The sequence below is a fragment of the Streptomyces sp. CA-210063 genome, assembly GCF_024612015.1.
Taxonomy (GTDB): domain Bacteria; phylum Actinomycetota; class Actinomycetes; order Streptomycetales; family Streptomycetaceae; genus Streptomyces.
This window is the reverse complement of sequence record NZ_CP102512.1, coordinates 5342153-5457495: the sequence shown is the minus strand read 5'-3', so window position 1 is coordinate 5457495 and position 115343 is coordinate 5342153. Positions and strand designations below refer to the sequence as shown.

At 68.5% G+C, this 115343-nt stretch carries 99 protein-coding genes, 3 tRNA genes and 1 pseudogene (2 of these 103 running past the window's edge); 58 read left to right on the top strand and 45 right to left on the bottom strand.

Features of this window, described 5'->3' with window-relative positions:
- From cydD to hisC, 4 genes are all read right to left on the bottom strand, one after another.
- Positions 1-1851, bottom strand: the 5' portion of a protein-coding gene (cydD, locus tag JIX56_RS23730) for a thiol reductant ABC exporter subunit CydD (protein ID WP_257543348.1). It extends 1647 nt beyond the left edge of the window; 1851 of the gene's 3498 nt are visible here — the first part of the coding sequence; it begins with the start codon at positions 1849-1851; its stop codon lies beyond the left edge, outside the window.
- A gap of 107 nt (positions 1852-1958) precedes the next feature.
- Entirely contained in the window at positions 1959-2963 is a 1005-nt protein-coding gene (gene cydB, locus JIX56_RS23725) for a cytochrome d ubiquinol oxidase subunit II (RefSeq protein ID WP_257543347.1), read from the bottom strand.
- Between the two features lie 27 nt (positions 2964-2990).
- A complete protein-coding gene (locus tag JIX56_RS23720) occupies positions 2991-4499 on the bottom strand; it encodes a cytochrome ubiquinol oxidase subunit I (protein ID WP_257543346.1) in 1509 nt (502 codons plus the stop codon).
- Positions 4500-4719: 220 nt separating this feature from the next.
- On the bottom strand, positions 4720-5799 hold the full coding sequence (gene hisC / locus JIX56_RS23715; RefSeq protein ID WP_257543345.1) for a histidinol-phosphate transaminase: 1080 nt from the start codon (positions 5797-5799) through the stop codon (positions 4720-4722).
- Between the two features lie 413 nt (positions 5800-6212).
- On the opposite strand from hisC, the gene JIX56_RS23710 reads away from it, so the two are divergent.
- The 3 genes from JIX56_RS23710 (at position 6213) to JIX56_RS23700 (ending at position 9679) form a co-directional block, all read left to right on the top strand.
- Complete coding sequence (locus JIX56_RS23710; RefSeq protein WP_257543344.1) at positions 6213-7325, top strand: LacI family DNA-binding transcriptional regulator; 1113 nt, start codon at positions 6213-6215, stop codon at positions 7323-7325.
- A gap of 200 nt (positions 7326-7525) precedes the next feature.
- Positions 7526-8620, top strand: a complete 1095-nt coding sequence (locus JIX56_RS23705; RefSeq protein WP_257551062.1) for a metallophosphoesterase family protein — start codon at positions 7526-7528, stop codon at positions 8618-8620.
- Between the two features lie 183 nt (positions 8621-8803).
- The gene (locus JIX56_RS23700) at positions 8804-9679 is read left to right on the top strand and encodes a hypothetical protein (RefSeq protein WP_257543343.1); all 876 of its coding nucleotides are present in this window, start codon (positions 8804-8806) and stop codon (positions 9677-9679) included.
- Positions 9680-9893: 214 nt separating this feature from the next.
- On the opposite strand, the gene thiC is transcribed toward JIX56_RS23700, so the two are convergent.
- Complete coding sequence (gene thiC / locus JIX56_RS23695; RefSeq protein ID WP_257543342.1) at positions 9894-11720, bottom strand: phosphomethylpyrimidine synthase ThiC; 1827 nt, start codon at positions 11718-11720, stop codon at positions 9894-9896.
- 220 nt (positions 11721-11940) lie between these two features.
- On the opposite strand from thiC, the gene JIX56_RS23690 reads away from it, so the two are divergent.
- Entirely contained in the window at positions 11941-13395 is a 1455-nt protein-coding gene (locus JIX56_RS23690; protein WP_257543341.1) for a YibE/F family protein, read from the top strand.
- Between the two features lie 30 nt (positions 13396-13425).
- Here JIX56_RS23690 and JIX56_RS23685 read toward each other — a convergent pair whose 3' ends face one another.
- From JIX56_RS23685 to JIX56_RS23670, 4 genes are all read right to left on the bottom strand, one after another.
- Positions 13426-13863 carry an SsgA family sporulation/cell division regulator gene (locus JIX56_RS23685; RefSeq protein ID WP_257543340.1) on the bottom strand — a complete coding sequence of 146 codons (438 nt, stop codon included), beginning with the start codon at positions 13861-13863 and terminating at the stop codon, positions 13426-13428.
- A 98-nt stretch (positions 13864-13961) separates the two neighbouring features.
- Positions 13962-14675, bottom strand: coding sequence for an IclR family transcriptional regulator (locus tag JIX56_RS23680; RefSeq protein WP_443031868.1), 714 nt, complete (start codon positions 14673-14675; stop codon positions 13962-13964).
- 687 nt (positions 14676-15362) lie between these two features.
- Complete coding sequence (locus tag JIX56_RS23675) at positions 15363-15575, bottom strand: DUF5326 family protein (protein WP_257543338.1); 213 nt, start codon at positions 15573-15575, stop codon at positions 15363-15365.
- Positions 15576-15739: 164 nt separating this feature from the next.
- Entirely contained in the window at positions 15740-16057 is a 318-nt protein-coding gene (locus JIX56_RS23670; protein WP_257543336.1) for a cupin domain-containing protein, read from the bottom strand.
- 57 nt (positions 16058-16114) lie between these two features.
- On the opposite strand from JIX56_RS23670, the gene JIX56_RS23665 reads away from it, so the two are divergent.
- The 5 genes from JIX56_RS23665 to JIX56_RS23645 all read left to right on the top strand — a co-directional run bounded on the left by JIX56_RS23665 (position 16115) and on the right by JIX56_RS23645 (position 19834).
- Positions 16115-16492 carry a phage holin family protein gene (locus tag JIX56_RS23665; protein ID WP_257543334.1) on the top strand — a complete coding sequence of 126 codons (378 nt, stop codon included), beginning with the start codon at positions 16115-16117 and terminating at the stop codon, positions 16490-16492.
- Between the two features lie 9 nt (positions 16493-16501).
- Positions 16502-16993, top strand: a complete 492-nt coding sequence (locus JIX56_RS23660) for a low molecular weight protein-tyrosine-phosphatase (protein WP_257543332.1) — start codon at positions 16502-16504, stop codon at positions 16991-16993.
- Positions 16990-18132, top strand: coding sequence for a cystathionine gamma-lyase (locus tag JIX56_RS23655; protein ID WP_257543330.1), 1143 nt, complete (start codon positions 16990-16992; stop codon positions 18130-18132). The genes JIX56_RS23660 and JIX56_RS23655 overlap by 4 nt, the downstream gene beginning before the upstream one ends.
- 195 nt (positions 18133-18327) lie before the next feature.
- Complete coding sequence (locus JIX56_RS23650) at positions 18328-19233, top strand: LysR family transcriptional regulator (RefSeq protein ID WP_257543328.1); 906 nt, start codon at positions 18328-18330, stop codon at positions 19231-19233.
- A 121-nt stretch (positions 19234-19354) separates the two neighbouring features.
- Positions 19355-19834 (top strand): NUDIX domain-containing protein, encoded by a 480-nt coding sequence (locus JIX56_RS23645; protein WP_257543326.1) that lies wholly within the window; start codon positions 19355-19357, stop codon positions 19832-19834.
- Between the two features lie 46 nt (positions 19835-19880).
- Here JIX56_RS23645 and JIX56_RS23640 read toward each other — a convergent pair whose 3' ends face one another.
- Positions 19881-21341 carry a globin domain-containing protein gene (locus tag JIX56_RS23640; RefSeq protein WP_443031867.1) on the bottom strand — a complete coding sequence of 487 codons (1461 nt, stop codon included), beginning with the start codon at positions 21339-21341 and terminating at the stop codon, positions 19881-19883.
- 418 nt (positions 21342-21759) lie between these two features.
- Positions 21760-22392, bottom strand: coding sequence for an HAD family hydrolase (locus JIX56_RS23635; RefSeq protein ID WP_257543296.1), 633 nt, complete (start codon positions 22390-22392; stop codon positions 21760-21762).
- Positions 22393-22557: 165 nt separating this feature from the next.
- Between JIX56_RS23635 and JIX56_RS23630 the strand changes: the two genes are divergently transcribed.
- A complete protein-coding gene (locus tag JIX56_RS23630) occupies positions 22558-23424 on the top strand; it encodes a GNAT family N-acetyltransferase (RefSeq protein ID WP_257543294.1) in 867 nt (288 codons plus the stop codon).
- Between the two features lie 37 nt (positions 23425-23461).
- Here the strand turns inward: JIX56_RS23630 and JIX56_RS23625 are convergent, their stop codons facing one another.
- Complete coding sequence (locus JIX56_RS23625) at positions 23462-23851, bottom strand: hypothetical protein (protein ID WP_331597567.1); 390 nt, start codon at positions 23849-23851, stop codon at positions 23462-23464.
- Between JIX56_RS23625 and JIX56_RS23620 the strand changes: the two are divergent.
- Positions 23850-24296 (top strand): annotated as a pseudogene (locus JIX56_RS23620) (MarR family winged helix-turn-helix transcriptional regulator). The gene JIX56_RS23625 and the pseudogene JIX56_RS23620 overlap by 2 nt on opposite strands.
- A gap of 9 nt (positions 24297-24305) precedes the next feature.
- Entirely contained in the window at positions 24306-24758 is a 453-nt protein-coding gene (locus JIX56_RS23615; RefSeq protein ID WP_257543290.1) for a GNAT family N-acetyltransferase, read from the top strand.
- Positions 24759-24851: 93 nt separating this feature from the next.
- Here JIX56_RS23615 and JIX56_RS23610 read toward each other — a convergent pair whose 3' ends face one another.
- Both JIX56_RS23610 and dnaB read right to left on the bottom strand, forming a co-directional pair.
- A complete protein-coding gene (locus JIX56_RS23610) occupies positions 24852-26237 on the bottom strand; it encodes a serine hydrolase domain-containing protein (RefSeq protein WP_257543289.1) in 1386 nt (461 codons plus the stop codon).
- Positions 26238-26288: 51 nt separating this feature from the next.
- Positions 26289-27764, bottom strand: a complete 1476-nt coding sequence (gene dnaB, locus JIX56_RS23605; protein ID WP_257543287.1) for a replicative DNA helicase — start codon at positions 27762-27764, stop codon at positions 26289-26291.
- Between the two features lie 449 nt (positions 27765-28213).
- Here dnaB and JIX56_RS23600 point away from each other — a divergent pair, with 449 nt between their 5' ends.
- A complete protein-coding gene (locus tag JIX56_RS23600; protein WP_443031866.1) occupies positions 28214-29560 on the top strand; it encodes an MATE family efflux transporter in 1347 nt (448 codons plus the stop codon).
- A gap of 115 nt (positions 29561-29675) precedes the next feature.
- Here JIX56_RS23600 and rplI read toward each other — a convergent pair whose 3' ends face one another.
- The 4 genes from rplI to rpsF all read right to left on the bottom strand — a co-directional run bounded on the left by rplI (position 29676) and on the right by rpsF (position 31413).
- On the bottom strand, positions 29676-30122 hold the full coding sequence (rplI, locus tag JIX56_RS23595) for a 50S ribosomal protein L9 (protein ID WP_257543283.1): 447 nt from the start codon (positions 30120-30122) through the stop codon (positions 29676-29678).
- 18 nt (positions 30123-30140) lie between these two features.
- Positions 30141-30377 (bottom strand): 30S ribosomal protein S18, encoded by a 237-nt coding sequence (gene rpsR / locus JIX56_RS23590; RefSeq protein ID WP_003949403.1) that lies wholly within the window; start codon positions 30375-30377, stop codon positions 30141-30143.
- 82 nt (positions 30378-30459) lie between these two features.
- Positions 30460-31047, bottom strand: coding sequence for a single-stranded DNA-binding protein (locus JIX56_RS23585; protein ID WP_257543281.1), 588 nt, complete (start codon positions 31045-31047; stop codon positions 30460-30462).
- Positions 31048-31122: 75 nt separating this feature from the next.
- The gene (rpsF, locus tag JIX56_RS23580; protein WP_005482942.1) at positions 31123-31413 is read right to left on the bottom strand and encodes a 30S ribosomal protein S6; all 291 of its coding nucleotides are present in this window, start codon (positions 31411-31413) and stop codon (positions 31123-31125) included.
- A gap of 263 nt (positions 31414-31676) precedes the next feature.
- Between rpsF and JIX56_RS23575 the strand changes: the two genes are divergently transcribed.
- From JIX56_RS23575 to JIX56_RS23565, 3 genes are all read left to right on the top strand, one after another.
- Entirely contained in the window at positions 31677-31991 is a 315-nt protein-coding gene (locus JIX56_RS23575) for a hypothetical protein (protein ID WP_257543279.1), read from the top strand.
- A 223-nt stretch (positions 31992-32214) separates the two neighbouring features.
- The gene (gene femX / locus JIX56_RS23570) at positions 32215-33336 is read left to right on the top strand and encodes a peptidoglycan bridge formation glycyltransferase FemX (protein WP_257543277.1); all 1122 of its coding nucleotides are present in this window, start codon (positions 32215-32217) and stop codon (positions 33334-33336) included.
- A 65-nt stretch (positions 33337-33401) separates the two neighbouring features.
- Positions 33402-34433 (top strand): alanine racemase, encoded by a 1032-nt coding sequence (locus tag JIX56_RS23565; RefSeq protein WP_257543276.1) that lies wholly within the window; start codon positions 33402-33404, stop codon positions 34431-34433.
- Positions 34434-34556: 123 nt separating this feature from the next.
- On the opposite strand, the gene JIX56_RS23560 is transcribed toward JIX56_RS23565, so the two are convergent.
- Together JIX56_RS23560 and JIX56_RS23555 are read right to left on the bottom strand one after the other, a co-directional pair.
- Positions 34557-36056 carry a glycosyltransferase family 87 protein gene (locus JIX56_RS23560; protein WP_257543274.1) on the bottom strand — a complete coding sequence of 500 codons (1500 nt, stop codon included), beginning with the start codon at positions 36054-36056 and terminating at the stop codon, positions 34557-34559.
- 194 nt (positions 36057-36250) lie between these two features.
- Complete coding sequence (locus JIX56_RS23555) at positions 36251-38908, bottom strand: transglycosylase domain-containing protein (protein ID WP_257543272.1); 2658 nt, start codon at positions 38906-38908, stop codon at positions 36251-36253.
- 373 nt (positions 38909-39281) lie between these two features.
- On the opposite strand from JIX56_RS23555, the gene JIX56_RS23550 reads away from it, so the two are divergent.
- The 3 genes from JIX56_RS23550 (at position 39282) to JIX56_RS23540 (ending at position 42446) form a co-directional block, all read left to right on the top strand.
- On the top strand, positions 39282-39962 hold the full coding sequence (locus JIX56_RS23550; protein WP_257543270.1) for a PadR family transcriptional regulator: 681 nt from the start codon (positions 39282-39284) through the stop codon (positions 39960-39962).
- 44 nt (positions 39963-40006) lie between these two features.
- The gene (locus JIX56_RS23545; protein ID WP_257543268.1) at positions 40007-41089 is read left to right on the top strand and encodes an inositol-3-phosphate synthase; all 1083 of its coding nucleotides are present in this window, start codon (positions 40007-40009) and stop codon (positions 41087-41089) included.
- 76 nt (positions 41090-41165) lie between these two features.
- Positions 41166-42446, top strand: a complete 1281-nt coding sequence (locus JIX56_RS23540) for an MFS transporter (RefSeq protein ID WP_257543266.1) — start codon at positions 41166-41168, stop codon at positions 42444-42446.
- Positions 42447-42595: 149 nt separating this feature from the next.
- Here the strand turns inward: JIX56_RS23540 and JIX56_RS23535 are convergent, their stop codons facing one another.
- On the bottom strand, positions 42596-44044 hold the full coding sequence (locus JIX56_RS23535; RefSeq protein ID WP_257543264.1) for a CCA tRNA nucleotidyltransferase: 1449 nt from the start codon (positions 44042-44044) through the stop codon (positions 42596-42598).
- 235 nt (positions 44045-44279) lie between these two features.
- On the opposite strand from JIX56_RS23535, the gene JIX56_RS23530 reads away from it, so the two are divergent.
- The 7 genes from JIX56_RS23530 to trxA all read left to right on the top strand — a co-directional run bounded on the left by JIX56_RS23530 (position 44280) and on the right by trxA (position 53995).
- Positions 44280-46700 (top strand): DUF6049 family protein, encoded by a 2421-nt coding sequence (locus tag JIX56_RS23530; RefSeq protein ID WP_257543262.1) that lies wholly within the window; start codon positions 44280-44282, stop codon positions 46698-46700.
- A gap of 47 nt (positions 46701-46747) precedes the next feature.
- Entirely contained in the window at positions 46748-48967 is a 2220-nt protein-coding gene (murJ, locus tag JIX56_RS23525) for a murein biosynthesis integral membrane protein MurJ (RefSeq protein WP_257543261.1), read from the top strand.
- Between the two features lie 117 nt (positions 48968-49084).
- The gene (locus tag JIX56_RS23520) at positions 49085-50812 is read left to right on the top strand and encodes a protein kinase family protein (RefSeq protein WP_257543260.1); all 1728 of its coding nucleotides are present in this window, start codon (positions 49085-49087) and stop codon (positions 50810-50812) included.
- Between the two features lie 24 nt (positions 50813-50836).
- A complete protein-coding gene (sigM, locus tag JIX56_RS23515; RefSeq protein WP_257543258.1) occupies positions 50837-51550 on the top strand; it encodes an RNA polymerase sigma factor SigM in 714 nt (237 codons plus the stop codon).
- Positions 51547-52473: an anti-sigma factor family protein gene (locus tag JIX56_RS23510; protein ID WP_257543256.1), complete on the top strand. Its 927-nt coding sequence runs from the start codon at positions 51547-51549 to the stop codon at positions 52471-52473. The genes sigM and JIX56_RS23510 overlap by 4 nt, the downstream gene beginning before the upstream one ends.
- Positions 52474-52649: 176 nt before the next feature.
- On the top strand, positions 52650-53621 hold the full coding sequence (gene trxB / locus JIX56_RS23505; RefSeq protein WP_257543254.1) for a thioredoxin-disulfide reductase: 972 nt from the start codon (positions 52650-52652) through the stop codon (positions 53619-53621).
- A gap of 41 nt (positions 53622-53662) precedes the next feature.
- Positions 53663-53995, top strand: coding sequence for a thioredoxin (gene trxA / locus JIX56_RS23500; RefSeq protein WP_257543252.1), 333 nt, complete (start codon positions 53663-53665; stop codon positions 53993-53995).
- A 54-nt stretch (positions 53996-54049) separates the two neighbouring features.
- Here trxA and JIX56_RS23495 read toward each other — a convergent pair whose 3' ends face one another.
- The 9 genes from JIX56_RS23495 to rpmH form a co-directional block, all read right to left on the bottom strand.
- Positions 54050-54667 (bottom strand): GNAT family N-acetyltransferase, encoded by a 618-nt coding sequence (locus JIX56_RS23495; protein WP_257543250.1) that lies wholly within the window; start codon positions 54665-54667, stop codon positions 54050-54052.
- 323 nt (positions 54668-54990) lie between these two features.
- On the bottom strand, positions 54991-56088 hold the full coding sequence (locus JIX56_RS23490) for a ParB/RepB/Spo0J family partition protein (RefSeq protein ID WP_257543249.1): 1098 nt from the start codon (positions 56086-56088) through the stop codon (positions 54991-54993).
- Positions 56085-57158 carry a ParA family protein gene (locus tag JIX56_RS23485; RefSeq protein ID WP_306819945.1) on the bottom strand — a complete coding sequence of 358 codons (1074 nt, stop codon included), beginning with the start codon at positions 57156-57158 and terminating at the stop codon, positions 56085-56087. The genes JIX56_RS23490 and JIX56_RS23485 overlap by 4 nt, the downstream gene beginning before the upstream one ends.
- Before the next feature lie 288 nt (positions 57159-57446).
- Positions 57447-58163, bottom strand: a complete 717-nt coding sequence (rsmG, locus tag JIX56_RS23480; RefSeq protein ID WP_257543247.1) for a 16S rRNA (guanine(527)-N(7))-methyltransferase RsmG — start codon at positions 58161-58163, stop codon at positions 57447-57449.
- Between the two features lie 115 nt (positions 58164-58278).
- On the bottom strand, positions 58279-58791 hold the full coding sequence (locus tag JIX56_RS23475) for a Jag family protein (protein ID WP_257543246.1): 513 nt from the start codon (positions 58789-58791) through the stop codon (positions 58279-58281).
- A gap of 15 nt (positions 58792-58806) precedes the next feature.
- Positions 58807-60087: a membrane protein insertase YidC gene (gene yidC, locus JIX56_RS23470; protein ID WP_257543244.1), complete on the bottom strand. Its 1281-nt coding sequence runs from the start codon at positions 60085-60087 to the stop codon at positions 58807-58809.
- Between the two features lie 3 nt (positions 60088-60090).
- A complete protein-coding gene (yidD, locus tag JIX56_RS23465) occupies positions 60091-60444 on the bottom strand; it encodes a membrane protein insertion efficiency factor YidD (RefSeq protein WP_257543242.1) in 354 nt (117 codons plus the stop codon).
- Positions 60441-60812 (bottom strand): ribonuclease P protein component, encoded by a 372-nt coding sequence (gene rnpA, locus JIX56_RS23460; protein ID WP_078937372.1) that lies wholly within the window; start codon positions 60810-60812, stop codon positions 60441-60443. The genes yidD and rnpA overlap by 4 nt, the downstream gene beginning before the upstream one ends.
- A gap of 21 nt (positions 60813-60833) precedes the next feature.
- Entirely contained in the window at positions 60834-60971 is a 138-nt protein-coding gene (gene rpmH, locus JIX56_RS23455; protein ID WP_005482975.1) for a 50S ribosomal protein L34, read from the bottom strand.
- A gap of 418 nt (positions 60972-61389) precedes the next feature.
- Here rpmH and dnaA point away from each other — a divergent pair, with 418 nt between their 5' ends.
- From dnaA to JIX56_RS23410, 9 genes are all read left to right on the top strand, one after another.
- Positions 61390-63393 carry a chromosomal replication initiator protein DnaA gene (gene dnaA / locus JIX56_RS23450; RefSeq protein WP_257543240.1) on the top strand — a complete coding sequence of 668 codons (2004 nt, stop codon included), beginning with the start codon at positions 61390-61392 and terminating at the stop codon, positions 63391-63393.
- Positions 63394-64351: 958 nt separating this feature from the next.
- Positions 64352-65482 carry a DNA polymerase III subunit beta gene (dnaN, locus tag JIX56_RS23445; RefSeq protein ID WP_257543238.1) on the top strand — a complete coding sequence of 377 codons (1131 nt, stop codon included), beginning with the start codon at positions 64352-64354 and terminating at the stop codon, positions 65480-65482.
- A gap of 207 nt (positions 65483-65689) precedes the next feature.
- Complete coding sequence (gene gnd / locus JIX56_RS23440) at positions 65690-66565, top strand: phosphogluconate dehydrogenase (NAD(+)-dependent, decarboxylating) (protein WP_257543236.1); 876 nt, start codon at positions 65690-65692, stop codon at positions 66563-66565.
- 95 nt (positions 66566-66660) lie between these two features.
- Positions 66661-67785 (top strand): DNA replication/repair protein RecF, encoded by a 1125-nt coding sequence (recF, locus tag JIX56_RS23435; protein WP_257543234.1) that lies wholly within the window; start codon positions 66661-66663, stop codon positions 67783-67785.
- Positions 67782-68312 (top strand): DUF721 domain-containing protein, encoded by a 531-nt coding sequence (locus JIX56_RS23430; protein WP_257543232.1) that lies wholly within the window; start codon positions 67782-67784, stop codon positions 68310-68312. The genes recF and JIX56_RS23430 overlap by 4 nt, the downstream gene beginning before the upstream one ends.
- Before the next feature lie 419 nt (positions 68313-68731).
- The gene (gene gyrB, locus JIX56_RS23425; RefSeq protein WP_257543230.1) at positions 68732-70777 is read left to right on the top strand and encodes a DNA topoisomerase (ATP-hydrolyzing) subunit B; all 2046 of its coding nucleotides are present in this window, start codon (positions 68732-68734) and stop codon (positions 70775-70777) included.
- 42 nt (positions 70778-70819) lie between these two features.
- Positions 70820-73414 (top strand): DNA gyrase subunit A, encoded by a 2595-nt coding sequence (gyrA, locus tag JIX56_RS23420; RefSeq protein ID WP_257543228.1) that lies wholly within the window; start codon positions 70820-70822, stop codon positions 73412-73414.
- Positions 73415-73432: 18 nt separating this feature from the next.
- Positions 73433-74236: a DUF3566 domain-containing protein gene (locus JIX56_RS23415; RefSeq protein WP_257543227.1), complete on the top strand. Its 804-nt coding sequence runs from the start codon at positions 73433-73435 to the stop codon at positions 74234-74236.
- A 167-nt stretch (positions 74237-74403) separates the two neighbouring features.
- A tRNA-Ile gene (locus tag JIX56_RS23410) sits at positions 74404-74480 on the top strand.
- A gap of 281 nt (positions 74481-74761) precedes the next feature.
- Here JIX56_RS23410 and JIX56_RS23405 read toward each other — a convergent pair.
- On the bottom strand, positions 74762-75130 hold the full coding sequence (locus JIX56_RS23405) for a DUF6344 domain-containing protein (protein WP_257543225.1): 369 nt from the start codon (positions 75128-75130) through the stop codon (positions 74762-74764).
- A gap of 391 nt (positions 75131-75521) precedes the next feature.
- Between JIX56_RS23405 and JIX56_RS23400 the strand changes: the two genes are divergently transcribed.
- Together JIX56_RS23400 and JIX56_RS23395 are read left to right on the top strand one after the other, a co-directional pair.
- Entirely contained in the window at positions 75522-75650 is a 129-nt protein-coding gene (locus JIX56_RS23400; RefSeq protein WP_003999697.1) for a DLW-39 family protein, read from the top strand.
- Positions 75651-76035: 385 nt separating this feature from the next.
- Positions 76036-77544: a hypothetical protein gene (locus tag JIX56_RS23395; protein WP_257543224.1), complete on the top strand. Its 1509-nt coding sequence runs from the start codon at positions 76036-76038 to the stop codon at positions 77542-77544.
- Positions 77545-77740: 196 nt separating this feature from the next.
- Here JIX56_RS23395 and JIX56_RS23390 read toward each other — a convergent pair whose 3' ends face one another.
- Positions 77741-79669, bottom strand: coding sequence for a serine/threonine-protein kinase (locus JIX56_RS23390; protein ID WP_257543222.1), 1929 nt, complete (start codon positions 79667-79669; stop codon positions 77741-77743).
- A 280-nt stretch (positions 79670-79949) separates the two neighbouring features.
- Positions 79950-80498: a helix-turn-helix domain-containing protein gene (locus JIX56_RS23385; protein ID WP_033530590.1), complete on the bottom strand. Its 549-nt coding sequence runs from the start codon at positions 80496-80498 to the stop codon at positions 79950-79952.
- Positions 80499-80680: 182 nt separating this feature from the next.
- Between JIX56_RS23385 and JIX56_RS23380 the strand changes: the two genes are divergently transcribed.
- Positions 80681-80753, top strand: a tRNA-Ala gene (locus JIX56_RS23380).
- Positions 80754-81213: 460 nt separating this feature from the next.
- On the opposite strand, the gene JIX56_RS23375 is transcribed toward JIX56_RS23380, so the two are convergent.
- Complete coding sequence (locus JIX56_RS23375; RefSeq protein ID WP_257543220.1) at positions 81214-81915, bottom strand: DUF5324 family protein; 702 nt, start codon at positions 81913-81915, stop codon at positions 81214-81216.
- A 361-nt stretch (positions 81916-82276) separates the two neighbouring features.
- Here JIX56_RS23375 and JIX56_RS23370 point away from each other — a divergent pair, with 361 nt between their 5' ends.
- Complete coding sequence (locus tag JIX56_RS23370; RefSeq protein ID WP_257543218.1) at positions 82277-82810, top strand: peptidylprolyl isomerase; 534 nt, start codon at positions 82277-82279, stop codon at positions 82808-82810.
- 155 nt (positions 82811-82965) lie between these two features.
- Complete coding sequence (locus JIX56_RS23365; RefSeq protein ID WP_257543216.1) at positions 82966-83859, top strand: rhomboid family intramembrane serine protease; 894 nt, start codon at positions 82966-82968, stop codon at positions 83857-83859.
- A 303-nt stretch (positions 83860-84162) separates the two neighbouring features.
- Here JIX56_RS23365 and crgA read toward each other — a convergent pair whose 3' ends face one another.
- Entirely contained in the window at positions 84163-84417 is a 255-nt protein-coding gene (gene crgA / locus JIX56_RS23360) for a cell division protein CrgA (protein ID WP_257543214.1), read from the bottom strand.
- A gap of 142 nt (positions 84418-84559) precedes the next feature.
- Here crgA and JIX56_RS23355 point away from each other — a divergent pair, with 142 nt between their 5' ends.
- The 6 genes from JIX56_RS23355 to JIX56_RS23330 are packed head-to-tail and all read left to right on the top strand — an operon-like array spanning position 84560 to position 89011.
- Positions 84560-85408 (top strand): DUF881 domain-containing protein, encoded by an 849-nt coding sequence (locus JIX56_RS23355; RefSeq protein ID WP_257543212.1) that lies wholly within the window; start codon positions 84560-84562, stop codon positions 85406-85408.
- A 17-nt stretch (positions 85409-85425) separates the two neighbouring features.
- The gene (locus tag JIX56_RS23350) at positions 85426-86118 is read left to right on the top strand and encodes a class E sortase (protein WP_257543210.1); all 693 of its coding nucleotides are present in this window, start codon (positions 85426-85428) and stop codon (positions 86116-86118) included.
- 53 nt (positions 86119-86171) lie between these two features.
- Entirely contained in the window at positions 86172-86333 is a 162-nt protein-coding gene (locus JIX56_RS23345) for a hypothetical protein (RefSeq protein ID WP_257543208.1), read from the top strand.
- Positions 86330-86980, top strand: coding sequence for an aminodeoxychorismate/anthranilate synthase component II (locus JIX56_RS23340; protein WP_257543206.1), 651 nt, complete (start codon positions 86330-86332; stop codon positions 86978-86980). Before JIX56_RS23345 ends, JIX56_RS23340 begins: the two co-directional genes overlap by 4 nt.
- Positions 86977-88242, top strand: a complete 1266-nt coding sequence (locus tag JIX56_RS23335; protein WP_257543204.1) for a class E sortase — start codon at positions 86977-86979, stop codon at positions 88240-88242. Before JIX56_RS23340 ends, JIX56_RS23335 begins: the two co-directional genes overlap by 4 nt.
- A 25-nt stretch (positions 88243-88267) precedes the next feature.
- Positions 88268-89011 carry a class E sortase gene (locus tag JIX56_RS23330; RefSeq protein ID WP_257543202.1) on the top strand — a complete coding sequence of 248 codons (744 nt, stop codon included), beginning with the start codon at positions 88268-88270 and terminating at the stop codon, positions 89009-89011.
- Between the two features lie 171 nt (positions 89012-89182).
- Here the strand turns inward: JIX56_RS23330 and pknB are convergent, their stop codons facing one another.
- The 6 genes from pknB to JIX56_RS23300 all read right to left on the bottom strand — a co-directional run bounded on the left by pknB (position 89183) and on the right by JIX56_RS23300 (position 97291).
- The gene (gene pknB / locus JIX56_RS23325; RefSeq protein ID WP_257543200.1) at positions 89183-91165 is read right to left on the bottom strand and encodes a Stk1 family PASTA domain-containing Ser/Thr kinase; all 1983 of its coding nucleotides are present in this window, start codon (positions 91163-91165) and stop codon (positions 89183-89185) included.
- A 169-nt stretch (positions 91166-91334) separates the two neighbouring features.
- Positions 91335-92795: a peptidoglycan D,D-transpeptidase FtsI family protein gene (locus JIX56_RS23320; protein ID WP_257543199.1), complete on the bottom strand. Its 1461-nt coding sequence runs from the start codon at positions 92793-92795 to the stop codon at positions 91335-91337.
- Positions 92792-94228 carry an FtsW/RodA/SpoVE family cell cycle protein gene (locus JIX56_RS23315; RefSeq protein WP_257543197.1) on the bottom strand — a complete coding sequence of 479 codons (1437 nt, stop codon included), beginning with the start codon at positions 94226-94228 and terminating at the stop codon, positions 92792-92794. Before JIX56_RS23315 ends, JIX56_RS23320 begins: the two co-directional genes overlap by 4 nt.
- 27 nt (positions 94229-94255) lie before the next feature.
- The gene (locus tag JIX56_RS23310; RefSeq protein WP_257551057.1) at positions 94256-95809 is read right to left on the bottom strand and encodes a Stp1/IreP family PP2C-type Ser/Thr phosphatase; all 1554 of its coding nucleotides are present in this window, start codon (positions 95807-95809) and stop codon (positions 94256-94258) included.
- A gap of 98 nt (positions 95810-95907) precedes the next feature.
- On the bottom strand, positions 95908-96435 hold the full coding sequence (locus JIX56_RS23305; RefSeq protein ID WP_257543196.1) for an FHA domain-containing protein FhaB/FipA: 528 nt from the start codon (positions 96433-96435) through the stop codon (positions 95908-95910).
- Positions 96436-96445: 10 nt separating this feature from the next.
- Entirely contained in the window at positions 96446-97291 is an 846-nt protein-coding gene (locus JIX56_RS23300) for an FhaA domain-containing protein (RefSeq protein WP_257543195.1), read from the bottom strand.
- Positions 97292-97776: 485 nt separating this feature from the next.
- Here JIX56_RS23300 and JIX56_RS23295 point away from each other — a divergent pair.
- Together JIX56_RS23295 and JIX56_RS23290 are read left to right on the top strand one after the other, a co-directional pair.
- Positions 97777-97860: transfer RNA gene (locus JIX56_RS23295), tRNA-Leu, on the top strand.
- Positions 97861-98309: 449 nt separating this feature from the next.
- Entirely contained in the window at positions 98310-101120 is a 2811-nt protein-coding gene (locus tag JIX56_RS23290; protein WP_257543194.1) for a beta-L-arabinofuranosidase domain-containing protein, read from the top strand.
- A gap of 137 nt (positions 101121-101257) precedes the next feature.
- Here JIX56_RS23290 and JIX56_RS23285 read toward each other — a convergent pair whose 3' ends face one another.
- Positions 101258-101911: an FMN-dependent NADH-azoreductase gene (locus JIX56_RS23285; protein WP_257543192.1), complete on the bottom strand. Its 654-nt coding sequence runs from the start codon at positions 101909-101911 to the stop codon at positions 101258-101260.
- 100 nt (positions 101912-102011) lie between these two features.
- On the opposite strand from JIX56_RS23285, the gene JIX56_RS23280 reads away from it, so the two are divergent.
- The 4 genes from JIX56_RS23280 to JIX56_RS23265 all read left to right on the top strand — a co-directional run bounded on the left by JIX56_RS23280 (position 102012) and on the right by JIX56_RS23265 (position 105701).
- On the top strand, positions 102012-102386 hold the full coding sequence (locus tag JIX56_RS23280) for a winged helix-turn-helix transcriptional regulator (RefSeq protein ID WP_257543190.1): 375 nt from the start codon (positions 102012-102014) through the stop codon (positions 102384-102386).
- Between the two features lie 220 nt (positions 102387-102606).
- A complete protein-coding gene (locus JIX56_RS23275) occupies positions 102607-104091 on the top strand; it encodes a DUF2252 domain-containing protein (RefSeq protein ID WP_257543188.1) in 1485 nt (494 codons plus the stop codon).
- Positions 104092-104312: 221 nt separating this feature from the next.
- Positions 104313-105266, top strand: a complete 954-nt coding sequence (locus tag JIX56_RS23270; protein WP_257543186.1) for a J domain-containing protein — start codon at positions 104313-104315, stop codon at positions 105264-105266.
- A gap of 105 nt (positions 105267-105371) precedes the next feature.
- On the top strand, positions 105372-105701 hold the full coding sequence (locus tag JIX56_RS23265; protein ID WP_257551055.1) for a rhodanese-like domain-containing protein: 330 nt from the start codon (positions 105372-105374) through the stop codon (positions 105699-105701).
- Between the two features lie 106 nt (positions 105702-105807).
- On the opposite strand, the gene JIX56_RS23260 is transcribed toward JIX56_RS23265, so the two are convergent.
- Positions 105808-107007, bottom strand: coding sequence for an acyl-CoA dehydrogenase family protein (locus JIX56_RS23260; RefSeq protein WP_257543184.1), 1200 nt, complete (start codon positions 107005-107007; stop codon positions 105808-105810).
- Positions 107008-107470: 463 nt separating this feature from the next.
- Here JIX56_RS23260 and JIX56_RS23255 point away from each other — a divergent pair, with 463 nt between their 5' ends.
- The 3 genes from JIX56_RS23255 to JIX56_RS23245 are packed head-to-tail and all read left to right on the top strand — an operon-like array spanning position 107471 to position 110489.
- The gene (locus tag JIX56_RS23255) at positions 107471-108370 is read left to right on the top strand and encodes a DUF5819 family protein (protein WP_257543182.1); all 900 of its coding nucleotides are present in this window, start codon (positions 107471-107473) and stop codon (positions 108368-108370) included.
- Positions 108371-108411: 41 nt separating this feature from the next.
- Positions 108412-109668: an HTTM domain-containing protein gene (locus JIX56_RS23250; protein WP_257551053.1), complete on the top strand. Its 1257-nt coding sequence runs from the start codon at positions 108412-108414 to the stop codon at positions 109666-109668.
- A complete protein-coding gene (locus JIX56_RS23245) occupies positions 109665-110489 on the top strand; it encodes a TrmH family RNA methyltransferase (protein WP_257543180.1) in 825 nt (274 codons plus the stop codon). The genes JIX56_RS23250 and JIX56_RS23245 overlap by 4 nt, the downstream gene beginning before the upstream one ends.
- 92 nt (positions 110490-110581) lie before the next feature.
- On the opposite strand, the gene paaN is transcribed toward JIX56_RS23245, so the two are convergent.
- Complete coding sequence (gene paaN / locus JIX56_RS23240; protein WP_257543178.1) at positions 110582-112288, bottom strand: phenylacetic acid degradation protein PaaN; 1707 nt, start codon at positions 112286-112288, stop codon at positions 110582-110584.
- A gap of 147 nt (positions 112289-112435) precedes the next feature.
- Here paaN and JIX56_RS23235 point away from each other — a divergent pair, with 147 nt between their 5' ends.
- The 3 genes from JIX56_RS23235 (at position 112436) to JIX56_RS23225 (ending at position 114956) form a co-directional block, all read left to right on the top strand.
- Positions 112436-113953, top strand: a complete 1518-nt coding sequence (locus tag JIX56_RS23235; protein ID WP_257543177.1) for a 3-hydroxyacyl-CoA dehydrogenase — start codon at positions 112436-112438, stop codon at positions 113951-113953.
- Positions 113950-114540: a TetR/AcrR family transcriptional regulator gene (locus JIX56_RS23230; RefSeq protein WP_257543176.1), complete on the top strand. Its 591-nt coding sequence runs from the start codon at positions 113950-113952 to the stop codon at positions 114538-114540. Before JIX56_RS23235 ends, JIX56_RS23230 begins: the two co-directional genes overlap by 4 nt.
- Before the next feature lie 176 nt (positions 114541-114716).
- Positions 114717-114956, top strand: a complete 240-nt coding sequence (locus JIX56_RS23225; protein WP_257543174.1) for a hypothetical protein — start codon at positions 114717-114719, stop codon at positions 114954-114956.
- A 28-nt stretch (positions 114957-114984) separates the two neighbouring features.
- Here the strand turns inward: JIX56_RS23225 and JIX56_RS23220 are convergent, their stop codons facing one another.
- A protein-coding gene (locus JIX56_RS23220; protein WP_257551051.1) for an Lrp/AsnC family transcriptional regulator crosses the window boundary here: on the bottom strand, positions 114985-115343 show its 3' portion. The gene runs 127 nt beyond the window's last position; 359 of the gene's 486 nt are visible here — the last part of the coding sequence; its start codon lies off the right edge, out of view — the gene reads right to left on this strand; the stop codon is at positions 114985-114987.

Below are 115343 nucleotides of genomic sequence, written 5' to 3'. Positions count from 1 at the left end.
GACGGCACTGCCCAGCGCGAGGCTGCCGAGCAACAGGGCGAGGAGGAGCCGGCCCCGGCGGGGTGCGGCCATCCGGCGGACACGGGTCAGTACGCCTCCACGCTGTTCCAGCGGCAGGTCTTCCCCCTGCGACGCGGGCAGGGTTTCCACATGCACGGCACGGCGGCTCAAGGCGGCCTCCCCGTCGCGCTCGGAGGCCGGTGCCGCTGCGGGCGTCGTGACCTCCTCAAGCCGCACCACCCGGTCCGCCACCCCCAGCAGCGCCGGCCGGTGCACCACCAGCAGCACGGTCCGGCCCACCGCCAGCCGCCGTACCGCCTCCACGACCTCCGCCTCGGTCTCGCCGTCCAGCGAGGCCGTCGGCTCGTCGAGGAGCAGTACGGGCCGGTCGGCGAGGAACGCCCGGGCGAGGGCGAGCCGTTGCCGCTGTCCGGCGGAGAGACCGGCGCCGTCCTCACCGAGGACGGTCTCGGCCCCGGCGGGCAGCGCGTCCACGAACTCCAGCGCCCCCGCGTCGGTGAGCGCTCGCCGCACCGCCGCGTCATCCGCGTCCGGACGGGCCAGCCGTACGTTCTCGGCGATCGACCCGGCGTACAGGTGCGGCCGCTGCGGCACCCAGGCGATGCGCGAACGCCAGGCGGCCATGTCGAGCGAGGCGAGATCGGCTCCCCCGACCCGCACTCCGCCCGCCATGGCCTCCGTGAACCCGAGCAGGACGCTCAGCAGCGTCGACTTGCCCACACCGCTCGGCCCGACGAGGGCCACCGTCTCCCCGGAGGCGACCGTGAAGGAGACGTCCGAGACGGCGTCGTACGACCGCCCGGGGTACCGAACCGTCACCCCTTCGAAGCGGATGTCACCGGCAGGCGGTACAGCCACGGTCCCGGACGCCGGAACCGGCGTCTCCAGGACCGCGAAGATCTCCTCGGCCGCCGCGAGCCCCTCGGCGGCCGCGTGGAACTGGGCACCCACCTGCCGGACCGGCAGATACGCCTCGGGAGCGAGGACGAGGATGACCAGCCCGATGTACAGATCCATCTCGCCGTGCACGAGCCGCATGCCGATGGTGACCGCGACCAGCGCGACCGAGATCGTCGCGAGCAGTTCCAGCGCGAAGGACGACAGGAACGCGATCCGCAGCGTCCGCATGGTCGCCTGCCGGTACTCGCCGGTGATCCGCTTGATCGACTCGGCCTGCGCCTTGGCCCGGCCGAACACCTTGAGTGTCGGCAGCCCGGCGACGACGTCCAGAAAGTGCCCCGACAGCTGTGCCAGCAGCCGCCATTGACGATCCATCTGCGAGCGTGTGGCCCAGCCGATGAGCACCATGAAGACCGGGATCAGTGGCAGCGTGCCGACGATGATCGCCGCCGACACCCAGTCCTCGGTGACGATCCGCGCGAGGACCGCCACAGGTACGACGACGGCAAGGCCCAGCTGCGGCAGATAGCGCGAGAAGTAGTCGTCGAGCGCGTCGACCCCACGGGTGGCGAGGGCGACCAGCGATCCCGTGCGCTGGCCGCTCAGCCGGCCAGGGCCCAGCGCAGCGGCCCGCTCAAGCAGCCGACCCCGCAACTCTGACTTCACCGCCGCACTCGCGCGGTGCGCGGCCAGCTCGGTGAGCCAGGAGACCAGCGCCCGTCCCAGCGCGACGACAGCCAAGAGGAGCAGGGGAGTGCGGAGTTCAACGACCGGCATCCCATGTTGAAAGGCACCCACCGCCACTTCGGCGATGAGCATCGCCTGCGCGATGACGAGCGCGGCCCCGACCATGCCCAGGCCGACAACCGCCACCAGGAAGAGGCGGGTGGCGCGGGCGTACCGCAGCAGTCGCGGGTCGATCGGCTTCACGTGAAACACCCTCTCCTCAGCGGGCATGTTTCACGTGAAACATGCCTCTTCGGCCTGAGGAGGTGTGTTTCACGTGAAACATCGTCAAACACACCTCCCATCGGGACTCAGTGCGCCGATTCGGCGAGGTGCTGTGTGCCGATCCGCTTGCGGAACACCCAGTACGTCCACCCCTGGTAGAGCATCACGACCGGCGTGGCGATCGCCGCGCACCACGTCATGATCTTCAGGGTGTACGGGCTGGACGAGGCGTTGGTGACCGTGAGGCTCCACTCCTCGTTCAGCGAGGACGGCATGACGTTCGGGAAGAGCGTCAGGAAGAGCATCGCCACGGCGGCCACGATGGTGACCCCCGACAGGGCGAACGCCCAGCCCTCGCGCCCCGCTCGCACCGCCACCAGTGCCGTCACGAGCGCGGCGACCGCCACGACCGCTGCGACCAGCGACACGCCGTCGCCCTTCTCGATCTGCGTCCAGAGCAGGAACAGAAGCGCCAGTCCGGCCGTCACGGCACCGACGCGCAGCGCCAGCTTCCGCGCCCGCTCCCGGATGTCCCCGACGGTCTTGAGGCCGACGAACACCGTCCCGTGGAAGGTGAACAGCGTCAGCGTGACCAGGCCGCCCAGGAGGGCGTACGGGTTGAGCAGGTCGGCGAGGCTGCCCACGTACTCGAAGTCGCGGTCGATCTTCACTCCGCGCACGATGTTGGCGAAGGCCACGCCCCACAGGAACGCGGGGAGCAGCGAGGTCCAGAAGATCGCCGTCTCCCAGTTGCGCTGCCACCTCTCCTCGGGCCGCTTCACCCGGTACTCGAAGGCGACACCGCGGACGATCAGGCAGACCAGGATGAGCAGCAGCGGCAGATAGAAGCCCGAGAAGAGGGTGGCGTACCACTCGGGGAAGGCGGCGAAGGTCGCGCCGCCGGCCGAGAGCAGCCACACCTCGTTGCCGTCCCAGACGGGCCCGATGGTGTTGATGAGGACCCGCTTCTCCGGACGGTTCCGGGCCAGCAGCTTGGTGAGGACACCGACCCCGAAGTCGAAGCCCTCCAGGAAGAAGTAGCCGATCCACAGAACGGCGATGAGGACGAACCAGACGTCGTGAAGTTCCATGACTGTGCTCCCTTGGCCCGGTGCGGCCTAGTACGAGAAGGCCATCGGCTTGTCGGCGTCACGGGAGTCGCCGCCGATCTTCGTGGGCGGGTTGAGGTCGGCCTCCGTCAGCTCGGGCGGCCCCGCCTTGACGTACTTCACGAGCAGCTTGACCTCGACGACGGCGAGGATGGCGTACAGCGTGGTGAAGACGATCATCGAGGTGAGGATCTCGCCCTGGGAGACGCCGGGGGAGACCGCGTCCTCGGTGCGCAGCACGCCGTAGACGACCCACGGCTGACGGCCCATCTCGGTGAAGATCCAGCCCCAGGAGCTGGCGATCAGCGGGAAGCCCAACGTCAGGACGGCGATGCGCCAGTACCACTTGGTGAGGGTCGGGCCGAGGGCCTTCCTCGGCAGCAGCACGAGATGCGGCACCTCGTCGTCGCCGACCCGCAGGTGCTGCGGCAGCAGGAACCTCTTGCGAGTGAGCCAGAGTCCGGCCGCGCCAATGGCGACGGACGCCATGCCGAAGCCGATCATCCACCGGAAGCCCCAGTAGGCGACGGGGATGTTGGGCCGGTAGTCGCCGGGCCCGTACTTCTCCTGCTCGGCCTTGTTGACGTCGTTGATGCCGGGGACATACGAGTCGAAGTCGTCGTTGGCGAGGAAGGACAGCAGGCCGGGGATCTCGATGGCGACCTTGTTGTGGCCCTTGTCGACGTCGCCGTAGGCGAAGACGGAGAAGGGCGCGGGCGCCTCGCCGTCCCACAGGGCCTCCGCGGCGGCCATCTTCATGGGCTGCTGCTTGAACATGACCTTGCCGAGCAGGTCGCCGCTGATCGCGGTGAGCGTGCCGGCGATGACCACGGTGACCAGACCGAGTCGCAACGAGGTCTTCATCACCGGGATGTGCTTCTTGCGGGCCAGATGGAAGGCGGCGATGCCGACCATGAAGGCGCCGCCGGCGAGGAAGGCCGCCGAGAGGGTGTGGAAGACCTGGGTGAGGGCGGTGTTCTGGGTCAGGACGAGCCAGAAGTCGGTGAGTTCGGCCCGGCCCTTCGCCTCGTTGATCCGGTAGCCGACGGGGTGCTGCATCCAGGAGTTGGCCGCGAGGATGAAGTACGCCGACAGGATCGTGCCGATGGAGACCATCCATATACAGGCGAGGTGGATCTTCTGGGGGAGCTTGTCCCAGCCGAAGATCCACAGGCCGATGAAGGTCGACTCGAAGAAGAAGGCTATGAGCGCCTCAAAGGCGAGCGGGGCTCCGAAGACATCGCCGACGAAGCGCGAGTAGTCGGACCAGTTCATGCCGAACTGGAACTCCTGCACGATGCCGGTGACGACGCCCATCGCGATGTTGATCAGGAAGAGCTTGCCCCAGAACTTGGTGGCCTTGAGGTACTTCTCCTTCCCCGAGCGCACCCAGGCGGTCTGCAGGCCGGCAGTGAGCGCGGCGAGCGAGATCGTGAGCGGGACGAAGAGGAAGTGGTAGACGGTGGTGATGCCGAACTGCCATCGCGCCAGAGTCTCCGGCGCCAGAGCGAGGTCCACGTCTTCTCCTTACATGCCGTGGCACTGCGGCAGTTTGTCCCGCTTGTCACGTACATCACAGGGCAACCGGGACGCGCTTGTGAACGCGTTCACATTCACAAGCAATTATGGCGCATGGCCGTTCGAGGCATGAGGGTGGGGGCCCTCGCAAGCCCAAGAGTGGGACAGAACACATCAGGGGGCCCGGGGAAATTTCCCGAACCCCCTGGTCAGATGCTGTCTATAGCTCCTTGCGGAACGTCTCCGTCACCTTGAGGAAGATGTCGTTCGCCTCGGTCTCGCCGATCGTCACGCGCACGCCCTCGCCCGGGAACGGCCGCACGACGACACCGGCCTGCTCGCACACACCGGCGAAATCGACCGTGCGCTCCCCCAGCCGCAGCCACACGAAGTTCGCCTGCGTCCCCGGCACCGTCCAGCCCTGACCGCGCAGTGCCTCGACGACCCGGTTCCGCTCGCAGACCAACGAACCGACCCGGCCGAGGAGCTCGTCCTCGGCGCGCAGCGAGGCGACGGCGGCGTCCTGGGCGAGCTGGCTCACCCCGAACGGCACGGCCGTCTTGCGCAGCGCGGCCGCCACCGGTTCATGGGCGATCGCGAAGCCCACCCGGAGCCCGGCGAGACCGTACGCCTTGGAGAAGGTGCGCAGCACACAGACGTTCGGCCGCTCGCGGTAGAACTCGACGCCGTCCGGTACCTCGGTATCCCGTACGAACTCGCGGTACGCCTCGTCCAGCACCACGAGCACATCGCCGGGCACCCGGTCGAGGAACCGCTCCAGCTCGGCCCGGCGGACCGCCGTCCCCGTCGGGTTGTTCGGATTGCAGACGAAAATCAGCCGGGTCCGGTCAGTGATCGCGTCCGCCATCGCGTCCAGGTCGTGCACATCACCCGGCGTCAGCGGGACCTGCACGGACGTGGCCCCGCTGATCTGCGTGATGATCGGGTACGCCTCGAACGACCGCCAGGCGTAGATCACCTCGTCGCCGGGCCCTGAGGTCGCCTGCAGCAGCTGCTGGGCGACACCGACCGAGCCGGTGCCGGTGGCCAAGTCCGAGAGCGGCACCCCGAAGCGGTCCGACAGCTCGTTCATCAGTCCTGTACACGCCATGTCCGGGTACCGGTTGAAGGACGCGGCCGACCCGGTCACGCTCTCCAGCACGCCGGGCAGCGGCGGATAGGGGTTCTCGTTGGAGGACAGCTTGTACGCCGCCGGGCCGCCCGCCGCGGCCGGCTTGCCGGGCTTGTAGGTGGGGATCCCCTCCAGCTCGGCTCGCAGCTTGGGGCTCGTCTCGCTCACCGCAGTCCTCCTCGTCGACGCAATGCTTCTCACCTTATGAGGATTCGGCGTCCCTGCGAATGGCCTGTGGACAACCACGTCCCCGCCGGATCCACACCTCTGCCGTCCCGTCGGCCTCGCGGGCATCAGCGCACGAAGGGGTACGAACCAGGGGGGCGCGCCGTTCGCGGGCGCACGCGCCGGTGGCTCACGCCGTGGCGCGCATCACCCGTGCAGGTGAGTTGAGACCTCTTCGAAACATGAGCTACTTGGCAGGCCCATGCGCGTCGACAAGTCACGTATTGACGTTGGATCGTTCAACTCCCTTACATTGTAAGGAAATTGACCCTTACTGACCTTGCAGAAACGTGCCTGTCAACGAGTGCATATGCGTCCGCACTACCCCACCGCATGAGCCCTACTATCGGCTCGCCATGACAGCAGCAGGGAAGCACCAGGTGAGCCGCGCGGAAACACCCCGCCGAGGCAGCCGGTCGGGCCGGGCGGGCATCCGAGACGTGGCCGCCGCCGCCGGAGTCTCCATCACGACCGTTTCCGACGCCCTCAACGGCAAGGGCCGGCTCCCGGACGCCACCCGACGCCATGTACGCGAGGTCGCCGACCGACTTGGCTACCGCCCCTCGGCGGCGGCCCGAACCCTCAGAACCGGCAAGTCCGGCCTCATCGGCCTGACCGTGACCACGTACGGGGATGAACCTTTCACCTTCACCGAGTTCGCGTACTTCGCGGAAATGGCGCGGGCCGCCACCTCGGCCGCGCTGGCCCGGGGCTACGCCCTGGTCATCCTCCCCGCGACCTCGCGACACGACGTGTGGTCGAACGTCGCCCTCGACGGCACCGTGGTCATCGACCCCTCCGACCACGATCCGGTCGTCAGCGAACTGGTCCGCCAGGGATTACCGGTGGTCTCCGACGGCCGACCGGCCGGCTCGCTCCCGGTCACCGCGTGGGTCGACAACGACCACGAGGCCGCGGTCCTCGGCATCCTCGACCACCTGGCCGACGCGGGTGCCCGCCGGATCGGACTCCTCACGGGCACGACGACGGACACGTACACGCATCTCTCCACCACCGCATACCTGCGCTGGTGCGAGCGCGTGGGCCAGGATCCGGTCTACGAGGCCTATCCCGCGCACGATCCGTGCGCGGGGGCCGTCGCCGCCGACCGGCTGCTGGCCCGGCCGGACCGCCCCGACGCGGTCTACGGCCTCTTCGACCCGAACGGCACTGATCTGCTGGCCGCCGCACGGCGGTACGGTCTCCGCGTCCCCGACGACCTGCTGCTCGTCTGCTGCAGCGAGTCCACCGTGTACGCGACCACCGAGCCGCCGATCACGACGCTCTCGTTGAAGCCGCGCCGCATCGGCACGGCGGTGGTCCAGCTCCTCATCGACGCCATCGAAGGTGTCGAATCGGACCAACCGGTCGAGCAGGTGATACCGACAGAGCTGATCGTGCGGACCTCGTCCGAGCGGCGCCCGCCGCGTACGACGGTCAGCCCGCCACGATCACCTGAGGCGGGTTGACGCCCCAACTGAGGATCCGAATGGGAGTTGGGCGGGGAGAGCCCCGCCCAATTCGGGAGAAAACCGCGGTGAACTGGGGTCCTGCGCCATTTCACCACCCCTGGGTCATCACATGGCGCGATCCGCATTCCTATGATGGGCGGACGACACCGCGGGCCGCTGCGACCAGGCAGCCCGATGCGGTGCAGACGCGGGCGATGGTGGTGGAGGGGTCGATGACTCAGGGGGCCGGTCAGGGACCCGAGGTGCGGACGCCGACGGTGCGCGATTTCCGCGTGCCCGCGTACGTCCACGAGGCCGGTCCGTACGGACACACCGCCCACCCCGGCGAGACCTCCAGGCCCGCCGACGAGCCGGAGGGCTACCCCGAGGGGTACACCCCGACCCAGCGGGACCTGCCGGTGATCAACCGGGGTGACACGGTTCAGGTCGTGATCGACCCGGAAGCCGTGGCGGCCGAGCAGTCCTCCGCCGGGCCGAGTCCGCTCTTCGTCGTCGGGGATGTTCACGGCTACCTCGACGAGCTGCTCGCCGCGCTCCGCGAGAAGGGCCTCGTCGACGCCGCGGGCAACTGGGCGGCGGGCACCGCCCGGCTCTGGTTCCTCGGCGACTTCACCGACCGCGGCCCGGACGGCATCGGTGTCATCGACCTCGTGATGCGCCTGTCCGCCGAGGCGGCCGCGGCCGGCGGTTACTGCAAGGCCCTCATGGGCAACCACGAGCTGCTGCTGCTCGGTGCCAAACGGTTCGGCGACACTCCCGTCAACTCCGGCGCGGGCACCGCCACCTTCCAGGCCGCCTGGCTCCTCAACGGCGGCCAGAAGACCGACATGGACCGCCTCCAGGACCACCACCTCCAGTGGATGGCCCGCCTCGACGCCATGGAGGAGGTCGACGGCCACCTCCTGGTGCACTCCGACACCACCGCGTACCGCGACTACGGCGACTCCATCGAGGCGGTCAACGACACCGTCCGCGAGACGATCACACGCAACGACCCGGACGAGGTCTGGGACCTCTTCCGTAAGTTCACCCGGCGCTTCTCCTTCCGCGACGAGGGCGGCGCCGACGCCGTGCGCTCCCTGCTGGAGACCTACGGCGGCACCCGCATCGTCCATGGCCACAGCCCCATCCCGTACCTCCTGGGCGAGGTCGGCTCGGAGGACGGCGAGGACAACACGGGCCCTTCGGTCGACGGCCCGTACACCTATGCGGACGGTCTGGCCGTCGCCATGGACGGCGGAGTGACCATGGCCGGAAAGCTGCTGGTCCAGGAACTTCCGCTGCGTACCTGAGCCTTCACCGGGCAGGCGTTCCCCGTCGGAAGAGTTCGCTGGCCAGGGGCCAATTTCTTCAAACCCCCTGTCACCGCCCGCCGTCACCGCTCTACCATCGGCTTATCCGTAGCAGGCTCCCCTCCGTTTCTGCCCGACGGCTCGTCAGCATGCCGAGCCACAAGCCCTACGGAGCATCGGGGGATGCACATGAACAGCGTTCCGCAGCACTTGCTCAGTGAGGACCGCCAGGAGTACGAGCGGATCCTCGGCGAGGTGCTGCGCTCCGCACCACACCGCCCGGAATTCGCCGCTGGTCTCCAGCGGCTCAACCTCGAACAACTGCGCACCATGGCCCTCGACGCCACGGCGATCATCACGACCGCCGCGGCGACCGAATACCGGTACTACGTCAAGGTCCGCGACGAATTCCGCAGCCCGTCGTCGCCCACCACGCCCGCCCCTGAGGGGACGGCGTCCGGCACCGGTGAGCCGGACGGCACCGCCGTGGGATTCGCGGCCACCGTGGGCGAGGTCACCGAGGCGGCCGGCGCGGGCGCCGGTGCCATAGCCGCGGTGCTCGCGCCCGTCCTCGCCGGAACCGCCGCGGTGCTGTTCCTGCTCTTGGGGTACGTCATGAAGGCGCTCGACCCCGAGCGGGCGATCGCCGAGACCCTCCTCACCACGGGGTGGGTCTTCGGCGCGGTCACAGCGGCGGCGATCCTGGTGGCCGCGGTCGGCCTTCTGCTCACCGCCCTGCGCAACAACGCCACCGCCCTCCTGAACGACGGAGCGCGCAGCGAGCTGAGCGACGAGGTGTCCCGGGCCAGGGAGGCCTGGCGCGAGGCCCTTCTGGAGCGCGGCATCCTGCCGTTCCTCCGTGATGCCCTCGCGAACCCGGGCCCGGCGGCGCTGGGCGACCCGGTCCGGCCGGCCCCGCCCAGCCGCATGCCGCACCTCGGCTACGGCCGACCGAGCTTCACCAGCCCGGACAGCGGCGGCGCCGGCTCCCGCCCCAGCTACACCAGCCCGGACTTCAGCAGCCCGGACTTCGGCGGCCCGGAGCACCAGCCCGAGTAACGCCCGGGATCCGGCCGCCGCCCCGGAAGCCACCGGGCTTCGGCGGCCGCCCGGCGCGGCTCCGGCCGACGGCCGGAGTCGTCACACCCGCACCGCAGACCGCGGCGGCGGACTCTCCCGGCAACCGGCCGGAAGAGCGCCGCTCGTCGCACGGGCATCATGCGGCCATGACCTGACCACGTCCGCCGTGCGTCACCCTCCGCGCCGGTGCGCCTCAGTCCGCCATCGGCAGATAGACCCGGTTCCCCGCCTCCGCGAACTCCTTGGACTTCTGGGCCATGCCCGCCTCGATCTCGTCCCGGGAACCGCCGTGTTCACGGCGGATGTCCTGGGAGATCTTCATCGAGCAGAACTTCGGGCCGCACATGGAGCAGAAGTGGGCCGTCTTGGCCGGCTCGGCCGGGAGCGTCTCGTCGTGGAACTCACGGGCCGTGTCGGGGTCGAGGGCCAGGTTGAACTGGTCCTCCCAGCGGAACTCGAAGCGGGCGTCCGACAACGCGTCGTCCCACTCCTGTGCGCCCGGGTGTCCCTTGGCGATGTCCGCCGCATGGGCCGCGATCTTGTAGGTGATGACGCCGGTCTTCACGTCGTCACGATTGGGCAGTCCCAAGTGCTCCTTGGGCGTGACGTAGCAGAGCATCGCAGTGCCCCACCACGCGATCATCGCGGCACCGATGCCTGAGGTGATGTGGTCGTACGCCGGCGCGACGTCCGTGGTCAGCGGGCCGAGCGTATAGAACGGGGCCTCATCGCAGATCTCCTGCTGCAGGTCGATGTTCTCCTTGATCTTGTGCATCGGGACATGTCCCGGGCCCTCGATCATGGTCTGAACATGGAAACGCTTCGCGATCCGGTTGAGTTCCCCGAGCGTGCGCAACTCCGCGAACTGTGCCTCGTCGTTGGCGTCCGCGATGGAGCCGGGCCTCAGACCGTCGCCGAGCGAGTACGTGACGTCGTAGGCGGCGAGGATCTCGCACAGTTCCTCGAAGTTCTCGTAGAGGAACGACTCCTTGTGGTGCGCCAAGCACCAGGCCGCCATGATCGAGCCACCGCGCGAGACGATGCCGGTCTTGCGGTTGGCGGTCAGCGGGACGTAGGCGAGGCGCACGCCCGCGTGGACCGTCATGTAGTCCACGCCCTGCTCGGCCTGCTCGATGACTGTGTCCTTGTAGATCTCCCAGGTCAGTTCCTCGGCCTTGCCGTCGACCTTCTCCAGCGCCTGGTAGAGCGGCACCGTGCCGATGGGGACGGGGGAGTTCCGGAGCACCCATTCGCGGGTGGTGTGGATGTTCCGGCCGGTGGACAGGTCCATGACCGTGTCGGCGCCCCAGCGGGTCGCCCAGGTCATCTTCTCGACCTCCTCCTCGATGGAGGAAGTGACCGCGGAGTTGCCGATGTTGGCATTGACCTTCACCAGGAACCGCTTGCCGATGATCATCGGCTCGATCTCCGGATGGTTCACGTTCGCGGGCAGCACGGCCCTGCCGGCGGCGATCTCCTCGCGGACGACCTCCGGCGCGACGTTCTCCCGTACGGCCACGAACTCCATCTCGGGGGTGATCTCCCCGCGCCGCGCGTACGCGAGCTGGGTCACCGCCCGACCGTCACGGCTGCGGCGCGGCTGGCGCGGCCGCCCCGGGAACACCGCGTCGAGGTTGCGCAGTCCGCCGCGCGGCGAGGTGTGCTTGATCCCGTCGTCCTCGGGGCGGACGGGGCGGCCCGCGTACTCCTCGGTGTCTCCCCTGGTGATGATCCAGTTCTCTCGGAGAGGGAGGAGTCCCCTCCTGACATCGGTCTCCGCGGTCGGATCGGTGTACGGGCCGGAGGTGTCGTACAGGGTGACGGACTGCCCGTTGGTGAGGTGCACCTGGCGGACCGGCACCCGCAGATCGGGGCGCGAGCCCTCGACGTACGCCTTGTGCCAGCCGATGGACTGCCCGGCCTCCAGAGGCTGTTCGCCCTGGTTCCTTTCGCCCTCGGACACGGCGGATGCCGCGTCCGTCTGGTTGGAGGCAGGCGTGCGTGTGTCCTCGATGGTCATGAGACCTACTCCCTACGCCGGCATTACCCGGTAACAGGTTCAGCGGTCGACGCAGCGATTTCCGCCCGGCGATGTTCCACGTGAAACATCGCGTCTGCGGAGGTCAGCGCCCTCTCAGCCCGGTGCTCCGAGCTCCCGCGTGTGCAAAGGTGCCCCCACGCTAGCGGCAGATGTGGCGCGGTGAACAGTGGGCATCGCTCGTTCTTGCGATGATCGGTCGGTGACCACGACGCAGCAGCCCCCGCCTCCGCCCCCCGAACCGCCCCATGGCCATGGCCCCGGAAACGGCCGTGGCCATGGTTCCGACGGTGGCCATGGATACGGTTCCGGGGGCGGCCACGGCCCCGGTGACGGACATGGCCAAGGCCCGCCCTCCGGGGGCGGCCACTCCCACAGTCACAGCCACGGACCCGCCGCGCCCGTTTCGAAGCACCTGCGCAAGGTCATCGCGGCGGTGCTGATCCCCTTCGCGACCGCGGTCGTCGTGGGCCTCGTCGTGCTGTGGCCCGGCGGCGCACCGGCGCACGAGCGCACCGGGGTGGGCTTCGACCGGCAGACGCAGCAGGCCACCGTCACCAAGGTCGAGGAGGTCGACTGCTCATCGGTGAACGCCTCGGGCGTCCCTCCGACCGGCGACACATCCACCGCCGAGGGCTCGTCCGCCCAGCAGCAGGCGAACGGCACCTGCAAGAAGGCCACGATCCGGGTCGACACCGGCAAGGACAAGGGCCGTACGTTCACGGAGATCGTTCAGCCGGACCAGTCACGGCAGTTGGAGCAGGGTCAGGAGGTCGTGGTCGCCTACGAGCCCGCCGCGCCCAAGGACCTGCAGTACTCGGTCGCCGATGTGAACCGGAAACTCCCGATGGCGCTACTCGCCGGGATCTTCGCCCTCGTCGTCGTGGTGGTGGGCCGACTGCGCGGTGTCATGGCCCTGGTGGCGCTGGCCATCAGCTTCCTGGTGCTGACCCTCTTCATCCTGCCGGCCATCCTGCAGGGCTCGAACCCGCTGGTCGTGGCGGTGGTCGGGGCGAGCGCCATCATGCTGATCGCGCTCTACATGTGCCACGGTCTGTCGGCCCGTACATCGGTCGCGGTGCTCGGCACGCTGATCTCGCTGCTGCTGATCGGCCTGCTGGGCTCGCTGTTCATCGACTGGGCCTATCTGACCGGCAACACGGACGACAACACCGGCCTGATCCACGGGCTGTATCCGACGATCGACATGAGCGGTCTGCTGCTCGCGGGCGTCATCATCGGTTCGCTCGGTGTCCTCGACGACGTGACGGTCACCCAGACGTCGGCGGTCTGGGAGCTGCACGAGGCCAATCCGTCGATGGGCTGGCGCGGGCTGTACCGCGCGGGCATCCGGATCGGCCGGGACCACATCGCGTCGGTGGTCAACACCCTCGTCCTCGCCTACGCCGGTGCCGCGCTGCCCCTGCTGCTCCTCTTCTCGATCGCGCAGAGCAGTGTCGGCACGGTCGCCAACAGCGAACTGGTCGCCGAGGAGATCGTGCGCACGCTCGTCGGCTCGATCGGCCTGGTGGCCTCCGTCCCGGTGACCACCGCACTGGCCGCCCTCGTCGTCTCGGCCGACCGCCCCAGCGCCCCGGAAGCGGCGGCCGTGCCCGCTCCGGCACGAGGCGGGAAGGGCCGCCGCCGCAAGCGCTGAAGCGTTACGGCACCCCGGCGCCGTAACGGTTCAGCCCGCGCTCTGTTCCTCCGCCAGGATGCGGTCCAGCGCCTCGTCGAGCAGGGTGTCGAAGTCGGCGAGGGAACGCTCCTGCCCCAGCGGCACAAGCTTGTCCGTGCGGTCCAGGAAGGCCACCAGCGGCGCCGTGCCGACCCGGAACAGCGCCTGATCAGTGCCCACCTGAAGCCGGATCAGCACCTCGCCGAACGTCTCCGGATCGGCGGGCGCGATATGGACGTCCCCGTCCCCGCACGGCCGCCCCACACCGTCGATGAGCAGCTCCCGCCCGAAGGCCCAGGTCACGGGAGCGTCGCCGGGCAGGTGAAAGGTCAACCGCACGGCGTAGGGATCACAGGTCTCATAACGCAGCTCCACCGGGATGCGGAAGGAGAGCTCCTCCGAGACGAGGAAGCTCATCATGACCTCTGCCTGTACCGACTCGCGCATCGCCTACCCCGCCGTGTTCGTCGACTGGCCAGGAATCATCCGCCTGACACCCCTGGAAGTTTGCTGAAAGTACACGAGAGATCACAAGGAGTGATTTTTCAGATGCTGATAGAGATCGCGAGTGTCCCTAGTAGCTTTCCGATCTCGGTCTGCAACTGATGGGCCACGGGCAGCAGCCGATCGGCCTGGTGCGAGGGCAGCGAGATGGCGAGGGTCCCGGCGGTCGTCCCCACGGTGATGGGGATCGCGGCGCAGACCGTCCCGAGGGCGTACTCCTGCCGCTCGACGACCGGTTCCATCCGCCCGATCCGGTCGAGGCGCCGTAGCAGCGTCTCGTTGTCACGGACCGTGTACGGGGTGAGCGACTGCACCGGATAGCGCTCCAGGTGGTCGCGGCGGGCCTCATCACCGAGTTGGGACAGCAGGCACTGCCCGATGGCGTGCGCGTGACCCGTCTCACGGAAGTCGGCCCACTCCTCGACCGCCGGGATGCTCGGGCTGTCGGCGACGCACTTGACCTCGATCTCGCCGTCCCGGTAGATCGCGAAGTAGACGGGGACGCCGAGGACGTCCCGCCAGTGCGCCAGGGCCTCGCCCACCGTGCTGCGACGTTTCTGCTGCGCTCCGCTGCTGCTCAGCCGCTCGGCCGCCTCACCGAGGAAGAACAGCCCCTTGTCCCGATACAGATAGCCCTCGTGCACCAGCGTGCGCAGCAGGTGGTACGCCGTGGGCAGCGCGAGCCCGGCGTCCCGCGCCAACTGTTTGGCGGGCGCCCCCAGTTCCCGCTCTGCGACAGCCTCCAGCAGTCGCATCGCCCGCTGTACGGAGCCGATCAGGGTGCCGGCGTTCGCCTCCGACCCGCCCGGCTGGGCTGCCGGGGACGGAATGCGCGCTCCCCTTCCCGAAGGGTGCCCGTGAGGCGGCACGGGGCGGACGAGCCCCGTCGGCGGTGTCTGTGCCCGGGGCGATGGTGCCGTGGGCTGTGCCTGCGGCTGCGTCGCGGGAGGCTCCGTGCATCGCACGCTCTCCTCGCCCGGCGAGGTCCATGGCTGCACCGGGGGAACCGGGGCCTTCGAGGGTGTCGTACGCGGCGGGGGCGGCTGAGCATGGGCCTCCGTGGCCCGGACGCGCGGCTGCTCCGTGGCGGCCGTCGGTGTCGATCGGGGTCCCGGCTGGGTGGGGGGAACGGCGCTCTGTGTCGACCGGGAACGCGGCCTGGCGGGTGGAAAGAGCGGTTCTGCGGGTGCGGTGTCAGCCGTGGCCAAGGGTCACTCCCGAAGCGAGAGGAGGGCCGCCCGTGCGGGGGACACGGGAGGGAGGTGCGCCGCCCGCGGGGTCGAGCCCGCGATGAGTTTCCGGACTCTAGCCGCCTGTCACCGCCCGCAGACGGCCCCGCCGGGAAACTTCCCTCTGGCGAGGGAACCTCACGTTCCTGTTACCGCACTGCCCTGACCGGGCCTCACCCACTCACGCCTCAGCTGTTGCGCGGTGCTGACGCCTCACCAGTCGCCGCGCGACGAGGAACTCGCCGTGAACTTCCGTACGACATAGATCAGTCCGCCGACCAGCGCCACGAAGACCAGCACTTTGAAGAGCAGGCCCACCACAACCTGGACGACGCTGACTATCAGCCCTCCGAACACCAGCAGAGCGATGACCGGCACCGCGATCCACTTCACCCACCACGGCATCCCCGCGAAGATCTCCCGCATCGCCCTTGCTCCTTGTGTCTCCACCCGTCGCCCCGCCACCGGGGCACTGATTCCGGGCTTTCTGCTGTCCTGCCATCGATGCTAGGGCCGCGAAGGGGCCGTTCGGGGGCTTCGCACCCCTTGTCCGTCCCTGATCGTCCCCCTAGGGAACACCGAAGCGGACGTCAGCCCTCCGGCGGAGAGAACACCACCACGACCCTCAAGTCCTCGGTGATGTGGTGGAACTTGTGGGCGATCCCAGCGGGCACGTACACGACACTGCCGCGCGCCACCTGGGTGGTCTCGAAGCCGACCGTGAGCGAGGCGCGGCCGCTCACGACGAGATACACCTCGTCCTGGCTGTGCGGCTTCTGCGGGTCGAGATCGCCGGCATCGAGCGCGTACAGGCCGACCGACATGTTCCGCTCGCGCAGGAACTGCAGGTAGGCACCGTCATTGGCGGCGCGCTCCGCCTCCAGTTCATCCAACCGGAATGCCTTCATCGACTTAGTCGCCCCTGCCCAGTGCTCGTACCGATCGCTTCTGCCACGATCAGACACATGATGAATTTCCTAGTCAAGACGATCGCCAACGCGGGTGCCCTGGCGGTCGCGGTATGGCTGCTCGACAAGATCACGCTGACCGGGGACAGCACGGGCAAGAAGGTCGGCACGCTCCTGCTGGTCGCGCTCGTCTTCGGCCTGGTGAACGCGGTGGTCAAGCCGCTCGTGAAGCTGCTCACCCTCCCGCTGTTCATCCTGACACTCGGCCTGTTCACGCTGATCGTGAACGCCCTGATGCTGCTGCTCACCTCGTGGCTGGCCGACATGCTCGACCTGAGCTTCCACGTGGAGGGGTTCTGGACCGCCGTCCTCGGCGGCCTGATCATCTCGATCGTCGCCTGGGCGCTCCACCTCGTCCTCCCCGACCGGGACTGAGGGTCCGGCATGACCTACCGAGTCTGCTTCGTCTGCACCGGCAACATCTGCCGCTCCCCGATGGCCGAGTCCGTCTTCCGCGCCCGTACGGAGGAGGCCGGGCTCGACCACCTGGTCGAGGTCGACAGCGCGGGCACGGGCGGCTGGCACGAGGGCGACGCCGCCGATCCCCGCACCATCTCCGTGCTGGAGGCGAACGGCTACGGCAGTATCCACGCGGCCCGGCAGTTCCAGGTCTCCTGGTTCTCCCGCCTCGACCTTGTCATCGCCCTCGACAGAGGTCACCTCAAGGCCCTGCGCCGCCTCGCGCCGACCGCGGCGGACGCGGACAAGATCCGGCTCCTGCGCTCCTACGACCCCACTGCGGGCGACGACCTCGACGTTCCGGACCCCTATTACGGGGGCATGGACGGCTTCGAGGAGTGCCTGGAGCTCGTGGAAGCGGCGAGTTCCGGTCTGCTGGCCGCCGTACGCGAGAAGGTGGAGGGACGAGCCGCATGAGCACGGAGAACCCCGCGGGAGCCGGTGACGGCACCCGTGCGGTGCGGGCCGGTCTGCCCGAGCCCGTCAAGCACGAGCCGACCCTCCCGGGGCCCGTCTTCGCCGCCCACTACCACCTGCCGGGCGAGCCCACCGGCCCGTACGCCTACGGGCGCGACCAGAACCCCACGTGGACCCTCCTGGAACGCGCCATCGGCGAACTGGAGGCACCGGGACAGGAGGACGCCGAAGCGGTCGCCTTCGCCTCCGGCATGGCCGCCATCTCGGCCGTCCTCTTCTCACAGCTGCGCGCCGGTGACGTCCTGGTCCTACCGAGCGACGGCTACAACGTGCTGCCCTTGGCGGGTGAACAGCTGCGGTCGTACGGCATCGAGGTGCGCAGCGCTCCCACGGGCGGCGACGCCCAGCTCGACGCGCTGGACGGCGCCAAGCTGCTCTGGCTCGAGACACCGTCGAACCCGGGGCTGGACGTGTGCGACGTGCGGCGGCTCAGCGAGGCGGCACGCGCGCGTGGCTGTCTCGTCGCCGTCGACAACACCCTGGCGACCCCGCTCGGGCAGCGTCCGCTGGACCTGGGCGCCGACTTCGCCGTGGCCAGCGGCACCAAGCAGCTGACCGGACACGGAGACGTGCTGCTGGGGTACGTCGCCGGGCGCGATGCCTCGCTGATGGCGGGTGTACGGCGCTGGCGCAAGATCGTCGGAGCGATCCCGGGCCCGATGGAGGCCTGGCTCGCGCACCGCTCGCTCGCCACGCTGCAGCTGCGCGCCGACCGGCAGAGCGCCAACGCCCTGGCCGTGGCCGAGGCGCTCAGGGGACGGCCCGAGGTGACCGGGCTGCGCTACCCGGGACTGCCCGACGACCCCTCGCACAAGATCGCCTCGCAGCAGATGCGGCGTTACGGGTGCGTGGTGTCGTTCGCTTTCCCCACGCGCGCGCGTGCCGACCGTTTCCTCGACGCGCTCCGGCTCGTGGACGACGCCACGAGCTTCGGAGGGGTGCGGTCCACCGCCGAGCGGCGCGGCCGGTGGGGAGGCGACGCGGTTCCGGAGGGCTTCATCCGGTTCTCGGCCGGCGCAGAGGACACGGACGATCTGGTGGCGGATGTGCTGCGTGCGCTCGCTGTGGCTACCGACTAGTACTGCGCTACGCACAACGGACGGTCCGAGCCTCCCCCCTCGTGGCTCGGACCGTCCCCGGTTCTGCGCGCGAAGAACCGCGCGAACAAGGCTAGTTGACTCTGCGTCAGTGTCCAATCACAGTAGCGACAGAGGCCTATCGACTTATTTATAGTTGGGCGCTCCGAGGGCGGCGAGGGGAGGGGAGGGGCGACCATGGATCTGGCCTTACTGCGAACGTTCGTGACCGTGCACCGGGCCGGTTCCTTCACCCGCGCCGCCGCCCTGCTCGGCCTCTCGCAGCCGGCCGTCACCTCGCAGATACGCACCCTCGAACGCCAGCTGGGCCGCCCGCTCTTCCTGCGCCAGGCCCGGGGAGTGACCCCGACGACCATCGGCGACGAACTCGCCCACAAGGCGGCGCCGCATCTCGACGCGCTGGTCGAGATCGCCGAGACGGGCCTCGAGGACGACTCCTCCTTACGGACCCTCCATCTCGCCGGCCCACCGGAGTTCACCGCCGAGCGGGCCCTGCCCGCACTCACCGAGCTGACCAGGGACGATGGTCAGGGCTTCGCGCTGCGGGTCTCCTTCGGGAACGCGGACGAGACGCTGGAGGGCCTCTCCGCCGGACACCACGACCTGGCCATCACGACCGCCCAGCCGCGCGGCACCCTGCTCACCGCGACGCCGCTCTGCGACGAGGAGCATGTCCTGGTCGCCGCCCCGCGCTGGGCGGACCGCATCGCTCCCGGCAAGCTGCGCCGCAAGGAGGCGCACCAGCTGGAGGACTTCCCCGTCGTCGAGGTACACGAGTCACTGCCGTTCGTCGCGCGCTACTGGGCCTCGGTCTTCGACTCCAGGCCCGCCACCTCCGGCACCGTGGTCGTCCCGGACCTGCGCGCGGTCCTCGCCTGCGCGATCTCCGGCGCCGGGCTGGCCGTGCTGCCCCGCTATCTGTGCGCCTCCGCCCTGGAGCGCGGTGACGTCGTCGCACTCCTCGATCCGGCGGTGCCCCCTCTGCGGACGTATTTCCTGGTGGCCCGTACGGGCACCCTGGCCATGCCGCACATCGCGCGGGCACACGAGTGGCTGCTGCGGACGGCGGCGGACTGGTCCTGAGACGACCTTCCCCATCGCTCGACGGAAGCGGGTGCCGACGGCGGACCCGTCGCGAGCGCCAGGACGCCCCCTTCCTCGCTTCCGATGTTTCACGTGGAACATGCAGGGCCACATTTCTCCCATGACCGTACGACCCGTGGTCAAGCGCACCGCCCGTGCCGTCCTGCTCGACGGCGACGACCTGATCCTGATCAAGCGGACCAAGCCGGGCGTCGATCCCTATTGGCTGACGCCGGGCGGCGGGGTCGAGCCGGAGGACACGACCGTCGTCGACGCGCTCCACCGCGAAGTGCACGAGGAACTCGGCGCGAAGATCACCGATGTGGTGCCCTGCTTCGTGGACACCGTCGAGCACATCGGCGAGGACGGCGCCACCGGCGTGAAGGTCCAGCACTTCTTCGTCTGCCGCCTGGAGTCCATGGACCTCTCCAAGCGGCACGGTCCCGAGGTGGACGAGCCTCTGGGCGAGTACGAGATCGTGCGCATCCCCTTCACCCGGGTCGGCATCGCCTCCGTGCATCTCGTTCCGCTGTCCCTGCGGCACTACCTGGACGGAAACATCGAGGGCGTACGGGCGATGCACGCGCACGACCTGGGCTGACCTTCCGCCGACGGCCGCCATCCACTCCCCGCGGAGACCTCGCTGGTCAGTCTCCGGCGGCCACCAGTTCCTCCACCGAGTCGTGGCGTATGCGCTCCGAGGGGATGCCGGCGCCCTTCAACGCGTCCACACCGCTGCGGATCATCCCGGGCGGGCCCGAGAGGTACGCGTCGTACCCGTTCCAGGGTCCGTGGTCGCGTATGGCGTCGGGCAACTGGAGCAGTCCGTGCCGATCCACGACCGGGCGGACCTCCAGCCACGAGTTGCTCTGCTGCAGCCGTAGCAGCGTGTCGAGGTCGTAGAGGTCCTGGCCGGTGCGGGCTCCGTAGAAGACCTCGACCGGGCGGTGCCGCCCGTGCTCGGCGACGTCCTCGACGATGGCCTTGATGGGCGCGATACCGGTGCCGCCGCCCAGACAGAGCAGTCCGCCGTCGGTGGTGTGGTCGACGGTCATCGCGCCGGCCGGCGGGCCCAGTCGCAGAACGTCGCCGGGCCGGGCACGGTGCACGAGCGCGTTGGAGACCCAGCCCGCGGAGATCGCCTTCACATGGAACGACAGCAGGCCGTCCGAGCGAGGCGCCGAGGCGAATGAGTAGTGCCGCCAGATCCGCGGCCACCAGGGGGTCTCCAGGGTTGTGTACTGCCCGGCGAGGAAGGAGTACGGCTGGTTCGGACGGACGGTGAGGACCGCTATGTCCGCGGTCCTCAGATCGTGCGAGACGACCTCGGCGAGCCACCAGGGCGGGGAGCGCAGTTCGTCCGCCGCCGCCGCGTCGATCATCACCTGGGAGATCGTCGTGTACGTCCGGACCCAGGCCGCCTCGGTCTCGTCGTCCCAGCTCCCCTTGGCGTACCGGCTCAGCGCACCGATCAGGCACTCACCGACGGCCGGGTAGTGCTCGGCCTGGGTGCCGTACTTGCGGTGGCCGCGACCGAGGTTCTGCAGATAGTCGACGAGGACCGGGGCGTTGTCGATGTGCTCGGCCGCGGTCAGCAACGCCTTGAGCAAGCGGTCCCGCTGGGCGTCCATCGCCGGGGGGAACATCGAGCGCAGCTCCGGGTGCTGGACGAAGAGCAGCGCGTAGAAGTACGAGGTGACCTTGTCGGCGACGGGCCCGATCTCGGCCATGGTGCGCCGGATGAGAACGGCGTCGGGGGAGACGGGGGCTGTACGGTCGGCGCGTTGGACGGGTACCCGGGCGTCGAAGACGGAGTGCCCGGAGCCCTGTTCCTGAGCAGCCTGGTCCGGTTGGGGGCGAGGCGGGGCGCTGGGCGGAAGGTCCGCGGAGGTCTGTATTCGCTCCCGCGCGGCGCCGTCCCGGTTCTGCTGCGGGCCGTTCGGCGGCTCCTGGGACCGGCCCACGGGCCGCAGGGCGGCGAGGCGGTTGCCCTCGGGCTCCTGATCTCCGCCAGCGGACGGCGGAGACGTGCGCGGTGTGAACCAGCCGCCTCCGTCGCTGTCCCCCGAAGTGCCGTTGCCGGCCGACGTGGTGGTCGGAGCGTCCATGGTGTGCCTCGCCTCGAGCATCTTTCGGTCGATCTGCGCGCTTCCCCAGTCGGAAGTCGCACGCTTTCCCCCGCGGACGGCCTTGCTTTTCCCCGTTCGTTCCCGACGACCAATGCGGCCACATTCAATCCGGGTTCCCGCTCCGTACGGACAAGTAGGTGAGAGTGTGACGTGAGCCGCAGCACTCACCGCAGCGTTCCACAGCTCACGAACGCCCCCACCGCGTAACGGCAAACGCAGGTCCTCGATCTCCCTGTCCGGTTAGGCTGCATTGAGCTGCGTTCGCACCCGCGACATGAGACGACTGCATCTCGCTTCGGACACGAACCGGACTCGACCCTACCGGCAGGCGCGCCACACACAAGTCCCCCCTTGCCGTGCCGGGAATTCAACGGGCGCGAATCAACAATTCCTTCAATTACCGGGCGCGTCGCACTAATTCATAGACATCCCACAGATCCTGCCCCATGTACGAGTGAGTGGCGAGCCCCACCAGATGCCGATCGGCATTCACGGCGACCGAGATCGGAACAGTACCGAAGAGTTCCGCGTCGGAGAGGGAGTCGCCGTATGCGACGCAATCGGCGCGGGTCAGCCCGAACTTCGCGCAGAGCCGATCCGCGATCTCCACCTTGGCCGCCGGTGTGAGGATCCCGGCCGGATCGACGGGCTCGGCGAAGGGCACCGAGGGGAAGCGCGAACCGTACGCCGCGTGCACACCCCAGGCCGTGAGCCGCTCAACGAAGAAAGAGGGCGAGAGCGAGATGACGGCGCAGTACTCCCCCCGGTCCCGGATCTCGGCCCAGGTGTCCCGAATGCGCCGAAGCCACGGCGCACCCTCGAAGGCCGCGACGACATGGCTCTCGGTGAGCCCGGCCCACAGACCGTGGACGAGCTGTGCGTACGCCCGTGAGTCGATGCGCCGCGTAACGAAGTCCCGTTCGAGCTCGGCGATCTCTTTGTCCAGGCCGAGCTGCCGCGAGATCTCGACCGGGGCCGCCGTGCGGTGGAGCAGAGTCCCGTCCAAGTCGAACAGGTGCAGTCGTGTCATGGGAGCCGAGACTAACCATGCCTGCACGCATGTGGCTGGAGACCGATGTTTCACGTGAAACATCGGTCCGCGCGCTGTGCGGTTGTGCACGAGATGGCCAAAAGGGCGTACGTCTGACCGCAAACCGGTGGACGCCAAGGGCTCGTGTCGGACAGCCTGACCTGCGTGCCGACACCTTCCCCCGCCGCCCTGCCCATCCGCCGTCTGACGCCTCGCGATCTCACCGCCTGCGCCGATCTGTCCGAGGACCGGGGCTGGCCCCGTGAGGAACACAAGTGGGGGCTGCTCCTCACGGCCGGGACCGGGTACGGCATCGATGACCCCGAGGGTGGTCTCGTCACCGCCTGTGTAGTAACCGAGTACGGCCCGGCGGGCCGTCCGGTTCTGGGGGCGATCGGCATGGTTCTGGTCGCCGAGCGGCACGCCCGCCAGGGCATCGGCCGCCGTCTGATGCGCCATGTCCTCTCGGAGATGGGTACGACCCCGCTGACCCTGCACGCGACTCCGTACGGACGTCCGCTCTATGAGGAACTGGGTTTCAAGATCATCGGACAGGCCGAGATGGTTCGTGGGCACTTCACACCGGGCGGCCCTGATCCCTCGGTCCCCACGCGCCCGGCCACGGCCGAGGACCTCACCACGATCGTCCGGCTCGACGAAGAAGTCTTCGGCACGGATCGCACCCACATCCTCACCCGGCTCCCCGCTTTCGCCGATCAGCTGCGCGTGGCCGAGGAGAACGGCCGGATCATCGGATACACGGCCGCCTGGCCCAACATGGACGACCATGTCGTCGGCCCGCTGATCGCCCGGGACACGCAGACGGCCAAGGCGCTGATCGCCTCCCTGGCCGCCCACACCGACCGGCCGTTGCGCACCGACATCGACGTACGCCATGAGGAACTGCTGACGTGGGTGAAGGAACGCGGCCTGACGTCGATCGCCTTCAACTCGGTGATGACGTACGGAGTTTCCGAGCTGCCGGGTGACTGGTCCCGGCGGTTCGCCCCGCTGACCGTGGCGGCGTGCTGAAGCGCGGGTCCCAGCGGGTGCGGCCGGCCGTCGGCGGTCAGCGGTGGACGGCTGCCCGCTGCTCGGCAGTTCCCACTCCCGCTCCCGCAGTGCGAGGACGACGGCCAGGGCACCCGACGTACCGCATGGACATCAGCCCGCGGTCCGCGTACTTGCCGCCCACGAGGTTGCCGCCCACGAAGCCGGCGACGTGCGTCATCATCGGCGCGATGTAGGCGATGGCTGCGAAGACACCGCCGAAGCCCAGCACCGTCATCGCCATGGCGAGCAGGACCTGGACGTTCTTGAAGGCGGCCACTTCGTGGCGCAGGCGCACCTCCTCCGGCCTGGGCATTTCGGGAACCAGCCGGGCGATTCCCAGCAGACCGACGACACCCAGCGCGGCCACTCCGGCGAAGGTGACCCGCCAGCCGACGGACTGACCGATGAGGGTGCCCAGCGGGACTCCGACGACGTTCGCTACGGTCTCCTTGTTGCACGGGAGGATCGGTCCCGCAGCGAACGCGCACTGCAGTCCGGCCACGGTCTGAGCGTGCGCGAGTACTCCCTGCTCGACGTACTGAGCCGCCAGCACGACGGCGAAGGCGGGCACCTGCAGATGAAGCAGGTCGCCGACGCGGTGGTCCTCAGCAAGAGCGCCGCCACCCGGCTGATCACCCGTCTGGAGGACCGCGGTCTCCTCGCGCGCTACCCGTGCCCGACCGACCGTCGCGGCATCTACACCGACGTCTCCGAGGCCGGCCTCAAGCTTCTCGCGGAGGCACGCCCCACCAAATGACGCCGCCCTGCGCGGAGTTCTCGACGAGGCGGCGAAGAACCCTGAGCTGGCCCCTCTGGTCCGCGTGGTGGAGGCACTCAACGCGCCTGCGTAGGGTGCGTCCATGGGAGATCTTGAAATTCGCCCGGCGACCAAGGTCGACGTCCCGGAGATCGTCGCGATGCTGGCCGACGATCCCTTGGGAGCTCAACGCGAGTCGCCGGACGACCTGGCCCCGTACTTCACCGCGCTGGAGCACCTGAGGGGCGATCCGAACCAGCACGTGGTGGTCGCCGTTCGCGAGGGCCGTGTCGTCGGCACGCTTCAGCTCACGATCATCCCCGGGCTCTCCAGACGTGGTGCCACCCGCTCGATCATCGAAGGTGTACGCGTCCACGTCGATGAGCGCGGCAGCGGTCTCGGCACGCAGCTCATCGAGTGGGCGATCGGCGCATCACGGCACCGGGGCTGCCAGTTGGTGCAGCTGACGTCCGACGCCACACGCACCGACGCCCACCGTTTCTACGAGCGGCTCGGCTTCGAAGCGACCCACGTGGGCTTCAAACGGCCGCTGTGAGGAGCGGCCCGGTAGTGCCTGTGGGGCGCTGTTTCACGCAGTGTTTCACGTGAAACAAGGCGAACGAGAACCCCACCATCGCCAGAACGACGCCTACGAGATCCCGCGCCAGCCTTCGGGATCCACTCCACCCGGCACCGGAGCCCCCTCGTCGTACGGCTGACGCGTGAACACGAAGGACCCGAGGTCCAGGTGGCTCACGGTCCCGTCAGGCCTTCGTACAGCCCGTAGGAGCTCTCCGGCGAAGTAGCCGTTGAGCCCAACCCAACTGCCGTCGTCGTTGGGCCGGAACCGAGCACTGCGCAGCGTGGCGGACAGCGGCTCCAACGAGACGCCTCCGTCGGCGACGAGTCGCAGCACGAAGCTGTGCGTGCCCCAGTACCAAGGTCCGGCCAGCTCCAGGACCGAGCGGTCCACTTGAGGCAGCGGCATCCACGGCTCGGGAATCCGGGGCTCGGCCGCCGCCACGATGCGTACGAGGTCGGCGGCCACCTCCGACACCACCGGCCCGGAGGTGCAGTTGGCCAACACGACGGCCGCCACATCGTCCTCGACGCTGATCGTCAGGTTCGCGAGGAAGCCGGGAACCGAACCGCTGTGGCCGACGAGGAACCGGCCGTCCCGGTGCTGAAGCTGCATACCGAGCCCGTACGCCGACCCGGCCGACACATCGGCGGCCTCCCCCGGCGCGGCCGGGGTCCGCATCTCCAGGACGGACTCCGCGCCCAGCACACGATCGTCCCCCTTGGCCAAGAAGACCGCGAAGCGCGCCAAGTCCGCCGCAGTGGACCAGAGTTGCCCAGCCGGGCCCATCCGGCCCAGATCCTCGACCTGCTCCGGCAGCATCACGTCCGCCCAGGGATGCACGGCCCAGCCGCCGGCGTGCGGCGCCTCCGGGTGCCACGTCGTACGGCGCAGGCCCAGCGGTTCGAGCACCTCGTGACGCAGGACGTCCTCCCAGGGAGCGCCCCGCAGTTGTTCGACGAGGGCGCCGAGGAGTGTGAAACCGGGGTTGGAATAGTGGAAGCGGCGGCCGACGGGATGCCGGTGGGGCTGCTCGCCGAGCACATCGGCGAGTTCGGGGCGCAGGGAGCCGGGGGTCCGCTCCCACCAGGGCGACGGCGACTCGGCCGCCAGTCCGCCGGTGTGCGCGAGCAGTTCGGCGATGGTCGCCTCCCCCGCGCCGGTGCCCGGCAGATGCTTGTCCAGCGGGTCGCCGAGGTCCAGCACGCCCTCGTCACGCAGCCGCAGGACCAGAACGGCGGTGAAGGTCTTGGTGATCGAGCCGATCCGGTACTGCACGTTCGCGTCCGGCGCGTGCCCCTCCACGGAGGTCCGCGCCCCGTTCCACACCGTCTCCCCGCCCCTGACCACCGCCGCGACCAGCGACGGCGCCCGTCCCTCGGCCTGAGCGACGGCGATGCGATGCAGCAGAGCCCGGCGCGTGGCGGGAAGCAGCTCTTCCTGAGATGTCGTCATGCACCAAGTCCATCGGGCGCCACACCTCGCGTCGAGCGCATTTCTGCTGGATCAGGTCTGCGCCATGTCCACGAACCGTGAGTAGTGGCCCTGGAAGGCGACCGTGATCGTGGCCGTCGGACCGTTACGGTGCTTGCCCACGATGATGTCCGCCTCGCCCGCGCGCGGCGACTCCTTCTCGTAGGCGTCCTCTCGGTGCAGCAGGATCACCATGTCCGCGTCCTGCTCGATCGATCCCGACTCACGCAGGTCGGAGACCATCGGCTTCTTGTCCGTACGCTGCTCGGGACCACGGTTGAGCTGTGACAGTGCGATCACCGGCAGCTCCAGCTCCTTGGCCAGCAGCTTCAGGTTTCGCGACATGTCCGAGACTTCCTGCTGGCGACTCTCGGACCGCTTGCCACCGGACTGCATGAGCTGCAGATAGTCGATGATCACGAGCTTCAGGTCGTTGCGCTGCTTCAGACGCCGGCACTTGGCACGGATCTCCATCATCGACAGGTTCGGGGAGTCGTCGATGTAGAGCGGCGCGGCCGAGACGTCCGGCATCCGGCGGGCGAGGCGCGTCCAGTCCTCGTCGGTCATCGTGCCGGACCGCATGTGGTGCAGGGCCACGCGCGCCTCGGCCGACAGCAGACGCATCGCGATCTCGTTGCGGCCCATTTCGAGCGAGAAGATCACGCTCGGCATGTTGTGCTTGATCGAACAGGCGCGCGCGAAGTCCAGTGCCAGCGTGGACTTACCCATGGCGGGACGGGCCGCGATGATGATCATCTGTCCCGGGTGCAGGCCGTTGGTGAGCTGGTCGAGGTCGGTGAAGCCGGTCGGCACACCGGTCATCTCCCCCGACCGCGAACCGATCGCCTCGATCTCGTCGAGCGCGCCCTCCATGATGTCGCCGAGCGGCAGATAGTCCTCGGTGGTGCGCTGCTCGGTGACCGCGAAGATCTCGGCCTGGGCTCTGTTGACGATCTCGTCCACGTCGTCGTCGGCCGCGTATCCCATCTGGGTGATGCGGGTGCCGGCCTCGACGAGGCGGCGCAGGACGGCACGCTCATGGACGATCTCCGCGTAGTACTCCGCGTTCGCCGCCGTCGGCACCGTCTGGACGAGGGTGTGCAGATAGGAGGCGCCGCCGACCTTGGTGATCTCGCCGCGCTTGGTGAGCTCGGCGGCGATGGTGATGGGGTCGGCGGGCTCGCCCTTGGCGTAGACGTCGAGGATCGCCTGGTAGATGGTCTCGTGTGCCGGTTTGTAGAAGTCGGGGCCCTTGAGGATCTCGACCACGTCGGCGATGGCGTCCTTGGACAGCAGCATGCCGCCGAGAACGGACTGCTCGGCGTCCAGGTCCTGCGGTGGTACGCGTTCGAAGGCCGATCCTCCGCCATCCCACTCCGCGTTGTCCCGGCCTCGGTCGTGCCGTTCGTCCCTGCTGCGACCGCCGTCCTGGCGGCGGCGGGAGGAGGGCAGACGATCACTGGGCCCGCTGTCGGCCCACGGGTCGTCCAAGGGCTCGGAAATGCTCACCGAGCGGCCTCCTCCCGTCCGCCGAGCGGACCTCGCCGTGCTTCTCATTTCTACGGCACGACACTGACAAGTGAGAGGCCCAACTCCGGTTCTGGCGCGTCGGTTTTCCGAGGTTTCCGTGATCTGCCGAGGAGCGGGCGTCGCACCACCGTAGGCCCGTCGGCACCGTCAGCCAATCTGGTTATCCACAGGCCATGTGGACGACGCTCCAGATGCTGTGGAGAACCCCGCAAAACCTGTGCACGACTCGGTGGACAGGCCTGTGAACAAGACCTCGCCCTTTCCATGAGAACCACTCTGACCTGCATCTTTAGCGTCCACCGGCTGTGCAGAAGAAAAACTTTCCCGACTGGATCAAGATCATCACGATCAGTGCCCGACAGCGCACCCGACCATGCGAGATGTAATAGGCATTAGTACATTGCATCTCTTACCTGTGGAAGATTAGATTGGTGCTCATGACACAGGCTTCCGCGACCCCCAGAGCCACCCGGCGTCGGCACGATCGAGAGATCGTCTCGCTGGCCGTTCCGGCCTTCGGCGCGCTCGTCGCCGAGCCTCTTTTCCTGATGGTCGACACCGCGATCGTCGGCCATCTCGGCACCGCACAGCTGGCCGGTCTCGGCGTCGCCTCGGCCCTCCTCGTCACTGCGGTGAGCGTCTTCGTCTTCCTGGCGTACGCCACCACGGCCGCTGTGGCCCGACGCGTGGGGGCCGGCGATCTGCGGGCCGCGATTCGCCAAGGCATGGACGGCATCTGGCTCGCCCTGCTGCTCGGGGCCGCCGTCGTCGCTGTCGTCGTTCCCACCGCACCCACCCTCGTGACTCTCTTCGGCTCCTCGGACACTGCGGCTCCTTACGCCACGACCTATCTACGGATCTCGGCACTCGGTATCCCGGCCATGCTCGTCGTGCTCGCCGCCACCGGCGTCCTGCGCGGGTTCCAGGACACGAAGACACCCCTTTACGTCGCTGTCGCGGGCTTCGTCGCCAATGGCGCACTGAACGCAGGCCTTGTCTACGGCGCTGACCTGGGCATCGCCGGATCCGCCTGGGGCACGGTCATCGCCCAGGTCGGCATGGCCGCCGCATACCTCTGGGTCGTGATCCGCGGTGCCCGCAAGCATGGCGCCTCACTGCGCCCCGACGCCACCGGCATACGCGCCTCGGCCCAGGCTGGAGTCCCTCTGCTGGTCCGTACGCTCTCATTGCGTGCGATTTTGCTGATCGCCACCGCAGTCGCCGCCCGCCTCGGGGACGAGGACATCGCCGCGCACCAGATCATCCTGTCGCTCTGGAGCCTGCTCGCCTTCGCCCTGGACGCGATCGCCATCGCCGGGCAGGCCATCATCGGCCGCTACCTCGGCGCAGGTGACACCGAGGGCGCCCGCGAGGCCTGCCGGCGCATGGTGCAGTGGGGGATCGCCACGGGTACCGTCCTGGGACTCCTGGTGATCGTCGCCCGCCCCTTGTTCATTCCGCTCTTCACCGGCGACCAGGGAGTTCAGGAAGCCGCGCTCCCCGCCTTCATCGTGGTGGCGCTCGCCCAGCCGATCTCCGGAATCGTCTTCGTGCTCGACGGCGTACTGATGGGCGCGGGAGACGGCCCCTACCTCGCCCGGGCCATGTTGTTGACCTTGGCGATCTTCATCCCGGCCGCGCTGCTCGTCCCCACCTTCGGTGGTGGACTGACCGCCCTCTGGGCCGCCATGACGCTGATGATGGCGACCCGCATGGTGACCCTGTGGCTGCGCTCCCGCTCCGGGCTCTGGATCGTCACCGGGGCGACGCGCTGAGGGCTCGGCTCCCACTGGGCGTCGTTTCACGTGAAACATCGCCCCCCCGATAAGCATGTGGGGCCGCACCCCTCACAGGGTGCGGCCCCATACACCGCTTCAGCGAGCGTGACCCTTAGGCCGCGATGACCTCGACGTTGACCTTGGCGGCAACCTCGGGGTGCAGACGCACGGACGTCTCGTGGGCGCCCAGCGTCTTGATCGGAGCAGACAGCTCGATGCGGCGCTTGTCGACCTCGGGGCCACCGGAAGCCTTGATCGCGGAAGCGATGTCGGCCGGGGTGACGGAACCGAAGAGACGACCGGCGTCGCCGGAGCGGACAGCCAGACGGACCTTGACGGCCTCGAGCTGACCCTTGACCTGGTTGGCCTGCTCGATGGTCTGGATCTCGTGGATCTTGCGAGCACGACGGATCTGCTCGACGTCCTTCTCGCCACCCTTGGTCCAGCGGATAGCGAACTTCCGCGGGATCAGGTAGTTGCGAGCGTAGCCGTCCTTGACGTCGACGACGTCGCCGGCAGCGCCGAGGCCGGAGACCTCATGGGTAAGGATGATCTTCATTCGTCGGTCACCCTTTCCTTAGCGCGCGGTGGACGTGTAGGGCAGCAGCGCCATCTCACGGCTGTTCTTCACGGCCGTGGCGACGTCACGCTGGTGCTGCGTGCAGTTGCCGGTCACGCGGCGGGCACGGATCTTGCCGCGGTCGGAAATGAACTTCCGCAGCATGTTCGTGTCCTTGTAGTCCACGTACGTGACCTTGTCCTTGCAGAAAGCGCAGACCTTCTTCTTCGGCTTGCGCACAGGCGGCTTCGCCATGGTGTATCTCCTGTGTGATCAAGAAGTTTGGGGTACGGCCCCACCCTCGACCTCGAAGACCGGTGATCCGGCCCGAAGTGTCTTAGAAGGGGGGCTCGTCCGAGTAGCCGCCACCGCTGCCGCCGGAGCTTCCGCCCCAGCCGCCGCCACCGCCCTGGTTTCCACCGGCGGGAGCGCCGCTGGCCCACGGGTCGTCGGCAGGAGCGCCGCCGCCCTGCTGGCCGCCACCGGGGCTTCCGCCCCAGCCGCCGCCACCCTGGCCGCCACCGCCACCGCCACCGCCGTAACCACCCTGGCCACTGCGGCCGGCGGTCTTGGTGACCTTGGCCGTGGCACTGCGCAGGCTGGCGCCGACTTCCTCGACGTCCAGCTCGTAGACCGTGCGCTTGACGCCCTCACGGTCCTCGTAGGACCGCTGCTTCAGCCGGCCCTGCACGATGACGCGCATGCCTCGCTGGAGCGACTCGGCGACGTTCTCCGCCGCCTGACGCCAGACCGAGCAGGTCAGGAACAGGCTTTCGCCGTCCTTCCACTCATTGGTCTGACGGTCGAAGGTGCGGGGGGTGGACGCGACACGGAACTTCGCGACCGCCGCACCGGAAGGGGTGAAGCGCAGCTCGGGGTCGTCGACAAGATTGCCGACGACCGTGATGACGGTCTCGCCTGCCATGGGGGAACCTCTCGGCGGGTTTGCTGCTGGCTGCTTGTGCTGCTACTCGGATCCCGGGATCAGCTGAGCGCGAGCTCAGTGGGTCTCGGGGCGGAGGACCTTGGTCCGGAGGACCGACTCGTTCAGGTTCATCTGGCGGTCGAGCTCCTTGACGACCGCAGGCTCGGCCTGCAGGTCGATGACCGAGTAGATGCCCTCAGGCTTCTTCTTGATCTCGTACGAGAGACGACGACGGCCCCAGGTGTCGACCTTCTCGACCTTTCCGTTGCCCTCACGGACGACGGAGAGGAAGTTCTCGATCAGGGGGGCGACAGCGCGCTCCTCCAGATCGGGGTCGAGGATGACCATCACTTCGTAGTGACGCATGTGGAACCCACCTCCTTTGGACTCAGCGGCCACGGTCGTTCCGTGGCAGGAGGGTCGTGATGCGTACGCAACGGTATCGGCCACCACTGACAATCGGGGGTCCCCGCTGGGGATCCCTGTCATGGCCTGGGCAGACACCGGTGCAGACGGTACAGACTACCCGCACACCCGCTTCCGGTTGAAATCCGGTGGCGGTGACCGTCAATCTGTACACATCGGGTGTGTATGGCGCTACGATGCGCCGCTTCCGCAGGAGGTGCCCCATGGCACAGACATTGCGACCCAACATCGCCGGCTCCCTGCTCGCCACTGATGACAAGCCCCACCCCGTGCAGGACACCCTGCTCGCCGTGACGCTCGTGCTCGGGGCGGTCTCCTTCATCACGGCGATGTTCCACGATCTGCACCTGCTCAGTTCCTGGACCGGGCTGGTGGGGATCCTGACCGGCGCGTACGGGCAGTTCATCTCGGAGACGACTCGTGAACGCTTCGGCCTGATTGTGGGTCTTGGTGCCTCGGCCGTTGGCTTCTTCCTCGGCATGGCCCATGGAGGCCTCTTCGGTGGGGTCATAGGCTGACCCCGTACCGGCGGCCGCACGGCCGCCGGACCGTGTCCTTCGCTGTCCGCCGCCTTACATCGGACCAAGCGGCCGAATAACACCGCCTGACGTCCCGGCCCCCTACCGGCCGGGCCCCAGGTTCCATACGGCCATTCGGGGCGTCCGCAGGGCGCAGTAGGCTTCGGCGCGAGAGCCGGAGCCCCTGTACCCATGGGGACACACCAGCCGAGGAGCACCCCGAATGAGCCTGACCCTGAGGACGATCAGCCGAGAGCAGCATCTGGCGTACATCCAGAGCCTGCCCGCGGCTAGCCACATGCAGGTCCCGGCCTGGGCCGACGTCAAGGCCGAGTGGCGCTCCGAGAGCCTCGGGTGGTTCGACGACAAGACCGATGAGATGGTCGGTGCCGGCCTGGTGCTGTACCGCCAACTGCCCAAGATCAAGCGTTATCTCGCCTACCTGCCCGAAGGCCCGGTCATCAACTGGTACGCGCCGAACCTCACCGACTGGCTGGAGCCGATGCTCGCGCATCTGAAGCAGCAGGGCGCCTTCTCGGTGAAGATGGGCCCGCCGGTGATCATCCGCCGCTGGGAGGCCACTTCCATCAAGGCGGGCATCCAGAACCCCGATGTGAAGCGGCTGCGCGACATCGAGGCCGACTTCATCGAGCCGCGTGCCTTCGAGGTCGCCGACAAGCTGCGCCGCATGGGCTGGCAGCAGGGCGAGGACGGCGGGGCCGGCTTCGGTGACGTACAGCCCCGCTACGTCTACCAGGTGCCGCTCGCCAACCGGTCGCTTGAAGAGGTCCACAAGAATTTCAACCAGTTGTGGCGCCGCAACATCAAGAAGGCCGAGAAAGCCGGCGTCGAGGTCGTCCAGGGTGGCTACCAGGACCTGGAGGAGTGGCAGCGGCTGTACGAGATCACGGCCGTGCGTGACCGCTTCCGGCCTCGCCCGCTGTCGTACTTCCAGCGCATGTGGACGGCCCTCAACACCGAGGACCCCAACCGCATGCGGCTCTACTTCGCCCGCCACAACGGCGTGAACCTGTCCGCCGCGACGATGCTGGTCGTCGGCGGGCACGTCTGGTACTCGTACGGCGCATCGGACAACATCGGCCGTGAGGTCCGGCCCTCGAACGCGATGCAGTGGCGCATGCTGCGCGACGCCTACGCCCTCGGCGCGACCGTCTACGACCTGCGTGGCATCTCCGACTCTCTGGACGAGACGGATCACCTCTTCGGCCTGATCCAGTTCAAGGTGGGCACGGGCGGCCAGGCCGCCGAATACCTCGGTGAGTGGGACTTCCCACTGAACAAGCTGCTCCACAAGGCGCTCGACATCTACATGTCGCGCCGCTGACGCCCCCGTTTTTGCTTCCATACCTCTGATACACCGCAGCCACTAGAAAGGTTCCGGGACCGGCCATGGCGCTCACGCTCTACGTCGACACCGCGCGCTGGCGGGCACACCACAAGCACGTTCAGGAGCAGTTCCCGGGACTCGTCCCCGTCTGCAAGGGCAACGGCTACGGCTTCGGGCACGAGAAGCTGGCGGAAGAGGCCACGCGCCTCGGGTCGGATGTCCTCGCCGTCGGCACCACGTACGAGGCGGCCCGGATCAAGGACTGGTTCAGCGGCGACCTGCTGGTGCTGACGCCCTACCGACGCGCTGAAGAGCCCGTACCCCTGCCCGACCGCGTCATCCGCTCCGTGTCGTCGGTCGACGGCGTGTACGGCCTCGTGGGCGCCCGTGTCGTCATCGAGGTGATGTCCTCGATGAAGCGGCACGGTGTGAGCGAGCAGGAGCTTCCGCAGCTCCACGCGGCCATAGAGAACGTGCGCCTGGAGGGCTTCGCCATCCACCTGCCGCTGGACCGCACCGACGGCTCGGACGCCGTCGAGGAGGTCATCGGCTGGATGGACCGGCTGCGCGCGGCCCGCCTCCCGCTGCACACCATGTTCGTCAGCCACCTCAAGGCCGAGGACCTCGTCCGCCTCCAGCAGCAGTTCCCGCAGACCCGCTTCCGGGCCCGTATCGGCACACGGCTGTGGCTGGGCGACCACGAGGCGACGGAGTACCGCGGGGCCGTACTGGACGTCACCCGTGTCGCCAAGGGGGACCGCTTCGGCTACCGGCAGCAGAAGGCTGCCTCCGACGGCTTCCTGGTGGTCGTGGCGGGCGGTACGTCGCACGGGGTGGGTCTGGAGGCCCCCAAGGCGATGCACGGCGTCATGCCGCGCGCCAAGGGCGTCGCCCGGGCGGGCCTCGCGACGGTCAACCGGAACCTTTCTCCATTCGTCTGGGGCGGCAAGCAGCGCTGGTTCGCCGAGCCGCCCCACATGCAGGTGTCGATCCTCTTCGTGCCGTCGGACGCCCCGGAGCCCAAGGTCGGCGAGGAACTGGTGGCTCATCTGCGGCACACCACCACACAGTTCGACCGCATCGTCGACCGCTGAGCCTGCCTCCCGAGGGAGCGAAGGAGCCGGTCGTCGGGCGGAATACCCGCGGTGCCACGCGGAAGGCCGTACACGAGAACCTCGTGTACGGCCTTCCGCGTGATCCCTCCAGGCTCTGTTCACTCAGGGCGAACGGTCCTCAGGGTCACGGCTGCCCCACTCCACCTGCGGCCCCTCGAAGTGCATCGCGTGCCGCGGGGGATGGGCCGCGGCGCCGTACACATGAACGTCCTCCGCGCCGTCGAGCACCCCGCCGGACGGATCGTCGTCACCGGCCCGGCGCACCGTGTCCCGCTCCGGCATGAAGATGTCGCGTACGACGACGACACACAGGTAGAGAGTCCCCAGCAAATGGGCCACGATGGCAAGTTGGTAGCCCTCGACAGGCAGGCCCTTGTGGGCCTCGCCGCTGGTCGTGTACGCGAGGTACATCCAGATCCCCAGGAAGTACGCGACCTCGCACGCCTGCCAGATCAGGAAGTCCCGCCAGCGGGGCCGGGCCAGCGCCGCGAGGGGCACCAGCCAGAGCACGTACTGCGGCGAGTAGACCTTGTTGGTGAGGATGAAGGCCGCGACGATCAGGAACGCGAGCTGGGCGAAGCGCGGGCGGCGCGGGGCGGTCAGCGTGAGCGCGGCGATGCCCGCGCAGACGAGCACCATCGAGACCATCGCGTACGCGTTCGCCGTCTCGGCGGTGATCTGGATGTTCATCCGCTGCGCGATGACGAGGAAGAAGGAACCGAAGTCGACGCCGCGCTCCTGACTGAAGCGATAGAACTTCGCCCACCCGTCCGGGGCCAGGAGCATCACCGGAAGATTCACCGCGAGCCAGGCCCCGACGGCACCGAGCAGCGCGGTCATGTACGCACGCCACTTGCCCGCCCGCCAGCACAGCACGAAGAGCGGTCCGAGCACCAGGAACGGGTAGAACTTGGCGGCGGTGGCGAGACCGATCAGCACACCGAAGGCGAGGGGACGCTGCCGCGACCACATCAGCATCGCGGCGGCCAGCAGGGCCACGGCGAGAAGGTCCCAGTTGATGGTCGCGGTCAGCGCGAAAGCGGGCGCCAGGGCCACCAGAAGGCCGTCCCAGGGGCGCCGGCGATGAATGCGCGCGCAGCAGACGGCGATGACCGCCGCGCACACCATGAGCATTCCGGCATTGACCATCCAGTACCACTGCTCTTGTTCCTGGATGGTGCCGCTGCCCGGGGTGAGCCAGGCGGCGACCTCCATGAACACACCTGTCAACACCGGGTACTCGAGGTACTCCATGTCGCCGGGGATCTTGTCGAAGTACGGCACGAGCCCGTCGGCGAAGCCACGCCCCTGGTAGAGATGCGGGATGTCCGAGTAGCACGCGTGCGTGTACTGGGAGCTGGCTCCGAAGAACCAGGCACCGTCGTAGCAGGGCAGCTTCTGCACCATGCCGAGCGCGAACATGCCGATGGCCACCAGCGCGACAACCCGTACCGGCGTCCACCAGGACGTGCCGAGCAGCGCCCGCCGCCCGATCGGGCCGCCGATCAGCTCACTGCCGGTGGCAGCGACCTCGTCCTCCTTGGTCGGCCGCACCGGCTCCGGCTCATCCACGCTCACTCGCGTCGTCTCTGCACTGGGCATGCCGCACATCCTGCCGTACGCGTCTAGGAATACGCCGAGGACCACCGCATCCCGTCGCACGCGACAGCCCATGTTTCACGTGAAACGCATCTCAACTGCTCTGCCCCAGTCTCGGCGGACACGACAAGGGCCACCACACCTGATCGGTGCGGTGGCCCTTGTTTCACGTGAAACACGTTCTGCCGGACGGGGAGCTACCCGGTGGAGCCCCCGAAGAGACCCCCGTTCTGGTTGCCTCTCGTATCGTCCTCCGACTCCGTCGGTGTCGCGGTCACCCCACCATCGGTGCCACCGGTGTCCGTACCGCCCGTGTCCGTACCGCCCGGGTCCTCACACGTGGGGTTGAACGGGTTGTTACAGGACTCGCTGGGCGTCGGTGAGGGCAGGACCTCGCTCTCGGACGGCGTCGGGCTGGGCTCGGGGCTCTCCTCCTCCGACTCGGTCACCGTCGGGGTCGGCGTCGGGTCCGGATCGTCGTTGACGATCACACCGATCGGCTCGGGCTCCGGGAAGTCCTCCGGCGCCACGCCCTTGAGCGCGTCCTCCATGTAGTCGTGCCAGATCTCGGCCGGGAACGAGGCACCGTGGATCGTCTCCTGGCCACCCGTGCCGTACATCTCCAAGAACGTCCGGTTCTTGTTCGACTCATCGTCGTCCATGCGGTACATGCTGATCGCGGTGGACAACTGCGGCGTGTACCCGACGAACCAGGCCGACTTGTTGCCGTCGGTGGTACCGGTCTTGCCCGCCACCTCCCGACCGGTCAGCTGGGCCGACGTACCGGTTCCCTCGTCGACGACGGTCTTGAGGACGTCGGTGACGTTGTCGGCGACCTCCGACGTGAAGGCCCGCTTGGACTCGGCGATCTCCTCGTGGTCGAACATGGTCAGACCCTCGTGCTCGACCGTCTTGACCGAGAACGGGTCGTTCTGCTTGCCGCTGGCGGCGAAGGTCGCGTACGAACCCGCCATACGGATCGCACTGGGATCGGAGATACCGATCGAGAAGGACGGGTAGCTCGTGCCGGTGAGGCTGCCCTCCTTGAGGCCTGCCTCCATGGCCGCTTCCTTCACCCGGTCCAGACCGACGTCCATGCCCAACTGCACGAAGGCGGAGTTCGCCGAAACCCGCATCGCCTCGCGGAGGTCGATCTGGTACTTCGGCGGGCTGCCGTACGACTCGTCGTCGTCGTTGGCCTGCAGCCACTCCTTGCCCTCTTCGTTGGTCCAGATGTCGCCGTTGTAGTCCTTGATCTTGAGGTTGTTCTTGCCGCTGTAGAGGCTCTTCGGCGAGACGATGGTGCGCTCGTCCTGCGCTTGGTCCTGATCGAGAGCGGGATCACGCTTGCCCCAGGTCATGGCTGCCGCCAGGACGAAGGGCTTGAACGTCGAACCGACCTGGGCGCCGGTGACGTCGGCGTTGTTGGTGAAGTGCTTGGTGGCGTCCTCGCCACCGTAGATCGCCTCGATCGCACCCGACTTCGGATTCACCGACGCGCCACCGAACTGCACATGGGTGTCGGTCTCCGGGCGCTTGTCCGGCTTGATGTTCTCCTTACGGACCTTCGCCACGGCCTTCTCGAGTTCCTTGACCTTGTTCTTGTTGAAGGTCGTATGGATCTCGTAGCCGCCCTGCTCGAGTTCGTTCTGCGTGATGTCGGTGTTGTTGAGGATGTAGCCCTTGGCCGTGTCGACGAGGTAACCGATCTGGCCGCCCAGCTGAGCGTTGGAGCGAGGAGGCTGGATCTTGGGAAAATCGGGGTACTTGGCCCGGTCGGCTGCCGAAAGACGCTTGTCCTTGACCATCTCGTCGAGGATCCAGCGCCAGCGTTCCGTGGCCCGCTTGGTGTTCGCCTGTGCCGTGGCCGCCGGGTCGATCGACGTCGCTCCGGCCGGGTCGTAGTAGGTCGCGCCCTTGAGAACGGCGGCGAGGAAGGCACACTCGCTCGGGTTGAGCTTCTCCGCGTCCTTGCCGAAGTACGTACGGGCGGCTGCCTGAAGACCGTAGGCGCCACGGCCGAAGTAGGCCGTGTTCAGGTAGCCCCGCATGATCTCGTCCTTGTCGACGGAGGCGCCCACCTTCACCGAGATGAAGAGTTCCTTCACCTTCCGGGACAGCGTCTGCGACTGATCGTCGAGCATGGCGTTCTTCACGTACTGCTGGGTGATGGTCGAACCACCCTGCGTCTGACCGCCCTTGGCCATGTTGACGACGGCACGGGCGATACCCATCGGGTCGACGCCGCTGTCGGTCTCGAACGTCTTGTTCTCGGCCGACATGACGGCGTAGCGCATCGCCTTGGGGATCTTCTCGTACGCGATGATCTGGCGGTTGACCTCACCACCTGTCGCGACCATCTGCGAGCCGTCCGACCAGTAGTAGACGTTGTTCTGCGCCGTCGCGGCCTCGGCCGGGTTGGGTACGGCCACGACCGCGTACCCGATGCCGGCGGCCGCCACCAGGCACCCGAAGAACCCGATGAACAACCCTGTCACCTGGCGCCAGGACGGCACCCAGCGCATCGCGCCGTACTTACCGGCACGCGGATAGTCGATAAATCGCTTCTTGCCGGGCGGAGCGGCGCGCCCACGGCCCGGGCCGCGCCCGGCAGGCTCGGCCGCTCTACGGCGGCCACCGCCCGGACCGACGCCGGTGCTTCTCTGCGCCGCCCGTCGAGCCGCGGCACGGCCCTCGTACTGGGTCTCCTCACCTCCCGAGCCATAGGTGTCGGAAAGTGACCCGGTGGCGCCCCGCGGTGCCGCGCGGCGGCCGGAGGACGCCGACTGGCCGCGTCGGGCCGCGGCACGTCCGCCTCCCTGCGGCTGCGGCGGTTTGCGACGGTGCTCGCTCATCGAACGACTACTCCTCGGGCAGGCGCACCCGTGCGCGCCTGGAAACGGCGGCTGGTTTCCGGTCCCCCCGAAGTACGGATGCGGTCGTGTTGGCATTCATCCGTACCGCACCTAGGACGACGACGTGCTCAAACGTCACTCGGCTCCCAGTGGTGTGCATGCCGCACAGACTACGCACCGCCAAAACCTACTGAGCACCGAACTTCACCCCAAATCAGGCAACTTACTTCCTACTAATCGGTGATGTGATCCCGTTCACCGCGTCCCCACTTGTCGCATCCGTAGGGGCGTTCTATCGTCTGGATGTATCGAGTCGATACATCAGCTCGGCATAAAGCGTGCCGACAGGGCCAGCGGGAGAGGGGAGGCGACGATGAGCCGGCGCTCCGGAATACTCGAGTTCGCTGTCCTCGGCCTGCTCCGCGAGGCCCCGATGCACGGCTATGAGCTGCGGAAACGACTCAACACGTCACTGGGTGTGTTCCGTGCGTTCAGCTACGGGACGCTCTACCCCTGTCTCAAGACGCTGGTCGCCAACGGCTGGTTGATCGAGGAATCGGGGGGTACCCCGGACGATGCTGCCGCCGCCCCACTCACGGGTCGCCGCGCCAAGATCGTCTATCGGTTGACGGGAGAAGGTAAGGAGCACTTCGAGGAGCTGCTCTCGCAGACGGGTCCCGACGCCTACGAGGACGAGCACTTCGCCGCTCGCTTCGCGTTCTTCGGGCAGACCTCCCGTGATGTGCGCATGCGCGTCCTGGAGGGCCGTCGGAGCCGTTTGGAGGAACGGCTGGAGAAGATGCGCGCCTCTCTGGCACGCACCCGCGAGCGCCTCGACGACTACACGCTTGAGCTCCAGCGCCACGGGATGGAGTCCGTGGAGCGCGAAGTGCGCTGGCTGAACGAGCTCATCGAGAGCGAGCGGGCGGGCCGGGACCTGAAGGGCCCCGTCCACGGAGAACCTGCTCGCGACACCACAGAGGGAGCGCCGGGCGCCCTGCCCCGGCCCGGGGACAGCCCCGGTCCGGATGCGCCCGGCGACACCACCACGTGAGGTCCCTGCCAGGACCTCACTCGTACACACAGGGAGCAACCGGAATGGGTTCGGTTCGCGTAGCCGTCGTCGGTGTGGGCAACTGCGCCGCGTCGCTGGTGCAGGGAGTCGAGTACTACAAGGACGCCGACCCGGCGTCGAGGGTGCCGGGCCTCATGCACGTGCAGTTCGGTGACTATCACGTCCGTGACGTGGAGTTCGTTGCCGCCTTCGATGTCGACGCCAAGAAGGTCGGTCTCGATCTCGCGGACGCCATCGGCGCCTCCGAGAACAACACCATCAAGATCTGTGACGTGCCGAGCACCGGTGTGACCGTGCAGCGCGGCCACACTCTCGACGGCCTCGGCAAGTACTACCGCGAGACCATCGAGGAGTCCGCCGAGGCCCCGGTCGACGTGGTCCAGATCCTCAAGGACAAGCAGGTCGACGTCCTCGTCTGCTACCTGCCCGTCGGTTCCGAGGACGCGGCGAAGTTCTACGCCCAGTGCGCCATCGACGCCAAGGTCGCCTTCGTCAACGCCCTCCCGGTCTTCATCGCCGGCACCAAGGAGTGGGCGGACAAGTTCACCGAGGCGGGCGTCCCGATCGTCGGTGACGACATCAAGTCGCAGGTCGGTGCCACCATCACGCACCGCGTCATGGCGAAGCTGTTCGAGGACCGGGGCGTCGTCCTGGACCGCACGATGCAGCTGAACGTCGGCGGCAACATGGACTTCAAGAACATGCTCGAGCGCGACCGCCTGGAGTCCAAGAAGATCTCCAAGACGCAGGCTGTCACCTCCCAGATCCGCGACCGCGACATGGGTGCTGACAACGTCCACATCGGCCCGTCCGACTACGTGGCCTGGCTCGACGACCGCAAGTGGGCGTACGTCCGCCTCGAGGGGCGCGCCTTCGGTGACGTCCCGCTGAACCTGGAGTACAAGCTCGAGGTCTGGGACTCCCCGAACTCCGCCGGCGTCATCATCGACGCACTGCGCGCAGCGAAGATCGCCAAGGACCGCGGCATCGGCGGCCCGATCCTGTCGGCGTCCTCGTACTTCATGAAGTCCCCGCCGGTGCAGTACTTCGACGACGAGGCCCGCGAGAACGTCGAGAAGTTCATCAAGGGCGAGGTCGAGCGCTGACCAGGCGTTCGTAGTGGCTGTTGAGGGTCTCCGGGTCATGTGCCCGGGGGCCCTCTCCGTATGTGAGGCTGTGCCCATGTCCGTCGTGCGCGACCTGCGCGTCCTGCTCCGCTTCCGGGACTTCCGACGCCTTCTGGCCGTACGGCTGCTGTCCCAGGGCGCCGACGGCGTCTATCAGGTCGCGCTCGCCACGTACGTGGTCTTCTCGCCCGAGAGGCAGACGTCGGCGGCCGCGATCGCCTCCGCGATGGCGGTCCTGCTCCTTCCGTACTCCCTCGTCGGCCCCTTCGCGGGCGTTCTGCTGGACCGCTGGCGGCGCCGCCAGATGCTGCTCTACGGCAACCTGTTGCGCGCCCTGCTGGCATCCGTGACAGCCGTCCTGATCTTGAGCCACGTACCCGACTGGCTCTTCTACGTCTCCGCTCTGTGCGTCACGGCGGTCAACCGCTTCGTCCTGGCGGGGCTCTCCGCCGCCCTGCCCCGCGTGGTGGATGCCGATCGCCTGGTAGTCGCCAACTCCCTCTCCCCGACGGCCGGGACACTCGCCGCGACCGCGGGCGGCGGACTCGCCTTCGTCGTACGACTGGTGACCTCGGACTCCGACGCCGCGGTGGTCCTCGTCGGCTCGGCCCTCTACCTCTGCGCGGCCCTGGCCTCACTGCGCATCGCCCGGGAACTGCTCGGCCCGGACCCTGAATTGGTGCAGCCGCGGCTGGGCACGGCACTCGCCGGCACGGCACGGGGCCTGGCGGCGGGTGTACGGCATCTCGCCGAGCCCGGACGTCGGGCAGCGGCCTGGTCGTTGGCCTCCATGACGCTGATGCGGTTCTGCTACGGCGCCCTGACGGTCATGGTGCTCATGCTCTGCCGGTATGCCTGGGCCTCGGACAACTCCGGCTCGGATGAGGGGTTGGCCCTTCTCGGCCTCGCCGTGGGTGTCTCGGGGGCGGGGTTCTTCACCGCGGCGGTGATGACGCCCTGGGCAGCCGAGCGGTTGGGGCCGGGCCTCTGGATCGTCATCTGCTCCGCGGTCGCCGCTGTGCTGGAACCGGCCCTCGGCCTGCCTTTCACGGAAGTACCCATATTGATCGCGGCATTCGTCCTGGGCCTCGTCACGCAGGGGGCGAAGATCTCCACGGACACGATCGTCCAGTCCTCTGTCGCCGACGGCTACCGGGGCCGGATCTTCTCTCTCTACGACGTCCTGTTCAATGTGGCCTTCGTCGGCGCCGCCGCCGTGGCCGCCCTGATGCTCCCTCCCGACGGCCGCTCGGTTGCTCTGGTGATGACCGTGGCCGTGATCTATGCGGTGAGCGCTGCGACCATGGCTCGGTTCGGGGTATCGAGGCGGCACTGATGTGGGGCGGCGATGTTTCACGTGAAACATCGCCCCTCCAACGACTGCGCCACCCTTGTCGAACCCGCGACACAGCAGTGCGGCGCGATGTTTCACGTGAAACATCGCGCCGCACTGCTTGCCCTCCGAAGGAGGCGGAGGACCTGCCGTCATGAAACCTGCGGTACCTGGGCCCACCAGTCCTTGAGTGCCGCCGCCGCCTCGTCGTGTTCCATCGGTCCGTTCTCCAGCCGCAGCTCCAGCAGGAACTTGTACGCCTGCCCGATCACCGGGCCGGGTCCGACGCCCAGGATCTCCATGATCTGGTTGCCGTCGAGATCCGGGCGGATGGCGTCCAGCTCCTCCTGCTCCTGAAGCTGGGCGATGCGCTCCTCCAGACCGTCGTACGCGCGGGACAGCGCGTTCGCCTTGCGCTTGTTCCGCGTGGTGCAGTCGGAGCGGGTCAGCTTGTGGAGCCGGTCGAGGAGAGGACCCGCATCACGCACGTAGCGGCGAACGGCGGAGTCCGTCCACTCACCGGTGCCGTACCCGTGGAAGCGCAGGTGGAGTTCTACCAGGCGCGAGACATCCTTGATGAGCTCGTTGGAGTACTTGAGGGCCGCCATGCGCTTCTTGGTCATCTTGGCGCCCACCACCTCGTGGTGATGGAAGGAGACCCGACCGTCCTCCTCGAAACGTCGCGTGCGGGGCTTGCCGATGTCGTGCAGCAGCGCGGCGAGCCGGAGGGTGAGGTCCGGTCCGCTGTCCTCCAGTGCGATCGCCTGCTCCAGCACGATCAGTGTGTGGTCGTAGACGTCCTTGTGCCGGTGGTGTTCGTCACGCTCCAGCCGCAGTGCAGGCAGCTCGGGCAGGACGTACTCAGCGAGGTCCGTGTCGACCAGCAGGCTCAGGCCCTTGCGGGGGTGGGCGGAGACGATCAACTTGTTCAGCTCGTCCCGCACCCGCTCCGCCGAGACGATCTCGAGACGGCCGGCCATGTCGGTCATCGCTGTGACGACCTCGGCGGCCACCTCGAAGTCCAACTGCGCGGCGAACCGCGCGGCACGCATCATGCGCAGCGGGTCGTCGGAGAAGGACTCCTCAGGAGTGCCGGGGGTACGCAGTACCCGCGCCGAGAGATCCTCGAGCCCACCGTGGGGGTCGATGAACTCCTTCTCGGGGAGCGCCACCGCCATCGCGTTCACGGTGAAGTCACGGCGGACGAGGTCTTCCTCGATCGAGTCGCCGTACGACACCTCGGGCTTGCGCGAGGTCCGGTCGTACGCCTCGGAGCGGTAGGTCGTGACCTCTATCTGGTATCCGTCCTTCTGCGCCCCCACCGTGCCGAAGGCGATCCCGACCTCCCAGACGGCGTCCGCCCAGGGGCGCACGATCTTCAGCACCTCCTCGGGGCGAGCGTCCGTCGTGAAGTCCAGGTCGTTGCCGAGCCGGCCGAGCAGCGCGTCCCTGACCGAACCGCCGACCAGGGCGAGCGAGAACCCGGCTTCCTGGAAGCGGCGGGCGAGGTCGTCGGCGACAGGGGACACCCGCAGCAGTTCACTCACCGCGCGGCGCTGCACCTGGCTCAGGGCACTGATGTCTTCGTTGGCGTTCGGCACAACAGAAAAGGGTACGTGGCGCCGGTGGCAGCGGTCGCCTCCATTGAACGTGCACAAGGGCTTCGCGCAGGTGACCCCATCGCCGACCCTCTTGATACGTGCACATACAGGGACAGCCCGGCCTCGTCCCCGATCTTGTCGAGCGGACCGCGGCACTTCCCCTCAGCGCGCATCGTTACCATGCGTGGACGCACATTCCGACGACCACTGACGACGACGAGGGACGGGCGAGCGCGTGGCCGAGGCGGCAGACTTCCAGGGGATGAGTCCCTCACCTGCCCGCCGGTGGCTGCTGCGCACCGGAGCGCTGTTCGCCGGGGTGCCGCTGCTGGCCGGTCTGCTGCAGCTGCCCGCAGCCCCGTACGCTCAGGCGGCGCAGAAGGCCTCCCTGGCCGACGCCACGGGGTCGAACACCGTTGAGGTCTCCCTGGACTCGCTCAGCCCCAGTGTGCCCACCGCCGGCGACACGATCACCGTCTCGGGCACGGTCACGAACAAGGGCAAGCAGACGGTCACGGACGCCCATGTGGGCCTGCGCGTGGCCTCGGCGGCCGTGACGGGCCGCTCGGCCATCGACGACGCGGCCAAGCGCACCGGCTTCGACCAGTTCACCGACGGGACGGAGGTCGGCGGGAAGTACGTGGAGAAGTTCTCAAAGCTCGCGTCCGGTGTGGCCCAGCCCTTCACCATCTCGGTGCCCGTCAAGGAGCTGGACCTCGGCTCGGACGGTGTCTACCAGCTGGGCGTCTCGCTCTCGGGCAGGACCTCCGCCGCTCCGTACGACCAGGTTCTCGGCATCCAGCGCACCTTCCTGCCGTGGCAGCCCGACGAGGCGGGCACGAAGACGAAGACGACGTACCTCTGGCCGCTGATCTCCACCACCCACCTGACGGCCGAGACCGGTCCCGGCGAGCAGCAGACGCCGGTCTTCCTGAGCGACGACCTGGCCAAGGAGATCTCCGCGGGCGGACGCCTGGAGCAGATGCTGACGCTGGGCAAGGACCTCGACATCACCTGGGTGATCGATCCGGACCTGCTGGCGTCGGTCGTGGCAATGACGGAGAGCTACCGGGTCCGGAGCGGCAGCGCCACCGTCGCGGGCAAGAACCAGGCTGTCGCCAAGGAATGGCTGGCGGAACTGGAGACGGCGGTCCAGGGCGAAGAGGTGATCGCCCTGCCCTTCGCCGACCCCGACCTCGCGGCGCTGGCGCACAACGGCAAGACGATCACCGGCTCCCTCAGCCGATTGAAGGACGCCACCGATGTGGCCGCGGACACGGTCCAGAACATCCTCCGCGTGGTACCGGACACCGACTTCGCCTGGCCCGTGAACGGCGCCGTGGACCCGTCGATCGTCAAGGTCGCCATCTCCGCGGGCGCCGACAAGGTGATCGCCCGCAGCGACAGCCTGCAGGAGAACAACGGCCTGTCCTACACGCCGAGCGCGGCCAGGCCCATCGGCGCCGGCACCACGGCCGTGGTCGCCGACGCCCGGCTGTCGACCTCGTTCCAGGGCGACATGACGAAGGCCGAGAGCTCCACGCTGGCGGTGCAGAGGTTCCTCGCCCAGAGCCTGATGACGGACCTCCAGAACAACAAGCAGCGCAGCCTCGTGATCGCCCCGCAGCGCATGCCGTCCACGAGCCAGGCGCAGACGATGGCGCAGGCTCTGACGGCGCTCCGGGGGGGAACCTGGTCTCAGTCCCAGGAGCTGTCCGCGGCCGCCGCCGCGAAGCCCGATCCGGGCGCCAACACCAAGATCCCGTCGGCCTCGGCGTACCCCTCGTCGCTGCGCAAACAGGCGCTGCCGAAGTCGGCGTTCCAAGAGATCCAGGCCACGCAGGTCGGCCTCGACCGCTTCAAGGTGATCCTCTCCGATCCGTCCCGTGTGGTCACGCCCTTCGGCAGAACCATGGACCGGGAGATGTCCACCTCCTGGCGGGGCCGCTCTGTTGAGGCGGCGGTCTACCGCAACGACTTGTATGGGACTGCGACGTCATACCTCGACACGCTCACCAGCCAGGTCCGGCTGATCGAGAAGTCCGAGACGAAGCTCTCGGGCCGCAGCGCGACGATCCCCGTGACCGTGCAGAACAACCTCGTACAGGGTGTCGACAACCTGAGGCTGCGTCTCACGTCGAAGTCCCCGAAGCGTCTGAAGATCGATGACAAGTCCTTCGCCGAGCAGCCCGTCGACATCTCCGGCGGGCACAGCGAGTCGGTGAAGTTCACGACCAACGCCGAGGCCAACGGACCAGTCACCGTGGTAGCCCAGCTCTACACGGCGGACGGCGAGAAGTATGGTGACGAGGTCACTTTCACGGTCAACGTCACCGAGATCACGCCCACGGTGATGCTGGTCATCGCCGGTGGCGTCCTGCTCCTCGTCCTCGCCGGATTCCGGATGTACACCCAGCGCAAGCGCGCCGCCGCCCGGCTGGAGTCGGAGGGAACCTCAACGGACGACAGCGCCTCGGAAGACGTCCCGCCGGACGAGGACGCGAACGCCGAGGCCGCCTCAGTCGTACACACTCCCGAGGAGGAGTCCCCGGTGAAGTCCGGGGCAGACGAGCCGGAGCACGCGAGTGACCCGGCACCGGACACCGCTCCGGAAAGCGCCGACCCGTCCGGCACGGGTGAGAGAGTGGACCGTTGAGCGATTGTCGTGGCCGGTGGGCCCGGGGACGATGAGGTGGGGTAGCCATGAACGCGCCGTACGACGGTGACCGCGGCCAGGGCGCGGCCGACTCGGGGTATCCCGACGGCCCGCTGCCCGGGCCGGGCCAGGTGCCGCCGCAGCCCCCCGCGGACATGTACCTCCAGGACGCCTACGACCAGGACCCCTACCGCGCCCGGGATCTGGCCGCCCAGGACCCGGTGGCCGAGGCTCTCTACGACCGGGCCGCGCACCCGCCGCCGGCTCCGGGCACCTACCAGCCGCAGCAGCCGCTCTACGGGCAGCCGTCGGCACCTCAGTACACCCCCGACCCACGCGTGTGGGCCCAGACGCCGGCGCCCGAGCCGGACGGGCCGACGCGGCATCTGCCGTACGGCGACGACGCCCGTACGACCCAGTTCGTCGGCGTGGACGACCTGGTGACCCAGGCCGGGGAGGAGCGCCACGAGCCGGACGCGTTCGCCCATCTCTTCCGGGATCAGCAGCAGGGCGGCCACGCCCCCATGGGGCAGCCGTCCGTTCCCGGGCCGAGCCCCGCCCCGACACCCGGTCCGGGGCGCTCGGAGTACGAGGAGCCCGCACCGGATCCCACACCAGCGCCTGCGGCGAAGAAGGGCGGGCGGGCCTCGGGCCTGCTGAAGTCGAGCGCCGTGATGGCGGCGGGCACCATGGTCTCGCGCCTCACGGGGTTCATCCGCTCGGCGATGATCGTCTCGGCGCTTGGTCTCGCCCTTCTCGGTGAGTCCTTCCAAGTCGCCTACCAGCTGCCGACAATGATCTACATCCTGACCGTCGGCGGTGGTCTCAACTCCGTCTTCGTGCCACAGCTCGTGCGCGCCATGAAGGACGACGAGGACGGCGGAGAGGCGTACGCCAACAGGCTGCTGACCCTGGTCATGGTGATCCTCGGTCTGCTCACCGCGCTGGCCATGTTCGCCGCACCACTCCTCGTCCGCGCGCTGTCGACCCCCCTGGCCACCAACCCCGAGGCGAACGACGTCGCCGTCACCTTCACCCGGTACTTCCTGCCCTCGATCTTCTTCATGGGCATCCACGTGGTGATGGGTCAGATCCTCAACGCCCGTGGCCGCTTCGGCGCGATGATGTGGACGCCGGTCCTCAACAACATCGTCATCATCGTCACCCTCGGGGCGTTCCTCTGGGTCTACGGCAGCGCGGCCGACTCCCACATGACGGTCGAGAACATCCCTCCGGAGGGTGAGCGGCTGCTCGGTATCGGCATCCTCCTGGGCCTTGTGGTCCAGGCCCTGGCGATGATCCCGTACCTGCGGGAGACCGGGTTCCGGATGCGGCTGCGCTTCGACTGGAAGGGCCACGGTCTCGGCAAGGCCGCGATGCTCGCCAAGTGGACGATCCTGTTCGTGCTCGCCAACCAGGCGGGCGCCCTGGTCGTGACCCAGCTGGCGACAGCGGCGGTCATCGAAACGAACATCGCCGGCACCGGTTTCAGCGCCTACGCCAACGCCCAGCTCATCTGGGGCCTACCGCAGGCCATCATCACGGTGTCCCTGATGGCGGCCCTGCTCCCGCGGATCTCGCGCTCGGCCGCCGAGGACGACACCGGCGCCGTCCGTGACGACATCTCACAGGGTCTGCGCACCACAGCGGTTGCCATCGTGCCGATCGCCTTCGGCTTCGTCGCGCTCGGCATCCCGATGTGCACGCTGATCTTCGGCTCCTCCGGCACCAGCGCGGCCACGAACATGGGCTTCATGCTGATGGCCTTCGGGCTCGGCCTGATCCCGTACTCCGTGCAGTACGTCGTCCTCCGCGCCTTCTACGCGTACGAGGACACCCGGACGCCGTTCTACAACACGGTCATCGTCGCCGCCGTCAACGCGAGCGCGTCCGCGATCTGTTTCTTCGTGATCCCGGCCCGCTGGGCCGTGGTCGGCATGGCCGCCTCGTACGGTCTGGCTTACATGATCGGGGTCGGCGTCGCCTGGCAGCGGCTGCGCAAGCGGCTGGGCGGGGATCTGGACGGCACCAGGGTCATGCGGACGTACGCGCGGCTGTCCATCGCCTCGCTGCCCGCGGCGCTGCTCAGCGGAGCGGCCTGCTACGGCATCAGCCGGACCCTGGGGCAGGGCGTCGGAGGCTCGATGCTCGCACTCGTCGGAGGGGGAATCGTTCTGCTCGGTGTCTTCTACGTCGCCGCGCGGCGCATGCGCATCGAAGAACTCAACTCGATGGTCGGCATGGTCCGCGGACGGCTGGGGCGCTGAGGCTGGGTAAGCGCACAACCATCGTCCGCCGACGCGTGTCGCTCATAGCGGCGGACTGTGGGCACAATTGGCTTTGGCGTCGCAGAGCGCTCAACGGATGGGGAGGCAGGAACGACGGTGGCGGAACGGAGCACGGCTGCCGTCGACGTGGCAGACAACAGCGGCGACAAGCCGCTGACCGCACAAGCGGACCAGTCCACGGCCGACGGGGAGGCCCAGAACCGGGAGCGGGACACGGAAAGCTCGGCGAGCGAAGAGGCACAAGGGAGCGGCGGTTCCGAGAGCCCTTCCAAGACGACACCGCCCGAACTGCACAGCGGCCACAAACTCGCCAGACGCTACCGCCTCGAAGAGTGCGTCACCCGTCTGGACGGTTTCAGCAGTTGGCGTGCAGTGGACGAGAAACTGCGTCGCGCGGTTGGGGTACACGTGCTGCCCGCCGACCACGCGCGCGCTCGTTCCGTGCTGGCGGCGGCCCGCTCCTCGGCGCTGCTGGGTGATCCCCGCTTCGTCCAGGTGCTGGACGCGGTCGAGGAGAACGACCTCGTGTACGTGGTGCACGAGTGGCTTCCCGACGCCACGGAACTGACGGCGCTGCTGGCCTCCGGCCCGCTGGAGCCGCACGACGCGTACCAGATGGTCACCCAGGTCTCCCACGCCATGGCCGCCGCGCACCGCGAGGGACTCTCCCATCTGCGGCTCAACCCGAGCGCCGTGCTGCGCTCCGCCTCCGGGCAGTGGCGCATCCGCGGTCTCGCGGTGAACGCCGCGCTGCGCGGCATCGGCTCGGACACCCCGCAGCGCACGGACACCGAGGCGATCGGCGCACTGCTGTACGCGGCGCTCACCCAGCGCTGGCCTTACGAGAACGACGCGCACGGCCTCTCCGGGCTCCCCAAGGGTGTCGGGCTCATCGCACCCGACCAGGTCCGGGCGGGCGTCCACAGGGGCCTGTCGGAGCTCGCCATGCGTGCGCTCGTCAACGACGGCGCCACAGCTTCCCGCCACGAGTCTCCGTGCACGACGCCGGAGGAACTGGTGAAGGCGATCGGTGAGATGCCCCGCATCCGCCCGCCGGAGCCCGCGTTCACCGCGCCGCCCGAGTACCAGCGCACGACGTACCAGCAGGGGACGTACGGGCGTCAGGCGCCGCATGGGGGCGTCACCCAGCCGCTGCCCGCCCCGCCGCCTCCGCTGCAGAGCCGTACCGGCAAGGCCCTCAAGTGGGCTGTCTCGGCGCTGCTGATCGCCGCGCTCGGTCTCGGCAGCTGGCAGCTCGCCGACGCGCTCATGGCCCGCGGGGGCCAGTCCAGCGAGCCGGACACGAGCCAGACCGCGGACGGCAACGACAAGGGCACCGACAAGGCCAAGCCCGTCACGACGCTCAGCATCAAGGACGCCGCCGAGTACTACCCGGACGGCAAGCCGCAGCACGCGGACGACGCGGATCTGACGTACGACAACAGCACGTCGACCTACTGGCGGACCTACTCCTACAACGCCGGCCCCACGCTGGCGCCGTTCAAGCAGGGCGTCGGCATCGTCTACGACCTCGGTTCGGTCCAGGAGGTGTCGGCAGCCTCGATAGGGCTGTACTACACCGGCGACCACACCACGGCCACGCTCTACGCGGCCGACTCCCTGTCGTCTTCCGCTCCGCTCAGCTCCATGACGAAGATCGCCACGAACAAGACGAGTGGGACGGAACTGAAGATCTCGGCCAAGAAGTCGGTGAAAACCCGGTACGTTCTCGTCTGGCTCACCGATGTGCCCAACGCGGACCGTGACCAGTTCAGTAACGCCGGCTACAAGCAGGCGATCACCGACGTGAAGTTCACGGGCTGAGAGCTCACCGAGGGAGGGGGTCCGATGGCGCACAGCGCTGATCACAGCGGGGTAAGCGATCAGGACCTCCTGGCCCGGCACGTCGAGGGCGACCCCGATGCCTTCGGCGAACTTGTACGCCGGCACCGGGACCGGCTGTGGGCGGTGGCCCTGCGGACGCTCGGGGACCGTGAGGAGGCCGCCGACGCCGTCCAGGACGCGCTGGTGTCCGCCTACCGGGCCGCCCACACCTTCCGCGGCCAGGCGGCCGTCACAACCTGGCTGCACCGCATCACGGTGAACGCCTGCCTGGACCGTGCCCGCAAGGCGGCCTCCCGCAAGACCTCGCCCGTCGACGACACCGAGCGCCTGGAGCAGCTCCTGGAGCCGCATGAGTCGGCATCCGCTCCGGCCGAGCGCAACGATCTGCACCGCCAGCTGCTGGAGGCTCTGGGCACCCTGCCGCAGGACCAGCGGGCGGCACTCGTCCTGGTGGACATGCAGGGCTACCCGGTGGCCGAGGCCGCACGGATCCTCGACGTGCCGACCGGCACGGTGAAGAGCCGCTGTGCCCGTGGCAGAGCCAGACTTCTGCCGCTCCTGACCCATCTCCGTACGGATGGCGAGGGTGACGGCGGCAAAAAGTCGGGGCGCGGAAGGAACCGGACGCAGGGGACATCCGTCCCACCCGCAGCAGGACCACATGATGCAGGGACAAGCGATTCAGCTGCTGTGAAGGGCGGAGGTGGGCGAGCGTGACATCCACGACCGACACGGCCGGGCACCCGGATGTCGCGGAGATCTCCGACCTCACCGAGGGTCTGCTCCCGCCGTCCCGCACTTCGGATGTCCGTCAGCACCTGGACGAGTGCCCCCTCTGCGCCGACGTGTACGCCTCGCTGGAGGAGATCCGCAGCGTGCTCGGCACCCTGCCCGGCCCTCCCCGTATGCCCGACGATGTAGCGGGGCGGATCGACGCTGCCCTGGCCGCCGAAGCCCTCCTCAACTCCACGGCAGACGATCTCGACTCCGCGAAGGTTACGACCGGCTCCTCCGGTGCCGCGTCGGACGAGCACGACGCCGTGCATGTTTCACGTGAAACATCGCCCGCAGCGGATCGCCCCACGGGTCACTCCCGCGCGTCCACCGGGCCTGGCCGCCCGAGCTCCAAGCGCCGATCCCGCCGCACGACGGTTCTCGCGGCCGCCTTCACCGCTGCAGCCCTGGGTTTCGGCACCTTGCTGCTCCAGTCGATGAGTGGCAACGGCTCCGGAGACAACCCCTCAGCGGCTCAGAGCCAGGCTTCCGACTCTTTCTCCGGCGTCAAGATGGAGAAGCGAGTGGCGGATCTACTGGGCGATACCAAGACCAAGGACTCACCGGGCAGGGACACCCTCGGCGCCGCCACCATCCCCGCTACGCCGGACTCGTCTGCGGCGAACCCGACCGCGAAGCGCACGACAGATGTGCCACCCTGCATCGCGAAGGGCATCGGCGACATCACGACTGCCATCGCGGCCGAGTCCGGGACCTACCAAGGGGCGGACGCATATCTCGTCCTGCTGTCCGACAGCGCCGACACCTCACGCGTCATGGCATACGTCGTCGACGCCTCCTGCATCGGCAAGTCCTCGGAACCCGCCGGCGAGGTTCTGTTGAAGCAGTCCTACCCTCGCCCCTGAGCACTGTCGCGTGCTCACCGTGCCACCCCTGGCATCCCTGTGCGGTGTGCCCCGTCTCCGTGTGCCCGGACACACCGGGAATGCACGCCCCTTAGGATCCGTTGGGTCGGGTGAGAGTTCCGAGAGCAGCTCCCGCCGGCACTACGCAGCAGTCTCCAGAGACGAGGAATCAAGCCGTGAGCGACGTCCGTAACGTGATCATCATCGGCTCCGGGCCCGCCGGCTACACGGCGGCGCTCTACACCGCGCGCGCGTCGCTGAAGCCACTGGTGTTCGAGGGCGCCGTCACCGCAGGCGGCGCGCTGATGAACACCACCGACGTGGAGAACTTCCCCGGCTTCCGGGACGGCATCATGGGCCCCGACCTCATGGACAACATGCGCGCCCAGGCCGAGCGCTTCGGTGCCGAGCTCATCCCGGACGACATCGTCGACGTCGACCTGAGCGGCGAGGTCAAGACCGTCACGGACACCGCAGGTACCGTGCACCGTGCCAAGGCGGTCATCGTCACCACGGGCTCCCAGCACCGCAAGCTCGGGCTTCCCAACGAGGATGCCCTCTCCGGCCGCGGTGTCTCCTGGTGCGCCACCTGTGACGGGTTCTTCTTCAAGGACCAGGACATCGCCGTGATCGGCGGCGGCGACACCGCGATGGAGGAGGCCACCTTCCTGTCCCGGTTCGCCAAGTCCGTGACCGTCGTCCACCGTCGGGACACACTGCGTGCGTCCAAGGCGATGCAGGAGCGCGCGTTCGCCGACCCGAAGATCTCCTTCGTGTGGGACAGCGAGGTCGCCGAGATCCAGGGCGACCAGAAGCTCGCCGGACTGAAGCTGCGCAACCTCAAGACGGGCGAGACGTCCGAGCTGCCGGTGACAGGTCTGTTCATCGCGATCGGTCACGACCCGCGCACGGAACTCTTCAAGGGTCAGCTCGACCTGGACGACGAGGGCTACCTGAAGGTGGCCGCCCCGTCGACCCGGACGAACCTGACCGGTGTCTTCGGCGCCGGTGACGTCGTCGACCACACGTACCGCCAGGCGATCACCGCGGCCGGCACCGGCTGCTCCGCCGCCCTCGACGCCGAGCGCTTCCTCGCCGCCCTCGCCGATGGCGAACAGGCCGCCGAGCCCGAGAAGACCGCCGTCTGATTCCCGTCCGCCCCACCGCACCAACTAGTTAGGAGCCCTCAGTGGCCGGCACTCTGAAGCACGTGACCGACGACTCCTTCGAGCAGGACGTCCTGAAGAACGACAAGCCCGTCCTGGTGGACTTCTGGGCCGCCTGGTGCGGTCCGTGCCGCCAGATCGCGCCGTCCCTCGAAGCGATCGCCCAGGAGTACGGCGACAAGATCGAGATCGTCAAGCTCAACATCGACGAGAACCCGGCCACGGCTGCCAAGTACGGCGTCATGTCCATCCCGACCCTGAACGTCTACCAGGGTGGCGAGGTCGCCAAGACCATCGTCGGCGCCAAGCCCAAGGCAGCGATCGTGCGCGACCTTGAGGACTTCATCGCCGAGTGATGTTTCACGTGAAACACGAATGGGCCGACCCAAGCGGGTCGGCCCATTCGTGTTTTAGAGCGGCCGCAGCGCTGGTTCTTTCTGAACCGCTCCCAGAAGTCGATCCAGCGCCAGCTCAACGTCCTCCTTCCAGGAGAGCGTCGTCCGCAGCTCCAACCGCAGCCGGGGATGAGTCGGGTGGGGACGGACCGTCTTGAAGCCCACGGCCGTCAGATGGTCGGCGGGAAGAACACACGCCGGCTCGTTCCAACGGGCGTCTCCGAAGGCCTCGATCGCCTTGAACCCGCGCCGCAGCAGGTCCTTGGCGACTGTCTGGACCATCACACGGCCGAGCCCCTGCCCCTGGTAGCCCTGCATGATGAAGGCGGTCATCAACTGGACCGCGTCGGGAGACACCGGGCTCGTGGGGAACGCCGCGGAGCGCGGCACATAGGCCGGAGGCGCGTACAGCACGAAGCCCACCGGCACCTCGTCGACGTAGACCACCCGACCGCAGGACCCCCAGTCCAGCAAAACGGCGGAGATCCACGCCTCCTTCTCCAGTGCAGGGGTGCCCGCCTTTACCGCAGCCTCGCCGCTGACTGGGTCCAACTCCCAGAAGACACACGAGCGACAGCGCTGGGGAAGGTCCTGAAGGTTGTCCAGCGTGAGCGGTACGAGCCGACGCCCCATGAAGGCTGTTCCTCGCTTCCTTCGCCCGCAGCGTCGCGAGCGGCTGTCAGAGCGCTCCGCTCCCTGAGCAGACTGCCGACGAAGCCGCCGACGGCCCCCAGTCCCAGGCCTGCGGTCATCAGTCCGGAACGGCTCACGGTTCGCATGCCCCCGCCTCTCCACAGAAGATCCGCCAGGTCGATGCGCCATACCGAACGCATCGTATCCACGATGAGATTGCCTAGGTACCGCCTGAAAGCAAAGAGCGGGCTGTGTCCGGTATACATCGGACACAGCCCGTTCATGCGGTCGACCAGCCGAAAGCCGTCCTACCAATCGAAGGCTCAGGCCTCCGTCTCCTCCGAGTCGTCCTCCAGAAGACTCTTCTGGAGAGCGAGCTTCTCGCCCGGAGCGAGCGTGCTCAGGATGCGCTCGAGGTCCTCCGTGGAGGCGAACTCAACCGTGATCTTGCCCTTCTTCTGGCCCAGATCGATCTTCACTCGCGTCTCGAAGCGATCCGAGAGCCGAGTCGCGAGCTCGCCCAGGGCCGGCGAGGGCACAGAGCCGGCTCGCGGTCCCTTGGAGCGAGCAGCGGTCGTCGGCCTCGAGCCCATGAGGGTGACGATCTCCTCCACGGCTCGGACCGAGAGTCCCTCGGCCACGATGCGGTGAGCCAGCTTGTCCTGCTCCTCCGAGTCATCGACGGAGAGCAGCGCCCGGGCGTGACCCGCAGAGAGAACACCGGCAGCCACCCGACGCTGGACTGGCGCCGAGAGCTTCAGCAGACGCAGGGTGTTGGAGACCTGCGGGCGGGACCGACCGATACGGTCCGCCAGCTGGTCGTGCGTGCAGTTGAAGTCCTTGAGCAACTGGTCGTAGGCGAACGCCTCTTCCAGCGGGTTCAGTTGGGCACGGTGCAGGTTCTCCAGGAGCGCGTCCAGAAGAAGCTTCTCGTCGTCCGTGGCCCGCACGATCGCCGGGATCGCCTCCAGCTCGGCCTCGTGACAGGCTCGCCAGCGCCGCTCACCCATGATGAGCTCGTAGCGAGCCGGGCCCACCTGTCGTACGACGATGGGCTGGAGAAGGCCGACCTCCTTGATGGAGGTGACGAGTTCCTGGAGAAGGTCTTCGTCGAACACCTCACGCGGCTGGCGCGGGTTCGGGGTGATGGAGTCGAGGGGCAGCTCGGCGAAGTAGGCGCCGATGGGAGCTGCGGGTACCTCTGTCGCACCGTTCGGTGACAGCGCCTCTGTTTCACGTGAAACAGGCGGAAGCGTAGCCACGTTCGACGCCGCCACCCCACGCTCGGGGGTGAAGACGGATGGCGCCGCCGGTCCTGCGGGTGCGGGTCCTCCTTGCGCGGGAGATTCCTTCTCTCCTGTCGAGGCCGCTGGGATCAGTGCGGCGAGACCACGGCCCAACCCCCTCCGTCGATCGCTCACTGGATCCCCTCCACCACACTCGAATTGTTCTGGGCCCCGATATGGGCGTGCGTCGGGTCGTACCCTACGCCCACGCCCTTCAGCGCGATTTCTCGTGCCGCCTCAAGGTAGGAGAGGGCACCGCTCGATCCTGGATCGTAGGTCAGCACCGTCTGCCCGTAGCTCGGCGCCTCGGAGATACGGACCGAGCGGGGAATGCTCGTCCGCAGCACCTCTTCACCGAAGTGCGTGCGCACCTCGTCGGCTACCTGGGACGCCAGGCGCGTCCGGCCGTCGTACATGGTGAGCAGAATGGTCGAGACATGGAGGGTGGGGTTGAGGTGCCCCCGTACCAGGTCGACATTGCGAAGCAGCTGTCCGAGGCCCTCCAGTGCGTAGTACTCGCACTGGATCGGGATGAGGACTTCCTGGCCGGCGACCAACGCGTTGACCGTCAGCAGGCCGAGCGAGGGCGGGCAGTCGATGAGGACGTAGTCCAGTGGCTGCTCGTACGCCTGAATCGCTCGCTGCAGTCGACTCTCTCGTGCCACCAGGGACACCAGCTCGATCTCCGCACCGGCGAGATCGATCGTGGCGGGGGCACAGAAGAGACCTTCGACATCGGGAACGGGCTGGACGACTTCCGCCAGCGGCCTGCTGTCGATCAGCACGTCGTAGATGGACGGCACCTCGGCGTGATGGTCGATCCCCAGCGCAGTGGACGCGTTGCCCTGGGGGTCCAGGTCTACCACGAGGACACGGGCGCCATGCAGAGCCAGCGAAGCGGCGAGGTTGACCGTCGTCGTGGTCTTCCCGACGCCGCCCTTCTGGTTGGCGACCACCATGACTCGGGTCTGCTCGGGCCGAGGCAGGCCCTCACCGGCTCGCCCCAGTGCCTCTACCGCCAGTTGGGCAGCACGACCGATGGGAGTGTCGTCCATCGGGGGCGGTGTTTCACGTGAAACATCCTCCCCCATCGACTCGGTACGGGGACCGGGGACCGGATCGGTCATCGGTCCCGCGATGTTGGCGTCGGACCGCAAGGATTCACTCTCCTCGACTTCAGGCTCGCAATGAACAGAGCCTCCCATGTCTTCGGGGTCGTGAACCAGTGAGGCCTGGTGATCTGTGGAGAATTCCACCTCTGTGGAAAACTCCGTTACCTCTCCGAGTGACCCGAGAGGCTTCCGGTCGCGCGGTTCGGCCGCGGCGCGGCCACGACTGATGATGCCGTGCAGCAGTGAGCGACGTTTCACGTGAAACACGATGCCTAGCGACACGGGCCGCGACCGCGCGACACTCCGAGATGCGTAGGTTTGGAAGCTTGTGTGGAGTACGACTCGTCGTCAGGAGGGATCAGCGAACGTCCAGATCAACGCTTATCGGTGTCGACGTGCTCGCCCTGTCCGGGCCGCCTTGGCCCGCTTCGCCGCGAAGCGCACGCCGCCCGGGCTCTCCCCGACCTCTACACGGACGACCGTGGACAGCGGATCGACCACACCTTCGCCGACATGGAGGATGGAGGTCTTCACGGCACCGAGCTTGCTGAGGGCCGCAGCAGCGCTCTTCAGCTCCTCCTCGGCGGTGTCGCCCTTGAGTGCCAGCATCTCTCCGTACGGACGCAGCAGCGGAATGCCCCAGCCGGCCAGCCGGTCCAGTGGCGCCACTGCCCGTGCCGTCACCACATGGACCGGCTGCAGCGTCCCGAGGACCTCTTCGGCGCGGCCACGAACGACGGTCACATGGTCGAGGCCCAGCAGTTCGACGACCTCGGTCAGGAAGTTCGTGCGCCGCAGCAGTGGCTCCAGCAGCGTGATCTTCAGGTCCTCCCGGACGAGGGCCAGCGGAATGCCAGGCAGTCCGGCCCCGGAGCCGACATCGCACACCGTCACCCCCTCGGGCACGACCTCGGAGAGCACCGCGCAGTTCAGCAGGTGCCTCTCCCAGAGGCGGGGTACCTCCCGCGGGCCGATGAGCCCTCGCTGCACTCCCGCCTCGGCCAGGAGTTCGGCGTACCGGACCGCGTCCGTGTAGCGATCACCGAATACGTCGCGCGCCTGCTCGGGCGCAGGGGGAAGCTCCGCTGCCTCCGTCACGGGGACCGTCCTTCCGTACCGCAAGAGCGCGCTGGGCGCTGACATCAGAACAACAGGCTGACAAAGTCCGGCCCCGCCTGCGGGCAGACGGGGCCGGAAGAATGTACGTACCGAATCAGACGGGAAGCACGACGACGAAGCGCTGCGGCTCCTCGCCTTCTGACTCGCTGCGCAGGCCCGCGGACTTGACCGCGTCGTGCACGACCTTGCGCTCGAAGGGCGTCATCGGCTTCATCTTCACGGGCTCGCCGGTGCTCTTGGCCTCGGCCGCGGCCTTGGCACCGAGCTCGGAGAGCTCGGCACGCTTCTGGGCGCGATAGCCCGCGATGTCCAGCATCAGACGGCTGCGATCCCCGGTCTCGCGGTGCACGGCCAGGCGCGTGAGCTCCTGGAGTGCCTCGAGCACCTCGCCCTCGCGGCCGACGAGCTTGTTCAGATCGCGGCTGCCGGAGTCGCTGATGATCGAGACAGAGGCACGGTCGGCCTCGACGTCCATGTCGATGTCGCCGTCGAGGTCGGCGATGTCCAGCAGACCTTCCAGATAGTCCGCCGCGATCTCACCCTCCTGCTCCAGGCGGGTCAGGGTGTCGCCACCCTCGGAGGCGGCGGAGGTGGTGCCTTCCGTCACGGGATGGGCTCCTTCTTACTTCTTGGACGGGGACTTGGGGCGCTGCTGGCCCTTGCGCTGACCGGACTGGGCCTTGCTGCGGCCACCGGCGCCGGCCTTGGGCGCGGCCTTCTTGGCAGCGGCCGCCGGCTTGGCGTCCTCCGGCTGGTCGGACTTGCTCAGGGACGTGGGTTCGCTCTTCGGCTCGGCCTCATCGGCAGCCTTCGCACCGGACTGACGCTGGGCCTTGGTCTGGCGCTTGGGCTGCTGACGCTTGGGAGCGCCGGTCGTGGGCGTACCGTCCTCGGCCGTGGCGACAGCCGAGGCCTCACTCTTGACCACGGTGCCGTCGGCCTGGGCCGCGAGGCCCTCCTTGCTGAGGCCGTTGATGAACTTGCGCTCGTACTCGTTGCGGTCGCGACCCTTGGCGACGATGGCCTTGACGATGGCGCGCTCGCCGCGGCCGCGGGTCTTGCCGTGGTGCGTGACGTGCTTGGTCAGACGCTCCAGGTACGCGGCCTGCGCCTTGGAACCCGGGGTCGGGTTGTTGTGGATGACGTACATCTGCTGACCCATGGTCCACACGTTGGTGGTGAGCCAGTAGACGAGAACACCGACCGGGAAGTTGATGCCGAAGACGGCGAACATGATCGGGAAGATGTACATCAGCATCTTCTGCTGCTGCATGAACGGCGTCTTCACCGTGGTGTCGACGTTCTTCGTCATCAGCTGACGCTGCGTATAGAACTGCGACGCAGACATCAGGACGATCATGATCGCGGTGACGATGCGGACCGTGGTCAGCGAGGCGTCGAGCGCCGCGACGTCCGCGGAGCTGTCGGTGAACTTCGCGGCCAGCGGGGCACCGAAGATGTGCGCCTTCTGCGCGCTCTGCAGCAGGCTCTCATTGATGACACCGACGGTGTCGTTGTTCGCGATGCTGTTGAGCACGTGGTAGAGGGCGAAGAAGAACGGGGACTGCGCCAGGATGGGAAGGCACGAGGAGAGCGGGTTGGTACCCGTCTCCTTGTACAGCTTCATCATCTCTTCGGACTGACGCTGTTTGTCGTTCTTGTAGCGCTCCTGGATCTTCTTCATCTCGGGCTGGAGCGTCTGCATCGCCCGGGTCGCCTTGATCTGCTTCACGAAGAGCGGGATCAGGCAGATACGGATCAGGATCACCAAGGACACGATCGACAGGCCCCAGGCCCACCCGGTGTCAGCGCCGAAGAGGGCGCCGTACACCGTGTGGAACTGGACGATGACCCAGGAGACAGGTGTCGTGATGAAGCTGAAGAGACTGGCAATCGTGTCCACTAATCATGCTCCTTGGGCATGGGACGGGCTCTCGGCGGCCGGGCTCGAAGGAACGTGCCCCTCGGTGGCCGGTTCGGCGGCGGAGGACCCGCCCTTGCGTGCGCGCCATGTGCCACGCAACATCTCGTGCCACCGTGGGCGCTTGCGCGGCGGGACGTGGTCCACACCGCCGAGCGACCACGGATTGCACCGCAGGATGCGCCAGGCGGTGAGTGCCGTTCCCTTGATCGCACCGTGCCGGTCGATGGCCGTGTAGCCGTAGTGGGAGCACGACGGGTAGTACTTGCACACCGGCCCGAGCAACGGGCTGATGGTCCACTGGTACAGCTTGATCAGCGCCAGCAGCGGGTACTTCATCGTGCGCCCCCTCCCAGCAGTCGCGCTATGGCGGCATCCAGGTCTTGGGCCAGTTGTACGTGGTCGGCGTCACCCGCTCCGGGCAGCGCTCGTACGACTACCAGGCTACCGGGGGGAAACAGGGCGACTCGATCGCGCATCAGATGGCGAAGCCTCCGCTTCACCTTGTTGCGTACGACCGAACCACCGACGGCCTTGCTCACGACGAAACCCGCACGCGTCGGGGGAGCGCTCTCCCCAGGCGCGTGCGGGTCCGTGGCACCGCTACGTAGGTGAACGACGAGGAGCGGGCGTCCGGCCCGGCGCCCTCGTCGTACCGCGGTCGCGAAGTCCTCGCGCCGCCTCAGCCGATGCTCGGTAGGCAGCACGACGTCATGACCTGATCAGGCTCAGGCCGACAGGCTGGCGCGACCCTTGCTGCGGCGGTTCGCGAGAATCGCGCGACCGGCACGGGTGCGCATCCGCAGGCGGAAGCCGTGGGTCTTCGCGCGACGACGGTTGTTCGGCTGGAAGGTGCGCTTGCTCACTCGGGGGCTCCAGAAATCAATCGGTAGTTGCGGGGTGCCGTCCTGGCTGTCACCGTGCGCCCACGAGTAGCTCGTATTAACGCCCGAGTGCACCGCTTTTCGATCACCTGACGCGATCTGTGCCCATCGGAGGCAGGCGGCAGCAGCCATCGACAACTCGACCTGGTTACGGTACGCGCGGCTACGCCATCCGGTCAAACCGGAGGTCACGAGGAGACACTATCCACAGGCTGGGGACAACAACTTGAACCGCACCGGCCGCCGTGACTACCGTGACTGGACTCCGAACCGTTCCCTTTCCTTTGGCTGATGGGCCCCGACCCACCCACCAGCACCTCGTTCCGAGCGTCCCACCCGAGTTCCAACCCGATTCGTCCCAGAACCACACGTTCGTGGGACCTGTGAGAGAGCGTGCCCTGTGGCTGACGTACCTGCCGATCTTGCCGCAGTGTGGCCACGAGTACTGGAAAAGCTCCTCGGTGAGGGCCGCGGACAGGGCGTCGAAGTGAAGGACGAGCGCTGGATCAAGCGCTGCCAGCCGCTCGCGCTGGTCGCGGACACGGCTCTTCTCGCGGTCCCGAACGAGTTCGCGAAGGGCGTACTCGAAGGGCGTCTCGCGCCGATCGTCAGCGAGACCCTGAGCCGGGAGTGCGGCCGTCCGATCCGTATCGCCATCACCGTCGACAGTTCGGTGGGCGAGCCGCCGCCCCCGCCGGTCCAGTCCCGTTTCGAGGATTCCGAGCTTCCTTCCGCCTCTGGCCAGGACCGCGACGGGTACGACCGCAGGGACCCATACGACGGTCAGGGGCGCGACTCGCGTGGTGGGTACGAGAACCAGAACGCGTACGAGAACCAGAACGGTTATGAGGGGCAGCCCCGCGATCCCTACGAGGGGTACGGCCGCCATCGCGCCGATGACCGCGGTCCGGGACGCGGCGACCAGCTGACCGGCGGTCCCGGCGATCAGTTGCCGCCTCCGCGCTCGGAACAGCGCCCCACCGGCCGCGCGGACCAGCTGCCGACCGCGCGCCCCGCGTATCCGTCCGACTACCAGCGTCCCGAGCCGGGCGCCTGGCCTCGGCCGTCGCAGGACGACTACGGCTGGCAGCAGCAACGGCTCGGCTTCCCGGAGCGGGACCCGTACGCCTCGCCGTCGTCGGACTACCGCTCGCAGTCGAGGCCGCCGTACGAGCAGCACCGTGCCGACTACGACCAGCCCCGCGGCGACTACGACCGGCCGGGCGGCGATTCCGACTTTCAGCGGCCCGACCGGCGTGAGCGCCCCGAGCCGCCGCCCGGTTCGGGGCATGTGCACCGGGGCGGCCCGGCCAGCAGCGCGCCCGGTCCGCTGGCGGCGCAGCCCGCGCCGGCGCCCGGTCCGGGGGAGCCGACGGCACGCCTCAACCCGAAGTACCTCTTCGACACGTTCGTCATCGGCGCCTCGAACCGCTTCGCGCACGCGGCCGCGGTGGCCGTCGCCGAGGCGCCGGCGAAGGCGTACAACCCCCTCTTCATCTACGGAGAATCCGGGCTCGGCAAGACCCACTTGCTGCATGCGATCGGGCACTACGCGCGCAGCCTCTACCCGGGCACGCGGGTGCGGTACGTGAGCTCGGAGGAGTTCACCAACGAGTTCATCAACTCCATCCGCGACGGCAAGGGCGACAGCTTCCGCAAGCGGTACCGGGAGATGGACATCCTGCTCGTCGACGACATCCAGTTCCTGGCGGACAAGGAGTCGACGCAGGAGGAGTTCTTCCACACGTTCAACACGCTCCACAACGCGAACAAGCAGATCGTGCTCTCCAGCGACCGGCCGCCGAAGCAGCTGGTGACCCTGGAGGACCGGCTGCGGAACCGTTTCGAGTGGGGGCTGATCACCGACGTCCAGCCGCCCGAACTGGAGACGCGTATCGCGATCCTCCGCAAGAAGGCGGTCCAGGAGCAGCTCAACGCGCCGCCGGAAGTCCTGGAGTTCATCGCGTCCCGTATCTCGCGCAACATCCGCGAGCTGGAGGGCGCGCTGATCCGGGTGACGGCGTTCGCTTCGCTCAACCGGCAGCCCGTGGACCTCGGGCTGACCGAGATCGTCCTCAAGGACCTGATCCCGGGCGGCGAGAACGCGTCCCCGGAGATCACCGCGACCGCGATCATGGCCGCGACGGCCGACTACTTCGGGCTCACGGTCGAGGACCTGTGCGGCACCTCGCGCGGCCGCGCCCTGGTGACCGCGCGCCAGATCGCCATGTATCTGTGCCGTGAGCTGACCGACCTGTCGCTGCCCAAGATCGGTGCGCAGTTCGGCAACCGCGACCACACCACCGTCATGCACGCCGACCGCAAGATCCGCGCGCTGATGGCCGAGCGGCGCTCCATCTACAACCAGGTGACGGAGCTGACGAACCGCATCAAGAACGGCTGACAGAAGCCGTCGTACGCCGCCGAGGGCGCCCCGGGACGAGTTCCCGAGGGCGCCTTCGGCGTTCCTAAGAACTCCTCGGGGTGGCCCAGATCCGCTCCCGGGGGCGCCCTCCGACGGCGCTGCCGCCGCCCTGAGCCCACCTGCCGAGGGCTTCGTCCGTAGCCCGGCCGTCATCAGGTGTTCGAATACCCGCAGCGTTACGGCCTCCCTCCACAGATTCGGCGACTTTCTCCCGTCCACACCCTGGGGACCGGGAAGTTATGCAGATCGTGTCCACAGGGCGGGCGATTGAGGGATCATCGGGCCAGGTCAGTCCCCTGTGGATCCGTGGACGAAAGATCTCCACAGGCTGTGGACGAAGCGGGGATCCACAGACTGTGGACGGAGTTGTCCACCGACGGCCCACAGGCTTCAGCCGGTTGTCCCCAGTGATCGTCGGCTTCTCCACATGGCTGTCCACTGTTCGGCAAGCCAACGGGCCTTCTCACCATGTCGAGTGAAAGGCGTCACATGAAGTTGCCTGGTTGGGCTGTGGGAAAGGTGGGTAAACCTGGGGACGCCGCTGGGGAGAAGTGCCCCGGGGCTGTGCACGGTGTGTGCAGAACTTTCTGTTCTCCACAGATACCCCTGGTTGTCCACCGCCCCCACCCACAGGCCCGGTGGACAAAATTTGCCGCCTGAGCTGCGAAAACGGGGTTATCCACGGTTTCCACAGGCCCTACTACTACTCCCAACTAGAGAGAGCTGGGAATCCGTTTCGAAGTGGGTCCTGTGCACAACTCGCTCTGGGCTGCCCGACCGCGCCTCGTCACGACTTGACCCCGAGAGGCTCCGAGTGTCAGTGGTGTGCGTCAGACTGTTCCCGGTGTCCTTCCCCCTCACAGGAACCAGCGACACCTAGACAGACGACGAAGCCAGGCAGGGCGAGAAGCGCCGGCAACAGCAGGAGGCGGCAACAGTGAAGATCCGGGTGGAACGCGACGTACTCGCGGAGGCAGTGGCCTGGGCGGCGCGCAGCCTCCCGGCCCGTCCGCCGGCGCCTGTCCTCGCCGGCCTCCTTCTGAAGGCCGAGGAAGGCCAGCTGAGCCTCTCCAGCTTCGACTACGAGGTGTCCGCACGTGTGTCCGTGGAGGCGGAGGTCGACGAGGAGGGCACGGTGCTCGTCTCCGGCCGGCTCCTCGCGGACATCTGCCGCGCCCTCCCCAACCGCCCGGTGGAGATTTCCACAGACGGTGTACGGGCGACGGTGGTCTGCGGCTCCTCGCGGTTCACCCTCCACACGCTGCCTGTGGAGGAGTACCCGTCCCTGCCGCAGATGCCGAACGCGACAGGCACCGTCCCCGGCGAGGTCTTCGCCTCCGCCGCCGCCCAGGTGGCCATCGCCGCCGGGCGCGACGACACGTTGCCCGTCCTCACCGGTGTGCGCATCGAGATCGAGGGCGACACGGTCACGCTGGCCTCCACCGACCGCTACCGCTTCGCGGTCCGCGAGTTCCTGTGGAAGCCGGAGAACCCCGAGGCGTCCGCGGTCGCCCTGGTGCCCGCCAAGACGCTCCTGGACACCGCCAAGGCCCTCACGAGCGGCGACAGCGTCATCCTGGCGTTGTCCGGCGGTGGGTCGGGCGAGGGCCTGATCGGCTTCGAGGGTGCCGGCCGTCGTACGACGACGCGTCTGCTGGAGGGCGACCTCCCGAAGTACCGCTCGCTGTTCCCGACGGAGTTCAACTCCGTGGCCGTCATCGAGACCGCCCCCTTCGTGGAGGCCGTCAAGCGTGTGGCCCTGGTCGCCGAGCGCAACACCCCGGTGCGGCTCAGTTTCGAGCAGGGCGTGCTGATCCTGGAGGCAGGCTCCAGCGACGACGCACAGGCTGTGGAGCGGGTCGACGCCCAGCTGGAGGGCGACGACGTCTCGATCGCCTTCAACCCGACGTTCCTGCTGGACGGCCTGAGCGCCATCGACTCCCCGGTCGCCCAGCTGTCCTTCACCACGTCCACCAAGCCCGCGCTGCTCAGCGGCAAGCCGGCCGTGGACGCCGAGGCGGACGAGGCCTACAAGTACCTGATCATGCCGGTGCGGCTCAGCGGCTGACCGGCCGGACACCGCCGCGGTCGAGCCGCCGGGGGTTGTCCACAGCTCTGCGGGGCCCGGTGGATCACCGGGCCCTCGGTGCGAAGCCGCAGGTCGGGGCGTACGTTTGAGCGGGTATGCCCACAGGTGTGCGTGAGCGTCCGGGTCTAGGCTCGTGTGTGGGTACGCAGGTGCCCTCATGCCACGTCGCAACCTAAGGAACAACTGATGGAGCTCGGTCTCGTCGGCCTCGGCAAGATGGGCGGCAACATGCGCGAGCGGATACGCCGCGCGGGCCACACCGTCATCGGATACGACCGGAACCCGGATCTCGCCGATGTCCACACCCTCGAAGAGCTTGTGGGCAAGCTCAAGGGCCCGCGGGTCGTGTGGGTGATGGTCCCGGCCGGTGCCGCCACCCAGTCGACCATCGACGAGCTGGCAGAGCTGCTCCAGCCCGGTGATGTCGTCGTGGACGGCGGCAACTCCCGCTGGACGGACGACGAGAAGCACGCCGAGGAGCTGTCCGCCAAGGGCATCGGCTTCGTCGACTGCGGTGTCTCCGGCGGTGTCTGGGGCCTGGAGAACGGCTACGCGCTGATGTACGGCGGCGACGCGGAGAATGTCGCCAAGGTTCAGCCGGTCTTCGACGCGCTCAAGCCCGAGGGCGATCTCGGCGCGGTGCACGCCGGCAAGGTCGGCGCCGGGCACTTCGCGAAGATGGTCCACAACGGCATCGAGTACGCGATGATGCAGGCCTACGCCGAAGGTTGGGAGCTCCTGGAGAAGGTCGACTCGGTGACGGACGTCCGCGAGGTCTTCCGTTCCTGGCAGGAGGGCACGGTCATCCGCTCCTGGCTGCTCGACCTGGCCGTGAACGCCCTCGACGAGGACGAGCACCTGGACCGGCTCAAGGGCTACGCACAGGACTCGGGCGAGGGCCGGTGGACAGTGGAAGCGGCCATCGACCACGCCGTGCCGCTCCCCGCGATCACGGCCTCCCTCTTCGCGCGGTTCGCGTCGCGCCAGGAGGACTCTCCGCAGATGAAGATGATCGCGGCGCTGCGGAACCAGTTCGGCGGGCACGCGGTCGAGAAGAAGTAGCCCAAGGCGTAGAACGCAAGAACGAACGGTCGACGAGAAGTCATCCACAGGGCCGCACGGCGGTCCACAACCCTGGGGGAGGTCGGCACCCGACCATGCACGTCACGCATCTGTCGCTGGCCGACTTCCGCTCGTACGCCCGGGTCGAGGTCCCGCTCGACCCGGGCGTCACCGCGTTCGTGGGCCCCAACGGGCAGGGCAAGACGAACCTGGTCGAGGCCGTCGGCTACCTCGCGACCCTCGGCAGCCACCGGGTGTCGTCGGACGCTCCCCTGGTCCGCATGGGTGCCGACCGCGCGGTGATCCGGGCGCAGGTGCGGCAGGGCGAGCGGCAGCAGCTGGTCGAGCTGGAGCTGAACCCCGGCAAGGCCAACCGCGCCCGCGTCAACAGGTCTTCGCAGGTCAGGCCGCGTGATGTGCTCGGCATCGTGCGGACGGTGCTGTTCGCGCCCGAGGACCTCGCCCTGGTCAAAGGCGATCCCGGTGAGCGGCGGCGCTTCCTCGACGAGCTGATCACCGCGCGAGCCCCGCGCATGGCGGGCGTGCGCTCGGACTACGAGCGGGTCCTCAGGCAGCGCAACACGCTCCTCAAAACGGCCGCGCTGGCCCGTCGGCACGGCGGCCGCACCATGGACCTGTCCACGCTCGACGTGTGGGACCAGCACCTCGCGCGCGTGGGCGCCGAGTTGCTCGCCCAGCGCCTGGACCTGGTCGCGGCGATCCAGCCGCTCGCCGACAAGGCCTATGAGCAGCTGGCACCCGGCGGCGGCCCAGTGAGTTTGGAATACAAACCCTCCTCGCCCGGCATCGTCGGCCACGCGCGCGAGGAGCTGCACGAGCAGCTGATGGCCGCCCTCGGCGAGGCCCGCAAGCAGGAGATCGAGCGGGGCGTCACCCTTGTGGGGCCCCATCGAGACGATGTGGTTCTCAAACTCGGTCAGTTGCCCGCCAAGGGATACGCCTCCCACGGCGAGTCCTGGTCGTACGCCCTGGCGCTGCGGCTCGCCTCGTACGACCTGCTGCGGGCCGAGGGCAACGAGCCGGTGCTGATCCTCGACGACGTCTTCGCCGAGCTGGACGCCCGCCGACGGGAGCGCCTGGCGGAGTTGGTCGCGCCGGGCGAGCAGGTGCTGGTGACCGCCGCGGTCAACGACGACGTACCGGATGTACTGACCGGGACGCGGTACACCGTGTCCGACGGGACGGTGGAGCGCGCATGAGCGGATCCGAGGAAACCCCGAAGCCTCCCGAGCCCTCCGGCGTGGACCTCGCGCGCGTGGCGCTGCGCGCCGCGAAGGAAGCGGCACGCGCGCGGGGAGAAGCCACCCAGCAGCAGAAGCGGGCCCGGCGGGGCGGCGGGCTGCGCTCCGGCGCCCCGCCGGGCCGCGACCCGATGCCCCTCGGCCCCGCGATCAACCGGCTGATCACCGAGCGGGGCTGGGAGACGCCGGCCGCTGTCGGCGGGGTCATGGGCCGTTGGCCGCAGATCGTCGGCGACGACCTGGCCAGAAAATGCGTACCGGAGCGGTACGACGAGGACGAGCGGGTCCTGCACGTGCGGTGCGACTCGACGGCATGGGCGACGAACGTGCGGCTGCTCGCTCCACAGCTGGTCGCCCGTCTCAACGAGGACCTCGGCCACGGCACCGTACGGCTGCTCAAGGTCCACGGTCCCGGCGGTTCCGCCCGTCGCTACGGGCCCCTGCGCGCCCCGGGGAGCACCGGGCCCGGCGACACCTACGGGTGACCGTAGTCACATTTCCGGGCGCTTCCGCGCCTATGACCGGGGGCTCTGCGCCGCCCGGCGAACGGCTGTGTACTCCGGCGCGCACGTTCGCATGCGGTTGCGAACATCCACCTGACCCGGGAGTAGCAAAGGGTTGACACCCGGAAGCGCTGAGTGCCGCTGTGAGCCTCTTGGAGCCCTGCTCCGCATATGGGGAGTCGGGAGAGACCGGTTCAGGGCGGCACATGCGGACTCAGGTACCGGCAAACCCCCATCACTGTCGGCGCTACCGGTAGACTGGAAGCTAATCCCGCCCCATTCGTGGGGACCGCTTCGGAAACACTGTGCAACGCTGACAAAGGCTTCCACCGCAACACGCCGCAGCCGCTCCGGCAAACCCGCCGGGAGTCTGGCTTGTGCTGTGCCAGAAAGGGCGCTTCGTGGCCGATTCCGGCAACCCCAACGAGAACATCCTGTCCACCGAGGCCCCGGCTGGAGTTGCCGAGGCCTCAACCACGGCGTACGACGCCAATGCCATTACCGTCCTCGAGGGCCTGGACGCGGTCCGCAAGCGACCCGGTATGTACATCGGCTCGACCGGTGAGCGTGGACTTCATCACCTTGTGCAAGAGGTCGTCGACAACTCCGTCGACGAGGCGCTGGCCGGCCACGCGGACACGATCGACGTCACGATCCTCGCCGACGGCGGCGTGCGGGTCGTCGACAACGGCCGTGGCATTCCGGTCGGCATCGTCCCTTCCGAGGGCAAGCCGGCCGTCGAGGTCGTGTTGACGGTCCTGCACGCGGGCGGCAAGTTCGGCGGCGGCGGCTACGCGGTCTCCGGCGGTCTGCACGGCGTGGGTGTCTCCGTCGTGAACGCCCTGTCCACCAAGGTCTCCGTCGAGATCAAGACCGATGGCTACCGCTGGACACAGGACTACAAGCTGGGCGTCCCGACGGCTCCGCTCGCCAAGCACGAGGCCACGGACGAGCACGGCACCACGGTCACTTTCTGGGCCGACCCAGACATCTTCGAGACCACCGAATACTCCTTCGAGACGCTCTCGCGGCGCTTTCAGGAGATGGCGTTCCTCAACAAGGGTCTGAGGATCAACCTGGCCGACGAGCGCGAGTCGGCGAAGGCCACGGCCGGGGCGAACGAGGCGGGCGAGGACGAGAAGCACGAGGTCAAGAGCGTCTCGTACCACTACGAAGGCGGCATCGTCGATTTCGTGAAGTACCTCAACTCCCGCAAGGGAGATGTGGTGCACCCCACCGTGATCGACCTCGAGGCCGAGGACAAGGACAAGAGCCTGTCCCTCGAACTCGCGATGCAGTGGAACAGCGGTTACACCGAGGGTGTCTACTCCTTCGCGAACATCATCCACACGCACGAGGGCGGTACGCACGAAGAAGGCTTCCGCGCGGCGCTGACGAACCTGGTCAACAAGTACGCGCGCGAGAAGAAGCTGCTGCGTGAGAAGGACGACAACCTCACGGGTGACGACATCCGCGAGGGTCTGACGGCGATCATCTCGGTGAAGCTGAGCGAGCCGCAGTTCGAGGGCCAGACCAAGACGAAGCTGGGCAACACCGAGGTGAAGACCTTCGTCCAGAAGGTCGTCTACGAGCACCTGAACGACTGGCTGGACCGCAACCCGGTCGAGGCGGCGGACATCGTCCGCAAGGGCATCCAGGCGGCCACCGCGCGCGTGGCGGCCCGCAAGGCCCGGGACCTCACTCGGCGCAAGGGCCTCCTCGAGACGGCGTCCCTGCCGGGCAAGCTCTCCGACTGCCAGTCGAACGACCCCATCAAGTGCGAGATCTTCATCGTCGAGGGTGACTCCGCCGGCGGCTCGGCCAAGTCCGGCCGGAACCCCGAGTACCAGGCGATCCTCCCGATCCGCGGCAAGATCCTCAACGTGGAGAAGGCCAGGATCGACAAGATCCTGCAGAACCAGGAGATCCAGGCGCTGATCTCGGCCTTCGGCACCGGAGTCCACGAGGACTTCGACATCGAGAAGCTGCGCTATCACAAGATCATCCTGATGGCGGACGCCGACGTCGACGGCCAGCACATCAACACCCTGCTGCTGACCTTCCTGTTCCGCTTCATGCGGCCGCTGGTCGAGGCCGGGCACGTGTTCCTGTCCCGTCCCCCGCTCTACAAGATCAAGTGGGGCCGGGAGGACGTCGAGTACGCGTACTCCGACCGTGAGCGCGACGCGCTGATCGAGATGGGCCGCCAGCGCGGCAAGCGCATCCGGGAGGACTCGATCCAGCGCTTCAAGGGTCTCGGCGAGATGAACGCCGAGGAACTGCGCATCACGACGATGGACCAGGAGCACCGCGTCCTCGGCCAGGTCACCCTCGACGACGCCGCCCAGGCCGACGACCTCTTCTCGGTCCTGATGGGCGAGGACGTCGAGGCGCGCCGCGCGTTCATCCAGCGCAACGCCAAGGACGTCCGCTTCCTCGACATCTGAGTCGGTCTCAGCTGACCGAACCAGGAAGGATCTTCACCAGCAATGGCCGACCAGAACACCCCCGTGACGCCCGAAGAGGGCGGCGAGATCGTCATGCGTGTCGAGCCCGTCGGGCTCGAGACGGAGATGCAGCGCTCGTACCTCGACTACGCGATGTCCGTCATCGTGTCCCGCGCGCTGCCCGACGTACGCGACGGTCTCAAGCCCGTCCACCGCCGCGTCCTGTACGCCATGTACGACGGCGGCTACCGGCCCGAGAAGGGCTTCTACAAGTGCGCCCGCGTCGTCGGCGACGTCATGGGCAACTACCACCCGCACGGCGACTCCTCGATCTACGACGCGCTGGTCCGCCTCGCGCAGCCGTGGTCGATGCGGATGCCGCTGGTGGACTCCAACGGCAACTTCGGCTCGCCGGGCAACGACCCGGCGGCGGCCATGCGCTACACCGAGTGCAAGATGGCGCCGCTGTCGATGGAGATGGTCCGTGACATCGACGAGGAGACCGTCGACTTCACGGACAACTACGACGGTCGCTCCCAGGAGCCGACCGTCCTGCCCGCCCGCTTCCCGAACCTGTTGATCAACGGCTCGGCGGGCATCGCGGTCGGTATGGCCACCAACATTCCGCCGCACAACCTCCGCGAGGTGGCGGCCGGCGCCCAGTGGTACCTGGAGAACCCCGAGGCCTCCCACGAGGAACTCCTGGACGCGCTCATCGAGCGCATCAAGGGCCCCGACTTCCCGACCGGCGCCCTGGTGGTCGGCCGCAAGGGCATCGAGGAGGCGTACCGCACCGGCCGCGGCTCGATCACCATGCGTGCGGTCGTCGAGGTCGAGGAGATCCAGAACCGCCAGTGCCTGGTGGTCACGGAACTGCCGTACCAGACCAACCCCGACAACCTCGCGCAGAAGATCGCCGACCTGGTGAAGGACGGCAAGATCGGCGGCATCGCCGACGTCCGTGACGAGACGTCGTCCCGTACGGGCCAGCGCCTGGTCATCGTCCTGAAGCGCGACGCGGTCGCCAAGGTCGTGCTGAACAACCTGTACAAGCACACCGACCTGCAGACGAACTTCGGCGCCAACATGCTGGCCCTGGTCGACGGCGTGCCCCGCACGCTCTCCCTGGACGCGTTCATCCGCCACTGGGTGACGCACCAGATCGAGGTCATCGTCCGCCGTACGAAGTTCCGGCTACGCAAGGCCGAGGAGCGGGCGCACATCCTGCGCGGCCTGCTGAAGGCCCTGGACGCGATCGACGAGGTCATCGCGCTGATCCGGCGCAGCGACACCGTCGACATCGCGCGCACGGGCCTGATGGACCTCCTGGAGATCGACGAGATCCAGGCCAACGCCATCCTCGAGATGCAGCTGCGCCGGCTGGCCGCCCTGGAGCGCCAGAAGATCATCCAGGAGCACGACGAACTCCAGGCCAAGATCCGCGAGTACACCGAGATCCTCGCCTCCCCGGTCCGTCAGCGCGGCATCGTCAGCGCCGAACTCGCCGCGATCGTCGAGAAGTACGGCGACGACCGCAAGACGACGCTGATTCCCTACGACGGTGACATGTCCATCGAGGACCTCATCGCCGAGGAGGACATCGTCGTCACCGTCTCGCGCGGCGGTTACGTCAAGCGGACGAAGACGGTCGACTACCGGGCGCAGAAGCGCGGCGGCAAGGGCGTGCGCGGCACGAAGCTCAAGGAAGACGACATCGTCGACCACTTCTTCGTGTCCACGACCCACCACTGGCTGCTGTTCTTCACCAACAAGGGCCGTGTCTACCGGGCCAAGGCCTACGAGCTGCCGGACGCCGGACGTGACGCGCGTGGACAGCACGTCGCCAACCTGCTGGCCTTCCAGCCGGACGAGGCGATCGCCGAGATCCTCGCGATCCGCGACTACGAGGCCACGCCCTACCTGGTGCTCGCCACCAAGGGCGGTCTTGTGAAGAAGACGCCTCTGAAGGATTACGATTCGCCCCGTTCCGGCGGTGTCATCGCGATCAACCTCCGTGAGAAGGGGGACGGTTCCGATGACGAACTGATCGGAGCCGAACTCGTATCCGCGGAGGATGACATCCTTCTGATCAGCAAGAAGGCACAGTCGATCCGCTTCACGGCGACGGACGAGGCACTGCGGCCCATGGGCCGTGCCACCTCGGGTGTCAAGGGCATGAGTTTCCGCGAAGGGGACGAGCTGCTCTCGATGAATGTTGTTCGACCCGGTACGTTCGTGTTCACTGCCACAGACGGTGGGTACGCGAAGCGGACCGCCGTCGACGAGTACCGCGTCCAGGGTCGCGGCGGCCTCGGCATCAAGGCCGCCAAGATCGTCGAGGACCGCGGTTCGCTCGTCGGCGCGCTGGTGGTCGAGGAGACCGATGAGATCCTCGCCATCACACTGTCGGGCGGTGTGATTCGTACGCGAGTCAACGAGATCAGGGAAACCGGCCGTGACACCATGGGCGTCCAACTGATCAACCTGGGCAAGCGCGATGCCGTGGTCGGTATCGCCCGTAACGCCGAGGCGGGGCGCGAGGCGGAGGAGGTCGACGGCGACGACGCCGTGGACGAGACCGCCGACGGTGTCACGACGACCGGCACGGACGAGGGTGAGGCGCCCTCGTCTGAGTAGCACGAGGAGTGAGTCAGCGTGAGCGGAGCCACGGGCGCCGGGTCGTCCGGTACTTCGGCCGGCACTTCGACCGGGTCGGAAGCGGACGGCGGCGGCCGTGGCTCCGCCGCGCGTGCGATGGACACGCACACGACCCAACTGAAAGCGATCAAGCCGAGTACGACCGACTCGGCCTCGCCCTCGCCCGACGGGCATGGATCCCAGGGGGGAACTGTGACGGACACCCGTGGTCCGCAGACCCAGCCGCCCGCACCGGGCGGCCCGGCCGCGGCTCCGGGCGGGCCCGGCCGCCAGGCTGCGGCGCAGCCTCAGCCCCAGGCCGGTGGCTCCGCGCTCCCCGGGGAGCGGCAGGCGCAGCAGCAGTCGGGCCCGTACCACCCGCCGCAGGCCTACCAGGCGACTCCGGAGGGTTCGTCCCGCAAGCCGCGCACGGGGGCCCGTACGACGCCTCGTACGCGCAAGGCGCGGCTGCGCGTGGCCAAGGCCGATCCGTGGTCCGTAATGAAGGTCAGCTTCCTGCTCTCCATCGCCCTCGGTATCTGCACGGTCGTCGCGGCGGCGGTGCTGTGGATGGTCATGAACGCGATGGGCGTCTTCTCCACGGTCGGCACCACCATCTCCGAGGCCACCGGCTCGAACGAGTCCAACGGATTCGACCTTCAGTCGTTCCTGTCGCTGCCCAATGTGCTGATCTTCACCACGATCATCGCGGTCATCGATGTCGTCCTCGCCACCGCCCTCGCCACCCTCGGCGCCTTCATCTACAACCTCTCCGCGGGCTTCGTCGGCGGTATCGAGCTCACGCTCGCCGAGGACGAGTGAGCACGGCGACGGCATAGGGAAGTGCCCACGGGGACGGCGCGAACACCGTCCCCTACGGGGTGCCCCACCGCGTCGCGGTTCCCCTCCAGGTATCGATTTTGGGACTGCCCACGTCGTGCGCTAATCTTCAGGAGTCAGCGCGCGGGACATACACCGCAGAGCGCGGCGGGGCTATAGCTCAGTTGGTTAGAGCGCATCCCTGATAAGGATGAGGCCACAGGTTCAAATCCTGTTAGCCCCACCAGCATGAAGACCCTCAGCCGATGTCGGTTGAGGGTCTTTGTCGTTCACGGTCGATGTCGGTTGATGTCGACTCGATGTCGGTCGGCATCGAGTCGACACCGCCTTGGCAGCGACCGACATCGTCGATGAGTGATCGGACGATGAGTGTCGGGGCGCGACAGGTGTCTGAGCCGGCGAGTACGGATGCGAGAAACCCCCGGCAGGGATGGCCGGGGGTTTCTCGCTCTTCCATGAGCGTCGTACGCAAGATCGCCGCTGTTCGGTGTCTCTTCCGGTCGGGGATCAGCGTTGGAGGGGCGTGATGTGCTGCTCGGATCGGGGGTGAGGGGTGTCCGGGGCAGAGGCCGGTCCGGTGACGCTTGTGACGGTGTCCGCGGCCCTCTCCAGGGCCGTGCGGTGGCGGCAGGAGGGTGAGGAGCCGTGGGCCTCGGCTCGGATGCGTTGCTTCATCGTGGGGGGCAGGGCCCGGTCGGTGGACCGGGCCGGGAGGGACATCGCCGGCGTCGTCGTGAGTGCCGCGCAGTTGCGGGCGGTCTCGGTCCGCGGTACGGCGGCGGAGGCCGTGGTCGTGATGAGTCCGAGCGCCGTGCACAGCGCGAGGAAGGCGGTGACGATGGCGGTCCACAGCTTCATGACCTTGTTCTGGGCCATGGCCCCTCACTTTCGGGTCGGGTGATTTGCGTACTTTCCTCATGATGTGTATGTGGGCTCCGAAATCGTGGACCGACGCCCATGGCGCGTCGCTCTTCAGATGAACACCACTCGGATGGATGCAAGGGCGGGGAGAGTTCCCGGAAGTCGTAGGGCGGGGCGGGGAGAGGTTGCGAGGGAGGGGTGAGGGCGCAGGCCGCGGGCGTCGGCAAGGTGGGCGAGATGTGATGGACCTGTGTGATGAACCTGCGATCGGAACAGTGGCGTCCGGTTCTACTGCGCTCTTCCCGGCGGGAGTTGAGGGGCCGACGCAGGTCACCGATCGGTATCGGTCGGTGTGTATAGTCGGGCGGCAGAGGTCCCCTACGTCAAGGAAAGACGAGGTCGCGCGGTGAAGAAGCTTCTCCTGGTCGCACTGGCCGCCATCGGCGGGCTCCTCGTGTACCGCCAGATCCAGGCGGATCGCGCCGAGCAGGATCTGTGGACGGAGGCGACTGACTCCGTGCCCACGGGTTCGTGAACATCGACATCAGTCTCAGAGCAGACCCCGGCCGCGCTCGCGGTCGGGGTTTTGTGTCGCTTGGGCCTGTCGTCCCGGATATTCGGGCCCATCCCGCACGGCATGTGTTCGCGTTGGCGAACGATGTGCTTGCGATAGCAAAACAACGGTCTATGTAGAGGCCGTTTTCAGCCGCTCACCCCTAGGAACATGGGCATCGGCGCGTCCGGCCCGGCAGGATGGGCGCGTTCGGAGCCGCGGCCTCGGCACCGCGACTGCTGGACTACGGCAACTGGTCTGCATCCGGGCATCGACTGCCGGAGCTTCTGCTGGGCTTCTTCTGGGCTTCTTCCGGGCTCCGACTTCGGAGCCGCGACTTCGGGTCTACGACGAGGGGTGGCGCGTGATGGGGCGGCGCACGGTCTGGTGGCGAGTTGCGGCGGCCGTGGGAGCGGCCCTGTACATGGCGACGGCGCTGCCCGGGCCCGCCGTGGCGGCCGACACGCCCACTCCGTACTCCTACGCCGAGGACGCGAGGACGGTCGAGGGCACGACGAGCAGCACCGGAGCCGTGCGGCTGACGGCCGGTACGACCTACCGGAGCTCCATCGGACCGGGCGGCAAGCTCTACTACCGCCTCGATCTCGACGCCGCCACCAACGCGTACGTGTCGGCCACGGCCGTACCCGGGGCGGGAGCGACGGTCGGCTCCGCGGACGGCGTCAGGGTGTCTCTGCAGGACGCCGACGCGCACCGCTGTTCGTACAAGACCGCCCGCTTCGGCCCGACCCGCAGCGCGCACCCCGTCACGGCTTGGGCGTCGCGTGAGATCGGCAGCGACGAGTACATGTGCCAGGGGGCCGGGGTGTATTACGTCGTCGTCGAACGGGTCGGTCCGGCTGCGGGGGCCGGGGCGGGGCCGGGCACGGGCTCGGTGTCTGGTTCGGTGTCGGGCTCCCCGTCGAAAGGGCCGTCGGAGGAGTGGGGGCTGGAACTCGGCTTGATGTCGGAGCCCGCTGTGCGGAAGGGGGGTTCGACGAGTGCCCCGGAGACCTGGAACTCCGCGTCGCCCCAGGGTGTGTCGGGGGACCCGGAGCGTCGCCGTGGGGGGAGCGGCTTCGCCACGGCGAGCCCGTTGGCGCAGGGGGTCTGGCAGGACGACGTCGGCATCAGGGCCGGGGAGACGCTCTTCTACAAGGTGCCCGTCGGCTGGGGGCAGCAGCTCTCCGCCACCGCCGAACTGGGCAGCACGACCGGTGGCGACGGGTACGTGGGGAACGCGTTCGTCGTGTCCCTCTACAACCCCGTACGCGGCTTCGTGGACGACAGAACCGCCAACTACGGCGGCGAACAGCGGTCCGCCGCGCTGGCCCCGCTCCCGCCCGTCGCCTACGAGAACCGTTTCTCCCTCGACAACGAGGTGAGTGGGATGCGTTTCGCGGGCTGGTACTACCTGGCGGTGCACCTAGGGACGTCTGTCGCCGACCGGTTCGGCGATGAGCCTCTCGGACTGACTCTGCGGGTGCGGCTGGAGGGCGAGGCCGAGGCCGGACCGGGGTATCTGGGTACCTCCGAGCCACGCGGCGCCTTCGAGGTCACCGAGGAGGACCAGGAGGCCGCGGAGAGCGGCGCGGCGGCGGACACGCTGGACGGTGCGGGAGACAGCGGCGATGAAGGGGACGGAGGGACTTCCGGCGGCGGGGACGGTTCCGGGAACTCCACGGGCACTGGAGACCAGCGTCTCGCCATGACGGTCGTCGCGGCGAGCGGTATCGGCACGGGGAGCCTGCTGCTCCTCGTGCTCGTGGTGTGGACACTCGTGGCGCGCAGGCGGGCGTCGGCCGGTGCGGAACCGGAACGGCCGCGGGTGGGCACGGCTCCGCGGGGGCGGCATGGGGCGTCTCGGGGTAGGTAGGCAGACAGGCAGACAGGCTGGCTGAGCTGGGGCAGGCAGGTACTGGCTCGGCTGGTGGCGGGCACCTGATGAGTTGGTGGCGGGTACCGGCCGACGTCTTATCGCCGCGCACGGTGGCTGGGTGGGTTGGCGAGCTGGGGTGGCCGGGAGACAGGGGACAGGGGACAGGGTCAGAGCTGGCCCAGCGCTGACAGGCTCACAGTTGGCCCAGCGCCCAGAACCCCACCGCGAAGCAGGCCAGCGCGAGTATCAGGACCGGAACGACCACCTTGACGGGAGGGCCCGGGCGGCGCCGCGACAGTGCCCTCGATCGACGCGGAACCTGCGGGGGCCGAGCGGTGTATGAACCAGTAGAGGCGTACGCGTGCTGCTGCACCGCTGCTGTCGGGGCCTGAGAGAGGCCCAGCGGCGGGTGCGGCTGGGGGGAGGGCACATGCGCGGGTTCGGGGAGTGGCGCTGGGATGGCTTGGACGGGCGTCGCGGCGGGGGGAGTGGCCTGCTGCTCCAGTTGCTGCTGTGGGTAGCCGAGGCCGGGGGTGTGCTGCTGATCCGCCTGGCGCGGCGGTGTGTGGGTGGCCAGTACCTGGGGCGGCGGCAGATGGAAGCTGCCGGTGTCCGACATCGTGGACGGCTGCGGTGGTACGGGGTCGCGTTCGGGCCGCGGCGGTACGGCGGCCGGGGGCGACTCGGGCGATACGTGACCCGTGTGCGCCGAAGACGCCGACGGCAGGGAGCCGGAATCCTGAGACCACTGCCCATAGTCGGCACCGTTGCTTGGACTTGTGCCGGAGCCGGAGCCGGAGCCGGTGGATCCGGCTTGGGGCGGGGCGGTGGCGGGCCTGGGCGGCGGCGGTATGGAACCCGTGTACGGAGGCTGGGGCATGGAGCCGGCCGGCGGTGCCGGTAGCGCGGTGTCTGTGCCGGGCGACGGCGGGTCCTGGGACGGCGGGCTGAACGGCGGCGGATTCTGGGGCGGCGGTGGGGTCGCGTCTACGCCGGAGCCACCTCCCGAGACCGGCTGCGAGACCGAGGACGCGGATGGAGACGCGGATCGAGACGCGGACGAAGAGGGCGGTGATGCAGCGGGCGGAGTGGAGGCGGGAGCCGAGGGAACGGCGGGCACTGAAGGCGATGAAGGGCCGGACCAGCCAGGCGAGTTGGAAGGAGTGGGCGTACCCGGGCCGGGAGTCGGCGAGGACGTGCCGCCGGTGCTGGTGCCGGTCTTGTCCAGACCCGACGCCCTCTGCAGCGGACCTTCGGGGGCGAACCCCTTGGGAAGCGGACCGAGTTGGTCGAAGACCTCCACCAGTTCGTCGTCGGGGCCTGGCTCGGGCAGGAGCTCCGTGGCTGCGGCGAGAGCCTTTCGGGCACCCGTGGCGGTGCGGAAGCGGGAGTTCGGGTCCGGCTGGAGCAGCGTGGCAATGACCTGCCACAGGGGCTCGGGGATGCCTCGCGGGGCGCTCGGTGTGCCGTGGGCGGCGAAGTGCTCGATGAGGGCCTTGGCGTCGGGTTTGGCGCCCTCCAGCAGGTAGAGGGCGACGAGGCCCACCGCGAAGAGGTCGGCCGGGAAGTCCGGGTCGGCGCCCAGCATCTGCTCGGGGGCGAAGTAACCCGGCGTTCCCACCACGTAGTTGGTCTCCGTCAGCCGTGGCTCGCCCAGGCGCATGGCGATGCCGAAGTCCGACAGACGCAGGCGGGGCCGGGCCGTGCCGGTGGCCTCCAGCAGCACGTTGGCGGGCTTGATGTCGCGGTGGATGACGCCTTCCGCGTGCACGGCGGCGAGGCCGGACAGGAGTTGGTCGAGCAGACCGCAGACGTAGGCGGGCGGAAGGGGGCCGTAGTCGTTGACGAGATTGACCAGGGAGCCTCCGGCGACCAGGTCCATGGTGAACAGGACTTTGTCGTCGTCGGCGGCCCAGCTGGCGGGCGCGAGCACATGGGGATGGTCGATCCGCACGGCCTGCTCGCGGACGAAGCGCAGCAGGGCGTGCGCGTCACGCTGTTGCAGGACCTTGGCGGCCACATAGCGGCGACGGCGGTGGTCCCAGGTGCGCCAGACCGCGCCGACTCCCCCGCGCCCGATCGGGTCGACCAGTTCGTACCGGCCGGCGAAGACCTCACCCATGGCTGTGCGTCGTTCCCCCTTCGGCTCCCCCCTTGGCTGCCCTTCGGCGGAGGACACGGCGCTCGCGCCGCCCTCCGCGGAGCCGGCTTGTACGTGCCCGGCTTCCCTCGGAGCTTGCTTTCCGCCCCTGTCCCCCTGCCGTTCCGTTCCGCTGGCTTCTCGGCTCTTCTGGAGCCTACGTCCACGTCTCAGTGACTCACGAGAGGCCCGTAAGCCCCTCGTCCCCCACTTCGGCCGCGGCCCGGTCGCCGAACCCCCTTTCGGGGACCGGGCCTTGGGCTCAGTTCTGGTGGGACTGGTAGTGCGCCACCGCGTCCGACGTGCGGCCCGCGCCGTACACCCGGAGGAACTCTGCCAGTTCCGGGTGGGTCGGGGCGAGGGTGTCCGCCGCCTCGATGATGTCGCCGGCGGCCGCCACCGAGCGCAACAGCGACTGGATCTCGCGGACAACCCGCTTGACCGTGGGCGCCCCCGAACTCGTCGTCGACTGCGTGGTGTTGCTGAGCACGGAGCCCCCCTGTGACTTCTTGATCTCGTCCATGCGCTCGGTCGCCTCGGCGGCGCTCACGCTGCCGTCAGCGACCTGCCCCGCCAGGTCCTGCAGCAACTGCACCCGCTGGACCACGGCCGGGTTGCCGATCTTGGCACGCTGACCGCTCATCAGCTGCGACAGCATCGGTGCGGACAGGCCCAGAACCCCCGCGAGACGGGCCTGGTTGAGACCCAGGTCCTCGATGAGCCTACGGAAGAGCGCCCCCAACGGCTCTCCGTACCAGTTCCGCTGCAGCTCCCGGGCTCTTGCGGTCGCTTCCTGCTGTGCGGCGTCCATTGCGTCTCCCCATCGCTTCCCCAAATACCGTGGTTCGCTGTAGCGAACCACGACGAGCATCTTACGGAGAGTGGTCGTTCACGGGGACCCCCAATCTTTTTGCGAGATCCCGGGGGTGACCCGGTACTCTGGTCTGCGAAGCCTCCCGGTGGTCGGTTCTTCCGGGTGGACGCTTCCCTTTCGGGGCCTTAGCTCAGTTGGTAGAGCGCTGTCTTTGCATGGCAGATGTCAGGGGTTCGACTCCCCTAGGCTCCACAGCGGATCGACCGGGCCGGATGTCGTAGGACATCCGGCCCGGTCTTTTTTCTTGCCTCCGGGGCCCTGGGGCGCCCATGGCGTTCGGGGCGGGCTCGTCGCGATCGCTATCTGTGCAGTCCGTGAGGAGATGGCCGTTGGTGCGGGGTGACGGGGGATGGCACGTGTCGACGTGCGCACATGCGAAACCAGTGCTCTGGATCACAGAGGTGGACGGCGGAATGTGTACATCACCCTTCGCAACCGGATCAATACATTCCGGTTTGCTGTGCTTCCGCGACGCTGGGGGCGGACGTTTCACGTGAAACAGCCCTGTAGGGCAGGAGGCCTGCAAGTCTCCTGCCCTACAGGGCTGTTGAAAGTGCCCGGACGAGCGCACCCTCGGGCAAGAACCATCCCGGAAGGGACGTGCCCTGGGGTGACAGCAGTCTCGGAGGGAAGTCTCCTCGGCTGCCGGTTCTCAGCCGCGGTCGTCGCGGTCCGCGGCCTCCTCCTCGGCTTGCTTGGCTTGGACCTCGGGGTCGAGTGCGGACTGCCCGCTGCCGTCGACGGAGGACAGGTGGCCGGGCTCGGAGACCTCGGTGGCGGCGGGGGGCTCGACCAGCCAGTCGGGGTTGGCCTGCTTGTCCCACCACTTCCAGGCGGCGAAGGCACCGCCCGCCAGGGCACCCAGGACGGCCAGGCCCTTGACGGCGCGGCCGAGCCTCGCGCGTCGCTGCTGCCTGCGGACCAGCTTCTGGATCTGCTGGGGCGAGACCTGTCCGCGCAGCGCGGCCAGCGCCGCGACACTGCGGGCGGTGGCCTCCTCACGGGCGGGCCCGGCGGCGGCCACGGCCTGTTCGATGCGTGGACGGGAGTAGTCGGCGGCCTGGCGGGCCGCCTTGCGGGTACGGGCGGCGGCTTCGTGGGCCGCGTGGTCGACCTTCGGCGGTACATGCGTGCGGGCCTGCTCAAGACGCGGGACGACATGGGCGCCGTACTGGACGCGTGCCTGTTCCGCGGCCTGCGACACCTTCGGCGCGAGTCGTACACGTGCCTCATGCGCGTAGTGCGAGGCCTTGTCCTTGGCCGTGTCGGCGTAGGGCGCCACCACTTCCGCGGCGTGCAGCACGCTGTCCTTCGCCGAGCCGGTCGCGGCGCGCACGCTGTCGATGCGGGTCACGGGATCCTCCTCCTCGGTGGCGTACGGTAATTCGACTTTCCACCCTTTTGGGGATCATGCCTCCCGGAGCGCTCCGGGGCATGTGCGGGCGGGCATCCGGGTCATGGGCACCGACTCCGGCTGATCATCGAGCAAGAGCCGCTCATGGACCGGTCACGTGCAATAGGGGATGAATGCGGGGCAACGGGAACTTGTCCGCGACAGTGCTGAGAATGCCACGGATCGCCGCGAAGCGCGCCGGTACCGGGGTTCTCGACCGGTTTTCCGCGCCCCCGCAGCACAAGAGCGAGGGCGTCGGGGGACGGACGGCGTCGTCCGTGCGAGGATCGGGGGAGTCACAGAGGACAACGGAAGGCAGATCGTGGCTGAGCAGCTGTACGCCACCCTGAAGACCAACCACGGCGACATTGAGGTGCGGCTGCTGCCGAACCACGCGCCCAAGACGGTCCGTAACTTCGTCGAGCTCGCCCAGGGCGAGCGTGAGTGGACCAACCCGGCCACCGGGAAGAAGTCCACGGACAGGCTCTACGACGGCACGGTCTTCCACCGGGTGATCAGTGGATTCATGATTCAGGGCGGTGACCCGCTGGGCAACGGCACCGGTGGTCCCGGCTACCAGTTCGCGGACGAGTTCCACCCGGACCTCGCCTTCGACAAGCCCTACCTGCTGGCCATGGCCAACGCCGGCCCGGGTACCAACGGCTCGCAGTTCTTCATCACCGTCTCCCCGACGGCGTGGCTGAACCGCAAGCACACCATCTTCGGTGAGGTCGTCGACGCGGCCAGCCAGAAGATCGTGGACGCCATCGCCGGCGCCCAGACCAACCCGCGCACCGACCGTCCGGTCAATGACGTCGTCATCGAGTCGGTCGTCATCGAGACCCGCCAGGGCTGAGGTCACCGGGGTTCACCACCAGGGCCGAGCAGGCCGGGTTCGCCGCGAGGTCGGACCCGAAAGGTTCACAAGGCCCCGAAGGGAACCAATCGCCCCGCTCATCCGTAAGGATGGGCGGGGCCGATGCGTTCCACACACGAGACGGAGGGGACCCCATGGACCAGGTGCCGAGCAGCTCGCAGGACGCGCGGAGCCTGCCCACCTGCTACCGGCACCCGGATCGCGAGACGGGCGTCCGCTGCACCCGCTGCGAGCGCCCCATCTGCCCCGAGTGCATGGTGAGCGCCTCCGTCGGCTTCCAGTGCCCCGAATGCGTCCGCGACGGCTCCGGCACGGGCCACGCGCCCTCCGCCTCCGCCCCGCGCACCCTCGCGGGCGGCACGATCGCCGCCGATCCCCGGCTCCTCACCAAGATCCTGGTCGGCGCGAATCTGCTGCTTTTCCTGGTGAAGATGTCTGCGGGTGACAACTTCACCGATCGGTTCGACCTCATCGGGCGGGCCTGGGTCCCGGAACTGGGCTCCTCGCTCCAGGGCGTGGCCGAGGGACAGTGGTACCGGCTGCTGACGTCGATGTTCCTGCACGGCAGCGTTACGCACATCCTGTTCAACATGCTGAGTCTGTGGTGGATCGGCGGCCCGCTGGAGGCGGCCCTCGGCCGAGCCCGCTTTCTCGCGCTCTACTTCGTCTCCGGCCTGGTCGGCAGCGCGCTCACCTACCTGCTCGCCGCGCAGAACCAACCGTCGCTCGGCGCCTCCGGCGCCATCTTCGGGCTCTTCGGCGCGACCGGCGTTCTCATGCGCCGTCTCAACTACGACATGCGCCCGCTGATCATCCTGCTGGTGATCAACCTGATCTTCACCTTCACCCCGATGTTCAACATCGCCTGGCAGGCCCATGTCGGAGGCCTCGTCGGCGGTGTTCTGATCGGTTACGCGATGGTGCACGCGCCGCGCGAGCGGCGGGCGCTGATCCAGTACGGCGTATGCGCCCTGGTACTGGCCGCAGTGGTGGTCATGACGCTGGTCAGGACCGCACAGCTGACCTGAGGTGATGTCGGACCGTCACCGGTCCGGCGCTCCGACGGCACTGTTACAGCACTGTTGTCCACAGACCGTGGCGGATCTTGTGCATAGGGTGCGGGAACAGGTGTGCCCCCTGCCGCTCACCTGCGTTTTCGCAGGTCAGGCAGGGGGCGAACAGGTTTGCGGATGTCGGTGGGTCAGTCATACCGGCGTCAACGTCCAGTGAGTTATCCACAGATCGTCGTTCTTTTTCCCCACTGTGGAAAACGCCTGTGGATAACTCGGTGGATATCTCTGGGCAGAGCTACTTCCACCGAGCGGAGACCGCTACTTCCACTGGGTCGAGACGCCGAATCCCGCGGCGATGAAGCCGAAGCCGACCACGATGTTCCAGTTGCCGAGTGAGTCGATGGGCAGGGAACCGTCCGTCACATAGAAGACGACGATCCAGGCGAGGCCGATGAGGAACATGGCCAGCATGACGGGCGCCACCCAGCCGCGGCTGTTCAGCTTGATAGCCGTGGCCTGCTTGGACGGCGGCGGCGTGTAGTCGGCCTTCTTGCGGATACGTGACTTCGGCACGAGGGTCTCTCCTGTCGATGCGCTGCGTGGCCGCGCAGGGAACTGTGGCGGGCTCCGGGGCAGCGTACAAGGGGACACTGAATGCTCCCCCGGGCGTCCGTTAGCGTAGTGCTTCCGCGGCGCCTAAGGAGATAAGGGTACGTTGAGCAATTCAGCCGACTCCCCCGAGGCTGGTTCCGGCACCTCTGCGGAGACCCGTTCCGGCGACTCCTCCGCGACCGGTGCCGATCCCGCCGTCCGAAACGGCGATCCCTCCTCCCGGGGCGGCTTCCGGCCCGCGCGCGTGCTCACCGTCGGGGTATTCGCCCTGGCCGGGCTGATCTTCTTCACCAGCTTCGACACGGCCAAGGGCACCAATATCCGTACGGACGCCTCGCTGCTGAAGCTCTCCGACCTGATCCAGGAGCGCAGCCACAAGAACGGGCAGCTCGACGAGTCCAACGCGGTGCTCCGGGACGACGTCGAGGCCCTCGCCGAGCGGGACGACGGCAGCACCAAGGCCGAGGACGCCCGGCTCAAGGCGCTGGAGAAGAACGCCGGCACCCAGAAACTCAAGGGCGAGGCCCTCACCGTCACCCTCGACGACGCCCCGCCGGACGCCACCGCCAAGCTCCCCGGCTACCCCGAGCCGCAGCCCGACTACCTGGTCATCCACCAGCAGGACCTGCAGGCCGTGGTGAACGCCTTGTGGCTGGGCGGTGCCGAGGGCATCAAGGTCATGGACCAGCGGCTGATCTCCACCAGCGCCGTGCGGTGCGTCGGCAACACCCTGATCCTCCAGGGCCGCGTCTACTCACCGCCGTACAAGATCCAGGCGGTCGGTGACCCGGAGAAGCTCCAGAAGGCGCTCGCCGCGTCCGAGGCGATCCAGAACTACATGGTGTACGTCAACGTCTACGGGCTGGGCTGGAAAGTCACCGAGGACGGGCCGGTGACTCTTCCCGGCTACTCGGGCACAGTGGATCTGAAGTACGCGAAGCCCGTGGAGTAACGGCAGCCGGGGGACCCGTGTCGGTGCGCGTGATCGTGAGAACCGTCAGCGAACTCTGCATCACCGCCGGCACCCTGATCGTGCTCTTTGTCGTCTACGTGCTGTTCTGGACCGGCGTGAAGGCCGACTCCGAGATGGACCACCAGGTCGACCTGCTCCAGGACCAGTGGGCGAAGCAGCCCGTGGAACCGGTATCCGGCCCGGGCACCTCGGCGGCTCCGGAGCCCCCCGCCCCGTACAAGGACGCCAAGCCCTTCGCCCTCATGTACATCCCGCGTCTTGGTTTCACGTGGAACAAGCCCGTACTCGAGGGCACGAAGACGGACACTCTCAAGAAAGGGCTCGGGCACTACGCGAACACCGCGCAGCTGGGACAGAAGGGAAACTTCGCAGTCGCCGGGCATCGCCGCACGTACGGCGATCCCTTCAAAGATTTTCCCAAGCTGCGCCCCGGCGACGCGGTGGTCCTGACCGACGGCGCGGACTGGTTCACGTACGTCATCGACGAGGGGCCCTATCGGACATTGCCCACGGACGTCCAGGTCATCGACCCCGTGCCGAAGAAATCGGGGTACACGCGCGCGGGGCGCTATCTGACGCTGACGACGTGCGACCCGGAGTGGGGACACAGCCATCGGCTCATCGTCTGGGGCCATCTGGAATCCACACACCCTGTGGAGGCCGGGAAACCGGAGGCACTACGCCGTTAGTCTGGTGGCGGTACGGCGTGATTCCGGTGCCGTGGTGTGAAGGAAGGGACGGCATGTACGGCTGGATCTGGCGACATCTGCCGGGCAACGCGGGGCTGAAGGCGCTGTTTTCGATCGTGCTGACCCTGGCCGTGGTCTATGTCCTCTTCCAATACGTCTTTCCCTGGGCGGAGCCCCTGCTGCCCTTCAACGATGTGACGGTGAACGACCAGTGAGTGCCGCCCGCCCCGCCCGCGTCCTCGTCGTCGACAACTACGACAGCTTCGTCTTCAACCTGGTCCAGTACCTGTACCAGCTGGGTGCCGAGTGCGAGGTGCTGCGCAACGACGAGGTGGCGACCTCGCACGCCCAGGACGGCTTCGACGGCGTGCTCCTGTCCCCCGGGCCGGGCACCCCCGAGGAGGCCGGCGTCTGCGTCGACATGGTCCGCCACTGCGCCGCGACCGGCGTCCCCGTCTTCGGCGTCTGCCTCGGCATGCAGTCCATGCAGGTGGCGTACGGCGGTGTCGTGGACCGCGCGCCCGAACTGCTGCACGGCAAGACGTCGCTGGTGGAGCACGAGGGCCAGGGCGTCTTCGCGGGCCTGCCCACCCCCTTCACCGCGACCCGCTACCACTCGCTGGCCGCCGAGCCGGCGACCGTGCCGGCCGAGCTGGAGGTCACGGCGCGCACCCACGACGGGATCATCATGGGCCTCAGGCATCGTGAACTGCCTGTCGAGGGCGTGCAGTTCCACCCCGAGTCGGTGCTCACCGAGCACGGGCACCGCATGCTCGCCAACTGGCTGGCGGAATGCGGCGACCAAGGGGCCGTGGCGAGGTCGACGGGGCTCGCCCCCGTGGTGGGCAGGGCCACGGCGTGACCGCACTGCGCCCCGAGCGCGAGAGTGCCCCCTACGGCGGCGAGGCCGCGTACGGGGGCGCCGAGTCGTTCGAGGCGGAGGCCTTCCAGCCCGGGGCGCCGTTCACCGACGCGGTCGAGCCCCGGCAGCAGTGGGCCGCCCAGCAGGCCCCGCAGTACGGCCAAGGCGACTGGTACGGGCAGCAGCAGCCGTACGCGGAGCCCTCGTTCGAGCCGTACGAAGGCTACGAGGCGCGTCCCCAGGCCCCGTACGACAGTCCGTTCGAGGCCTATGAAGCGGCGACCGTCCACGAACATCCCTCGACCGGCACCGCCCAGGAGCATCCTCCGATCGACGAGGAGACCGTGGCGCTCCGGGTGGAGGAGGCGCGGCGCATAGCGGCCGCGGCCGAGCCGATACCCGCTCCCCCCGCTCCCGGTGGCCGTGCGGCCCGCCGTAAGGCCGCGAGACGGCATGGGAGACACGGGGGGTCCCCGGGCGCCCACGCGGGCTCCGGAGCCGCTCAGGAGCCCGAGGAAGCCTTAGAGGCGGCCGGGGAGGCGCCGCCCCGCTCCCGGGTCGAGGCGCGGCGGGCGGCGCGGGCGCGCAAGCCCAGCGCGGGAGTGATCGCGAGCCGGGCCATCGGCGAGGTGTTCATCACCACCGGTGTGGTGATGCTGCTGTTCGTCACGTACCAGCTCTGGTGGTCGAACATCCGGGCCCACCAGCAGGCCGGCAGGGAGGCGACGAGCCTCCAGGAGGAGTGGAAGAACGGCAAGCGCGCGCCGGGCGCGTTCGAACCGGGCCAGGGATTCGCCATCTTGCACATCCCTAAGCTCGACGTCGTCGTGCCGATCGCCGAAGGCATCAACAAGTCGAAGGTCCTGGACCGCGGAATGGTCGGGCACTACGACCAGAACAGCATCAAGACGGCGATGCCCGAGGACAAGACGGGCAACTTCGGTATCGCGGGCCACCGCAACACCCACGGCGAACCGTTCCGGTACATCAACCGGCTCAAGCCCGGCGACCCGATCGTCGTGGAGACGCAGGACACGTACTACGTCTACGACATGGCCTCGATCCTCCCGGTGACGCCGCCGTCGAACGTCAGAGTGCTCGAACCCGTCCCTCCGGGGTCGGGCTTCACCGAGCCGGGTCGCTACATCACGCTGACCACGTGCACGCCGGAGTTCACGAGCAAGTACCGCATGATCGTGTGGGGCAAGATGGTGGAGGAACGGCCGCGCAGCGAGGGGAAGCCCGACGCGCTCGTCCAGTAGGGGCTCGACCAAGGGCGGAAGAACTGTGGCAGTGACCACCGACGACACCGAAGAGAAGACGGGCGCGTCCGAGACCGTGCCGCGGCGCCGCGGTATGGGCCGGATCGCCATGGCGGTCAGTGTCTTCGGTGAACTCCTCATCACCGCGGGCCTGGTGCTCGGCCTGTTCGTCGTCTACTCGCTGTGGTGGACGAACGTCCTCGCCGACCGCGAGGCGGACGAGGAAGCGAACCAGGTCCGCGACAACTGGGCGTCGGTCGACAACGGCCCGGGCGCCCTGGACACCAAGGACGGCGTCGGCTTCCTGCACGTCCCCGCCATGAGGAACGGCGAGGTCCTGGTGAAGAAGGGCACCTCCACCAAGATCCTCAACGGTGGCGTCGCCGGCTACTACACCGACCCCGTCAAGGCGACCCTCCCCAGCTCCGACAAGGACGGGAACTTCACCCTCGCCGCCCACCGCGACGGCCACGGGGCCAAGTTCCACAACATCGACAAGCTCAAGAAGGGCGACTCGATCGTCTTCGAGACCCGCGACAACTGGTACGTCTACAAGGTCTACGACACCCTCACCGAGACCTCGAAGTACAACGTCAAGGTCCTGTCGGACATCCCCAAGGAGTCCGGCAAGAAGAAGGCCGGCAAGTACATCACCCTCACCACCTGCACGCCCGTCTACACCTCCCGGTACCGGTACATCGTGTGGGGCGAGTTGGAGCGCGTGGAGCGGGTGAACGCGGAGCGCACGCTGCCGAAGGAGCTGCGGTAGCGACGCCGAGGGTTGGTCGCTCGTACGGACGTTTCACGTGAAACCGAACGTTTCACGTGAAACGTAGCGAAGACGAAGGAGCCCCGGCACCCCCTTCAGGGAGGGTGCCGGGGCTCCTTCGTCGTGCGGGACGAGGCTGTGGATCAGGCCTTGTCGTGGGGTCCGGTGGCGCTATCCGAAGATGCCGCCGTCGTTCCCGCCGTTGTTGTTGTTCCCGCCGTTGTTGCCGCCGAAGCCCACCGAGGCGAGGGTGATCGTCGTCTGGGCCGGGTCGGCGTTGTTGCCGCCGTCCGGGTCCTGGTCGGTGACGATCGCGGTGTCGCTCTGGTCGCTGCCGCCCGCGAACTGGATGTTGGTGAAGCCGGCGGCCTGCAGGGTCTGCTTGGCCTGGCCCACCGTCTGGCCGACGACGTTCGGGACCTCGGTCTCCTGCTCCTCGGCCTCCTTGCCGATCTGGATGGTGACCGTGTCGCCCTTGTCCAGCTCGGTGCCCGCCTCGGGACTGGTCGCGATGACCTTGCCGACGAGGTTGTCGTCTTCGGTCTCGACCTCGGTGCAGGTGCCGACGAGGTCGTTGGCCTGCATCTGGGCCACGGCCTGGTCGCAGCTCTTGCCGGCGACGTCCGGCACGGTGGCCTGCTCCGGAGCCTTGGCGACCGTCAGCGTGATCGTGGAACCCTTTTCGATCTTCCCGCTGGCCGGGTCCTGGTCGATCACGATGCCAGCCGTGCGGTCGGACTCCTCGGTCTTCTTCTTGACCTCGAAGCCCTTGTCCTCAAGCTCGGCCTGGGCCTCGTCGAACTGAATGCCCTGGACGTCCGGAACCGTGACCTTGGGAGCGCCCGTCGAGATCACCAGCGCGATGGTGTCGCCCTTCTTGACAGGATCACCTTCCTGGGGCGTCTGGCTGCAGACATTGCCAGTCTTCTGGTCCTCGCACTCGTCCTTGGTGACCGTCACCTCGAGATCGACATTGGTTGCCGCTCTCTTGGCTTCGGCCTCCGTCTGTCCCACGAAGCTGGGATTCTTGAACGTTTCGTTGGAGGCGTCGTTCCCCGGGAACATCCACTGGCCGATGAGGATCGCGCCGATCAGCACCAGGACACCGGCGACGACCAGAAGGATCGTCGAGGTGTTGTTCTTCTTCTGCTGGCGGCGGCGGCCCTGACGGTCGTCGTAGCCGTAACCGTCGTCCGGGCCGACCGGTGGCAGCATCGTCGTGGCACCGGCGTCGGCGCGCAGGGCGGTGGTCGGTTGGTCGTCGGGGTAGCCGCCGTAGCCGACCGAGCCCATGGCCGCTGTGGCCGCGACGGGCTGGCCGTCGAGGCAGGCCTCGATGTCGGCGCGCATCTCGTCGGCGGACTGGTACCGGTAGTCCGGGTCCTTGACCAGGGCACGCAGGACGATGGCGTCCATCTCCGGTGTGATCTCCGGGTCGAAGACGCTCGGGGGCTGCGGTTCCTCCCGCACATGTTGATAGGCGACCGCCACGGGGGAGTCGCCGATGAACGGCGGCCGGACCGTCAGGAGCTCGTAGAGCAGACAGCCCGTCGAGTACAGGTCGGAACGGGCGTCCACCTGCTCACCCTTGGCCTGCTCCGGGGAGAGGTACTGGGCGGTGCCGATGACCGCGGACGTCTGCGTCATCGTCATGCCGGAGTCGCCCATGGCACGGGCGATGCCGAAGTCCATGACCTTGACCTGGCCGTTGCGCGTCAACATGACGTTGGCGGGCTTGATGTCGCGGTGGACGATCTGGTTGCGGTGGGCGTACTCCAGTCCCTGGAGGATGCCGATGGTCATCTCCATGGCCCGCTCCGGCAGCAGCTTGCGGCCGCTGTGGAGAAGCTCACGGAGGGTCGAGCCCTCGACGTACTCCATGACGATGTACGGGATCGAGACCCCGTCGATGTAGTCCTCGCCCGTGTCGTAGACCGCAACGATCGCGGGGTGGTTGAGCGAGGCGGCCGACTGGGCCTCTCGGCGGAACCGGGCCTGGAAGGTGGGGTCGCGCGCGAGGTCCGCTCGCAGCGTCTTCACCGCCACGGTGCGGCCGAGGCGGGTGTCCATCGCGAGGTAGACCTCCGCCATGCCACCACGGCCGAGCACCTGGCCCAGCTCGTACCGGCCGCCGAGGCGACGCGGCTCTTCCATAGCTTCCTACCAGCCCTCTCAGTCGGTCCCGACCGCACCCATGTGTGGTCCGGCGGCTGTGCTCCGGGCATACGGTACCCGGCTCGCCTTCTGTGACCTGGCCAACCGCGTCACCCGATACAGGACCGGTATCGCAACGTGCACTGATGTGAAGGTGACGTGAGCGGGGTCACTTCTTGCTGTTGATCACTGCCTCCATCACACTCTTCGCGATCGGGGCTGCGAGACCGCCACCGGTGATGTCACCGCGCTCGGCCGCGCCGTCCTCGACGACCACGGCCACGGCGACCGGTGAGCCGCCGTCGCTGAGCTTGGCGTACGAGATGAACCAGGCGTACGGCTTCTCACTGTTGTCCACGCCGTGCTGCGCAGTACCGGTCTTGCCGCCGACGGTGACGCCGTCGATCTGAGCCTTGGTGCCGGTGCCCGTCTTGACGACGGTCTCCATCATGTCCTGCAGCTTCTGGGCGGTCTCCGGTGAGACCGCCTGGGAGAGCTGCTCGGGGTCGTGCGACTCGATGACGTCGAGGTTGGAGGCGCGCAGCTGGTCGACCATGTACGGCTTCATCAGCTCTCCGTCGTTGGCGACGGCGGAGGCGACCATGGCCATCTGCAGCGGGGTTGCGCGGTTGGAGGCCTGGCCGATGCCGCCCATGGCGTTCTGCGGACGGTTGTCCTCGGGGTAGACGCTCTCCGCGGCACGGACCGGAGTGTCGAGCTCGTTCTCGTTGAAGCCGAACTTCTCGGACTGCTCACGCATCTTGTCGTTGCCGACGGTGTCGGAGAGCTTGGCGAAGACCGTGTTGCAGGACTGCTCGAGCGCGTAGCGGAGCGTGGCGTTCTTGCACACGCCGTGCTCGTTGGTGAGCTTGGTGGTCGACTCCGGAAGCGGGTACGGGTCCGGGGTGTCCGTCTTGGCGTCGATGTCCGTGACGGCGTCGTTCTCCAGTGCCGCGGCGGCCGTGACCACCTTGAACGTGGAGCCCGGCGGGTAGGTCTCGCGCAGCGCGCGGTTCAGCATCGGCTTGTCGGAGTCCTTCTCCAGCTTCTGGAAGGTCTTGCTGTCCTTCTGGCTGATGCCGGCGAAGGTCGACGGGTCGTACGACGGCGTGGAGGCCAAGGCGAGGATCGCGCCGGTCTGGGGATCGATCGCGGCGACGGCACCCTTCTTGTCGCCGAGGCCCTCGAAGGCCGCCTTCTGCGCGGCGGCGTTGAGGGTGGTGACAACGCTGCCGCCCTCCTTCTTCTTGCCCGTGATCATGTCCAGCGTGTTCCTGAAGAACAGCCGGTCGTCGTTGCCGGTGAGGATGCCGTCCTCGAGGTTCTCCAGCTGGGTCGCGCCGATGATCTGCGACGAGTAGCCGGTGACCGGCGCCCACATCTCGCCGTTCTTCCAGGTGCGCTTGTACTTGTAGTCCGTGCCCTTGGTGGCGACCGACCCGGTGATGGCCTTGCCGTCGACGATGATGTCGCCGCGCGGGGTGGCGTAGCGCTCGATGGCCACCCGGCGGTTCTCGGTGTCCGTCTTCAGGGAGTCGGCCTGGACGTACTGGATCCAGTTGTCGCGGATGAGCAGGGCGAGGATGAGCAGCCCGCAGAAGATCGCGATTCGGCGCAGGGGCTTGTTCACGGTCGGACCACCTGGGTCATCTCGGCGTCGGGGTTCGGGGCGGGGGACGGTGCCGGGCGGCGCGCGGTGTCGCTGATGCGCAGCAGGATGCCGATCAGTGCCCAGTTGGCGATGACGGAGGAACCGCCGTACGCCATGAAGGGCAGCGTCATACCGGTCAGCGGGATCAGGCCCATGACGCCGCCGGCGACCACGAAGACCTGGAGGCCGAAGGCGCCGGACAGGCCGACCGCCAGCAGCTTGCCGAACGGGTCGCGGGCGGCGAGGGCGGTGCGGATGCCGCGCTCCACGATCAGCCCGTAGAGCAGCAGGATCGCCATGACGCCGGCCAGGCCCAGTTCCTCGCCGAAGGTGGCGAGGATGAAGTCGGAGTTGGCGGCGAAGCCGATGAGGTCGGAGTTGCCCTGGCCGAGGCCGGTGCCGAGGGTGCCACCCGAGCCGAAGGCCCACAGGGCCTCCATGGACTGTGCGGAGTGGCCGAGCACGGTCTTGGACAGTTCCCACTCGCCCATGGGGTCCAGCCATGCCTGGACGCGCTGCTGGACGTGGATCTCGAAGGAGGCCACACCGACGGCGCCGGCGGCGGACATCAGCAGGCCGAAGACGATCCAACTGGTGCGCTCGGTGGCGACGTACAGCATGATCACGAACATGCCGAAGAACAGCAGCGAGGTACCGAGGTCGGTCTCGAAGACCAGGATCAGGATGGAGATGATCCATACGACGATGATCGGGCCGAGGTCGCGGCCGCGGGGCAGGTAGAGGCCCAGGAAGCGGCGGCTGGCGAGGGCGAGGGCGTCTCTCTTCACCATGAGGTAGCCGGCGAAGAAGACCGCGATGATGATCTTCGCGAACTCGCCGGGCTGGATGGTGCCGAGGCCGGGGATCGAGATCCAGATCTTGGCGCCGAAGGTTTCGGCTCCGAGACCGGGCACCAGGGGCAGCATCAGCAGCACGATGGCCGCCGCCATGGAGATGTACGTGTAACGCTGCAGGACGCGGTGGTCCTTGAGCAGGACCAGCACCGCGATGAACAGGGCGACCCCGATCGCCGAGTTCAGCAGCTGCCGGGGCGATGCTTCGACGTACGTGGAGCTGAGCTGCAGCCGCTCCGACTGGTCCAGCCGCCAGATGGCCACCAGCCCCAGCCCGTTCAGCAGGGTGGCCAGCGGCAGCATCAGTGGGTCGGCGTACGGCGCGAACTTGCGGACGACGAGATGGCCGATCCCGGCGATCACGCCGAGGCCGATGCCGTACGCGGCCAGACCGGCCGGGATCTCGTCGTTCAGGGCGAGGCCCACGTTGACGTAGGCGAACACCGGGATGACGACCGCGAACGCCAGCAGCGCCAGCTCGGTGTTGCGTCGGCTCGGGGTGCCGATCGCGCCGATCGTGGACGTGTGCTGCGTCGACGTGTTGGTAGTACTGCTCATCGTGTGAGTGGGCCCCTCGCGGCTTGCCTACTGCTCACCGCACCGCGAGACCAGCTCCTGCTCCTCCTCCGAGAGGCTGGGTCCGGTCGACGGTGTAGGTGCGGTCTGGGTCGGGGACGTCGAGGGTTTCGACGTCGGGGACGGTGTGGCCTTGGACGTGAGGGAGGTCTTCGTGGTTCCCGTGACGCCGCCGGCCTCGCCCTCGCCGGTCTTGGCGTTGTTGTCCGCCGCCTCGCGGCGCTCGGCGTTCTTCTTGCACGCTGACGCCTGGGTGGACAGATCCTCGATCTTCTTCCGGGCGTCGCTCAGATTGCCCTGGGGGATCGTGGCCTCGACCTGCTTCTGCCAGAACGACGGCAGGTACTTGAGTTCGATCTCGGGGTGGTCCTTCTCCACCTTCGAGAGCGAGATCCACGCCAGGTCCTGGCTGATGCCGCGGTACAGCGCCACGTGGTCGTCGTTGGCGCCGACGTAGTACTGCGTCTGGGTCCAGCGGTAGCCGCCGTACAGGCCCCCGCCGATCACGGCGAGGGCGAGGATGCCGAAGAACGATCTCTTGAGCCACTTGCGCTTCTTGCGCGGCTTGACGAAGTCGTCGTCGGAGTAGTTCCCGAAGCTGCCCGCCGCCGGCATGTACCCGGTGGTGTCGCCGGAGCCGGGCGGGCCGAACTCGCCGCCGCCCTGTCCGTGACCCTGACGGCCCAGCCCGGAGGCGCGGCCGGCCGGGGTCTGCATGATGCCGTTGTCCTGCAGGTGGAGCTGGTTCTCGGCGACCGCGCCGACCACGACCGGGGTGTCGGAGAGCTGCCCGGCGAGGGTGTCCCCGGTGTCGAGGTCGAGGACGTCGGCGACGATGACCGTGATGTTGTCCGGGCCGCCGCCGCGCAGCGCGAGCTGGATGAGCTCCTGCACGGTCTCCTGCGGGCCCTGGTAGCTGGCGAGGGTGTCCTCCATGGTCTGGTGGGACACGACGCCGGACAGACCGTCGGAACAGATCAGGTACCGGTCGCCGGCGCGGACCTCTCGGATGGAGAGGTCGGGCTCGACATGGTCGCCACTGCCCAGCGCGCGCATCAGCAAGGAGCGCTGCGGGTGGGTGGTGGCCTCCTCCTCGGTGATACGGCCCTCGTCGACCAGACGCTGCACCCAGGTGTGGTCCTGGGTGATCTGGGTGAGGACGCCGTCCCTGAGGAGGTACGCGCGGGAGTCGCCGACGTGCACGAGGCCGAGCCGCTGGCCGGTCCACAGCAGGGCGGTGAGCGTGGTGCCCATGCCCTCCAGCTGCGGGTCCTCCTCGACCATCGCGCGCAGCTGGTCGTTGGCGCGCTGCACGGCGGTGCCGAGGGAGGTGAGGATGTCGGAGCCGGGGACGTCGTCGTCCAGCGTGACAAGGGTGGAGATCACCTCGGAGGAGGCGACCTCGCCGGCGGCCTGACCGCCCATGCCGTCGGCGATCGCGAGCAGCCGCGGACCGGCGTAGCCCGAGTCCTCGTTGCCCTCGCGGATCATGCCTTTGTGCGATCCGGCGGCGAAGCGCAGTGACAGACTCATGCGCACCTCGCCCGTCGGCTCCGGGTACATCCGCACGGTGCCCACCCTCCGGTCGGGAGCGCGCCGGGGCCCCTGGTGGGGGCCACCACTGCGTGCTCGCTCCGCTCGCGCCTATTCATGATGTAGCACTACTTCCGCAGCTCGATGACGGTCTTGCCGATGCGGATCGGCGCGCCGAGCGGAATCGGCGTGGGAGTCGTCAGTCGGTTCCGGTCGAGATACGTGCCGTTGGTGGACCCCAGGTCCTCGACGATCCACTGGCCGTCGCGGTCCGGGTAGATCCGGGCGTGCCGGCTGGAGGCGTAGTCGTCGTCCAGCACGATCGTGGAGTCGTGGGCGCGGCCCAGGGTGATGGTCTGGCCCTGCAGCGCCACGGTCGTACCCGTCAGCGTGCCCTCGCTGACGACGAGCTTGGTCGGGGCGTTGCGTCCACGGCGCCCGCCGCCGGCGGCGGGCGCGGGCTGCTGGCCGCGCTGCTGCGGGGGCGCGGCCTGCCGGGCGGCCTGCTGTGGCCGCGCGCTCTCCCGGCGCGACCCCCGCTGGGTGACGCGCGTACCGAACAGGTCGCTGCGGATGACCTGCACGGCCACGATCACGAACAGCCACAGTACGGCCAGGAAACCCAGCCGCATGACCGTGAGGGTCAGCTCTGACATTGCCCCCGCTTCACCCTTCGGCTTGCCGGTAAATGATGGTGCTGCTGCCCACGACGATCCGCGAGCCGTCGCGGAGCGTAGCGCGGGTGGTGTGCTGCCCGTCCACCACGATGCCGTTGGTGGATCCGAGATCCTGGATCGTCGAGGGCGTTCCGGTCCGGATCTCGCAGTGCCGGCGGGAGACGCCGGGGTCGTCGATCCGCACGTCGGCTTCGGTGCTGCGCCCCAGCACCAGCGTCGGGCGGGAGATCTGATGGCGGGTGCCGTTGATCTCGATCCAGTAGCGCATGCGCCCACCGGCCGTCGGAGCGGCCGGCGGCCGCTGGCCGAGCGGGGCGACGCCGGGGCGGCCACCGCCGGGCGGCGGCGCGGCCGGCATCGGCGGGGCACCCGCGGGCGCGGCGGTGGGTGGGTAGCCGTAGCCACCGGGGCGGCCCGCGGCGGGGCTCGCCGGGGCGCCCGCGGAGGCCTGCTGGTTGGTGGAGGAGGCGAGCGTACGGCTGCGCACCCGGTACAGACCGGTGTCGAGGTCGTCGGCCTTCTCCAGATGGACCTTGATGGGGCCCATGAAGGTGTAGCGCTGCTGCTTGGCGTAGTCACGCACCATGCCGGCGAGCTCGTCGCCGAGCTGGCCGGAGTAGGGGCTGAGGCGCTCGAAGTCGGGTGTGCTCAGCTCCACGATGAAGTCGTTGGGGACGACCGTCCGTTCGCGGTTCCAGATGGTGGCGTTGTTGTCGCACTCACGCTGGAGCGCTCCCGCGATCTCCACGGGCTGGACCTCGGACTTGAACACCTTGGCGAAGGTGCCGTTGACCAGACCTTCGAGACGTTGCTCGAACTTCTTCAGGACTCCCATGGGGCACCTCCTCCGTCGTCACCGCTCTGCGTACTGCGTCGGTACTGCTTACTGATCGTATCCACGCGCCGGGAAATCGGCTGGTTCCCCCTGTCGGCCCCGTCGACCGGTGTCACCCGGTATCGACGCCCACTGAAGTCCCCTGCCGGATTCCCGCCGGAGCTCCTCTTCGAACTCCCCCGTCCGAAGTCTTGCCATGGATCGTAGAGGCGGCGCGAGACCAGTGTCCCGCACCCGACTGTGCACCCTGTCCCTCTCCAGTAGAGATGGCCGGGACCGGTACGAGGTTGATACGTGAACCAGCACTCGTTGATACGTAGCAGGAGAGGCCGTGTGTTCGGTCCGTGCTGGTCGGCCCGGGCAGGGCGACGTGGAGCGGGGCGACCGCGGATAAGGGATGTGATTGCACCCTCCCCAGCGTGCTAATCTTCTCGATGTCGGAAGGCGCCAGCGCCGCGAGGAGCGGGCCCGAGGACACACCTAATGCGCGGGTGGCGGAATAGGCAGACGCGCTGGATTCAGGTTCCAGTGCCCGCAAGGGCGTGGGGGTTCAACTCCCCCCTCGCGCACAGCGAAGCGGTCCCATCGTGATCACGATGGGACCGCTTCTTTTTGTCTGCTCGCCTGCTGTGTCGAGGGGTTCGGCGGGCCACTGTGGGGGCTCTGGAGTGTGAGGAGTCTCTCAGGAGATTCGGTAAGGGCTTTCGGCTTTCGGTGGCGCGGGACGGCGTGGGGGCGTGCTCCGCCCCACGTGCGCGGTGGGGGTGACTGCAGGGTCAGCATCATGTGAATCGCCGTAGATGTGTATACGGGCGATGTTTCACGTGAAACGGCGATGAGCGACCGTGTGCGAGCTGTTCCACCTGGGCGTCGCCCCTGTGAAACCCGTCAGTACCGTTGACGCTCGCCTGCCGCATACCTATCTTCCGGTCGGGAATTCGCACAACATTCGCAATATCGAACGATGTTCATTCTTTGACCTTCCGAGGCCCCCACACCTGCCAGAGACGAGGCGCACATGGCACCGCCCCTCTCCAGACGCTTCCTCCTCCAGTCCGCGATACTCGCCGCGGCCGCACCCGGACTCTCCTTCGAGGCGGGCGGCGGCCGTGCGGTCGCCGCCACCGTTCCGACGCCGTCCACCTGGTCGGTACGGCCGTTCGAACTCAAGGACGTGACACTCGGCCAGGGCCTGTTCGCCGACAAACGGCAGCTGATGCTCGACCACGGCCGCGGCTACGACGTCGACCGCCTGTTGCAGGTCTTCCGCGCCAACGCGGGACTCTCCACCAAGGGCGCGGTGGCCCCCGGCGGCTGGGAGGGCCTCGACGGCGAGGCCAACGGCAACCTTCGCGGCCACTACACGGGGCACTTCCTGACGATGCTCGCCCAGGCCTACGCGAGCACGAAGGACACGGCCTACGCCGACAAGATCCGCTACATGACCGGAGCGCTGACCGAGGTCCGCGCGGCGCTGCGCACCGACCCGCGCATGCTCGCCGTCACCGGGAAGTTCGGCACCGCCCAGGAGAACGTCCGGGGCTCCTACCAGTACGTCGACCTGCCGGCCGCCGTGCTCGGCGGTGCCTCGGCGATCACCCTGTCGGCCTGGGTGAAGCCCACCCACAACGCCAACTGGGGCCGGGTCTTCGACTTCGGCGACAGCACCACCCGGTACATGTACCTGGCCGCCCGCAACGCCAGTGGCTTCCCCCGCTTCGCCGTCACCACCAACGGACCCGGCGGGGAGCAGGGCCTCAACGGCACTGCCGCGTTGCCACTGAACCAGTGGAGCCACCTGGCCGTCACGATCGGCGGCGGCACCGGCACGCTCTATGTCAACGGCACGGCCGTGGCGCAGAACACGTCGATGTCCCTCACTCCGGCGGCCCTCGGCACCCTGGCGAACAACTGGCTCGGTCGGTCCAATTTCCAGACCGACCCCGTCTTCGCGGGCGCCTTCGACGAGTTCAACGTCTGGTCGCGGGCCCTGACGGCCACCGAGATCACATCACTCCAGGGCAATCGGGCGTCGGCCTCTTCGGCAGGCCGCGGAAACCTGGCCTCGTACGACTTCTTCGAGACCGGCGGCGGCACCTTCGCGGACTCCTCCGGGCGCGGGCTGACCGCGACCCTGCGCCGCACCTGGGGCGCGCCCAGCCATGCCGGGTTCCTGGCGGCGTACCCGGAGACACAGTTCATCGAGCTGGAATCGATGACCAGCGGTGACTACACGCGCGTGTGGGCGCCGTACTACACCGCGCACAAGATCCTGCGCGGCCTGCTGGACGCGTATCTGCACGTCGACGACGCGGGGGCGCTCGATCTGGCCACGGGCCTGTGCGACTGGATGTACTCGCGCCTGTCGAAACTGCCCGACGCCACCCTGCAGCGGATGTGGGGCATCTTCTCCAGCGGCGAGTACGGCGGCCTGGTCGAGGCGATCGTCGACCTGTACGCGATCACCGGCAAGGCCGACCATCTCGCCCTGGCCAAGCTGTTCGATCTCGACAAGCTCATCGACGCCTGCGCGGCGAACACGGACACGCTCGACGGCCTGCACGCCAACCAGCACATCCCCATCTTCACCGGCCTCACCCGGCTGTACGACGCCACCGGTGAGACGCGCTATCTGAGCGCCGCGAAGAACTTCTGGGGCATGGTGATCCCGACGCGCATGTACGGCATCGGCGGCACCAGCACGGCCGAGTTCTGGAAGGCGCGCGGGGTCATCTCGGGGACGATCAGCGGCACCAACGCCGAGACCTGCTGCGCGTACAACCTGCTCAAGCTGAGCCGGAGCCTGTTCTTCCACGAGCAGGACCCGAAGTACATGGACTACTACGAGCGGGCCCTGCTCAACCAGGTCCTCGGCTCCAAGCAGGACAAGGCCGACGCGGAGAAGCCGCTGGTCACGTACTTCATCGGGCTCACGCCCGGCCATGTGCGCGACTACACGCCCAAGCAGGGCACCACCTGCTGCGAGGGCACCGGCATGGAGAGCGCCACCAAATACCAGGACTCGGTGTACTTCACCAAGGCCGATGGCAGCGCCCTCTACGTCAACCTCTACAGCGCCGCCACGCTGAACTGGTCCGCGAAGGGCGTGACGGTCGCCCAGAGCACCGACTACCCCCGGGAGCAGGGCTCCACGATCACCATCGGGGGCGGTAGCGCGGCCTTCGAGCTGCGGCTACGCGTGCCGTCCTGGGCCACCACAGGCTTCCGGGTGACCGTCAACGGCAGCGCGGTCGGCGGCACTCCGGCCGCGGGGACCTACTTCACGATCCCCTCCCGCACCTGGCGCGGCGGGGACGTCGTACGCGTGACGATCCCGTTCCGGCTGAGGGTGGAGAAGGCCCTCGACGACCCGTCGCTCCAGACCCTGTTCTACGGGCCGGTCAACCTGGTCGGCAGGAACAGCGGTACGAGCTACCTGTCGTTCGGGCTGTACCGCAACGCCGGGCTCTCCGGCGACCTGCTGCCCTCACTCACCCCGGTGAGCGGGAAGCCGCTGCACTACACGCTGGACGGCACCGAATTCGCTCCCTTCCATGAGGGGAGCGAGGATCCGACCCACGCCTACATCAAGCGCTCCGAACCCAAGGTCGTCCTCGGGGGCACCGACTCGGGCGTCGCCAACCCGGCGAAGTCCGACGGCACGACGCTGCTGGACGAGATCTGGGCCGGGGCACCGTTCGCCGCCAAGAGTGCGCTGGTGGCGCGCGTGGAGTCGACCGTCGGCTCGTGGGTGTCGGCCGGGCTGCTCAGCCAGGCCGACGGGCAGAAGGTGGTGACCACCGCGCGGAACGCGACGTACGCGGCCTGACGGCGCACGACGTGCGCGGCCTGACGGCACATACAGCGCATACGGCGAGTGAGGCAATGTACGCGGACACGGCGGCCTGACGGCACGGGCGGCTGCTCCTTCGGTGGGGCGGCCGCCCTTCGCTTTCCCTGGTGGACCTATGCGGCGAGGCGCTCCGCCAGCCTCTTGGCCATGACGACCGCGTCGTCGAGAGCCTTGGCGCGGGAGGCCTCCGAGAGCGGGATCAGCTCGCTCATCGCGGGGTTGTGCGGGGCCATCGTGAGCTCCGGGACGATGAACTCGACCTCCAGGCCGAGGGCTTCGGAGAGGATCGCCGTCAGGTAGTTCTGCACGTACTCCAGCGGCTCGCGCGGCGTTCCCGGCGCGTAGGAGCCGCCGCGGCTGGCGACGACCGTGACCGGGGTGCCCTTCGTCTTCGAGTCCTCGTTCATGGCGGTGCGGCCGATGAGGACCACGTTGTCCAGCCACGCCTTGAGGGTCGAGGGGATCGAGAAGTTGTACATGGGCGCGCCGATCAGGATCGCGTCCGCCTGCTCCAGCTCCGCGATGAGCTTCTCGCGCTCGGCGAAGGCTGCGGCCTGCTCGGCGGTGTGCGTGGCAGGGTCGGCGAAGCCGGCGGTGTGCGCGTCGGCGCTGATGTGCGGCACGGGATCGGCGTGCAGGTCGCGATAGATCACCGTGCCGTCCGGGTGCTGTGCCTCCCAGGCCTTGCGGAAGGTCTCCGTCACCGCGCGCGACGTCGAGGCGCCGGTGGGGAACACGGACGAGTCCAGGTGCAGGAGGGTGGCCATGGAGACTCCAAAAAGGTCGCTTCGTTTTTGTACTCGACTATGGATAACACAGTCACTTACTTTTTTTCATCCCCGTACGGAGGGCCAGTACCCTGAAGCCATGGCGGAGCAGCAGGACATCCATGGCGCCGGACCGTGCCAGCAGGTCGACGACGGCATCACCCGGGTGTTCGCTCTGCTCGGGAAGCGCTGGACGGGCCTGATCGTGGCTGTACTCATGCCGCACCCCGCCCACTTCGTCGACCTGCGCAGGGCGATCCCCGGCATCAGCGAGCGCATGCTCTCCGACCGGCTCACCGAACTCGGCGCGGCCGGCCTGGTGGTGCGCGAGGTCGACGAGGGCCCACCCCTGCGCGTCATCTACCGGCTCACCGAGGCCGGGGCCGCGCTGGAACCGGCGATGCTGGAACTCAAGAACTGGGCCACGGCCCATCTGCCGCAGAGCTGGCCGTGCGCGGGGGCGGCGCGGGAGTAGCGCGGCGCGGCAGTGGCGCGGCGCGGGGACCGGCTCGTCGGCGAGCTGGTCGGGTCAGCAGTGCCCTGGGCGGGTCAGTTGGGCGCCGACCTGGTTTTCCACAGGTGTGGACGGTCGGGACGAGGAGTTGTCCACAGGGTCTGACGCGTTTCGGCGACCGGCTGTAACGTCGTCACAAGTTGATGTTCGTGCGTGGACGGGTGCGGGGGAGGCGGTCGGTGTGACGGAGGCCGGTACGACGACGGCGGGGCCGGTGGCCGAAGCGGTATCGGCGGAATCCCGGGGAACCGAGGCGGAGGCGACGGGGGCGCGGTCTGGCGGCGCGCGCGTGCCGGGGGTGCCGGGGTTCGCCCGGTGGCCCTCGCAGGGGTCACCCAAGGACGAGGGCAAGGCGTTGCGCACGCGGGTGCCCCGCAGCGCGCACGCGGACCTCGTGCTCACCACCGACCGGCCGGACGCGGTGGCCGCCGTGGAGGAGTCCAACCGCGGCCGGATCCCCGGCCTCACCCCGATACGGGTCGGACGCATGGCGGCCACCCCCTTCGCGTTCCTGCGCGGCTCGGCCGGCCTCATGGCCCACGATCTCGCGCGTACGCCCATGACCGGCATCGGCACCCAGATCTGCGGCGACGCCCACGCGGCCAACTTCGGCCTGTACGGGGACGCCCGCGGCGGCCTGGTCATCGACCTCAACGACTTCGACGAGACCGTGCACGGCCCCTGGGAGTGGGACCTCAAGCGCCTCGCCGCCTCGTTGGTGCTCGCCGGCCGTCAGGCGGGCGCCGACGAGGACATGTGCCGCAAGGCGGCGTACGACGCGACGGGCGCCTACCGGCGCACGATGCGGCTCCTCGCCAAGCTCCCGGCACTCGACGCGTGGAACGCCATCGCGGACGAGGAACTGGTCTCCCACACCGACGCCCATGATCTGCTGGGCACGCTGGATCGGGTCTCGGAGAAGGCACGCGCCAACACGAGCGGCCGTTTCGCGGCCAAGGCGACCCAGCCGGTGGAGGGCGGCGGCCGCCGCTTCGTGGACGCCCCGCCGGTGCTGCGCCGGGTCGACGACGAGGAGGCCGCGGCGGTGGCCACCTCCCTCGCGCAGTACCTGACCACGCTCTCCGAGGACCGCCACCCGCTGCTCGCCCGATACGCCGTGCACGACGTGGCGTTCCGCGTGGTCGGCACCGGCAGCGTCGGCACCCGCTCGTACGTCGTCCTGCTCCTGGACCACCGCGGCGAACCCCTCGTCCTCCAGGTGAAGGAGGCCCGCGCTTCGGTGCTCGAACCGCACCTGGCGACCGTCGGCTTCGACGTGCCGGGGGTGGACCACGAGGGACGCCGTGTGGTCCTCGGCCAGAAGCGCATGCAGGTCGTCAGCGACATACTGCTGGGCTGGACCACGGTCGACGGACTCCCCTTCCAGGTGCGCCAGTTCCGCAACCGCAAGGGCAGCGTCGACCCCGCGGCCCTGGCCGCCGACCAGATCGACGACTACGGCCGCATGACCGGCGCCCTCCTCGCCCGCGCCCACGCCCACAGCGCCGACCCTCGCCTCATCGCCGGCTACTGCGGCAAGAGCGACGAACTCGACGAGGCCATAGCCACGTTCGCCACGACCTACGCGGACCGCACGGAAGCGGACCACGCGGATCTGGTGGAGGCGGTGCGGGCGGGGCGGATCGCGGCGGAGATGGGGGTCTGAGAGGCGGGCTGACGGGGGTGCCCGGGTCGATGGGGGCGCCCAGGTCGGTGGGTGCTTGAGCGGACAGGGCGTTCCGCGCGGGTGGGGTGCGTGCGGATGCACCGGCTGTGCAATCGACTGCGTCGGCGGTGCGGCCGGGTGCGGGCGCGGGGGATCTCGCTCCGTCCCAGGTCCCCGGTGGCTTTCGGTGGGGCTCGGGGCCGTGGCCTAGGCTGGGGCGGGTGACGACCCCGGAAGCCGAGCAGACACCGTCCGAGAGCCCCACCGAGCCCGCAGCTCCCGTCGGGGGCGCGGAGCCTGCCGAGGGCACGGCGTCAGCCGAAGGTGAAGCGTCAGCCACAGGTGACGTGTCCGCTGACGATGCGGCATCCGCTGAGAGCGCGGGGCCGGAGCGTCCCGAGGAGCGGCTGGAGCAGGCCGTACGGGCGGCCGAGCAGGCACTGATCGAGTATGAGATCGCCGTGGAGACCTTCCGGGTCGAGGTGGAGAACTTCTCCCGGCTGCACCACCAGAAGCTCGGCCCCATGTACGCCCAGCTCGATGAACTGGACGCCCGGATCGCCGAGGCCAAGGCGGCGCGCACCGGCGACCCCGAAGACCTGCGCAAGGCGCAGGAGGCCCGGGCCCGGGTCATGCCCATGCCGGGCGTGGAGGAGCTGTTCCACGGCTGGATGGACTCGGAAGGCCTGTTCCCCGAGGCCGCCGCCATGCTCACCGACCAGCCCGTACGCCCCCCGGAGCGGGTGCGCCCGAGCGACGAGGCCCGCAGGCTCTACCGCGAGCTGGTCCGCAAGGCCCACCCCGACCTGGCGCCTGACGACAAGGAGCGGGAGCGGCGGGACGAGTTCATATCCCGCGTCAACGCCGCGTACGGCCGTGGTGACGAGGTACTGCTGCGGGAGCTGTCCGAGGAGTGGGCGGCGGGGCCCGTACCGGAGGAGCGCAGGCCGAGCCGCGCCGAGGAGCTGTACGCCCGCCTCGAATGGCTCGCCCAGCGCAAGGAACTCCTCGCCCTCGTCGCCCGCGAGCTGGAGGAGGGGGCCATCGGCTCGATGCTCCGCCTCGCCCCGGACGACCCCGACCGCCTCCTCGAGGAGATCGCCGACCAGTTGCTGGCGGAGGTCGAACAGCGTGAGGCGGAGCTGGCGGGGCTTCTCGGCGAGGACGGGGAGTAGTGGGGAGTAGTACGGAGGTCTGCCTCGCCTCGGCCGGACTGCCGTGGGCTCCGCCCGTCGGCTGTCCGGTCGGGTAGCGTCGTACGCATGCATTTCGGAGCTGGTGTGCCCACGGTCGAGGTCGCGGACCTCAAGGACAGCGACTTTCTGCTGGACGTCCGAGAGGACGACGAGTGGCAGGCGGGTCATGCCGAAGGGGCACTGCACATCCCCATCAGCGAGTTCGTGGCGCGCTACGGCGAGTTCACCGAGGCGGCACCGCAGGATGGCAGGGTTCATGTGATCTGCCGCTCGGGCGGGCGCTCGGCGCAGGTCGCCATGTACCTCGTCCAGCAGGGCATCGACGCCGTGAACGTGGACGGCGGCATGCAGGTCTGGGCAGCCGCCGGCCGTCCGGTGGTCGACGACAAGGGCGGGGCGGGGTTCGTTCTCTAGAAGGCCACGCCGGGACCGGCTGGAATCTGTGAACGTACGCCGGGACCCGCCGGACCGGGGCGCGCGGACAGGTCGTGCGCGCCCCGAGCACCGGCGTGCGCGGCGCTCAGCCCAGCGGGTGTGCCGCCAGCAGGTCTCCCAGTGCCTCCTCGTGGGCCGCTGCGGGGCCGAGAGACAGTTCGAGGTGCTTGGCCCAGGCGTGGTAGCGGTGCAGGGGATAGTCGACGTCGGCGCCGAAGCCCCCGTGCAGATGTTGTGCGGTCTGCACGACCCGTCGTACCCCCTCCGAGGCCCAGATCTTGGCCACGGCGACATCCCCCGCCGCGGGTAGCGAACCCCCCGCCCCGGAACTGATCCGCCAGGCGGCCTGCCACAGCGTCGCCTCCATCGCGCGCAGGTCGATGAAGCGGTCGGCGGCCTGTACGGCGACGGCTTGGAACGAGGCGATCGGGAACCCGAACTGCTCCCGTTTGCCGGCGTATTCGCTGGTCATACCCAGTACGCTCTCGCCCAGCCCGAGCGCCAGCGCGCACGTGCCGGTAGTCAGCAGCTGCCGTAGCCGCTCCCACGCGCCCTCCGCGTCGAGGACGTTCCGCGCGGCGATCCGTGCCGACTCCAGCCGCAGCTCGGCCAGCCGTTCACCGGCGGTGGACACCTGCTCGGCGAGCGCCACCCCCTCATGGACACGGGGAACGAGCGCGAGCACGACCCGGCCGTCGGCGACAGCGGCCGCGTCCTGCTCGGATCCACCGGCGGACACACCGGGCGCGGGCGACTCCGGTGCGACCGTCGCGGGTACGACGACGAAGTCCGCGTTGTGCGCCCATGGCACCGCCGTCTGTATGCCGTCCAGGACCCAGACGCCGTCGCCCTCCCGCCGTGCGGTCACGGCGAGTTCGGCCGGGTCGTGGCCGGTGCGGCCGTGCGCGGCCACGGTCAGGACGACTTCGCCTCGGCCGATGCGCGCGAGCAGTTCCGCCTTCAACTCCTCGCTCCCGTACGCCTGTACGGCCACCGCGGCCGCGGTGCTCTCCAGCAACGGCCCCCTGGCCAGCACCTTCGCCGACTCGCGCAGCACCAGGCACAGCGCGATCGCATCGAGTCCCGACCCCCCGTACGAGGGGTCCAGCAGCAGGCTGAGCAGGTCCGCGTCGGCGAGCTTCGCCCACAGTGCCCGGTCGAAGTCGTCGGCCACGGCCCCCGGCACGAGCGACGGGCTCGGCACCCCGTCCGGCGCGACCCCGGCGAACACCGCCCTCGCCGCCTCGGCCGCCGCCTGCTGCTCCTCGGTGAAGGTGAAGTCCACGGTCCCGCCCCTTCCGTGTCGGGGATGACGGGGCGTCAAGATAGAACAGGTTCTAGAAGAAGGGAATGGCGCGGCGTGGCTGAGGTTCGGGGCCCCACCCCCCGTTACCTTCTTCGTGGCTCCGTAATGGGACCTCCGGTCTTCGGGCCCGGCATGGCTTCCCCCTGTTGGTCATGATCCGGGGGGTGGTGTCACCGGGTCCGGAGGCATCGACTTCTACGCCTGCCCAGCCGCTACACCCGGCACGTTTGCCTACCGATCGTTCGGTCTGCTCGGTCGGCGCACCCCCATGGTGGACCACCGCGCCGTAAGGTGTCCCCCGCTGTGGATAACCTCGTGGGTGCCGTGTGAGCGGTGTGACGATGTGACTGCTGTGGCCATCGGGGCTGTGCCGGAGGAACGCGGCTGAGTAAGTTCCGGTGAGGAAGTGGACCGGACAGTGGGAATCGGGGAGCGGGGCGGAATGGACGCGCACGACGAGGGCTCGAACGCGCGGCGGGGGCCGGACGAGCCAGAGTGCTCCGCCTCCGCGAGCCCCACCGATGAGGCTTCCGCCGGCGAAGGTTCCGTCGGCGAAGGTTCCGGCGAGCAGGCTCCAGCCTCGGACACCCCCGCGGAGCCGCGACCGCAGCGGGAGCACATACCCGAACCGGCACAGCGGGCCACCGGTATCGCCGCGCTCACTCTCCCGTACCAGATCGTCGTGGCGTTGGTGCTCGCGGTTGTGGGGGTGGCGGCGTGTGCGCATCTCGGGATGGTGTTTCTGCACATCACGCCCTCGAACACGCTGACGAAGCAGCATGGCCGGGCGGTGGACGAGTGGGTGTACCCGGAGTTCGAGCAGAACTGGAAGCTGTTCGCGCCGAACCCGTTGCAGCAGAACATCTCGGTGCAGGCCCGCGCCGAGGTCCGCACCGCGGACGGCGAGGTGCGCGAGACCGGCTGGTACGACCTGTCGGCGTTGGACGGCGCCGCGATCGACCGCAATCCGGCGCCGAGCCACACCCAGCAGAACGAGCTGCGCCGGGCCTGGGACTTCTACGTCGCCACGCATGACGGCGAGCACCGCGCCACGAGCTCACGCGGAGGCCTTTCCGAGCGCTATGTGCGCCGCATCGTGGTGATGCGCCTCGACCGCGAGCAGGCCGGCGGCCCTGGCGGTGTGATCGAGCGGATCCAGCTCCGGTCCCGTACCACCAATGTGCCGTCGCCCGAGTGGAGCGAGGAAAAGGTGTCCGACAAGCCCGTCGTCCGAGAGCTGCCCTGGTGGTCGGTGACCGACAACGACCGGACGGACGCCGCCGCCAACGCGGACGGCGCCGGCCCGGCCGTCACGGGTCGGACGGAGGCGAGCGCCGAATGAGCTCCATGAGCCCGATCAACCCGGTCACTCCGGTGCGCCCCATGGGGCGTCTCGCCTCCGCGATAGGCAACGGGATCACCCGGGTCACGGATCGCGCGCTGGGGCCGTACCAGAGCGCGATCATCCGTATCGGCTTCTCCGCGACCTGGCTGCTGTTCCTGCTGCGCGAGTTCCCGCACCGCCGCGAGCTGTACGGCCCCGACGGGCCCTGGAGCTGGGACCTGGCCCAGCAGCTGATCGCGAACAACGACGCCTTCACGGTGCTGATGTGGTCCGACAGCATGGTGTGGTTCGAGATCGTCTATGCCGTCGCCATCCTGTCGACTTTTCTGCTGCTGCTCGGCTGGCGCACCCGTGCCGCGAGTGTGCTCTTCATGGTCGGGGTTCTCTCGCTGCAGAACCGCAGCGTCTTCATGGGTGACGGCGGCGACAACGTCCTCCACCTCATGGCGATCTACCTCGTGTTCGTCCGCTGCGCCCAGGTCTGGTCGCTGGACGCACGGCGCGCACGGCGCAAGCGCGAGCGCCTGGAGAGGGACGGCAGCGCGCCGGAGGACCGGGTCGGCCCGGCCCTGTGGTGCGTGCTCGGGTTCGCGCTGCTGGTGGCGACGTTCGGCGGTCTGGTTCCCGGCGGCCTGTTCGGTGGCTGGCTGACGTTCTTCTGGGGGCTGTGGGCGGTGCACGGCCTGTGGTGGGCCGTCGGCCGCGTCCAGTCGGACGTCAAGCCGCGTGTGCTGCTCGACATCGTCGGCAATCTCGTGCACAACGCCGCGCTGGTCGTGATCATGGCCGAGGCGTGTCTGATCTACGCGGCCGCCGGCTGGTACAAGGTCCAGGGCTCGCGCTGGCAGGACGGCACGGCCGCGTACTACCCGTTCCACCTGGACTACTTCTCGCCCTGGGCCGCGCTCTCCGACCTGATGTCGTCCAGCGGCACGATGGTGATGCTGGTGACGTACGGGACGGTGATCGTGCAGGTCGCCTTCCCGTTCACACTGTTCAACCGGCGCGTCAAGAACGTCCTGCTGGCGGTCATGATGACCGAGCACGCCGTGATCGCCGTGGTGCTGGGCCTGCCGTTCTTCTCGCTCGCGATGATCGCCGCTGACGCCGTCTTCCTGCCGACGCCCTTCCTGAAGCGCCTGGGCGGCCTCGTGACCCGCGGGCGTGACCGCGTCGTACGGCGTGTGCTGCCGGGGCGTGGCCGTAAGCTGCCGGGCCCGAGCGAGCCGCAGCAGCCACCGCTCCCGCGGGAGAAGGGGCCGACCGAGCAGGCGCACGTAGGCTTCACTGCATGAACGATCCGGTGAGCGGACCAGTGGACGACCCGGCGGGCGGCCCGGTGACCGGATCGGACGACCGCCCGTCGGACCACCCGACGGACGACCCCCTACGGACCTGGCGCCGCCTCGCCGGCACCTCCGTCCTGCTCGACGGCTTCCACGCCCTCAAGCACGCCGTGCGCTTCGGCGCCGAGGTCCCGGTGGCGGTCACCGCCGACCGCACGGCGGCGCTGGCCCTCGCCGACGATCTGGCACCGGACGTACGGGACCGGCTCGCGCACCTCCTTCGGGAGGTCCCGGAGGAGACGTACCGCGGCCTTGTGCCGCGTCCGCACCCCACCGCGGTCGCCGCCCTGGCCGTACGCCGCTCGCGCGCGACCAACCTGGCGGCCCTTGCCCACACCCCGCGCACGGCCCCCATAGTCGTCCTCGACAACCCGCGGAACCTGGGCAACGCGGGGGCCGTGATCCGGCTGGCCGCCGGTTTCGGCGCGACCGGGGTGGTCACCACGGGCACCTTGGACCCCTGGCATCCCACGGTCGTGCGCGGCGGGGCGGGCCTGCACTTCGCGACGGCCGTGGAGCGCCTGGAGGTGGCGGAGCTGCCCCCGGGCCCGCTCTTCGCGCTCGACCCCGAGGGCGACGACATCCGGGGCATGAAGCTCCCGGACGACGCCGTCCTGGCCTTCGGCTCCGAACGCAGTGGCCTCTCCACGGAACTCCGCGCCCGGGCCGACCACTTGCTGTCCCTCCCGATGCGCCCCCAGGTGTCCAGCTACAACCTGGCGACGAGCGTGGCGATGACGCTGTACCACTGGAGTTCCGGTGCCTTCTGAGCGTGCCTGGCCGGAGCCCCCCTCAAGGGGCGCGGGGAACTGCGCGACCAGTCACAGCAGGCCCGCAGCCGCCCCACGTCCCAAGTAACCCCCTACGCCTCGCGCCGAACTTCCACCACACGGAACCGATTGGCCACGAACGCCCCGTCGCACAACGCCGCGTTGGCTGCCGGGTTCCCACCGGACCCATGGAAGTCGGAGAACGCCGCAGTCTGGTTCACATACACCCCACCCGTGAGGTTCAGCGACAACTGCGCGCACTCCTCCAGGCAGGCCTCCTCGACGGCCTCGGCCACCTCACCGGAGGTGGTGTACGCGCCGACGGTCATCGCGCCCTTGTCGCTGATGGTCCGGCGCAGCAATTCCACGGCGTCCGTGACCGAGTCGACGGCGACGGCGAACGACACCGGCCCGAAGCACTCGCTCATGTAGGCGGCCTCGTCGTCGGTCCGCTCCCAGTACTTCCGTGCGCCGTCGAGCTTCACGATCACCGGCGTACGGACGACCGCGTCCGGGAACTCGGGGTTGCTGATCTCCCGTGAGGCGAGGGCGACTTCGCCGAGTGAAGCGGCGGCGTCGAGGCGGGCCTTGACGTCGGGGTTCACGATCGCGCCGAGCAGGGCGTTCGCGCGGGCGTCGTCGCCCAGCAGGCCGCCGACCGACTCGGCGAGGTCGGTGACGACCTCGTCGTAGGACTTGGGGCCCTCGTCGGTGGTGATGCCGTCGCGGGGGATCAGCAGGTTCTGCGGGGTGGTGCACATCTGGCCGCTGTACAGGGACAGGGAGAAGGCCAGGTTGGAGAGCATGCCCTTGTAGTTGTCGGTGGAGTCGACGAGCACCGTGTTGACGCCGGCCTTCTCCGTGTAGACCTCCGCCTGGCGGGCGTTGGCCTCCAGCCAGTCGCCGAAGGACGTCGATCCGGTGTAGTCGATGATGCGGATCTCGGGGCGGGTGGCCAGGTCCTTGGCGATGCCTTCGCCGGGGCGTTCGGCGGCCAGCGCGACCAGGTTGGGGTCGAAGCCGGCCTCGGCGAGGACCTCGCGGGCGACCTGGACGGTGAGGGCGAGCGGCAGGACCGCGCGCGGGTGGGGCTTGACGAGGACCGCGTTGCCGGTGGCGAGGGAGGCGAACAGGCCCGGGTAGCCGTTCCACGTCGGGAAGGTGTTGCAGCCGATGACCAGGGCGATGCCGCGTGGGACGGGCTTGAACCGCTTGGTGAGCGCGAGTGGGTCGCGCTTGCCCTGGGGCTTGGTCCACTCGGCGTTGTCGGGGGTGCGGACCTGCTCCGCGTACGCGTACGCCACGGCCTCCAGGCCGCGGTCCTGGGCGTGCGGGCCGCCGGCCTGGAAGGCCATCATGAAGGCCTGGCCGCTGGTGTGCATGACCGCGTGGGCGAACTCGTGGGTGCGGTCGCTGATCCGCTTGAGGATCTCCAGGCACACCGCCGCGCGCGCCTCAGCGCCCGCGTCGCGCCACGCGCGCCGGCCGGTCTTCATGGCGGGCAGCAGCGTGTCGATGTCGGCGTGCGGGTAGGTGACGCCCAGTTCGATGCCGTACGGGGAGATCTCGCCGCCGACCCAGTCGTCGGTGCCGGGCTGGCCGAGGTCGAGGCGCGTGCCGAGGAGGGCGTCGAAGGCGGCCTTGCCCTCGGCCATGCCCAGGCTGCCGTTCTCGCCGTACGCCTTGGGGTGCTCGGGGTGGGGGGACCAGTACGCGCGTGTGCGGATCGCCTCCAGTGCCTGGTCGAGGGTGGGCCGGTGCTTGGCGATGAGGGTGTGCGCGGACAGTTCGGCGGCCATGCGTGACCAACTCCTCACGTCAGGGGCTCTTCTTCGAGCTCTGACCTGGGCAGGAACAGGCGGACAGAGTTAGAGTAACCGAACGATCGGTCGGGACAAGGGGGTCCGCCTCATCTGTGGACAACCCCGTGCGGGAGGATCACGCACATGACAGCACTCGACCTCAGCAGCCCCGTGGCCGTCGTCGGCACCGGCACCATGGGCCAGGGCATCGCCCAGGTCGCGCTGGTAGCGGGCCATCCCGTACGACTGTTCGATGCCGTGCCCGGCCGTGCCCGGGAGGCGGCCGAGGCGATCGGCGCGCGGCTCGACCGGCTCGTCTCGAAGGACCGTCTGAGCGGCGCCGACCGGGACGCGGCGCGCGCCCGGCTGCACGCCGCGGAGAGCCTCGCCGACCTCGCGGACTGTGCCCTGGTCGTCGAGGCGGTCCTGGAGCGGCTGGACGTCAAGCAGGAGCTGTTCCGCGCGCTGGAGGACGTCGTCGACGAGGACTGTCTGCTCGCCACCAACACCTCTTCGCTGTCCGTCACGGCCATCGGCGGCGCCCTGCGCAACCCCGGGCGTTTCGTGGGCCTGCACTTCTTCAACCCGGCACCGCTGCTGCCCCTCGTCGAGGTCGTCTCCGGGTTCGCCACCGACGTCACGTCGGCCACGCGCGCGTACGAGATGGCCCGCGCCTGGGGCAAGACGCCGGTCGCCTGCGCGGACACCCCCGGCTTCATCGTCAACCGCATCGCACGGCCGTTCTACGCCGAGGCTTTCGCGGTGTACGAGGCGCATGCCGCCGAGCCGGTCACCATCGACGCGATCCTGCGCGAGTGCGGCGGGTTCAGGATGGGCGCGTTCGAACTGACCGACCTCATCGGGCAGGACGTCAACGAGTCCGTCACCCACTCCGTGTGGCAGGCCTTCTTCCAGGACGTGCGCTTCACGCCCTCGCTGGCCCAGCGGCGGCTCGTGGAGTCCGGCCGGCTCGGCCGCAAGACGGGACAGGGCTGGTACGAGTACGCGGACGACGCCGAGCGCCCCGAGCCGCACACCGCCGAGCCGGTCCCGGCGCCCGCGTACGTCGTCGCCGAGGGTGACCTGGGCCCGGCCTCCGAACTGCTCACGCTGATCCGGGAGGCGGGCATCGCCGTCCGTGAGGACGAGGAGGACCACGGCACCCGGATCGTCCTGCCGGGCGGCGGCCAGCTGGCCCTCGCCGACGGGCAGACCTCGGTGGAGTTCCGGGACGTCGTCTACTTCGACCTCGCGCTCGACTACCGCAGGGCCACCCGGATCGCCCTGTCCGCCTCCCAGGACACCTCCCAGCAGACCCTCGCCGAGGCCACCGGGCTCTTCCAGGCGCTCGGCAAGGACGTCAGCGTCATCGGGGACGCCCCCGGCATGATCGTCGCCCGTACGGTGGCCCGGATCATCGACCTCGCGCACGACGCCGTGGCCAAGGGCGTGGCCACCGAGGAGGACATCGACACGGCGATGCGCCTGGGCGTCAACTACCCGCTCGGGCCCTTCGAATGGAGCCGCAGGCTGGGCCGCAACTGGGCGTACGCCCTCCTTGACGACCTGCACCTGCGCGACCCCTCCGGGCGCTACGCGCCGTCCCTCGCGCTGTACCGCCACGCCTACGCCTCCGACAAGCGGGAGGGCACCTCCTCATGACCACCGCCAAGCGCGACACGTACACCCCGGAGAGCCTGCTCTCCGTCGCCGTCCGGGTCTTCAACGAGCGCGGCTACGACGGCACCTCCATGGAGCACCTCTCCAAGGCGGCCGGAATCTCCAAGTCGTCGATATACCACCACGTCACGGGCAAGGAGGAGCTGCTGCGCCGGGCCGTCAGCCGGGCGCTGGACGGTCTCTTCGGGATCCTCGACGAGGAACCCGCGCGCGTGGGGCGTGCGGTGGAGCGGCTGGAGCACGTCGTCCGGCGCATGGTCGAGGTGCTCATCGCCGAACTGCCGTACGTGACGCTGCTGCTGCGTGTGCGCGGCAACACCGACACCGAGCGCCGGGCCCTGGAGCGGCGCCGCGACTTCGACCACCAGGTCGCCGAGCTGCTGAAGGCCGCGGCCGCCGACGGCGACGTACGCGGTGACGTGGAGGTGCGGCTCGCGACCCGGCTCGTCTTCGGGATGATCAACTCGATCGTGGAGTGGTACCGGCCGGACGGGCGGGGCATGGGCGAGCGGGAAGTGTCCGACGCGGTCGTGCAGATGGTCTTCGGGGGGCTTCGCAAGGAGCATTGACGGTCACTGTGAGGAGTGCTGAGGGGCACTCTTAGGGCAACGCATGAGTACGCGCGCGTGGACGACTGAGTACGCCGCCCGATGCCCGGGCGATTCGGTGCCGGTGAGATGGGCCCATGACTCAGGACACCGTGCGACGCCCTGTTCCTCACCTGACCTGGTGGAAAGCCCCTCTCGTGGCCACGATCCCCGGGCTGCCGCTCCTCGTGCTGGAGTTCATCTGGATGGGAGAGGGCGCCACCAACCTCCCCGCAAGTCCGGTCTATTGGGCGGCGGTCGGCCTGTTGGCGCTCGCCTGGCTCCTGCCGCGTAGCCGGGCCTACCGCGTACCGCGCGCGATCGCCGCCGGCGTCGCATTGTGCGGTGCCCTTTCCCCGTTTGTGTTCATCGCGATACTCGACCTGGCGATGAACTAGGACCGACCGACCCGCCTCCCCCACGGGCTCACCCCTCCGGTTCCACGTCCTCCTCCTCGAACACCAGCAGCGTCCGCGTGCTGAGCACCTCCGGGATGGCCTGGAGCTTGGTGAGGACGACCTCGCGCAGGGCCCGGTTGTCCGAGGTGTGCACCAGGAGCAGGACGTCGTAGTCGCCGCCCACCAGCGCGATGTGGGCGGCGCCGGACAGCTGGCGCAGCTGCTCGCGGACCGTGCGCCAGGAGTTCTGCACGATCTTGAGGGTGACGTAGGCGGACGTGCCCTTTCCTGCGCGCTCGTGGTTCACGCGCGCCCCGAAGCCGCGGATCACGCCGTCCTCGATGAGGCGGTTGATACGGGCGTAGGCGTTGGCGCGGGAGACGTGGA

Coding starts and splice junctions, on each gene's coding strand:
- JIX56_RS23290 (WP_257543194.1), top strand. CDS start 98,310: ATGGCACCGCCCCTCTCCAGACGCTTCCTCCTCCAGTCCGCGATACTC.
- JIX56_RS23585 (WP_257543281.1), bottom strand. CDS start 31,047: ATGGCAGGCGAGACCGTCATCACGGTCGTCGGCAATCTTGTCGACGAC.
- JIX56_RS23405 (WP_257543225.1), bottom strand. CDS start 75,130: ATGGCCCAGAACAAGGTCATGAAGCTGTGGACCGCCATCGTCACCGCC.
- JIX56_RS23395 (WP_257543224.1), top strand. CDS start 76,036: ATGGGGCGGCGCACGGTCTGGTGGCGAGTTGCGGCGGCCGTGGGAGCG.
- JIX56_RS23550 (WP_257543270.1), top strand. CDS start 39,282: ATGAGCCGGCGCTCCGGAATACTCGAGTTCGCTGTCCTCGGCCTGCTC.
- JIX56_RS23540 (WP_257543266.1), top strand. CDS start 41,166: ATGTCCGTCGTGCGCGACCTGCGCGTCCTGCTCCGCTTCCGGGACTTC.
- yidD (WP_257543242.1), bottom strand. CDS start 60,444: ATGAAGTACCCGCTGCTGGCGCTGATCAAGCTGTACCAGTGGACCATC.
- JIX56_RS23700 (WP_257543343.1), top strand. CDS start 8,804: ATGCACATGAACAGCGTTCCGCAGCACTTGCTCAGTGAGGACCGCCAG.
- thiC (WP_257543342.1), bottom strand. CDS start 11,720: ATGACCATCGAGGACACACGCACGCCTGCCTCCAACCAGACGGACGCG.
- JIX56_RS23365 (WP_257543216.1), top strand. CDS start 82,966: ATGGACCAGGTGCCGAGCAGCTCGCAGGACGCGCGGAGCCTGCCCACC.
- JIX56_RS23645 (WP_257543326.1), top strand. CDS start 19,355: ATGACCGTACGACCCGTGGTCAAGCGCACCGCCCGTGCCGTCCTGCTC.
- JIX56_RS23495 (WP_257543250.1), bottom strand. CDS start 54,667: ATGGGGCGTCGGCTCGTACCGCTCACGCTGGACAACCTTCAGGACCTT.
- rpsR (WP_003949403.1), bottom strand. CDS start 30,377: ATGGCGAAGCCGCCTGTGCGCAAGCCGAAGAAGAAGGTCTGCGCTTTC.
- JIX56_RS23615 (WP_257543290.1), top strand. CDS start 24,306: ATGGGAGATCTTGAAATTCGCCCGGCGACCAAGGTCGACGTCCCGGAG.
- JIX56_RS23285 (WP_257543192.1), bottom strand. CDS start 101,911: ATGGCCACCCTCCTGCACCTGGACTCGTCCGTGTTCCCCACCGGCGCC.
- JIX56_RS23665 (WP_257543334.1), top strand. CDS start 16,115: ATGATGAATTTCCTAGTCAAGACGATCGCCAACGCGGGTGCCCTGGCG.
- JIX56_RS23230 (WP_257543176.1), top strand. CDS start 113,950: ATGACCACCGCCAAGCGCGACACGTACACCCCGGAGAGCCTGCTCTCC.
- JIX56_RS23575 (WP_257543279.1), top strand. CDS start 31,677: ATGGCACAGACATTGCGACCCAACATCGCCGGCTCCCTGCTCGCCACT.
- rpsF (WP_005482942.1), bottom strand. CDS start 31,413: ATGCGTCACTACGAAGTGATGGTCATCCTCGACCCCGATCTGGAGGAG.
- JIX56_RS23255 (WP_257543182.1), top strand. CDS start 107,471: ATGGACGCGCACGACGAGGGCTCGAACGCGCGGCGGGGGCCGGACGAG.
- JIX56_RS23635 (WP_257543296.1), bottom strand. CDS start 22,392: ATGACACGACTGCACCTGTTCGACTTGGACGGGACTCTGCTCCACCGC.
- JIX56_RS23650 (WP_257543328.1), top strand. CDS start 18,328: ATGGATCTGGCCTTACTGCGAACGTTCGTGACCGTGCACCGGGCCGGT.
- JIX56_RS23675 (WP_257543338.1), bottom strand. CDS start 15,575: ATGCGGGAGATCTTCGCGGGGATGCCGTGGTGGGTGAAGTGGATCGCG.
- gyrA (WP_257543228.1), top strand. CDS start 70,820: ATGGCCGACCAGAACACCCCCGTGACGCCCGAAGAGGGCGGCGAGATC.
- JIX56_RS23300 (WP_257543195.1), bottom strand. CDS start 97,291: ATGGGAGTCCTGAAGAAGTTCGAGCAACGTCTCGAAGGTCTGGTCAAC.
- JIX56_RS23280 (WP_257543190.1), top strand. CDS start 102,012: ATGGCGGAGCAGCAGGACATCCATGGCGCCGGACCGTGCCAGCAGGTC.
- JIX56_RS23660 (WP_257543332.1), top strand. CDS start 16,502: ATGACCTACCGAGTCTGCTTCGTCTGCACCGGCAACATCTGCCGCTCC.
- JIX56_RS23545 (WP_257543268.1), top strand. CDS start 40,007: ATGGGTTCGGTTCGCGTAGCCGTCGTCGGTGTGGGCAACTGCGCCGCG.
- JIX56_RS23555 (WP_257543272.1), bottom strand. CDS start 38,908: ATGAGCGAGCACCGTCGCAAACCGCCGCAGCCGCAGGGAGGCGGACGT.
- cydB (WP_257543347.1), bottom strand. CDS start 2,963: ATGGAACTTCACGACGTCTGGTTCGTCCTCATCGCCGTTCTGTGGATC.
- JIX56_RS23250 (WP_257551053.1), top strand. CDS start 108,412: ATGGGGCGTCTCGCCTCCGCGATAGGCAACGGGATCACCCGGGTCACG.
- JIX56_RS23565 (WP_257543276.1), top strand. CDS start 33,402: ATGGCGCTCACGCTCTACGTCGACACCGCGCGCTGGCGGGCACACCAC.
- JIX56_RS23655 (WP_257543330.1), top strand. CDS start 16,990: ATGAGCACGGAGAACCCCGCGGGAGCCGGTGACGGCACCCGTGCGGTG.
- JIX56_RS23385 (WP_033530590.1), bottom strand. CDS start 80,498: ATGGACGCCGCACAGCAGGAAGCGACCGCAAGAGCCCGGGAGCTGCAG.
- JIX56_RS23680 (WP_443031868.1), bottom strand. CDS start 14,675: ATGCGACTGCTGGAGGCTGTCGCAGAGCGGGAACTGGGGGCGCCCGCC.
- JIX56_RS23710 (WP_257543344.1), top strand. CDS start 6,213: ATGACAGCAGCAGGGAAGCACCAGGTGAGCCGCGCGGAAACACCCCGC.
- JIX56_RS23610 (WP_257543289.1), bottom strand. CDS start 26,237: ATGACGACATCTCAGGAAGAGCTGCTTCCCGCCACGCGCCGGGCTCTG.
- murJ (WP_257543261.1), top strand. CDS start 46,748: ATGAACGCGCCGTACGACGGTGACCGCGGCCAGGGCGCGGCCGACTCG.
- rplI (WP_257543283.1), bottom strand. CDS start 30,122: ATGAAGATCATCCTTACCCATGAGGTCTCCGGCCTCGGCGCTGCCGGC.
- JIX56_RS23560 (WP_257543274.1), bottom strand. CDS start 36,056: ATGCCCAGTGCAGAGACGACGCGAGTGAGCGTGGATGAGCCGGAGCCG.
- sigM (WP_257543258.1), top strand. CDS start 50,837: ATGGCGCACAGCGCTGATCACAGCGGGGTAAGCGATCAGGACCTCCTG.
- JIX56_RS23345 (WP_257543208.1), top strand. CDS start 86,172: ATGTACGGCTGGATCTGGCGACATCTGCCGGGCAACGCGGGGCTGAAG.
- JIX56_RS23390 (WP_257543222.1), bottom strand. CDS start 79,669: ATGGGTGAGGTCTTCGCCGGCCGGTACGAACTGGTCGACCCGATCGGG.
- JIX56_RS23305 (WP_257543196.1), bottom strand. CDS start 96,435: ATGTCAGAGCTGACCCTCACGGTCATGCGGCTGGGTTTCCTGGCCGTA.
- JIX56_RS23315 (WP_257543197.1), bottom strand. CDS start 94,228: ATGAGCAGTACTACCAACACGTCGACGCAGCACACGTCCACGATCGGC.
- JIX56_RS23310 (WP_257551057.1), bottom strand. CDS start 95,809: ATGTACCCGGAGCCGACGGGCGAGGTGCGCATGAGTCTGTCACTGCGC.
- JIX56_RS23245 (WP_257543180.1), top strand. CDS start 109,665: ATGAACGATCCGGTGAGCGGACCAGTGGACGACCCGGCGGGCGGCCCG.
- JIX56_RS23235 (WP_257543177.1), top strand. CDS start 112,436: ATGACAGCACTCGACCTCAGCAGCCCCGTGGCCGTCGTCGGCACCGGC.
- femX (WP_257543277.1), top strand. CDS start 32,215: ATGAGCCTGACCCTGAGGACGATCAGCCGAGAGCAGCATCTGGCGTAC.
- JIX56_RS23640 (WP_443031867.1), bottom strand. CDS start 21,341: ATGGACGCTCCGACCACCACGTCGGCCGGCAACGGCACTTCGGGGGAC.
- paaN (WP_257543178.1), bottom strand. CDS start 112,288: ATGGCCGCCGAACTGTCCGCGCACACCCTCATCGCCAAGCACCGGCCC.
- JIX56_RS23430 (WP_257543232.1), top strand. CDS start 67,782: ATGAGCGGATCCGAGGAAACCCCGAAGCCTCCCGAGCCCTCCGGCGTG.
- pknB (WP_257543200.1), bottom strand. CDS start 91,165: ATGGAAGAGCCGCGTCGCCTCGGCGGCCGGTACGAGCTGGGCCAGGTG.
- JIX56_RS23485 (WP_306819945.1), bottom strand. CDS start 57,158: ATGGGAGGCTCTGTTCATTGCGAGCCTGAAGTCGAGGAGAGTGAATCC.
- JIX56_RS23685 (WP_257543340.1), bottom strand. CDS start 13,863: ATGCGCGAGTCGGTACAGGCAGAGGTCATGATGAGCTTCCTCGTCTCG.
- gnd (WP_257543236.1), top strand. CDS start 65,690: ATGGAGCTCGGTCTCGTCGGCCTCGGCAAGATGGGCGGCAACATGCGC.
- JIX56_RS23670 (WP_257543336.1), bottom strand. CDS start 16,057: ATGAAGGCATTCCGGTTGGATGAACTGGAGGCGGAGCGCGCCGCCAAT.
- recF (WP_257543234.1), top strand. CDS start 66,661: ATGCACGTCACGCATCTGTCGCTGGCCGACTTCCGCTCGTACGCCCGG.